General features: G+C 34.9%; 120 protein-coding genes, 1 tRNA gene, 1 other RNA gene, 1 riboswitch and 2 other annotated features (2 of these 125 cut by a window edge). Of the genes, 85 read left to right on the top strand and 37 right to left on the bottom strand.

Translation table 11 applies throughout. The features are described 5' to 3' along the window. Nucleotides 1-24: the 3' portion of an aldose 1-epimerase family protein gene (locus RZ79_RS03710; RefSeq protein WP_225428466.1), read on the top strand. It extends 852 nt beyond the left edge of the window; the window shows 24 of its 876 coding nt (coding positions 853-876); its start codon lies beyond the left edge, outside the window; it ends in the stop codon at nt 22-24. Nucleotides 25-69: 45 nt separating this feature from the next. Here the strand turns inward: RZ79_RS03710 and yidC are convergent, their stop codons facing one another. Together yidC and RZ79_RS03700 are read right to left on the bottom strand one after the other, a co-directional pair. Continuing rightward, a complete protein-coding gene (gene yidC, locus RZ79_RS03705; RefSeq protein ID WP_054450048.1) occupies nt 70-999 on the bottom strand; it encodes a membrane protein insertase YidC in 930 nt (309 codons plus the stop codon). Nucleotides 1,000-1,074: 75 nt separating this feature from the next. Next, the gene (locus tag RZ79_RS03700) at nt 1,075-1,350 is read right to left on the bottom strand and encodes an acylphosphatase (RefSeq protein WP_054450046.1); all 276 of its coding nucleotides are present in this window, start codon (nt 1,348-1,350) and stop codon (nt 1,075-1,077) included. A 102-nt stretch (nt 1,351-1,452) separates the two neighbouring features. Here RZ79_RS03700 and RZ79_RS03695 point away from each other — a divergent pair, with 102 nt between their 5' ends. The 8 genes from RZ79_RS03695 to greA all read left to right on the top strand — a co-directional run bounded on the left by RZ79_RS03695 (nt 1,453) and on the right by greA (nt 9,201). After that, nucleotides 1,453-2,223 (top strand): TrmH family RNA methyltransferase, encoded by a 771-nt coding sequence (locus RZ79_RS03695; RefSeq protein WP_054450043.1) that lies wholly within the window; start codon nt 1,453-1,455, stop codon nt 2,221-2,223. A 24-nt stretch (nt 2,224-2,247) separates the two neighbouring features. After that, nucleotides 2,248-2,775 (top strand): HD domain-containing protein, encoded by a 528-nt coding sequence (locus RZ79_RS03690; protein ID WP_054450042.1) that lies wholly within the window; start codon nt 2,248-2,250, stop codon nt 2,773-2,775. Continuing rightward, the gene (locus RZ79_RS03685) at nt 2,754-3,101 is read left to right on the top strand and encodes a winged helix-turn-helix transcriptional regulator (protein WP_053795459.1); all 348 of its coding nucleotides are present in this window, start codon (nt 2,754-2,756) and stop codon (nt 3,099-3,101) included. Before RZ79_RS03690 ends, RZ79_RS03685 begins: the two co-directional genes overlap by 22 nt. Before the next feature lie 35 nt (nt 3,102-3,136). Continuing rightward, nucleotides 3,137-3,355: a binding site (T-box leader), on the top strand. A 39-nt stretch (nt 3,356-3,394) separates the two neighbouring features. Further along, entirely contained in the window at nt 3,395-4,435 is a 1,041-nt protein-coding gene (gene pheS / locus RZ79_RS03680; RefSeq protein ID WP_054450040.1) for a phenylalanine--tRNA ligase subunit alpha, read from the top strand. Nucleotides 4,436-4,447: 12 nt separating this feature from the next. Then, the gene (gene pheT / locus RZ79_RS03675; RefSeq protein ID WP_054450038.1) at nt 4,448-6,859 is read left to right on the top strand and encodes a phenylalanine--tRNA ligase subunit beta; all 2,412 of its coding nucleotides are present in this window, start codon (nt 4,448-4,450) and stop codon (nt 6,857-6,859) included. Nucleotides 6,860-6,881: 22 nt separating this feature from the next. Continuing rightward, nucleotides 6,882-8,006: an endolytic transglycosylase MltG gene (gene mltG / locus RZ79_RS03670; RefSeq protein ID WP_054450036.1), complete on the top strand. Its 1,125-nt coding sequence runs from the start codon at nt 6,882-6,884 to the stop codon at nt 8,004-8,006. 21 nt (nt 8,007-8,027) lie between these two features. After that, the gene (gene udk / locus RZ79_RS03665) at nt 8,028-8,702 is read left to right on the top strand and encodes a uridine kinase (protein WP_034530846.1); all 675 of its coding nucleotides are present in this window, start codon (nt 8,028-8,030) and stop codon (nt 8,700-8,702) included. A 22-nt stretch (nt 8,703-8,724) separates the two neighbouring features. Beyond that, a complete protein-coding gene (gene greA, locus RZ79_RS03660; RefSeq protein WP_034530847.1) occupies nt 8,725-9,201 on the top strand; it encodes a transcription elongation factor GreA in 477 nt (158 codons plus the stop codon). A gap of 42 nt (nt 9,202-9,243) precedes the next feature. Here greA and RZ79_RS03655 read toward each other — a convergent pair whose 3' ends face one another. Next, nucleotides 9,244-11,841 carry a YfhO family protein gene (locus tag RZ79_RS03655; RefSeq protein ID WP_054450034.1) on the bottom strand — a complete coding sequence of 866 codons (2,598 nt, stop codon included), beginning with the start codon at nt 11,839-11,841 and terminating at the stop codon, nt 9,244-9,246. Between the two features lie 113 nt (nt 11,842-11,954). Between RZ79_RS03655 and RZ79_RS03650 the strand changes: the two genes are divergently transcribed. The 7 genes from RZ79_RS03650 to RZ79_RS03620 all read left to right on the top strand — a co-directional run bounded on the left by RZ79_RS03650 (nt 11,955) and on the right by RZ79_RS03620 (nt 17,182). Continuing rightward, the gene (locus tag RZ79_RS03650) at nt 11,955-14,018 is read left to right on the top strand and encodes a peptidoglycan D,D-transpeptidase FtsI family protein (RefSeq protein ID WP_054450032.1); all 2,064 of its coding nucleotides are present in this window, start codon (nt 11,955-11,957) and stop codon (nt 14,016-14,018) included. Between the two features lie 135 nt (nt 14,019-14,153). After that, entirely contained in the window at nt 14,154-14,303 is a 150-nt protein-coding gene (gene rpmG, locus RZ79_RS03645) for a 50S ribosomal protein L33 (RefSeq protein WP_034530852.1), read from the top strand. 53 nt (nt 14,304-14,356) lie between these two features. Then, nucleotides 14,357-14,899, top strand: coding sequence for a 5-formyltetrahydrofolate cyclo-ligase (locus tag RZ79_RS03640; RefSeq protein WP_080997451.1), 543 nt, complete (start codon nt 14,357-14,359; stop codon nt 14,897-14,899). A 34-nt stretch (nt 14,900-14,933) separates the two neighbouring features. Continuing rightward, the gene (locus RZ79_RS03635) at nt 14,934-15,560 is read left to right on the top strand and encodes a rhomboid family intramembrane serine protease (RefSeq protein WP_054450255.1); all 627 of its coding nucleotides are present in this window, start codon (nt 14,934-14,936) and stop codon (nt 15,558-15,560) included. A 30-nt stretch (nt 15,561-15,590) separates the two neighbouring features. After that, nucleotides 15,591-15,788: a YqgQ family protein gene (locus RZ79_RS03630; RefSeq protein WP_034530853.1), complete on the top strand. Its 198-nt coding sequence runs from the start codon at nt 15,591-15,593 to the stop codon at nt 15,786-15,788. Nucleotides 15,789-15,812: 24 nt separating this feature from the next. Further along, nucleotides 15,813-16,781: an ROK family glucokinase gene (locus RZ79_RS03625; RefSeq protein ID WP_053795453.1), complete on the top strand. Its 969-nt coding sequence runs from the start codon at nt 15,813-15,815 to the stop codon at nt 16,779-16,781. Nucleotides 16,782-16,801: 20 nt separating this feature from the next. After that, nucleotides 16,802-17,182, top strand: coding sequence for a rhodanese-like domain-containing protein (locus RZ79_RS03620; RefSeq protein WP_053795452.1), 381 nt, complete (start codon nt 16,802-16,804; stop codon nt 17,180-17,182). 48 nt (nt 17,183-17,230) lie between these two features. Here the strand turns inward: RZ79_RS03620 and RZ79_RS07160 are convergent, their stop codons facing one another. After that, complete coding sequence (locus tag RZ79_RS07160; RefSeq protein WP_034531052.1) at nt 17,231-17,407, bottom strand: DUF3042 family protein; 177 nt, start codon at nt 17,405-17,407, stop codon at nt 17,231-17,233. Nucleotides 17,408-17,542: 135 nt separating this feature from the next. On the opposite strand from RZ79_RS07160, the gene miaA reads away from it, so the two are divergent. From miaA to RZ79_RS03480, 28 genes are all read left to right on the top strand, one after another. Beyond that, entirely contained in the window at nt 17,543-18,472 is a 930-nt protein-coding gene (miaA, locus tag RZ79_RS03615; RefSeq protein WP_054450030.1) for a tRNA (adenosine(37)-N6)-dimethylallyltransferase MiaA, read from the top strand. Between the two features lie 77 nt (nt 18,473-18,549). After that, a complete protein-coding gene (locus RZ79_RS03610) occupies nt 18,550-18,918 on the top strand; it encodes a MerR family transcriptional regulator (protein WP_053791775.1) in 369 nt (122 codons plus the stop codon). A 36-nt stretch (nt 18,919-18,954) separates the two neighbouring features. Next, the gene (gene glnA, locus RZ79_RS03605) at nt 18,955-20,298 is read left to right on the top strand and encodes a type I glutamate--ammonia ligase (RefSeq protein ID WP_054450028.1); all 1,344 of its coding nucleotides are present in this window, start codon (nt 18,955-18,957) and stop codon (nt 20,296-20,298) included. A gap of 93 nt (nt 20,299-20,391) precedes the next feature. Next, the gene (locus RZ79_RS03600) at nt 20,392-20,904 is read left to right on the top strand and encodes a hypothetical protein (RefSeq protein ID WP_054450026.1); all 513 of its coding nucleotides are present in this window, start codon (nt 20,392-20,394) and stop codon (nt 20,902-20,904) included. Between the two features lie 75 nt (nt 20,905-20,979). After that, a tRNA-Arg gene (locus RZ79_RS03595) sits at nt 20,980-21,053 on the top strand. Nucleotides 21,054-21,151: 98 nt separating this feature from the next. Next, nucleotides 21,152-21,228 (top strand) — a sequence feature (ribosomal protein L21 leader region). An 18-nt stretch (nt 21,229-21,246) separates the two neighbouring features. After that, nucleotides 21,247-21,555 (top strand): 50S ribosomal protein L21, encoded by a 309-nt coding sequence (gene rplU, locus RZ79_RS03590; RefSeq protein ID WP_034531057.1) that lies wholly within the window; start codon nt 21,247-21,249, stop codon nt 21,553-21,555. Nucleotides 21,556-21,569: 14 nt separating this feature from the next. Then, nucleotides 21,570-21,914, top strand: coding sequence for a ribosomal-processing cysteine protease Prp (locus RZ79_RS03585; protein WP_054450024.1), 345 nt, complete (start codon nt 21,570-21,572; stop codon nt 21,912-21,914). Between the two features lie 21 nt (nt 21,915-21,935). Beyond that, nucleotides 21,936-22,232 carry a 50S ribosomal protein L27 gene (rpmA, locus tag RZ79_RS03580; protein ID WP_034531059.1) on the top strand — a complete coding sequence of 99 codons (297 nt, stop codon included), beginning with the start codon at nt 21,936-21,938 and terminating at the stop codon, nt 22,230-22,232. 172 nt (nt 22,233-22,404) lie between these two features. Then, entirely contained in the window at nt 22,405-22,968 is a 564-nt protein-coding gene (gene efp, locus RZ79_RS03575) for an elongation factor P (protein ID WP_034531060.1), read from the top strand. Between the two features lie 45 nt (nt 22,969-23,013). Next, nucleotides 23,014-23,451 (top strand): Asp23/Gls24 family envelope stress response protein, encoded by a 438-nt coding sequence (locus RZ79_RS03570; RefSeq protein WP_054450022.1) that lies wholly within the window; start codon nt 23,014-23,016, stop codon nt 23,449-23,451. Further along, a complete protein-coding gene (gene nusB / locus RZ79_RS03565) occupies nt 23,451-23,852 on the top strand; it encodes a transcription antitermination factor NusB (protein ID WP_034531062.1) in 402 nt (133 codons plus the stop codon). The genes RZ79_RS03570 and nusB overlap by 1 nt, the downstream gene beginning before the upstream one ends. Before the next feature lie 100 nt (nt 23,853-23,952). Further along, nucleotides 23,953-24,810 (top strand): bifunctional 5,10-methylenetetrahydrofolate dehydrogenase/5,10-methenyltetrahydrofolate cyclohydrolase, encoded by an 858-nt coding sequence (locus RZ79_RS03560; protein WP_054450021.1) that lies wholly within the window; start codon nt 23,953-23,955, stop codon nt 24,808-24,810. Then, on the top strand, nt 24,803-26,143 hold the full coding sequence (gene xseA / locus RZ79_RS03555) for an exodeoxyribonuclease VII large subunit (protein WP_053795445.1): 1,341 nt from the start codon (nt 24,803-24,805) through the stop codon (nt 26,141-26,143). Before RZ79_RS03560 ends, xseA begins: the two co-directional genes overlap by 8 nt. Further along, on the top strand, nt 26,143-26,373 hold the full coding sequence (locus tag RZ79_RS03550; RefSeq protein WP_034531065.1) for an exodeoxyribonuclease VII small subunit: 231 nt from the start codon (nt 26,143-26,145) through the stop codon (nt 26,371-26,373). The genes xseA and RZ79_RS03550 overlap by 1 nt, the downstream gene beginning before the upstream one ends. After that, on the top strand, nt 26,373-27,266 hold the full coding sequence (locus RZ79_RS03545; RefSeq protein ID WP_054450020.1) for a polyprenyl synthetase family protein: 894 nt from the start codon (nt 26,373-26,375) through the stop codon (nt 27,264-27,266). The genes RZ79_RS03550 and RZ79_RS03545 overlap by 1 nt, the downstream gene beginning before the upstream one ends. An 11-nt stretch (nt 27,267-27,277) precedes the next feature. Next, entirely contained in the window at nt 27,278-28,084 is an 807-nt protein-coding gene (locus RZ79_RS03540; protein WP_053795443.1) for a TlyA family RNA methyltransferase, read from the top strand. Nucleotides 28,085-28,102: 18 nt separating this feature from the next. Then, nucleotides 28,103-29,794 carry a DNA repair protein RecN gene (gene recN, locus RZ79_RS03535; RefSeq protein WP_054450018.1) on the top strand — a complete coding sequence of 564 codons (1,692 nt, stop codon included), beginning with the start codon at nt 28,103-28,105 and terminating at the stop codon, nt 29,792-29,794. A gap of 63 nt (nt 29,795-29,857) precedes the next feature. Continuing rightward, nucleotides 29,858-30,475 (top strand): guanylate kinase, encoded by a 618-nt coding sequence (gmk, locus tag RZ79_RS03530; protein ID WP_034531069.1) that lies wholly within the window; start codon nt 29,858-29,860, stop codon nt 30,473-30,475. Continuing rightward, the gene (gene rpoZ / locus RZ79_RS03525; protein WP_041152297.1) at nt 30,475-30,678 is read left to right on the top strand and encodes a DNA-directed RNA polymerase subunit omega; all 204 of its coding nucleotides are present in this window, start codon (nt 30,475-30,477) and stop codon (nt 30,676-30,678) included. The genes gmk and rpoZ overlap by 1 nt, the downstream gene beginning before the upstream one ends. A 93-nt stretch (nt 30,679-30,771) precedes the next feature. Continuing rightward, a complete protein-coding gene (coaBC, locus tag RZ79_RS03520) occupies nt 30,772-31,962 on the top strand; it encodes a bifunctional phosphopantothenoylcysteine decarboxylase/phosphopantothenate--cysteine ligase CoaBC (protein WP_053795441.1) in 1,191 nt (396 codons plus the stop codon). 18 nt (nt 31,963-31,980) lie between these two features. Next, nucleotides 31,981-34,395, top strand: a complete 2,415-nt coding sequence (gene priA / locus RZ79_RS03515; protein ID WP_054450016.1) for a primosomal protein N' — start codon at nt 31,981-31,983, stop codon at nt 34,393-34,395. 13 nt (nt 34,396-34,408) lie between these two features. Continuing rightward, nucleotides 34,409-35,365 carry a methionyl-tRNA formyltransferase gene (gene fmt / locus RZ79_RS03510; protein ID WP_054450014.1) on the top strand — a complete coding sequence of 319 codons (957 nt, stop codon included), beginning with the start codon at nt 34,409-34,411 and terminating at the stop codon, nt 35,363-35,365. Beyond that, nucleotides 35,355-36,692 carry a 16S rRNA (cytosine(967)-C(5))-methyltransferase RsmB gene (gene rsmB, locus RZ79_RS03505; protein WP_054450012.1) on the top strand — a complete coding sequence of 446 codons (1,338 nt, stop codon included), beginning with the start codon at nt 35,355-35,357 and terminating at the stop codon, nt 36,690-36,692. Before fmt ends, rsmB begins: the two co-directional genes overlap by 11 nt. A gap of 2 nt (nt 36,693-36,694) precedes the next feature. Continuing rightward, on the top strand, nt 36,695-37,426 hold the full coding sequence (locus RZ79_RS03500) for a Stp1/IreP family PP2C-type Ser/Thr phosphatase (protein WP_054450010.1): 732 nt from the start codon (nt 36,695-36,697) through the stop codon (nt 37,424-37,426). A 12-nt stretch (nt 37,427-37,438) separates the two neighbouring features. Continuing rightward, nucleotides 37,439-39,226 (top strand): Stk1 family PASTA domain-containing Ser/Thr kinase, encoded by a 1,788-nt coding sequence (gene pknB, locus RZ79_RS03495; RefSeq protein ID WP_054450008.1) that lies wholly within the window; start codon nt 37,439-37,441, stop codon nt 39,224-39,226. A 154-nt stretch (nt 39,227-39,380) separates the two neighbouring features. After that, nucleotides 39,381-40,280 carry a ribosome small subunit-dependent GTPase A gene (gene rsgA / locus RZ79_RS03490; protein WP_054450006.1) on the top strand — a complete coding sequence of 300 codons (900 nt, stop codon included), beginning with the start codon at nt 39,381-39,383 and terminating at the stop codon, nt 40,278-40,280. Between the two features lie 10 nt (nt 40,281-40,290). Continuing rightward, entirely contained in the window at nt 40,291-40,941 is a 651-nt protein-coding gene (rpe, locus tag RZ79_RS03485) for a ribulose-phosphate 3-epimerase (protein ID WP_053791762.1), read from the top strand. Between the two features lie 2 nt (nt 40,942-40,943). Continuing rightward, complete coding sequence (locus tag RZ79_RS03480; protein WP_054450005.1) at nt 40,944-41,591, top strand: thiamine diphosphokinase; 648 nt, start codon at nt 40,944-40,946, stop codon at nt 41,589-41,591. An 87-nt stretch (nt 41,592-41,678) separates the two neighbouring features. Here RZ79_RS03480 and rpmB read toward each other — a convergent pair whose 3' ends face one another. Beyond that, nucleotides 41,679-41,864, bottom strand: coding sequence for a 50S ribosomal protein L28 (gene rpmB / locus RZ79_RS03475; RefSeq protein ID WP_034531080.1), 186 nt, complete (start codon nt 41,862-41,864; stop codon nt 41,679-41,681). Between the two features lie 227 nt (nt 41,865-42,091). On the opposite strand from rpmB, the gene RZ79_RS03470 reads away from it, so the two are divergent. The 18 genes from RZ79_RS03470 to rplS all read left to right on the top strand — a co-directional run bounded on the left by RZ79_RS03470 (nt 42,092) and on the right by rplS (nt 60,112). Then, complete coding sequence (locus RZ79_RS03470; RefSeq protein WP_034531081.1) at nt 42,092-42,451, top strand: Asp23/Gls24 family envelope stress response protein; 360 nt, start codon at nt 42,092-42,094, stop codon at nt 42,449-42,451. A 16-nt stretch (nt 42,452-42,467) separates the two neighbouring features. After that, the gene (locus tag RZ79_RS03465; protein ID WP_054450004.1) at nt 42,468-44,144 is read left to right on the top strand and encodes a DAK2 domain-containing protein; all 1,677 of its coding nucleotides are present in this window, start codon (nt 42,468-42,470) and stop codon (nt 44,142-44,144) included. Between the two features lie 51 nt (nt 44,145-44,195). Then, nucleotides 44,196-46,229, top strand: a complete 2,034-nt coding sequence (gene recG, locus RZ79_RS03460; protein WP_054450002.1) for an ATP-dependent DNA helicase RecG — start codon at nt 44,196-44,198, stop codon at nt 46,227-46,229. 13 nt (nt 46,230-46,242) lie between these two features. Further along, nucleotides 46,243-47,283: a phosphate acyltransferase PlsX gene (gene plsX / locus RZ79_RS03455; protein ID WP_034533528.1), complete on the top strand. Its 1,041-nt coding sequence runs from the start codon at nt 46,243-46,245 to the stop codon at nt 47,281-47,283. 49 nt (nt 47,284-47,332) lie between these two features. Next, nucleotides 47,333-47,581: an acyl carrier protein gene (acpP, locus tag RZ79_RS03450; RefSeq protein WP_034531085.1), complete on the top strand. Its 249-nt coding sequence runs from the start codon at nt 47,333-47,335 to the stop codon at nt 47,579-47,581. Between the two features lie 62 nt (nt 47,582-47,643). Continuing rightward, entirely contained in the window at nt 47,644-48,336 is a 693-nt protein-coding gene (gene rnc / locus RZ79_RS03445; protein ID WP_054450000.1) for a ribonuclease III, read from the top strand. 21 nt (nt 48,337-48,357) lie between these two features. Beyond that, on the top strand, nt 48,358-51,909 hold the full coding sequence (gene smc / locus RZ79_RS03440; protein ID WP_054449998.1) for a chromosome segregation protein SMC: 3,552 nt from the start codon (nt 48,358-48,360) through the stop codon (nt 51,907-51,909). A 3-nt stretch (nt 51,910-51,912) separates the two neighbouring features. Beyond that, a complete protein-coding gene (ftsY, locus tag RZ79_RS03435) occupies nt 51,913-53,133 on the top strand; it encodes a signal recognition particle-docking protein FtsY (RefSeq protein ID WP_054449996.1) in 1,221 nt (406 codons plus the stop codon). Between the two features lie 25 nt (nt 53,134-53,158). After that, nucleotides 53,159-53,500 (top strand): putative DNA-binding protein, encoded by a 342-nt coding sequence (locus RZ79_RS03430; RefSeq protein ID WP_054449995.1) that lies wholly within the window; start codon nt 53,159-53,161, stop codon nt 53,498-53,500. A 14-nt stretch (nt 53,501-53,514) separates the two neighbouring features. Next, nucleotides 53,515-54,993, top strand: a complete 1,479-nt coding sequence (ffh, locus tag RZ79_RS03425) for a signal recognition particle protein (protein WP_054449993.1) — start codon at nt 53,515-53,517, stop codon at nt 54,991-54,993. 53 nt (nt 54,994-55,046) lie between these two features. Continuing rightward, nucleotides 55,047-56,147, top strand: a complete 1,101-nt coding sequence (locus RZ79_RS03420; protein ID WP_054449991.1) for an ATP-binding protein — start codon at nt 55,047-55,049, stop codon at nt 56,145-56,147. Between the two features lie 5 nt (nt 56,148-56,152). Further along, nucleotides 56,153-57,382 carry a DUF2201 family putative metallopeptidase gene (locus RZ79_RS03415; protein WP_054449989.1) on the top strand — a complete coding sequence of 410 codons (1,230 nt, stop codon included), beginning with the start codon at nt 56,153-56,155 and terminating at the stop codon, nt 57,380-57,382. Nucleotides 57,383-57,386: 4 nt separating this feature from the next. Continuing rightward, nucleotides 57,387-57,674: a hypothetical protein gene (locus tag RZ79_RS03410; protein WP_054449987.1), complete on the top strand. Its 288-nt coding sequence runs from the start codon at nt 57,387-57,389 to the stop codon at nt 57,672-57,674. A gap of 92 nt (nt 57,675-57,766) precedes the next feature. Beyond that, on the top strand, nt 57,767-58,042 hold the full coding sequence (gene rpsP, locus RZ79_RS03405) for a 30S ribosomal protein S16 (protein WP_034531094.1): 276 nt from the start codon (nt 57,767-57,769) through the stop codon (nt 58,040-58,042). A 13-nt stretch (nt 58,043-58,055) separates the two neighbouring features. Next, nucleotides 58,056-58,313 carry a KH domain-containing protein gene (locus tag RZ79_RS03400; RefSeq protein ID WP_053795423.1) on the top strand — a complete coding sequence of 86 codons (258 nt, stop codon included), beginning with the start codon at nt 58,056-58,058 and terminating at the stop codon, nt 58,311-58,313. A 55-nt stretch (nt 58,314-58,368) separates the two neighbouring features. Further along, nucleotides 58,369-58,893 (top strand): ribosome maturation factor RimM, encoded by a 525-nt coding sequence (gene rimM / locus RZ79_RS03395; RefSeq protein ID WP_054449985.1) that lies wholly within the window; start codon nt 58,369-58,371, stop codon nt 58,891-58,893. Beyond that, complete coding sequence (gene trmD / locus RZ79_RS03390) at nt 58,883-59,629, top strand: tRNA (guanosine(37)-N1)-methyltransferase TrmD (protein ID WP_054449983.1); 747 nt, start codon at nt 58,883-58,885, stop codon at nt 59,627-59,629. Before rimM ends, trmD begins: the two co-directional genes overlap by 11 nt. Before the next feature lie 126 nt (nt 59,630-59,755). Beyond that, entirely contained in the window at nt 59,756-60,112 is a 357-nt protein-coding gene (rplS, locus tag RZ79_RS03385; protein ID WP_034531098.1) for a 50S ribosomal protein L19, read from the top strand. A 90-nt stretch (nt 60,113-60,202) separates the two neighbouring features. Here rplS and RZ79_RS03380 read toward each other — a convergent pair whose 3' ends face one another. After that, the gene (locus RZ79_RS03380; protein WP_054449980.1) at nt 60,203-61,633 is read right to left on the bottom strand and encodes a C69 family dipeptidase; all 1,431 of its coding nucleotides are present in this window, start codon (nt 61,631-61,633) and stop codon (nt 60,203-60,205) included. Nucleotides 61,634-61,750: 117 nt separating this feature from the next. Between RZ79_RS03380 and RZ79_RS03375 the strand changes: the two genes are divergently transcribed. Both RZ79_RS03375 and glpK read left to right on the top strand, forming a co-directional pair. Further along, on the top strand, nt 61,751-61,939 hold the full coding sequence (locus tag RZ79_RS03375; RefSeq protein WP_034531102.1) for a 2-hydroxymuconate tautomerase: 189 nt from the start codon (nt 61,751-61,753) through the stop codon (nt 61,937-61,939). A gap of 16 nt (nt 61,940-61,955) precedes the next feature. Beyond that, entirely contained in the window at nt 61,956-63,461 is a 1,506-nt protein-coding gene (glpK, locus tag RZ79_RS03370; protein ID WP_054449978.1) for a glycerol kinase GlpK, read from the top strand. A 37-nt stretch (nt 63,462-63,498) separates the two neighbouring features. Here the strand turns inward: glpK and RZ79_RS03365 are convergent, their stop codons facing one another. Then, nucleotides 63,499-64,305, bottom strand: coding sequence for a Cof-type HAD-IIB family hydrolase (locus RZ79_RS03365; RefSeq protein ID WP_054449976.1), 807 nt, complete (start codon nt 64,303-64,305; stop codon nt 63,499-63,501). Between the two features lie 86 nt (nt 64,306-64,391). On the opposite strand from RZ79_RS03365, the gene RZ79_RS03360 reads away from it, so the two are divergent. The 3 genes from RZ79_RS03360 to RZ79_RS03350 all read left to right on the top strand — a co-directional run bounded on the left by RZ79_RS03360 (nt 64,392) and on the right by RZ79_RS03350 (nt 68,183). Then, nucleotides 64,392-65,735, top strand: a complete 1,344-nt coding sequence (locus RZ79_RS03360; protein ID WP_054449974.1) for an RsmF rRNA methyltransferase first C-terminal domain-containing protein — start codon at nt 64,392-64,394, stop codon at nt 65,733-65,735. A gap of 144 nt (nt 65,736-65,879) precedes the next feature. After that, entirely contained in the window at nt 65,880-66,674 is a 795-nt protein-coding gene (locus RZ79_RS03355; RefSeq protein WP_054449971.1) for a zinc ribbon domain-containing protein, read from the top strand. A 21-nt stretch (nt 66,675-66,695) separates the two neighbouring features. Continuing rightward, nucleotides 66,696-68,183, top strand: a complete 1,488-nt coding sequence (locus tag RZ79_RS03350; RefSeq protein ID WP_054449969.1) for a TcaA 3rd/4th domain-containing protein — start codon at nt 66,696-66,698, stop codon at nt 68,181-68,183. A 145-nt stretch (nt 68,184-68,328) separates the two neighbouring features. Here the strand turns inward: RZ79_RS03350 and fni are convergent, their stop codons facing one another. Genes fni through mvk form a run of 4 tightly spaced genes read right to left on the bottom strand, consistent with a single transcriptional unit; the run spans nt 68,329 to nt 72,373 of the window. Beyond that, nucleotides 68,329-69,366, bottom strand: coding sequence for a type 2 isopentenyl-diphosphate Delta-isomerase (fni, locus tag RZ79_RS03345; protein ID WP_054449967.1), 1,038 nt, complete (start codon nt 69,364-69,366; stop codon nt 68,329-68,331). A 3-nt stretch (nt 69,367-69,369) separates the two neighbouring features. Beyond that, nucleotides 69,370-70,434: a phosphomevalonate kinase gene (locus RZ79_RS03340; RefSeq protein ID WP_054449965.1), complete on the bottom strand. Its 1,065-nt coding sequence runs from the start codon at nt 70,432-70,434 to the stop codon at nt 69,370-69,372. Nucleotides 70,435-70,454: 20 nt separating this feature from the next. Further along, complete coding sequence (gene mvaD, locus RZ79_RS03335; protein ID WP_054449963.1) at nt 70,455-71,423, bottom strand: diphosphomevalonate decarboxylase; 969 nt, start codon at nt 71,421-71,423, stop codon at nt 70,455-70,457. Between the two features lie 20 nt (nt 71,424-71,443). Continuing rightward, nucleotides 71,444-72,373 (bottom strand): mevalonate kinase, encoded by a 930-nt coding sequence (gene mvk / locus RZ79_RS03330; RefSeq protein ID WP_034531119.1) that lies wholly within the window; start codon nt 72,371-72,373, stop codon nt 71,444-71,446. Nucleotides 72,374-72,532: 159 nt separating this feature from the next. Here mvk and RZ79_RS03325 point away from each other — a divergent pair, with 159 nt between their 5' ends. The 3 genes from RZ79_RS03325 to RZ79_RS03315 are packed head-to-tail and all read left to right on the top strand — an operon-like array spanning nt 72,533 to nt 76,510. Then, on the top strand, nt 72,533-75,241 hold the full coding sequence (locus RZ79_RS03325) for an exonuclease domain-containing protein (protein ID WP_054449961.1): 2,709 nt from the start codon (nt 72,533-72,535) through the stop codon (nt 75,239-75,241). A 12-nt stretch (nt 75,242-75,253) separates the two neighbouring features. Continuing rightward, nucleotides 75,254-75,757 carry a cell wall elongation regulator TseB-like domain-containing protein gene (locus tag RZ79_RS03320; RefSeq protein ID WP_053795412.1) on the top strand — a complete coding sequence of 168 codons (504 nt, stop codon included), beginning with the start codon at nt 75,254-75,256 and terminating at the stop codon, nt 75,755-75,757. Between the two features lie 18 nt (nt 75,758-75,775). Next, a complete protein-coding gene (locus RZ79_RS03315) occupies nt 75,776-76,510 on the top strand; it encodes a DnaD domain-containing protein (RefSeq protein ID WP_054449959.1) in 735 nt (244 codons plus the stop codon). A 57-nt stretch (nt 76,511-76,567) separates the two neighbouring features. Here RZ79_RS03315 and RZ79_RS03310 read toward each other — a convergent pair whose 3' ends face one another. Then, nucleotides 76,568-78,886 (bottom strand): PBP1A family penicillin-binding protein, encoded by a 2,319-nt coding sequence (locus RZ79_RS03310; protein WP_054449957.1) that lies wholly within the window; start codon nt 78,884-78,886, stop codon nt 76,568-76,570. A gap of 19 nt (nt 78,887-78,905) precedes the next feature. Beyond that, complete coding sequence (gene recU / locus RZ79_RS03305) at nt 78,906-79,517, bottom strand: Holliday junction resolvase RecU (protein ID WP_054449955.1); 612 nt, start codon at nt 79,515-79,517, stop codon at nt 78,906-78,908. A 101-nt stretch (nt 79,518-79,618) separates the two neighbouring features. On the opposite strand from recU, the gene RZ79_RS03300 reads away from it, so the two are divergent. The 5 genes from RZ79_RS03300 to RZ79_RS03285 all read left to right on the top strand — a co-directional run bounded on the left by RZ79_RS03300 (nt 79,619) and on the right by RZ79_RS03285 (nt 83,391). After that, a complete protein-coding gene (locus RZ79_RS03300; RefSeq protein WP_054449953.1) occupies nt 79,619-80,185 on the top strand; it encodes an SLOG family protein in 567 nt (188 codons plus the stop codon). 69 nt (nt 80,186-80,254) lie between these two features. Next, entirely contained in the window at nt 80,255-80,641 is a 387-nt protein-coding gene (gpsB, locus tag RZ79_RS03295) for a cell division regulator GpsB (protein ID WP_034531132.1), read from the top strand. An 18-nt stretch (nt 80,642-80,659) separates the two neighbouring features. Then, nucleotides 80,660-81,035: RNase P RNA component class B (gene rnpB, locus RZ79_RS07155), an RNA gene on the top strand. 85 nt (nt 81,036-81,120) lie between these two features. Then, nucleotides 81,121-82,254 carry a THUMP domain-containing class I SAM-dependent RNA methyltransferase gene (locus RZ79_RS03290; protein WP_054449952.1) on the top strand — a complete coding sequence of 378 codons (1,134 nt, stop codon included), beginning with the start codon at nt 81,121-81,123 and terminating at the stop codon, nt 82,252-82,254. Between the two features lie 12 nt (nt 82,255-82,266). Beyond that, the gene (locus RZ79_RS03285; RefSeq protein WP_054449950.1) at nt 82,267-83,391 is read left to right on the top strand and encodes an NAD(P)/FAD-dependent oxidoreductase; all 1,125 of its coding nucleotides are present in this window, start codon (nt 82,267-82,269) and stop codon (nt 83,389-83,391) included. On the opposite strand, the gene RZ79_RS03280 is transcribed toward RZ79_RS03285, so the two are convergent. After that, nucleotides 83,380-83,769, bottom strand: coding sequence for a ribonuclease HI family protein (locus tag RZ79_RS03280; protein ID WP_054449949.1), 390 nt, complete (start codon nt 83,767-83,769; stop codon nt 83,380-83,382). The genes RZ79_RS03285 and RZ79_RS03280 overlap by 12 nt on opposite strands. A 31-nt stretch (nt 83,770-83,800) precedes the next feature. Here RZ79_RS03280 and RZ79_RS03275 point away from each other — a divergent pair, with 31 nt between their 5' ends. From RZ79_RS03275 to RZ79_RS03245, 7 genes are read left to right on the top strand one after another with little or no spacing between them, the layout of a single operon-like run. Continuing rightward, a complete protein-coding gene (locus RZ79_RS03275) occupies nt 83,801-84,184 on the top strand; it encodes an EbsA family protein (protein ID WP_054449948.1) in 384 nt (127 codons plus the stop codon). A gap of 29 nt (nt 84,185-84,213) precedes the next feature. Beyond that, nucleotides 84,214-85,869 (top strand): formate--tetrahydrofolate ligase, encoded by a 1,656-nt coding sequence (locus RZ79_RS03270; protein ID WP_054449946.1) that lies wholly within the window; start codon nt 84,214-84,216, stop codon nt 85,867-85,869. A gap of 12 nt (nt 85,870-85,881) precedes the next feature. Continuing rightward, nucleotides 85,882-86,334: a signal peptidase II gene (gene lspA, locus RZ79_RS03265; RefSeq protein ID WP_054449944.1), complete on the top strand. Its 453-nt coding sequence runs from the start codon at nt 85,882-85,884 to the stop codon at nt 86,332-86,334. Next, nucleotides 86,330-87,247: an RluA family pseudouridine synthase gene (locus tag RZ79_RS03260; RefSeq protein WP_053795403.1), complete on the top strand. Its 918-nt coding sequence runs from the start codon at nt 86,330-86,332 to the stop codon at nt 87,245-87,247. Before lspA ends, RZ79_RS03260 begins: the two co-directional genes overlap by 5 nt. An 11-nt stretch (nt 87,248-87,258) precedes the next feature. Then, nucleotides 87,259-87,786: a bifunctional pyr operon transcriptional regulator/uracil phosphoribosyltransferase PyrR gene (gene pyrR / locus RZ79_RS03255; protein ID WP_034531143.1), complete on the top strand. Its 528-nt coding sequence runs from the start codon at nt 87,259-87,261 to the stop codon at nt 87,784-87,786. A gap of 33 nt (nt 87,787-87,819) precedes the next feature. Then, a complete protein-coding gene (locus tag RZ79_RS03250; RefSeq protein ID WP_041152254.1) occupies nt 87,820-88,893 on the top strand; it encodes a carbamoyl phosphate synthase small subunit in 1,074 nt (357 codons plus the stop codon). A 3-nt stretch (nt 88,894-88,896) separates the two neighbouring features. Continuing rightward, nucleotides 88,897-91,398: a carbamoyl phosphate synthase preATP-grasp domain-containing protein gene (locus RZ79_RS03245; protein ID WP_054449941.1), complete on the top strand. Its 2,502-nt coding sequence runs from the start codon at nt 88,897-88,899 to the stop codon at nt 91,396-91,398. 49 nt (nt 91,399-91,447) lie between these two features. Here the strand turns inward: RZ79_RS03245 and RZ79_RS03240 are convergent, their stop codons facing one another. From RZ79_RS03240 to RZ79_RS03215, 6 genes are all read right to left on the bottom strand, one after another. Beyond that, the gene (locus RZ79_RS03240) at nt 91,448-91,933 is read right to left on the bottom strand and encodes a hypothetical protein (protein WP_054449939.1); all 486 of its coding nucleotides are present in this window, start codon (nt 91,931-91,933) and stop codon (nt 91,448-91,450) included. Between the two features lie 173 nt (nt 91,934-92,106). Beyond that, on the bottom strand, nt 92,107-92,637 hold the full coding sequence (locus tag RZ79_RS03235; protein WP_054449937.1) for a GNAT family N-acetyltransferase: 531 nt from the start codon (nt 92,635-92,637) through the stop codon (nt 92,107-92,109). Between the two features lie 534 nt (nt 92,638-93,171). Beyond that, the gene (locus tag RZ79_RS03230) at nt 93,172-93,642 is read right to left on the bottom strand and encodes a glutathione peroxidase (protein WP_053792677.1); all 471 of its coding nucleotides are present in this window, start codon (nt 93,640-93,642) and stop codon (nt 93,172-93,174) included. A gap of 20 nt (nt 93,643-93,662) precedes the next feature. After that, nucleotides 93,663-94,208, bottom strand: a complete 546-nt coding sequence (locus RZ79_RS03225) for a folate family ECF transporter S component (RefSeq protein WP_054449935.1) — start codon at nt 94,206-94,208, stop codon at nt 93,663-93,665. 64 nt (nt 94,209-94,272) lie between these two features. Then, nucleotides 94,273-94,367: riboswitch (THF riboswitch) on the bottom strand. A gap of 63 nt (nt 94,368-94,430) precedes the next feature. After that, nucleotides 94,431-95,387 carry a ketopantoate reductase family protein gene (locus RZ79_RS03220; RefSeq protein WP_054449933.1) on the bottom strand — a complete coding sequence of 319 codons (957 nt, stop codon included), beginning with the start codon at nt 95,385-95,387 and terminating at the stop codon, nt 94,431-94,433. A gap of 108 nt (nt 95,388-95,495) precedes the next feature. Beyond that, a complete protein-coding gene (locus RZ79_RS03215) occupies nt 95,496-96,365 on the bottom strand; it encodes a DegV family protein (RefSeq protein ID WP_054449931.1) in 870 nt (289 codons plus the stop codon). A gap of 157 nt (nt 96,366-96,522) precedes the next feature. On the opposite strand from RZ79_RS03215, the gene RZ79_RS03210 reads away from it, so the two are divergent. Beyond that, nucleotides 96,523-98,235 carry an NFACT RNA binding domain-containing protein gene (locus tag RZ79_RS03210; protein WP_054449930.1) on the top strand — a complete coding sequence of 571 codons (1,713 nt, stop codon included), beginning with the start codon at nt 96,523-96,525 and terminating at the stop codon, nt 98,233-98,235. A 27-nt stretch (nt 98,236-98,262) separates the two neighbouring features. Here RZ79_RS03210 and RZ79_RS03205 read toward each other — a convergent pair whose 3' ends face one another. Next, nucleotides 98,263-98,808 (bottom strand): metal-dependent hydrolase, encoded by a 546-nt coding sequence (locus RZ79_RS03205; protein ID WP_054449928.1) that lies wholly within the window; start codon nt 98,806-98,808, stop codon nt 98,263-98,265. 73 nt (nt 98,809-98,881) lie between these two features. Here RZ79_RS03205 and RZ79_RS07345 point away from each other — a divergent pair, with 73 nt between their 5' ends. Then, the gene (locus RZ79_RS07345; protein ID WP_054449926.1) at nt 98,882-99,856 is read left to right on the top strand and encodes a DNA/RNA non-specific endonuclease; all 975 of its coding nucleotides are present in this window, start codon (nt 98,882-98,884) and stop codon (nt 99,854-99,856) included. Nucleotides 99,857-99,897: 41 nt separating this feature from the next. Here RZ79_RS07345 and msrA read toward each other — a convergent pair whose 3' ends face one another. The 7 genes from msrA to parE all read right to left on the bottom strand — a co-directional run bounded on the left by msrA (nt 99,898) and on the right by parE (nt 108,325). Beyond that, nucleotides 99,898-100,419 carry a peptide-methionine (S)-S-oxide reductase MsrA gene (msrA, locus tag RZ79_RS03195; RefSeq protein ID WP_034531164.1) on the bottom strand — a complete coding sequence of 174 codons (522 nt, stop codon included), beginning with the start codon at nt 100,417-100,419 and terminating at the stop codon, nt 99,898-99,900. A gap of 17 nt (nt 100,420-100,436) precedes the next feature. Continuing rightward, nucleotides 100,437-100,874 carry a peptide-methionine (R)-S-oxide reductase MsrB gene (gene msrB, locus RZ79_RS03190; protein WP_041152243.1) on the bottom strand — a complete coding sequence of 146 codons (438 nt, stop codon included), beginning with the start codon at nt 100,872-100,874 and terminating at the stop codon, nt 100,437-100,439. A 123-nt stretch (nt 100,875-100,997) separates the two neighbouring features. Continuing rightward, nucleotides 100,998-101,705 (bottom strand): nicotinamide mononucleotide transporter, encoded by a 708-nt coding sequence (locus tag RZ79_RS03185; protein ID WP_034531166.1) that lies wholly within the window; start codon nt 101,703-101,705, stop codon nt 100,998-101,000. A 123-nt stretch (nt 101,706-101,828) separates the two neighbouring features. After that, on the bottom strand, nt 101,829-102,755 hold the full coding sequence (locus RZ79_RS03180) for a manganese-dependent inorganic pyrophosphatase (RefSeq protein WP_034531169.1): 927 nt from the start codon (nt 102,753-102,755) through the stop codon (nt 101,829-101,831). A gap of 21 nt (nt 102,756-102,776) precedes the next feature. Beyond that, the gene (locus RZ79_RS03175; RefSeq protein WP_053795390.1) at nt 102,777-103,745 is read right to left on the bottom strand and encodes a LysR family transcriptional regulator; all 969 of its coding nucleotides are present in this window, start codon (nt 103,743-103,745) and stop codon (nt 102,777-102,779) included. Nucleotides 103,746-103,873: 128 nt separating this feature from the next. After that, nucleotides 103,874-106,342, bottom strand: a complete 2,469-nt coding sequence (gene parC / locus RZ79_RS03170; RefSeq protein ID WP_420313687.1) for a DNA topoisomerase IV subunit A — start codon at nt 106,340-106,342, stop codon at nt 103,874-103,876. Nucleotides 106,343-106,354: 12 nt separating this feature from the next. Further along, a complete protein-coding gene (gene parE, locus RZ79_RS03165) occupies nt 106,355-108,325 on the bottom strand; it encodes a DNA topoisomerase IV subunit B (RefSeq protein ID WP_054449924.1) in 1,971 nt (656 codons plus the stop codon). A 152-nt stretch (nt 108,326-108,477) separates the two neighbouring features. Here parE and plsY point away from each other — a divergent pair, with 152 nt between their 5' ends. Next, nucleotides 108,478-109,089, top strand: a complete 612-nt coding sequence (plsY, locus tag RZ79_RS03160; RefSeq protein WP_054449922.1) for a glycerol-3-phosphate 1-O-acyltransferase PlsY — start codon at nt 108,478-108,480, stop codon at nt 109,087-109,089. 42 nt (nt 109,090-109,131) lie between these two features. Here plsY and RZ79_RS03155 read toward each other — a convergent pair whose 3' ends face one another. The 9 genes from RZ79_RS03155 to RZ79_RS03115 form a co-directional block, all read right to left on the bottom strand. Next, on the bottom strand, nt 109,132-110,688 hold the full coding sequence (locus RZ79_RS03155) for a HAMP domain-containing sensor histidine kinase (protein WP_053795387.1): 1,557 nt from the start codon (nt 110,686-110,688) through the stop codon (nt 109,132-109,134). Further along, complete coding sequence (locus tag RZ79_RS03150) at nt 110,685-111,371, bottom strand: response regulator transcription factor (protein WP_053791716.1); 687 nt, start codon at nt 111,369-111,371, stop codon at nt 110,685-110,687. The genes RZ79_RS03155 and RZ79_RS03150 overlap by 4 nt, the downstream gene beginning before the upstream one ends. 262 nt (nt 111,372-111,633) lie before the next feature. Then, nucleotides 111,634-111,813, bottom strand: a complete 180-nt coding sequence (gene rpmF / locus RZ79_RS03145) for a 50S ribosomal protein L32 (protein ID WP_041152237.1) — start codon at nt 111,811-111,813, stop codon at nt 111,634-111,636. A gap of 56 nt (nt 111,814-111,869) precedes the next feature. After that, on the bottom strand, nt 111,870-112,394 hold the full coding sequence (locus RZ79_RS03140) for a YceD family protein (RefSeq protein ID WP_054449920.1): 525 nt from the start codon (nt 112,392-112,394) through the stop codon (nt 111,870-111,872). A gap of 87 nt (nt 112,395-112,481) precedes the next feature. Next, complete coding sequence (locus tag RZ79_RS03135) at nt 112,482-113,603, bottom strand: nucleotidyltransferase (protein ID WP_054449919.1); 1,122 nt, start codon at nt 113,601-113,603, stop codon at nt 112,482-112,484. A 4-nt stretch (nt 113,604-113,607) separates the two neighbouring features. After that, nucleotides 113,608-114,342, bottom strand: coding sequence for a class I SAM-dependent DNA methyltransferase (locus tag RZ79_RS03130; protein ID WP_054449918.1), 735 nt, complete (start codon nt 114,340-114,342; stop codon nt 113,608-113,610). Between the two features lie 4 nt (nt 114,343-114,346). Then, nucleotides 114,347-114,703, bottom strand: coding sequence for a ribosome silencing factor (gene rsfS / locus RZ79_RS03125; RefSeq protein WP_054449917.1), 357 nt, complete (start codon nt 114,701-114,703; stop codon nt 114,347-114,349). A 14-nt stretch (nt 114,704-114,717) separates the two neighbouring features. Next, nucleotides 114,718-115,329, bottom strand: a complete 612-nt coding sequence (gene yqeK, locus RZ79_RS03120; protein ID WP_054449916.1) for a bis(5'-nucleosyl)-tetraphosphatase (symmetrical) YqeK — start codon at nt 115,327-115,329, stop codon at nt 114,718-114,720. After that, nucleotides 115,322-115,343, bottom strand: partial view of a nicotinate-nucleotide adenylyltransferase gene (locus tag RZ79_RS03115; protein WP_034531188.1) — the 3' portion only. Its footprint extends 596 nt past the window's final position; only the last 22 of its 618 coding nucleotides appear in the window; the start codon falls outside the window, past its right edge; its stop codon occupies nt 115,322-115,324. The genes yqeK and RZ79_RS03115 overlap by 8 nt, the downstream gene beginning before the upstream one ends.

The following is a 115,343-nucleotide window of genomic DNA, read 5'->3' as shown; positions in this document are numbered from 1 at the left end:
AAGTATGATTTATTATTCTTCTAAAAAATATGTAATAAAAAAACACCTTTTTAAAAGGTGTTTTTTGTTTTATCTATTTTGTTTTCCTGAATTACGTTTTCTCAAATCTTCATGGTTATCATGTTCTTCAACCGTTTTGATTTGTTCATGTTCTTCTGATGAATCTTCCTCTTCTACATCGTGTAGAATGACTTTTTCATCGCTTTGCGCTTGAGCAGCTGCTTGTGCGGCAACTTCTGCTCTGATCTTTGGACGGTACATGTTAATGATTAATGTTTGTAAACAAGCAAATAAACCACTAATAAAGAAGTAAATACCTAATCCGGCAGGAGCACTGAATGTTACCAACACAATCATGATTGGTGTAAAGTATGCCATCATCTTCATTTGTTTCTTTTGATCTTCTGGAAGACCTAAAGTCATCAAGTATCCTTGAAGAACGTATGCTAAGAATGACAATACAACCAAGATTAAACTCTTGTCACCAAGTTTTACACCTAAGAACATAGTGTGTGAAACTTCTGGTGAGAAACGAATTCCGTTATATAAGGCAAGGTAAATTGGCATTTGAATGATTAATGGTAGACAACCAATACCCCCAGCCATGCTAATGTTGTTATCCTTATATAGTTGCATCATTTCTTGTTGAATCTTCATTTGTTCTTCTTTTGAAGAAGCGTTTTTTTGTCTTTCTTGAATTTCTTGCATCTTAGGCTTGATGAAGCTCATCTTTTCTTGCATGATAGTAGACTTCTTAGTTTGACTAATCATTGCAGGAAGCAAGATCATTCTAACGATGATAGTTAGAATGATAATCGCCCAACCATATCCGCCGAAGAATTTAGCGATAAAGTCTAGAATGTGTTGACCTGGGAGAGCAAGGTATTCATATGTAAGACCATATGGTTTACCGTTTGAATCCACACGTACACATCCTGATAAGACTAAAGCCATAACTCCAATCAAAGATAGGGCACTGAATCTCTTTAATTTTTTCATTACAAAAAACCTTTCCTGTAAATTTCATTTACAATAATACCAGAAAATTGGAATTATATCAGATAAAAACCCGAATTATTTTATTATAAACCCTTTATCATGAATTTCATTGATATTAGTTATTTTTATATTATCTACTCTGCCATAAGATGTAGGTGAATCTTTAATTTTAGAAACGAATTCATCAACTATGGATGTTTCACCGTTAACATGAATCAAGACGCTTCCATCTCTTAAGTTTTGGACAAAACCATTTAGATTCATTCTATCGGCGACTTTCTTGGTACTGTATCTAAAACCAACACCTTGAACTCTTCCAAAAACGATGATTTCAATATTTTTATTGGTCATATTGATTCCTCCTTACTAAACAATAGTAACATATATGTTTTATTTGATTATTATGCTAAAATAATAGGAAAGATAAATAACTTAAAGGGGTCATATCCAGTAATGGAAAAAATTGTTTCTGCAAAAAATGAACGAGTAAAAAAATGGTCAAAGTTAAAAACAAAAAAGGGCCGTTTAAATAGTAACCAATATATTTTGGAAAGTTGGCATTTAGTATCTGAAGCGATTAATGCTAACCAAAACGTTGAAGTTGTATTAACTACAAATAAGCAGTATGAATTACATCAAGCTGAAATTGATGCTTTTGACGGTGAAGTAATTGAAATTACCGACGATGTTTCAAAGGCATTGGGTTCAACATCAACTCCGCAAGGAATTTTTGGAATTGTTGAATTACCAAAAGAAGATCATTTTGATTCATTAGACATGTTTGGTTCTTGGTTATTGTTAGACCAAATTCAAGATCCAGGAAACATTGGAACAATGGTTAGAACTGCAGATGCGGCCGGATTTGACGGTGTTATCTTTGGTGAAGGAACATCCAGTCAATTTAATCCAAAGGTTTTACGTTCAATGCAAGGCAGTCAATTTCATTTGAAGTTACTGGAAGGTGACCTACTTGATTGGATTGGCAAGTTTAAGGAAAACGATATTCCGGTTTATGGAACAGAATTAAATCCTCAAGCAGTGAGTTATAATCAGATTGAAAAAAAGGATGCTTTTGCCTTAGTAATGGGAAATGAAGGTAATGGTATGCAAGATAAAATACTTGACCAAACCACTAAAAATTTATATATTCCTATCAAGGGAAGAGCAGAATCACTTAATGTAGCGATTGCTGCTGGAATCGCAATGTTCCATCTTAAAAAATAAATTATTGAGTTAGGAGATAGTATATTGAAAGAAGATGCATGGCGAAATGATAAAGAATATGTTAGCTATGTTTCTGATTTACTAAGCAGTCCAGAAGTCTTGAGACTAGATAACTATATCCAACATCATTCATCAACTCGTTTACAACATTGTATTCATGTTTCATATGAGAGTTATTTAATCGCTAAGAAATTCGGTTTAGATGCTAAAGCCACAGCCCGTGGTGGATTGCTGCATGACCTATTTTTCTACGATTGGCGATCAAGCAAGTTCCGCTTAGGTTCCCATGCTTATATGCACCCAAGAGTGGCGCTTAGAAATGCTGAAAAAATAACTAAGTTAAACGATAAGGAAAGAGACATTATCACTAAGCATATGTGGGGATTGACTTTAACAAAGCCCAAGTATGCTGAAAGTGTGATTGTATCACTTATCGATGATTACGATGCTATTCGAGAATATTTCGCACCAAAATACCAAAATTTAAAAAACAAAATTAAAAATAGACACTATAAAAAGGAGGTTAGTTCATGGCAAAAGAAAGTCAAATGAGCACCACAATCGATTTTCATTTGTGTCCTAAGTTTGAACAAACTTTTCAAATGCTAGGCAAGAAATGGAATGGTTTAATTATTGAAACACTATTGGTCAATGGACCACAACGTTTCAAATGTATTGCAAACGTAGTTTCTAAGTGCAGTGATCGTGTATTAGTTGAAAGACTAAAGGAACTTGAAGAAGACGGTATCATTACTCGTAAAACATTTTGCGATTCTTCATTAATTCAATATGAATTAACTGAAAAAGGTGAAGCATTGGGTCCAATCATGGAACGAATTCATGACTGGTCAGATCAATGGTGTGATATTAACGATTAACCTTGACCGACTAATGTTTTTAAGATATTATTTAATTAAATGTGTTGAAGAAAAATTAGTAGGCGACAAACAATACAGAAAGACTACATTTGATGAGAGTAGTCACAAGTCAGCTGAATTCATTTTCTGAACTGATATTGGGAGTTACAATTAACGAAAAATAATCCGGTATTCCACCGTTATGGATTTTGAGTGTATAAATTGCGAATCGCAATTTATAAACTAGGGTGGTACCGCGAAGCTTCGTCCCTTTTGGGATGAGGCTTTTTTTGTTGAAATGAGAGGAGAATACTATGTCATTAAAAGATGATTTAACCAAGTTGCGTGATGATGGAATTGCTCAAATCAATCAAGCAACCGACGTTAACGAAATTACTAAAGAAATTAAAGTTAATTTACTTGGTAAAAAAGGTCCAATTACTCAGGCACTAAGAGGTATCAAGGACTTACCAGTTGAAAAAAGACCCGAAGTTGGTAGCTATGCCAACGAAATCAGAGATGAAATTCAAAATGCTTTGGATGCAAAATTAACAGAATTAGAAAACAAGGCTTTAGAAGCACAACTAGTTGCTGAAAAAATCGATGTTACTCTTCCAAGTACTCCAGTGGCTAAGGGACATCCACATGTTATCCAATCCATTATTGATGAAATTTGTGACATGTTCACCGGTATGGGTTACGAAGTTAAAAGTGGTCCAGAAGTAGAAGAAGATAAGTATAACTTTGAAATGATGAACCTACCAAAGGATCATCCAGCCAGAGATATGCAAGATACTTTCTACATTACTAAAGAAATCTTGATGAGAACTCAAACCTCTCCTATGCAAGCAAGAACTCTTGAAAAACATGATTTCAGTAAGGGCCCATTAAAGATGATTTCACCAGGTGTTGTATACAGACGTGATACTGATGATCCTACTCATTCACACCAATTCCACCAAGTAGAAGGAATCGTGATTGATAAGAACATTACAATGGGTGACTTAAAGGGAACTCTTGAATACCTATTACACCAATTATTTGGTAACAAGTACGATATTCGTTTGAGACCAAGTTACTTCCCATTCACTGAACCATCAGTTGAGGCAGATGTTACTTGTTTCAAGTGTGATGGTAAGGGTTGTGATGTATGTAAGCACTCTGGATGGATTGAAGTTCTAGGTGCCGGAATGGTACATCCAAACGTATTGAAGATGGCCGGTGTAGATGCTGACGTATACGGTGGTTTCGCATTTGGACTAGGTCCAGATCGTTTTGCAATGTTGAAATACGGTGTTGAAGATATTCGTGATTTCTACCTAAACGACGTTAGATTTTTATCGCAATTTAATTAAGGAGAGATACTAATGAAAATTTCATACAATTGGTTAAAGGAATACATTGACTTAGATATTCCTGCTGACGAATTAGCCGAAAAAATTGAACGTTCATCAGTCGAAGTTGACTCTGTTATCAAACCTAGCGATGGACTTAAAAAAATCGTTGTAGGTAAGATTGTGGAAATGGAAAACCATCCAGATTCAGATCACTTACACATTTGCCAAGTTGATGTTGGTGAAGACGAACCAGTTCAAATTGTCTGTGGAGCTCCAAATGCTCAAGTAGGCAAGAACGTTATTACAGCATTATCTGGTGCCAGAGTTGCTGATAACATGAAGATTAAAAAATCAAAGATGCGTGGAGTTCAATCCAATGGTATGCTTTGTGCACTAGATGAAATTGGTTACCCTAAAGATGTTGTGCCAAAGGAATGGGTCGACGGTATTTACTTCTTACCAGAAGATGCTACCTTGGGTGACGATGTTTACAAGTATCTTGGTATGGATGATGCACTAATTGATTTAGATGTAACTCCTAACCGTGGTGACATGCTAAGCATTTACGGTACTGTTCATGATTTAGCTGCAATCTACAACAAGCCAGCTAAGTTTGATTTAGATAAGGTTAGCGAAACTTCAGATAAATTGACATCTGATCAAATCCAAAGTGATGTTAACGAAGAAATTGCTTGGACATACCTAAACCGTGTTGTTAATGGTGTTGAAGTAAAACCAAGTCCACTATGGATACAAGTTAGACTTTGGAATGCCGGAATTAAACCAGTAAATAACATTGTTGATATCACAAATTACTCAATGCTTAAGTTTGGTCAACCAATTCACGCGTATGACCTAGATAAACTTTCAGACAATGTATCAGTTAGATACGCTAATGACGGTGAAAAGATTACTACTTTAGATGAAAACGAAGTGGAATTAGATTCAAGCGATTTAGTAGTTGCTGATGACAACGGCCCAATCGCAATGGCTGGTGTAATTGGTGGTATGGACAGTTCAATTACTGCTGATACTAAGAACGTATTGTTCGAATGTGCTATCTTTGATCCAATTAAGGTTAGAAAAATGGCTAGAAAACACGTTATTCATACTGAAGCATCACAACGTTTTGAACGTGGTGTGGATCCAATGGCTGTTGAAGATGTTTTATCTTCAGCTAGTGAAATGGCAAGAGAAATTGCCAACGGTTCAGTTACAAGTGATGTTTTAGTTGGTAGCAAGTACGAAGCTAAGAAGGCTATTATCGAAATCTCAGTTGCTCGTATAAACCATGTCCTAGGTATGGAATTAAGTGCTGCTGAAGTGACAGACATCTTTGAAAGACTTGGTTTTGAAGTTAAGGCTACTGGTGATGATTTAGTTGTTACAGTTCCAACTAGACGTGGTGACATCCATATCCAAGCTGACTTAATTGAAGAAGTTGCTAGAATTTACGGATACGATAACCTACCAAGTACTTTACCAACAACTACTATGACAACTGGTGGTTTAAATGCTGAACAACAATTAATCAGAGACAGTCGTCACATTCTAGAAGGTTTAGGTTTAACTCATGCCATCTCATATGCTTTAACTACTGAAGAAAAAGCTAAAATGTTCATGATGGGTGAATCAGCACAAACTGATTTAAGTTACCCAATGAGCAGTGATCACACTACATTAAGAATGAACCTAGTTTCAGGACTATTAGATGACATTGCTTACAACAAGGCTAGAAAAGTTGATAACGTTGCTTTATACGAACAAGGTCGTGTCTTCCATAAGGAAAATGCAGATGTTGTTAAACCTGATGAAATTGAACACCTAGCTGGTGCAATGACTGGTTCACTAGTTGATAATTCATGGAACCAACCTGCTAAGAACGTTGATTTCTTCCTAATTAAGGGAATTGTTAATGAATACTTGGAAACAATTGGTTTAAACGGTGAAATTAGCTACGTTGCTAACGAATCATATCCAGAAATGCACCCAGGTAGAACTGCGGATATCTTTGTTCATGGTCACTATGTTGGTTTTGTGGGACAAGTTCATCCAAAGATTGCAAAACAATTTAAGATTAATGAAACTTATGTCTTTGACTTAAACCTACAAACAATCATTGACTTGCCTAAGAAAGAACAAAGCTACGAATTAGTTTCAAAATATCCTTCAATCAAGCGTGATATCGCAATGCTAATTGATAAGGATGTTGAAAACGATTTAATCGTTAAGGTAATTGAAAAACGTGGGGGAGCGTACTTAGTAGATGTTAAGTTGTTTGACTTATACGAAGGTGAACATGTTCCTGAAGATAAGAAGTCATTAGCATATTCATTAACATTCCAAAACAAGCATGATACTTTAGTTGATGATGATGTAAATAATGCAATGGAAAAAGTGCAAAGAAATCTTGAAAAAGAATTCAATGTAGAAATACGTTAATTTTTAAATGGAGGAAATGGATTTGAATGAAGAAAAGAACTCCAATGATTTCGAAAAGAAGCACACTAATTTAGGCAAAAAGATTTCACTAAGTATTATCGCCATCTTAATAGTTTTGGGAATTTTTATATTTATTCTTGGACATCAATACGTTAAAGAGTCACTAAAACCATTGAATCCAAAGGATAAAGAATTAATTCAAGTTCAAATCCCAATGGGTGCTTCCGATAAGAAAATTGGATCAATCTTACAAGAAAGTAAAATTGTCAAAAGTGGTTTAGTATTCGACTATTTTGTTAATAGTCATAACTATTCTGGTCTAAAGGCGGGTTATTATGAACTTTCACCTTCAATGAGTTTGCAAAAGATTGCTGACAAGTTGAAAAAAGGTGGAACAGCTCAACCTCTGCAAGGTAAATATGGTCGCTTGCTTGTTCGTGAAGGTGATAACATCGATGAAATTGCCCAATCAGTGGAACAAAGCAGTCAATATTCAAGTGCCGATTTCAAGAAGTTAATGAATGATACAGATTTCTTGAACCAATTGAAGAAAAAATATCCTAAGCTTTTAGGTTCAGCATTTAAGGCTAAGAATAGAAAGTATGTGCTAGAAGGATACCTATATCCAGCCACATACAATTCACAAAAAAATGTCACCTTGAAACAAATTGTTAACCAAATGGTAGCAAAGACTAATTATGAATTTAGTCCATATTTCAAGGAAATAAAGAAACAAAACCTAACAGTCGATGAAGCAATTACTTTGGCTTCATTTATTGAACACAATCATGTTGATAAAAAAGATCAAGAAAAGATTGCGGGAATATTATATAATCGTCTAAATAGTAATTTACCTCTTGAAGTGCAATCTTCTATTAGGTATGCTAATGGTAAAGTTTCTGGACAAAAACTTTCAAAGAAAGATTATGATGCTAATACCCCTTATAATTTATATAAGAATACTGGATTCCCACCTAGTGCAATTAATAACCCAACGGTTAAGTCACTAGATTCAATTTTGAATCCAAAGGATATGACTACTTTTTATTTAGCATATAGTGTTAATATGAATGATAAGAAGGTTAAGTATTATAATTCAGATAAAGATGTCGATGACTTAATCGGCAATGATAGTGTTATGAGATAAATCGGTTATGGAGAGATTATTATGGTAGAAAAGAAAAAGCGTCCCGTTGTTATTGGTGTTACTGGTGGTTCAGGTAGTGGTAAAACTACTGTTAGTCGTGCCATCTTTAACCAACTATTGGGTCATTCAATTATGATTTTGCAACAAGATTCTTACTACAAGGATCAATCACATAAGACAATGGCTGAAAGAGAAGAAACTAACTACGATCATCCATTAGCTTTTGATAGTGACTTATTACTAGAACATTTGAATAAGCTTCTAAACTATGAAGCAATTGAAAAACCGGTTTATGACTACACTAAATTAAATCGTAGTACTGAAACAGTTACTCAAGAACCACGTGATGTTATCATTTTAGAAGGAATCTTAATCCTAGACGACAAGCGTCTTAGAGATTTAATGGACATTAAGGTGTTCGTTGATACTGATGATGACATTCGTATTTTAAGAAGAATTCAAAGAGATACCAAGGAACGTGGCAGAACATTGGATGAAGTTATCCAACAATACTTGGAAACTGTTCGCCCAATGTACAATCAATTTGTTGAACCAAGTAAGCGTTACGCAGATATCATCGTTCCAGAAGGTGGTAAGAACCAAGTTGCGATTGATTTATTAACAACTAAGATTCAATCAATCTTGGTAAAACACGGTAACAACAAGGTTTTCAATAATATTGATACAACAATCTAATTAATTTAAAGGAGAGTTTATAATGGCTAAAGATGAAAGCTATCCAATGACAGTTGAAGGTAAACAAAAACTTGAAGCTGAATTGGAAGATTTAAGATTAAACCAACGTCCACAAATCATTGAAAGAATCAAGATTGCCAGAAGTTATGGTGATTTATCAGAAAACTCTGAATATGAATCAGCTAAGAACGAACAAAGTATGCTAGAAAGCCGTATTACAACTGTAGAACACATGCTACAATACGCTGACGTTGTTGATAATGATGACGTTGAAAGTGATATGGTAAACGTTGGTAAGAAGGTTACTTTTAAAGAACTACCAGATGAAGACCCAGAAACTTACCAAATCGTTGGTGCTGCTGAAGCAGATCCATTGGAAGGTAAAATTTCAAACGATTCACCAATTGCTAAAGGTCTATTAGGCCACAAAGTTAACGATGAAGTAGTCATCGAAATTCCTGCCGGTGATATGAAAGTTAAGATTATTTCTGTTGAATAATTCTACAAAATAAAAGGACTCGTTTAGACGAGTCCTTTTTTATTATCTTTTTTTCTTGTAAATATAAAATCCAATTACAAACATCAAGGTTAGTACTGAGATTATTATTCCAGTATTTAATCCTGAAGGATAGAATGATAACTTTATTTTGTGTTTTCCGACGGAAAGATTATCAAAGCCAATGAATTCATCATTGATCACCTTAATAGGGTGTTTCTTACCATCGACAGTCAACGTCCATCCATTGGAGTATGGAATTGATGTTGCAACGGCTTGACGCTTTGTAGATACATTAATATCAGCAGAAACGGTATTACCATTAAGTTTAATATTGTTCCTTTGATTTCTAATTGCCTTTGTTTCACTTAGAAATTTAGATAGGCTTAAGGAAGCAATATTAAACTCGTTAGTGTATACTTTGCCGTTTAATAGCTTGATGGTAATTTTGTTATCCTTGTTGTTTGGCAAACTTACAACGAAAGTGCTTTGAAATTCGTTTGGTAGGTTTAATTCTTCGCCATTAACCTTAATGTTACATTTTTGTTGATTCATTGAAGCTGGAACTATCATGTAAGGCACCTTGTTATTTTGATGCTTATACTTGATTACGATTTCGCCATCTTTTAAAAGATTGTTTTTAGCGATTATTTGGTTGTTTAAACCGGTTAAAGCGTTAGTGTTTTCTGAAAGGATAGTGTAGTGCATGTTTTCATTGAACACGTCGTTATTATTACCAGTAACTTGTTTTACCATCGAGTTTTGGTACTTGATAGGATCTGAAGCAATGATTTTTGAAAATACATTATCAGATGCTGTGTAAACAAGTGGGAATGCATTGTTTGATTTAAAGGTTTGAAAGATATCTATATTTTGCACATCATTATTGACGATATCATAACGATTGCTACTCTTTTGAATCATCGGATATGTCTTATTGTAGTTAATCGTGTTAATGAAATACTTAAATGAAAGCAATGAGTCAGTTACGATGGTTCCGTTGGAATAATCAATTGATCCGGTAGTATATGCATTACCAATCTTTTGGTTGAAATCAGGTGTTGATTTTCTAAGTGTTGATGAGAATGTTGAACCACCGTAAAAATTTGATTCAATTGGATCATCTCTAGTTCGATAGAAGTCCTTACTGATTCGATAGAAACTATTATCCTTTTGTTTAATATCATTCACGTGACGGTTTAACGTTGCTGTGTACTTCATATAATCATCATTTGATACATAACTAATGGCATTTAAGGAGTTAAACGCGTTCAGTCCAGTATCACCAATTGCAATAACTACCAAGCAAAGTAGGTAGTACTTATTGTCCTTGCTTGATACATGGATGACGATAAAACTAATGGCAACAAACGCCAATGAAATTAAATATTTGGTTAGTGATAAGTAGTTAAAGCTATTGATGTTTAGAGCTGTATAAATTAACCCAGCGATTAAAATAACCCCGGATATGATAATTTCTTTGAAGTTAATGTGTCCAGATTGCTTATCCAAACCAATTGCAGCGATATAAATAATCCAAAAGCAAAAAATGAATGAAAAACGATAAGGGTACCAAATTGGGAATTGCATTGCGTGCCATAGTAAATCTAATGGTTCAAAGAACATTGAAACAATTAGGATAGCTGTGATGGCAAGTGCAACGATTTTTCGTTTTAATTGAATTTGTTTATTGCAGAAGAATATTATGAAACCAATTACAGCAATCGCACCAACAAAGATGTTAGGGTAACCACTTGGCATTTGAGAAAAGTTGAAGCTGCCATCGAAAAACTTGCTTATCATTTTCAATGGGGTGTATTCAACCTTCCACTTAAATGTTGATAAAGTATAGGCACCTTTACCGTTTTTAAGTTCGATTAGGTTTGGTAAAAAGATGAATGCTGAAAGCAGTAATGATACGAAGTAGCTAACACCAATCGAGATTAATTTACCAAGGCGCATCTTTAATGAATGGTCATCATTGATTAACTTACCAATTACATAGATAACCGAAAAAATCGTAATCATGTATGCAATGTAGTAGTTAATGACTAACATTGCTGCGTAACTAATAACGAATGGGCTATATTTGTTGTGTTTAAAAATTCGATCAATACCCATAATGATAATTGGTAGGAGAATAACACCATCCAACCACATGACATTTAATTGGTTAGCAATCATCCATCCATTAAGAGCATAGGCAATCGCCATCGATAAAATGATTAGGTCCTTTTTGATACCCTTATGTTTTAGAAAAATGCTGAAGGTTAATCCTGATAAACCGTATTTAAATAGCGTTATCAAAAGAATTGAGAAGTTGATAAATTTTGCAGGGATGATTAATAAAATGATATTAAGCGGACTTAGTAGATAATATCCCCAAATTCCAATCATTTCTCCACCATATCCGTTTGAAAATGAGTATAATAAGCTATGTAGATTCAAAGATAGAATTGTTCGACGAAAATATGCGAATAAATCTACATATTGTTGACCTAGGTCTACAGTTAAAATGCTACTATTTCCAAATGGAAACATATTGCGGTAAGCAAAATAACATGACATAATAATAAATGGAATAAAAAAGCTTAATAAATATAAGCGGTGTTTTCTTATGATTTTTTTAATTGAATTAATCATAGTTAATACTTCCTATGTATTTTGATTATTACTTATAAAGTAACCAACTATAGTATACAATAAACCAGACTAAATGACTGATTAACATATAATAATTAAGGAGTTAGATTGTTTTGAATAGTTTTTTGCAAAAAATATTTCACCACAGTGATCGTGGGGAAAATTCAAAGGTACCATTTAGATTAAATATTATTCTGACAGTTGTCGGAGTATTATTTGCCATTCTAATAATTCAATTGGGTTATTTACAGGTTGTTAACGGAAACCAATATAAGGCCGAAGTTAGCCGATCAGATAATTCCGTTAAGTATGGAAATGTGCAAAGAGGGATGATTTACGATTCTACCGGTCGTGTCCTTGTTGGAAATAAAGCCCACCAAGCTATTCAATACACTAAGGGATTATCCGTAACTAGTGCTGACCTATATAAGATTGCCAACACATTGGGTAAATACTTAACTGTTGATACTTCATCATTAACCCCTAGACAAGAAGCTGACTTTTACTTAGCTAATGCTGATAACCTTAAGAAGGTAAGTTCCAGCATTACTTTTCCTAAGGGATCAAGTGCTAGTGAACAATATGTTTTGGAACTTCAAAAAGTCATGAATGACAAGCTATACAGTACAGATAAGGAAACTAAGAACGCTGCAACAATCTTCCAAAAGATGAGTGGCTCTTACCAATTATCAACTACATACATCAAGACAACCAATGTTACTAATAAGGAAATTGCCGAAATTGGTGAACATTTAGATGAAGTGCCTGGTGTCCAAATTGGTGATAGTTGGACAAGAGAATATCCAAATGGAAACGCCATCCAAAGTATCGTTGGAACTGTTTCTTCTGAAAAGGTTGGTTTGCCAAGTGACAGAATTAATACACTATTAGCAGAAGGTTACTCCAGAAATGATAGCGTTGGTCAAAGTTACCTAGAAGAAAAATATGAATCTACTTTACGTGGTTCAAAATCACAAACCTTAATCAAAGGTGGTAGCTTAGATAAAGCTGTTAAACAATATGGTGGTCAAAAGGGTGATAACCTTCAATTAACCATTAACTCTGAATTCGAAAAGAAGATTCAATCATTAGTCGAAGAAGCTGACCAAGGTACTGGTAATTCAACAGGTGCATACGCTGTTGTTATGAATCCTAATACAGGTGGAATTATCGGTTTAGCTGGGGTTAGTCGTGATCCGGAAACTGGTAAAGAAACACCAAATGCGCTTGGAACAATTAACAGTTCAATCGTTATGGGGTCTGTTGTTAAGGGTGCAATGGTTTCTGGTGCTTTAATGGATAAGGTCATTACACCAACTAACTCTACTTTAACTGATAAGCCAATTTTGACCGGTGGAATTAGAAAGGCATCATGGTTTAACCAAGATGGTAACCATGACATTGCACTTGACGCTTCAACAGCGCTTGAAGTTTCATCTAACTCTTACATGATGCAACTAGCAATGAAAGAAGCTAAGTTCAACTACGTTGAAGGTGGAGCATTAACAATGAATCCAGATGTCTTCAACATTATGAGAGGTTACTTCAACCAATTTGGGTTAGGTGTATACACTGGAATTGATTTGCCTGGTGAAACAAAGGGTATTCAAGGTCCTAGTGGTTCAGCAAATATTGGTAAGGCACTCGACTTATCATACGGTAACTACGATGCCTACACACCAATGCAAATTGCTCAATACATTTCTACAATCGCCAATGGTGGTTACAGAATTGAACCTCACATTGTTCAAAGTATTCGTGCTTCAAGTAAGAGCGGTAAGTTAGGTCGAGTTAAATACACTGTTACACCAACTGTACTAAACAAGATTGATATGACAGCTGCACAAAGAAAAGTTGTTACTGACGGTTTCTACAAGGTGGTTCATGGTACTAACGAATACAGAACTGGTATCACTTTAAACACTGTCAGACCTTCAATCTCAGCTAAGACTGGTACTGCCCAAACATTCTACTCAAGTGGAAAGAAGGGTTCTAAGCCAGTTGAAACAGTTACTTTGAGTTTAGGATCATTTGCTCCTTCAGATAATCCACAAGTGGTGGTTGTAGTTGCAATTCCAAACTTGCCAAGTAACGCAGAAAGCAATAATATTGACTTAGCTCAAAAGATTTATCAAGCATACTGGAAGTACGTTCAATCCGACAGTGGCTTGAAATAATTGCTGTTAAGTAATTTTCCTTAACAATATTTATATAAACTCTGGTCAAATCGAAGAAAAAATGATAATATATTAAGAGTTGAAAGTTGTTTATATAAAAATTAAAAATACAACTAACTTGGAGGTGTAACTAAGATGAGAGTACACATTACTTTAGAATGTACAGAATGTCACGAACGTAATTACTTATCAACTAAGAGTCGTCGTAACAACCCTGATCGTTTGGAATTAAAGAAATACTGTCCACGTGAAAGAAAAGTTACATTACATCGTGAAACAAAATAAGGATTCGGGTTTAAAGGCCCAAATCCTTTTTTTATATTCTGGGAAGTGAATAGATGGATAAATCAGCAGCTCGAAGTGAAATTTTAAATAAACTTAAAAATTTAGATAATAGAGAAGATGTACAATATTTATATAATCAGTTGTTTGAAACTGATGAGTGGATTGCGGCAACTTCAATTGGAGTAACCCTTAGTACTGATATCGAGATTGATACCAATCCAATCATTGAAAAGGCACTAAGTGATAACAAGAGAGTATACGTTCCCAAGGTGATTAATAAGAGTGATATGGATTTCATTGAGTATAATCATGAAACCAGGTTATTCGTTAATAAGATGGGGATTCCTGAACCAGTTGATGGTCAAGGCATCAACATTAATGATATTGATTTGTTGATTGTTCCGGGGATGGCTTTTGATATGTCTAATAATAATCGACTTGGCTATGGTGGAGGATACTATGACCGAGTTTTAGTTGATTATCCTGGAAATACTATTGCACTTGCTGATAGAATTAGAATGTATGAGAAATCAATATGGAAAGTAGATGAGTTTGATCAACAAGTTGAAACAATTATTCACTCAAATTTCAAATAATCGTTTATACCGAAAAATAGATGATGTTCCTTTTATGACTGAAGGAATTCTTGCAATAATTATATTTGTATATGTATTTGGTATCGTTACTAATTCAACGGATGCAATTATTAATTATGGTGCTATGTATCGTCCACTAGTCCAATTTGGTCAATGGTGGAGATTCATCACACCAATATTCATTCATCTATCATTTCTACATATTTTAATGAACGGAATTAGTTTGTACTATGTAGGGATTCAGCTTGAAAAGATTTTTGGACACATTAGATTTCTTTTGATTTTCATGTTGTCAGGAATATTTGGTAACATCGCTGGATTTGCATTCTCAAATGGAGCAAGTGCTGGAGCAAGTACCGCCATCTTCGGATTGTTCGGTGTATTTTTGATGTTAGGTGAAACATTTCATGATAATATGTATGTCAGAAGAATGTCACAAAGTTTTCTATTACTAATCGTCTTAAACATTGGATTCGACTTAATGTCACCAGATATTGATATAATAGGTCATATTGGTGGTTTAATTGCCGGGTTCTTATTACCTTACGTAGTAGGGCTACCATCAGAGTTTAAAATTCCAATGGTAAAGAAAATATTGGCATTAATTGTGTTGCTAGTATTTGCATATTTTTGCTTAAAAACTGGTTATTTTGCAAATTAATTAGTGCATTTTTCGTTAGGATGTGGGAAAATGAAGACGTTGTACGATGTTCAACAACTTTTAAAAAAATTTGGAATCTATGTTTACGTTGGCAAGAGATTGTGGGATATAGAGGTTATGGCATTAGAGCTTGATCATCTACATGATGCCGGACTTGTAACTAAAGAAGAGTTCATACAGGCAAAGCTTGTATTAAAACATGAACATGGAATCGAAGAAAAGAAATAATACAATTTTTAGGAGGAAACTAAAATGGTACGTAAGTTAATTGGAATCGATTTAGGAGGTACAACAACTAAGTTGGCATTCCTAACTGATAGCGGTGAAATCTTAGATAAGTGGGCTATTACCACCGATGTAAGCGCTAACGGAGAAAATATTGTTCCAAATATCATTAACTCTATCACAAAGAAGATGGAGGACTCTGATCATAAAATTGACGACTTTATTGGAATTGGAATGGGAACTCCAGGTTCAGTAAACCGTAAGGAAGGTACTGTAATTGGGGCTTACAACCTAAACTGGAAGACTACCCAACATATTAAGGATCAAATCGAAAAAGCGTTAGGACTACCATTCGCTTTAGATAATGATGCTAACGTTGCTTCACTAGGTGAATACTGGAAGGGTGCTGGAAGCAAGGACTCAGACGTTGTATTCGTAACACTAGGAACTGGTGTTGGTGGAGGTGTTATCGTTAACGGTGAATTAGCTCACGGTGTTAATGGTGGTGCCGGTGAAATTGGTCACATTACTGTTGAACCAGGTGGATTTGAATGTACTTGTGGTAAGCGCGGTTGTCTAGAACAATACGCTTCAGCTACTGGTGTTGTTAAGGTTGCTAAGAACCTTTCAAGTGAATTCACTGGTCAATCAAGACTAAAAGAAATGATTAACTCTGGTGAAGAAGTAACTTCAAAGGTTGTCTTTTTCCTAGCTGATAATGGTGATATTTTTGCAAACCAAGTTGTAGATTACGTATGTTACTACTTAGGTCTTGCATTAGCTAACGTTGGTAATACATTGAACCCTGACAACATTGTTATCGGTGGTGGTGTTTCAAACGCCGGAAACACATTATTACAACCAACAACTAAGTACTTCCAAGAAAATGCATTTAGACCTGTTAGAGATTCTACCAAGATTCGTCTAGCTCAATTAGGTAATGATGCTGGGGTTATTGGTGCCGGTTCATTAGCTTTAAGAAACATTAACAAATAACATTAGGGGTGTAATAACACATGATTTCATCCATGCTTTTAATTGTTGTTATTTTATTAGCGATCCTAATTTATAATAGCATTACTAGAATGAGAGCAAACCGTGTTGCTACTTTTGTTGATGAAGAAGAATTTAAACAAGGTAGTCACAGGGGACAAATTGTTGACTTAAGAGAAAACAGAGATTTTGAATCTGGTCACATTTTAGGAGCCAGAAGTATTCCTTACTCAACAATCAAGATGTTTTATAAGAACATTCGAAAAGACATGCCAGTGTACTTATACGATCAAGGTAAAACTTTGAGTATTAAGACAGCTATTTTACTTGGTAAAAATGGATACAAAGATATTTATATCCTAAAATCAGGTTTTAGAAACTGGGATGGAAAGACTAAGAAGTAAATAAAAAAGCACTTTACAAAAAGTAAAGTGCTTTTTTATTATTTCATATTAGTTTAAGTGAGCGGAGCGTTGTTTACGAACAACTCTTTTTCTGTTTTCTTCTAGTTTATCAGCTTGACCTTCAACAGGGTCTACAACTTTTTTCTTGAAAGAGAATAATGCTCCAGCAACTGCGCTTGAAGTTGCTAATGCACCAACAAAGAATCCTTTAGCGAATTTTTTCATTTTAAGTCCTCCTATATAATAATTTGCTTTACAGTTACCATTATGATGTTTTTTTATTTATTTATCCAGTCTTTAGTATATTTTAATTCAATATTTTATATGCTAAACTTATATAGGCAGAAATGGTGGGATAATATGCAAAAAGTGCTAATAATTGTCGGACCAACAGCGGTCGGAAAAACAAGTTTATCAATTAAGTTGGCTAAGAAATTAAATGGTGAAGTTATTTCTGGTGATTCGATGCAGGTTTACAAACACTTAGACATTGGAACAGCCAAAGTGACAAAAGAAGAATCAGAGGGAATTGTTCATCATTTAATCGATATTATTGATGTCGACAAAAGATATTCAGCGGCTGATTTTGTTGAATCGACTAATAAATTAATAGATGACATTGATAAACGGGGAAAGCTTCCTATTATTGTTGGAGGAACTGGATTTTATATCCAATCACTTGTCGATGGGTTAAACCTCGGCGGTGATCATTATGATAATGAAGAATATAGAAATCAAATGCATGAGTTTGCTGAAGAAAATGGTAAACATGCATTATGGCTTAAATTAAAGAGCGTTGATGAAGTATCTGCCAAAAAAATTGGTGAAGAAAATGAACGCAGGATAATTAGAGCTTTAGAAGTTTATCACAATACAGGTGTTAAATTTTCTGAACAAACCAATAATTCCGTATCAATTGATCCATATATTATTGCACTTAATACCGATAGAAAGGTATTGTATGATCGTATCAATAAACGTGTTGATATTATGTTTAATAACGGTTTAATCGACGAAGCGAAATGGTTGGATCGAAAAGGTGATATTTCCTTACCTGCATATAAGGGGATTGGTTACCGAGAATTTATTAACTATTTCCATGGTGATTTAGAACTAGAGGATGTTTCTGAATTAATTAAAAAGGATTCTAGACATTATGCTAAAAGACAGTTAACTTGGTTTAGAAATAAGATGAAAGTTAATTGGTATGACATAATATCTAACATGGAAGTTGTAAAAAACATCGAAAAAGATGTATTTAATTGGCTAAATGACAAAAAAGTGCCATAATATGTTAGAAGTTATTACATTAAATGTTGACATATAAAAAAATAATGTTATTATAATGTTGTTAGAAGGAGTTAGATATGAAAGAAAAGGATTTAAGACGTTCGCTTTCAGTACTTCCAATCGGAACTGTTATGAAGTTAACTAGCTTGACCGCAAGACAAATTAGATATTACGAAGAACAAGGTTTGGTTTCACCTGAAAGAAATGATGGTAACCGCCGTATGTATTCTTTGAATGATATTGATGTGATTTTAGAAATTAAGGATTATTTGGACGAAGGTTTAAATATTGCCAAGATTCAAGAAATCTACAAGAAGCGTAAAGAAGATAACAAGAATAACGATACGAAGGAATTAACTGATCAAGAAGCACGTAAAATTTTATCTGATGAACTTTTGAACATCGGTGGATTGAATTCACATGATGCTGCTAATAATTCTTTTTAACTAATTTAATGTTGAATACGTTAGGAGTAGGTGTATATGGCTACAAAGCATGATTATTCAAAAGACGACATTCGTCGTATTGTTAAAGAAGAGGACGTAAAATTCTTACGTTTAATGTTTACTGATGTTTTAGGAACTTTAAAGAATGTTGAAGTTCCAATCAGTCAATTAGATGATTTATTAAATGACAAGATTATGTTTGATGGATCATCAATCGAAGGATTCGTAAGAATCGAAGAAAGTGACATGTATTTACATCCTGATTTATCAACTTGGATGATTTTCCCATGGAGTTCAGAACGCGGTAAGATTGCTCGAGTTATTTGTGAAGTTTACAAAACTGACGGAACACCATTCGAAGGTGACCCAAGAAATAACTTAATCCGTGTTCTAAAAGACATGAAGGATGCTGGATTTACGTCATTTAACATTGGACCCGAACCTGAATTCTTCCTATTCAAGATGGATGAAGACGGTAAACCAACTGTTAAATTAAATGACGAAGGTAGCTACTTTGATATGGCACCACTTGACTTAGGTGGTAACTGTCGTCGTGAAATCGTTCTAACTTTGGAAGAAATGGGCTTTGACGTTGAAGCAGCTCACCACGAAGTTGCTCCTGGTCAACATGAAATTGATTTCGAATATGCAGATGCTCTAAACGCTGCAGACAATATTCAAACATTTAAATTAGTTGTTAAAACAATCGCAAGAAAATATGGCTTATACGCTACATTTATGCCAAAACCACTAAGTGGTATCAATGGTTCTGGAATGCATTTAAATATGTCATTATTTGATGATAGTGGTGATGTATTCTACGACGAAAATGGTGACTTGAAGTTGTCAGAAACTGCTTACCACTTCTTAGGTGGTTTAATCAAGCATGCTAAAAGCTTCACTGCAATTTGTAACCCATTAGTAAACTCATACAAACGTCTTGTTCCTGGATACGAAGCACCAGTTTACGTTGCTTGGTCTGGTTCAAACAGATCTCCACTTATCCGAGTACCAAATGCTCGTGGACAAGCTACACGTCTTGAATTAAGAAGTGCTGATGCTTCAGCAAACCCATACTTAGCAATTGCTTCTGTTCTAGAAGCTGGTCTAGATGGTTTGAAGGACGGTATCGTACCTCCTAAGAGTGTTGACCGTAACATCTACAGAATGGATGCTCAAGAAAGAAAAGAAAATGAAATTGTTAACTTACCAGATGACTTACTAGATGCTCTAGAAGAATTATCTGTTGATGAAACAATGAAACATGCTTTAGGTTCAAAGATTTTCAATAGTTACTTAGCTGCTAAGCATTTAGAATACGATGCTTATCGTGCTCAAGTTTCTGATTGGGAACGTAACCAATACATGGAAAAATACTAATAACCATTTGAAAAAGAGTCGGCTTATTGCCGGCTCTTTTTTTATTTTTCAAACGTTTGTCATAATGATAAAATGGGATGTGAGGTGTTTAGATTGCTAAAATTTGACGAAATGATTCAACAAGCTGTTGCCAAGTTCAATAACATAGGGCAAAAACAACAATTGCTCTTAAACGGCAATAATAAGCAACAAAAGCTATTTATCCAATTAGATTTATCATTAGCTAAATTAGCAGAGGATTCAAAGCGTTTCTCTGTATATAAAAAAGATCAAGAAAATATTGATGTTAAAAATTATAAGGAAATGATTACTAAAGACGTTGCCGACGTAATGAAGTATTACTTGTTGTTTGCTAGCGTTCATAACTGGTTAGACATAATTGTTATTGATGAAGAAGATTACAACAAAATCGCAAGCATGGATGCTGATCGTGATTTCAATCAAGTATATTTATCAATTAAACGAATGATGTTTAACGGCTTTTATAATCATTCTAAAAAAGATTTCCAATTTTCCTGGAAAATATTCCTAAAATTTGGTATAGTAGACCTTGGCGTTGATGATAAATCATTGTCAACTCAATTTAGTGAAATTAATTCATTATAAAATTTTTAATTCATTTAAAAATGATATTGACACGATGTCGATTATCCGATATAATGTTTTTTGTTGAGTTTTGATGTCGCGATAGCTCAGCTGGATAGAGCAACGGTCTTCTAAACCGTAGGTCGAGAGTTCGAATCTCTCTCGCGACATTTGAATAAATTGTTGAAGCATATCACTTATGATATGCTTTTTTTCTTGACTAAATTATTCAAAATATGTATACTTACTTTGTTGTATTTGTGGACTTTCACAGCTACAACCGCACGGAATGAGTATTAAGTCTTCTTATTGAAGCGCTTATTTTCGGCGAGTCTAAGCATATTATTCAAGGAGGTGCACATTATGTACGCAATTATCGTAACAGGCGGAAAGCAATACAAAGTTGCTGAAGGTGAAGCAATCTACGTTGAAAAGCTAAACGCAAACGAAGGTGAAAAGGTTACTTTTGATCAAGTAGTTTTCGTTGGTGGCGACTCAGCTAAGGTTGGTACTCCACTTGTAGACGGTGCTTCAGTTGAAGGTACTGTTGAAAAGCAAGGCCGTGGTAAGAAGATTACTATTCTTCGTTACAAGCCTAAGAAGGGTTCTCGTTCTAAGAAGGGTCATAGACAACCATACACTAAGGTTATGATTGACTCAATCAAGGCTTAATTAGAGGATTAAAAATGATATTAGCAAATATTATTCATGATAAGCAAAGTGATCGGATTACTAGTTTTAGTTTATCAGGTCATGCTGATTCAGGTGAGTATGGTAAGGACATTGTATGCGCTGCGGTTTCTGTTTTATCCATTTCTACTGTAAATGGGTTAACCGAAGTTGCTAACCTAGAACCTAAAGTTGTCAGTGATGACATCGAAGGTGGTTTTATGGAAGTTACAGTTCCTGAAGCTAATTCTTCCGCAGATGAGATTGCTGCTCAAGCAATTTTATCAACATTCCAAAACGGAATGCGGGATATTTCTCAAACTTATGCTGATTATATTAAATTAGATATTACAATAGATTAAATTGTACGGAGGTGTAATCCAATGTTAGAAATGAATTTACAATTCTTCTCTCACCATAAAGGGGGAGGTTCAACAGCCAACGGTCGTGACTCTGCAGGTCGTCGTCTAGGTACAAAGGCTGCTGATGGATCAAAAGTTACTACTGGTTCAATCATTTACCGTCAACGTGGTACTCACATTTACCCAGGTAAAAACGTTAAGCGTGCCGGTGATGATACTTTATTTGCTTTAGTTGATGGTGTTGTACGTTTCGAACGTATGGGCCGCAGCAAGCGCCAAGTTTCAGTATACCCAGTATCTGAAGCAGTTGCTAAGTAATTAGTGAATAATGTAGAAAAAGCCTGATTTATTTTCAGGCTTTTTTTATTACCAAAGACTTATTTAAATAAAGCTAACATGATACAATGGTAGTAACGATTACGATTGCAATCGCTGCACTAAAATTGCTATCATATAAAACATATTAGTAATACTAGGAGGAGTTTTAATCATGGCAACAATTTCAACTGCCCAATTTAAAACAGGATTAACTATTGAAGTAGATAACGCAATTTGGCGTATCATTAACTTCCAACACGTAAAGCCAGGTAAGGGTGGTGCGTTCGTACGTACTAAACTTAAGAACCTAAGAACAGGTGCTGTTCAAGACAAGACTTTCCGTGCCGGTGCTAAGATGGAACAAGCACAAATTGATACTAGAAACATGCAATACCTATACGAAGATGGTGCAGGTTACGTATTCATGGATATGGATTCATATGAACAAATCACTGTACCTGGTGACAAGATCAAGGATGCTTTAAACTACTTACAAGAAAACATGGACGTAAGTATCGTTCAATACGAAAACGAAGTTATCGGTATTGAAGTACCAAACACTGTTACTCTAGAAGTTGCAGAAACTGAACCAAGTATCAAAGGTAACACTGCTTCAGGTGGAAGCAAGCCAGCTACTATGACTACTGGTTTAATTGTACAAGTACCATTCTTTGTTAACGCTGGTGACAAGCTAGTTATTAACACCAATGATGCAACATACATCTCAAGAGCTTAATTAATAAATAATTGATGCTTTTATTTTGATTGGAGGGTAATTTTTATGGCAGAACAAACAAATATTTCTTTACCAAAGGCTAGTTCAAAGTTTGGGGATATTCGAATCTCTCCAAACGTATTGGAAGTAATCGCAAGTATTGCCTCTGTCCAAGTAAAGGGCGTAAAGCGCATGCGTGGATCATTGGCAACAAGTGTTAATGAACTATTCGGTCGTAAAGAAATGGGTAAGGGCATTAGACTTAATTTTAAAGATGAAAAATTAATCGTTGATGTTTACGTATATCTAAATTACGGGATTTCTGTTCCTAAAGTTGCTCTAGAAATTCAAGAACAAGTCAAACAACAACTTCTATTCATGACTGAACTTGATTTAGGTGAAGTTAATGTTCATGTAGAAGGTGTCGTTCATGAAAAACAAGATAAAAGAGCTAATTCAAAAAGTTTATTAAACGGCAATAGTAGCGATAAGGGTGAAAAATAGTGGAATTTACTAGACATAAAATAAGAGAGTATGCATTTCAAACATTGTTTGCTATCAATGCAAATGATACAACCGATAAAGAACTATTTTTTCATGCTATCTCAAGAACCGATGAAGAAACAGAAATTCCATCTTACTACAACACTTTAGTAGATGGAGTTATCGAAAATAAGGATAGCTTAGACGATAGTATAATCTCATATCTTGTTTCCGGTTGGTCCATTAACAGAATTGCCAAGACAGACCTTGCAATTCTAAGACTTGCGTTTTTTGAAATTAAATACGTTGACGATGTCCCTACAAAGGTGGCAATCAATGAAGCGTTAGAATTAACAAAGAAATACAGTGATGATCACTCAAGAAAATTTGTTAATGGAGTTTTATCTAACACAATTGCTTAAGAAAAATGATTCGCGTACAAGCGAGTCTTTTTTTATTACATAAACATTTTTTTATATGCTAAAATAAAAGAGAATTAAATAATCCTTTGGAGGTTTTACGATGAGCAATATTATTGATGGAAGATCTTTAGCAAAGAAAGTTAATCAAGAGACTGCAGATATGGTCTCAGAATTAAACGAACAAGGTAAGAACCCTTGTCTAGCTGTGATTATCGTCGGGGATGATCAAGCTAGCCACCGCTATGTGAGAAGCAAGCATAAGAAAGCTCAACAATTAGGAATTAAGTCAATCGTTAAGGCTCTTCCTGCAGAAACCACTGAAGGCGAATTATTGAACATATTGAACGACTACAATCATGACGATGACATTGATGCAATTTTGATTCAATCACCACTACCCAAACACATCAACGAAAAATACGTTATGAGTCAAATTAACCCAGATAAAGACGTGGATGGATTCCAAGTGATTAATTCTGGTAAATTATTCTTAAACGATCAAAGTAATTATCCTGTGGCATGTACACCAAAGGGTGTTATGACTATGTTTGAAGAATATGGAATCGATTTAAAGGGTAAAAAAGCAGTCGTAATTGGTAGAAGTACCATCGTTGGTAGACCAATGGCAGCTTTATTAATCAATGCTGGTGCAGAAGTAACAGTGTTAAACCATTATGCGAATATTAAAGAATACACATTAGACGCTGATATTATCGTATCTGCTACTGGTAAGGTTAATACAGTAACAGAAAGTGATGTAAAAGACGGCGTAGTTGTAATTGACGTTGGCCAAAACGTGAATGATGAAGGTAAATTAGTTGGAGACGTTGATTATGATGGGATTGCTAAGAAAGCCTCATACATAACTCCTGTACCTGGTGGTGTTGGTCCAATGACCATCGCTACATTGATGAGACAAACCGTAGAACTATCAAAGTGGAGTGATATTAATGGGTAATGATTACCTAAGTGTTAGCGATTTAACAAGCTATATTAAGAAAAAATTTGATCGTGATCCCTATCTAGATAAGGTTTATTTAACTGGTGAAATTTCTAACTTTAGATTGAGACCAGCACATCAATACTTTAGCTTGAAGGATGATAACGCAAAGATTAGTGCTATCATGTTTAAATCCGCTTTCGATAAGGTTAAGTTTAAACCCGAAGAAGGAATGAAAGTATTAGTTACTGGTAGAATTTCAGTCTATGAAGCAACCGGTAACTATCAAATTTATATTGATCACATGGAACCAGATGGTGTTGGTGCCTTGTATCAAGCATATGAACAATTAAAGAAAAAGCTAACCGCTGAAGGATTATTCAGTGCTCCTAAAAAGACCTTGGAAAAGTATCCAAAGAGAATCGCGGTAGTTACTTCACCTAGTGGAGCTGTTATTCGAGATATTATTACAACCACTAGAAGAAGATATCCTATTGCTCAAATCGTTTTATATCCTGCTGTTGTCCAAGGGGATGCTGCCGCTTCTGATATTGTTCGTCAAATCAATCGTGTTAATGAACACGGTGATTTTGACACATTGATTATCGGACGTGGTGGAGGTTCGATTGAAGACCTTTGGCCATTTAACGAAGAAATCGTTGCCAGAGCAATCTTTGATAGTAAGATTCCAGTGATTTCTTCAGTTGGACACGAAACTGATACAACAATTGCTGATTTAGTTGCGGATGTAAGAGCAGCTACACCAACTGCAGCGGCCGAAATAGCAGTACCAGTATTGACTGATGTAATGACCGACATTAAAAATGACCAAGTACGAATTTTTAATGCTTTTAGAAATAAGTTAAATCAATTACAACAACGTTTAGCAAAAATCCAACAATCATACATTTTCAAGCAACCTGAACGTTTGTATGATTCATACGTCCAAAAGATTGACATGCTAAACGAGAGATTGATGAACGCTCTAAAGGAAACAATCAATCAATCCGATAGAAAGTTAAATGATTTAGTATATAATCTAAAAATCAATTCACCAAAGAACTTAATCAAAGAACAACAACAAGTTTTACAGGTAAAAGATGATCAATTAAAGAGAAACATTATGTTGTTGATTCAAAATAAACAAAATCAACTAACAAAAAGAGTTGATGCTTTAGATCATCTAAGCCCACTAAAGGTGATGTCTCGTGGATTTAGTTTTACAACTAACAGCGATGGCAAGGTCGTAAAGAAAGTTGACGACATTAAGGAAAATGATGATATTGAACTAAAATTAATTGATGGATATGCGAAAGCAACTGTTAACGAAGTCAAAAAGGAGAGTAAATAATGGCAGAAAAAGCAAGTTTTGAAGATAACATGAACAAACTAGAACAAATCGTTTCCGAATTAGAACAAGGTGACATTCCGTTGGAAAAGGCCCTAAGTGAATTCCAAAAAGGTGTTAAGCTAAGTGGCGAACTACAAAGTACTTTGAAGAATGCTGAAAAGACATTAGCTAAAGAAATGACAGATGATGATTCTGAAGTTGCATTTGAAAAAGAAAGTGAAGATAAGTAATGAGTCAATCTGTAGTTTTATCTGATTTTCTTGATGAATATAAACCACAAATTGAAAGCCAACTAGCTAATCAAGTAAAAAAAGATGTTAGCAATGATCAACTTGCCGAATCAATGATCTATTCATTGATGGCTGGTGGGAAAAGATTAAGACCACTAATGAGCATCGCAACCTTAAAAACGTTAAATCATGAAATGACGGACGATGATTTAAAGGCGATTAGTGCACTTGAATTACTACACACTTATTCATTAATCCATGATGATTTACCAGCTATGGATGATGATGATTTAAGACGCGGTAAAAAGACTAATCATGTCATTTATGGTGCCGGTTTAGCCACATTAGCTGGTGATGGATTATTAACATTGGCTTTTCAATGGTTAACTGATAATGAGCTAGATGACCATAAGAAGGCTCAATTAGTTTATTATCTATCTAAATTTGCTGGCCCCTCAGGGATGGTTGCCGGTCAATCAATGGATATTTTGAATGAAAATAAGCAGCTTTCTTTAGATGAAATTAAGAAATTACATGAAGGAAAAACTGGTGCCTTGATTAGATATGCCATGATTGCTGGTGGTATCTTAGCAAATGCTAGTCATGATGTGATTGATGGGTTAAATCAATTTGGTGCAGACTATGGTTTGGCCTTTCAAATTTATGATGACATTTTAGATGTTGTTTCCAGTCAAGAGGAACTAGGAAAACCAGTGCACCAAGATGGCGTCAAAAACACTTATACTAATCATTTAGGATTAGATAAGGCATATTCTTACTTAGAAGACACAATTAGCCATAGTCGCCAAATTTTAGACAAATTAAAAGACGAAAATGATTTGGATACGGAATTGTTATCATCATTTTTAGATTACTTTAAAATAGAAAAATAGGAGTAGTTCGCATGAAAAAAGAAAGAGTAGACGTGCTACTTGTTCAACAGGGTATTTTTGATACAAGAGAAAAAGCCAAGAGAGCCGTAATGGCCGGCGAAGTTTTAGGTAAAAACGAAGAACGTTTGGATAAACCAGGTGTTAAGATTCCTGAAGACACAAAGTTGCATTTAAAAGGGAAACCAATGCCATACGTTAGTCGAGGTGGCTTAAAGCTTGAAAAAGCCTTGAAGGTATTTAATCTTGATGTTAAAGATAAGACTGTTTTAGATATTGGTTCATCCACTGGTGGATTTACTGATGTGATGTTACAAAATGGTGCTAAAAAAAGTTATGCTTTGGATGTTGGTAGTAACCAACTTGTATGGAAACTACGTGAAGATCCAAGAGTTGTTGTAATGGAACACACCAACTTTAGATACTCAAAGCTAGATGATTTTACAGAAGGTCAACCAGAATTTGCTTCAATTGACGTTTCTTTCATTTCACTACACTTGATTTTGCCACCACTAAAAGATATTCTTGTTAAAAATGGCCACGTTGCGGCGCTAATTAAGCCACAATTTGAAGCCGGAAGAGATAAAATCGGTAAGCACGGTATCGTCAGAGATCACGCCGTTCATGCCGAAGTTTTAGAAGACATTATAAAATTTGCCGTTAGCGCTGGTTATTCAGTTGAAGGATTAGACTTCTCACCAATCAAGGGTGGAGAAGGAAACATTGAATTCCTAGTAGACTTAAAGTCTTCTGACAATCCTTCAATTAATCCAGATATTTCGATTGAAGATACTATCAAACGAGCTGACGAACTAAAGTAATGAAAGGGAGTCTTTTGATTGCTTGAAAACCTATCAATTAGTGATTTTGCGATTATCGATCATTTGGAAATTGATTTTTCCAATGGTATGACTGTTTTAACTGGTGAAACTGGTGCTGGTAAGTCAATCATTATTGATGCCGTTGGCCTATTAGCTGGTGGCAGAGGTTCACAAAACTTTATCAGAACGGGCAGTAATAAGTTATTAATTCAAGGTTTATTTGTGTTCCCAGAAGATGGTCTAACATACAAAGTATTGGATGACATGGGAATCGATCATAGTGATAATAGCGTCATTTTACAAAGGGAAATCTATAGAAATGGCCGCAATATTTGTCGTGTCAATGGGATGCTTGTAAATACCACAATGCTAAAGAAAATAGGTGAGACAATCGTTGATATCCATGGTCAAAATGAACATCAAGAATTAATGCAACCAGAAAGACACGTTCATTTACTTGATGAATTTGGTCATAAACAAATTGGCGATACTTTAGCTAAGTACCAGGAAACTTTTGATCATTATCAACAATTAAAAGCATCAATTAAAGAAAAACGTGGTAATGAAAAAGAATGGTCACAACGACTTGATATGTTGGAATTTCAAGAAAATGAAATTAACAATGCTCATCTAGAAGTTGGCGAAGAAGAAGAATTGGTGAGTCAAAGAGACCATTTGCTTAACTATCAAAAAATTGTTGATGCCCTAAACATGAGTTTTAGTGCCATTAATGGTGATGAAACATTCAATCCTTTAGATGTAATCGGTGAAGCCAAGAATTCAATGGAATCAATTGAAGAAGTTGACCCTCAATTTAGAGAAATTTCTGACAACATCAAGAATGCTTTTTACTTACTACAAGATGCTTCTGACAACATTTCTGATCAAATGGACTTACAAGAATTTGACCAAGGCCGTTTAGAAGAAATTGAAGAAAGATTGAATGTCATCTATGGTTTAAAACGTAAGTATGGTGATTCAATTGAACAAATCTTAAATCATTACGATAATGTTGTTAAGGAACTTTCAACCATGCAAGCTGATCAAACTACTGGTGAAGATTTAAACGAACAATACGAATCAATCGTAAATAAGTTGAGTGATTTAGCTGATGAATTAAACACGAAGCGTCATGCTGTCGCAACCAAGCTAGAGGAATCAGTGCATGATCAACTATCTGATTTATATATGGCTAAGACGGAGTTCAAAGTTAACTTTGAAAAGTTACCAATCGGTGAATTCCACAGATATGGAACAGAACGTGTTGAATTCTATATGAGAACTAACCCTGGTGAAGCAATGTTGCCACTATCAAAGATTGCTTCCGGTGGAGAACTATCTAGAATTATGTTGGCACTAAAGACATTATTCACTAATATGCAAGGTGTCACTTCAATTATTTTTGATGAAGTGGATACTGGTGTTTCCGGTAGAGTTGCTCAAGCAATCGCCGAAAAAATCAGTAAGATTGCGCAAAAATCTCAGGTTCTATGCATTACGCATTTACCACAGGTTGCTGCAATGTCTGATCATCATTATTTTATTGAAAAGAAGATTGATAAGAATCGTACTAAGACAAGTATCATCAAGTTATCAGTTCAAAAACGTGTTGATGAACTTGCTAGAATGTTGTCTGGTACAACGGTCACTGATTTAACACTTCAACACGCTAACGAATTATTAAAGTTAGCTGATGAAACCAAAAAATAAATTTGAAAAAATCAGTAAAATAGGCCATAATGGTAGTATTATAAAATTTTGAGGGGTTTTAAAATGGCAAAAAGAGGAATGCTAATTGTTCTTTCAGGACCTTCTGGTGTTGGTAAAGGTACTGTTAGAAAAGCATTGTTTAACGAACCAGACGTTGATTTCAAGTACTCAATTTCAATGACTACTAGAAGTCCGCGTGAAGGTGAAGTAAATGGTAAAGACTATTTCTTTGTTAGTAAAGAAGAATTCGAAGACCATATCAAAAATGGTGAAATGCTAGAATATGCAAAGTACGTTGACAATTACTATGGAACTCCATTGAACTATGTTAATAAGACTTTGGATGAAGGTCATGACGTATTCTTAGAAATCGAAGTTAATGGTGCAATGCAGGTTAGAGCTAATTGCCCAGAAGCAGTATTTGTATTTCTAACCCCACCTGATTTAGTTGTACTAAAGAATCGTTTGATTGGTCGTGGAACTGATGACATGGACGTCATTGACAAACGTATCAAGACAGCTGTTTCTGAAATCAAAATGATGAGAAACTATGACTATGCTGTATTAAACGACAAAGTTGAAAATGCTGTAGATAGAATTAAGACTATCGTTAACAGCGAAAGACTAAAAGTTAACCGCGTAATGCCGGATTATCTATCAATGTTAGGAGAAGAAGACTAATGCTATTATATCCATCTGTTGACAAACTACTTGAAAGAGTTGATTCAAGATACTCATTAATCATGCTAGCAAGTAAAAGAGCTCATGATATTGATGCTGGATCACCATTATTATTAGACTCATACAAATCTAGAAAATCTGTTGGTAAGGCTTTTGAAGAAATCGTTGCCGGCAAGGTTGAACTAACTAGAGATAACAAATAATAAATTAACCCTTTGCAGCAATGCAAGGGTTTTTATTTTGATTTTTTGATACAATATAGGTAATAAGTTCTTAAGATATGGGAGGTTTGATTAGTGAATAATAAAAAAATAGCACTATACGTTACGGGTAGTATTGCCGCATATAAGTCATTAACTTTAGCGCGATTATTAGTTAAAAATGGAAACGATGTCAGAGTCGTTATGAGCGGTGGTGCACAACAATTCGTTACACCATTGGCTTTTCAAACATTGACTAAAAACTTTGTTTTCACTGATACTTTTGACGAAAAGGATGCTAATGAAATCACCCATATAGATATTGCGACATGGGCTGATATTTCGATTGTTGCCCCAGCCACAGCAAACACTATTGCCAAGTTAGCTAATGGGATTGCTGACGAAGCAGTTACTACTACACTGCTTGCAACGCCTTCTACAAAAGTTATTGTTCCAGCAATGAACAATAACATGTGGGATAATCCTGCAACTCAAAGAAATATTCAACAAATCGAGGCTGATGGTTGTAAAATCATCTATCCAACTTCAGGATTTTTAGCGGAAGGTTACGAAGCCAAGGGTAGAATGATTGAACCAGAAGAGATTATGGAAAGACTAGAATTGATGGTCGAACAAAATAATCGATTAGCTGGCAAAAAGATTATTGTCACAGCTGGTGGAACTAGAGAAGCCATTGATCCAGTTAGATACATTAGTAATAATTCATCAGGTAAGATGGGTTATGCGATTGCGAGAGCTGCCATGAATGCCGGAGCTGACGTGACTTTAATTTCATCTTCAGAAACTCAACATATCAACGGTAATGTGAACATTATCAATGTTAGTTCTGCTAGTGAAATGAAGAGTGCAATTGAAGATAACTTCAGTGATGCTGATGTTTTAGTAATGGCCGCTGCTGTTTCTGACTACACACCAGCGAAATATTCAGAACAAAAAATTAAGAAAAATGGTGATGAATTAGACATTCATTTGGTAAAAACACCTGATATTTTAAAGGAATTATCAAACATAAAGGATGATCAATTTGTCGTCGGTTTTGCTGCAGAAACCCAAAACCTATTGGATAACGCCAAGCAAAAACTAGCTAAGAAAAAGTTAGACTTATTGTTAGCTAATGATGTTAGCAACAGGACAATTGGATTTAACAGCGATAATAACCAAGTTTCATTTATTGATGAAACTGGAGTATTTAAGAAAAGCGATGTAGAAAGTAAGGATAAAATTGCTAATGAATTGATTGATATCATTAGCGAAAGAATCGATTAAATTAAAGGGGGAGTTAGATTGAATTTAGCAAAAGTAATTGTTGATGTGCCAACAATGCAAACTAACGAACCATACACTTACTTAGTTCCAGATGAGTTAACAGATAAACTTCAAAAAGGGATGCGTGTCATTGTTCCGTTTGGAAATGGTGGCCGTAAAATTCAGGGAATCGTTTGGGATATCGATAATAATGGAACCTTTGACGGTGAATTAAAGGAAATTTCAGGACTATTGGATTTGGATCCAGTTTTGAATGCTGAATTATTAGACATGTCCAAATGGATGGCAGAAAAGACATATTCCTTTCAAATTAGTTGTATTTTAACAATGCTTCCAAGTGTAATGAGAGCGAAGTATCAAAAACAATTAGTATTAAATGATTCAAGTGAAATCGACGACGATATTTTAGCCATTTTTGGTGATGACAATGTCGTTGATTTTGACGTGGATGAATACCCAGCTAGTGTCTTAAAAAAGATTATTCAATATCGTAAAGAAAATAAACTTTCTGTTGAATACAAAGTTTCGGATGGTGCCAAGGCTAAAAAGATATATGCGATTAAATCGAATTTAACAACTAAGCAAGCAAAAGAAGAATTAACTAGGGTCCGTAAGAACTCAAAGAACCTGATTAAAATTCTAGATTTTATCATCAGTCATAACGATAAAGAGATTGCGCAACGAAAGTTGGTTCATGACTTTGATATTCCTGAAGCTGCGATTAAAAGTGCGGTGGACAAAGGATGGTTTACTAGGTTCTTACAAGAGGAATACCGAAATCCATATCAAGGTGAAGTTCGCACAAACAAACCATTACAGTTGAACAATGATCAACAAAGTGCCGTCGATAGAATTAGTGCAGCAACTAAGCGCAACCAGGATACTGTCTTTTTACTAGAAGGTGTTACGGGTTCTGGAAAGACTGAAGTATACCTTCAATCAATCCAAAAGGCACTTGAGTTAGACAAGACTGCTTTAATGTTGGTCCCTGAAATTTCGTTAACTCCTCAGATGGTAAAAAGAGTTAAGGGGCGATTTGGTAATCGAGTAGCGATGTTACATAGTGGTCTATCTAATGGTGAAAAGTACGATGAATGGCGCAGAGTTAACAATGGTGAAGCTGATGTGGTGGTTGGAGCGCGTTCTGCCATATTTGCTCCTCTAGATAATATCGGTATCATCATCATGGATGAAGAACATGAAGCTAGTTATAAGCAAGATGATTCGCCTCGATACCATACAAGAGACGTTGCCAAGTGGCGAGCAAGTTTTCACAACTGTCCGTTAGTTTTAGGTAGTGCCACTCCTTCATTGGAATCAAGAGCAAGAGCTACCAAGGGCGTATATCAATTAATTAAACTTCCACACAGAATCAATAACCAAGCATTACCAGATGTTAGGGTTATCGACATGAAGGAAGAGGTTAAAAATAGCGGTCAAGAAGATTTTTCATCTGAATTGCTATCTGCGATTAACAATCGTATACAAAAACACGAACAGATTGTGTTGATGTTAAACCGAAGAGGATATTCATCATTTGTGATGTGCCGTAGTTGTGGTTTCGTATTGCATTGTCCAAACTGTGATATCTCACTTACTCTGCACATGGATTCAAGAACGATGAAATGTCACTACTGTGGCCACGAAGAACCAATTCCTAACAAGTGTAAAAACTGTGGTAGTAAAAAGATTAGATACTACGGTACTGGAACCCAAAAGGTCCAAGAAAAGCTTCAATCATTGGTACCCCACGCTCGCATCTTAAGAATGGATGTTGATACCACGAGAAGAAAAGGTTCACACGAACGAATCTTACAAAAGTTTGGAAATGGTGAAGCCGATATCTTGCTTGGAACTCAAATGATTGCTAAAGGATTGGACTTTCCTAACGTCACACTTGTCGGAGTTTTAAACGCAGATACCTCCCTTGATTTACCTGATTTCCGTTCTAGTGAAAGAACATTTAATTTGTTAACTCAGGTCAGTGGACGTGCTGGTCGTGCAGAGAAAAAAGGATTGGTTTATATTCAAACCTTTAATCCGGATCACTATGCGATTAGACTAGCGCAAAGACAGAATTATGAATTGTTCTATCGTAAGGAAATGAATGTTAGACATCAAACTAACTATCCACCTTACTATTTCACTGTTAAGATATCAGCTTCTGATGTCAACGAAGCTAAAGCAGCTGCTAAGATGTACGAAATTGCGAAGATTTTAAAGGCGAAGCTAAGTGATCAAGCGATTATGTTAGGGCCATCACCTAGTTCAATCTTAAAATTAAAGAATAAGTACTACTATCAAATTATTATTAAGTATAAAAACGAACCAAATATGAAGCCATGTTTGGAATATATATTAAATCATTATCAAAAGGATGCTCAAAAAGGGCTATACGTGAACATAGACCCAGATCCTTTGAATTTTATGTAAGGATGTAGATAAAATGAAAAAAGTTGTATTTATGGGAACTCCATCATTTGCAGTTCCTGTATTAAAAGGGTTAGTGGAAAGTGACGACTATGATGTACAAGCAGTCGTGACCCAACCAGATCGCCCTTTCGGAAGAAAAAGAGTATTAAAACCATCACCGGTAAAGGAAGCGGCACAAGAATTATCAATTCCAGTGCTACAACCTGAAAAAATTAGTGGTAGCGATGAAATGGCCAAGATTGTAGAAATTAATCCTGATTTCATTATCACTGCTGCTTTTGGTCAATTCTTACCGGAAAAGCTATTGAATGCTGCCAAGATTGCTGCAGTTAATGTTCACGGTTCATTGTTACCAAAATACCGTGGTGGTGCGCCCGTTCAATATTCATTGATTAATGGTGATAAGCAAACAGGAATTTCAATTATGTACATGGTTAAGAAAATGGATGCAGGGGATGTATTATCTCAACAATCATTGGATATTCAACCAGATGATGATACCCAATCATTATTTGATAAGTTAAGTATCATTGGTCGAGATTTACTTCTTGAAACATTACCCAAGGTTGCTGCTGGGGATGTTAACCCAACTCCACAAGATGAAGACAAGGTGGTATTTTCACCAAACATCACTAGAGAACAAGAAGAATTAGACTTTAGTAAGTCTGCTTTTCTAGTTGATCGAAAGATTAGGGCACTACGTCCATCACCAAATGCATTTGCCATGATGTTAGGCAAACGTACTAAGTTTTGGAGTGCAAAAACTTTAGATGAAACCACTGACTTAAAACCTGGCCAAGTGGTTGAAAAGACAAAGAAAGATTTGAAGATTGCCTGTGGGGACGGAACTGTTCTACAACTTTTGGAAATCCAACCTTCAGGTAAACCAAAACAATCAATCAACGCCTTCTTAAATGGTGCTGGTCAATCAATTCAACAAGGAGATATGGTGATAGAAGATGTCAAGTAACCCTAGATTACTGGCTGTAAAGACGCTTAGTAAAATTTCAAACGGAGCATACTCCAACCTACAACTAAATCAAGTCATTGAAAATAGTGAATTAAGCAGTCGTGATATCGCATTGCTTACCAACATTGTTTACGGCGTTATTCAACATCGTTTAACATTGGAATACCAATTAAATCACTTCCTAAAAAATGCCAATAAGGTTGATGATTGGGTCAAGGAATTGTTATATTCTGCAATTTATCAAATGGAATATTTGGACAAAATCCCTACCAGAGCTGTTTTTAATGAAACCATCAAGATTGCAAAAAAATTGAGCCATGATGGTATTAGAAGATTAGTTACTGGTGTTCTTCATCAAATTGAAAGAAAAGGATTACCTGATTTTTCTGATATCGATGATCCAATTAAGAAACTTTCAATTGAATACAGCATTTCTGAATGGATGATTGAAGAGTTGAACAAACAAGTGGGCGAAGAAAAGACACTTTCCATCCTAAAGAGTATTAATCAACCTTCAAAGCAATCAGTACGTTTTAATTCTAAGTTAATTAGTAAGCAATCATTATCAGATAAATTAAAAGCTGATGGTTATGGCGTGCAAAACAGTAAACTGGTTGAATCGGGACTAATCTTAACCAAGAAATCTGCTAGTTACAGTGATACTTTTAAAAATGGTCAAATGACAATTCAAGACGAAAGTGCAATGTTACCAGTGGAATCCATGGACATTAAAGAGTCCGATGTAATCCTGGATGCTTGTTCAGCGCCAGGTGGAAAAACCACTCAAATTGCAGAACATCTTTCCAAAGAAGCTGGTGGCCATGTTGAAGCGCTGGACTTGCACAATAATCGTTTGAAACAAGTGCAAAAGAATGCTAAACGACTAGGCGTTAACGATGTTTTATCCACACAAGCTTGTGATGCTAGAAAGCTTGATGATTTATATGATGATGAAACATTCAACCAAGTTTTAATTGATGCACCATGTTCAGGAATTGGTTTGATTAGAAGAAAACCAGAAATTAGATACGAAAAGAAGATGGAAGATGTTAAAAAGTTAGCATCCATCCAGTTGGAAATCTTAACTTCTGCGGCCAAAAAACTTAAAAAAGGTGGTAAGCTAGTCTACAGTACTTGTACCATCCTAAATCAAGAAAATTCAGACGTGATTGCTGAATTTTTAAGACAAAACCCTGATTTTAAACGTGTTGATCCAGTTTCCAAAATGGGTATTCCGCTAAATGATGGTTACATTCGAATATACCCAGATGACTACGATTCAGATGGATTCTTCGTATGTAATTTAATAAAAAATGGTGGTGAATAGAAATGGAAGTTGCTGCTAATTCTGTTATTGGTAAACAAAGAATTAGTAATGAAGATTATGTTGGCTATTTTAAAAATCAACAGGGCGCTCTAATTGCAATTCTAGCCGATGGAGTTGGGGGGAGCAATGGTGGTGAAATTGCTGCTTCAACAGCGGTTGATTTTATTGGACAAGCTTTTCAAAATCATCATATTAGTTCAATTATCGATACTAAAGCATGGCTATCTCAAACGATTAGCGATGTAAATAATAAGATTGTTGAAATGGGAATTAAAGATGAAAGTTTAAGTAAAATGGCGACCACTGTTGTTGTTGCATTGTTCTTTGGAAATCAATATCTACTAACCCATCTGGGCGATAGTCGTTGTTATCTATTAAGAAGTAGTCAGCTTAAGCAACTTACCGTTGATCATTCATACATTAACTTTTTAATTGAAAAAGGCGAAGTTAAAGACGGAGAAAGCATCGATTCCAATTTACAAAACGTAATTGTAAAGGGGTTAGGTGTTTCTTCGGATGCAGATGTCGACATTTCAAACATTCAGTTTAGACCAGGAGATCAACTGCTATTATGTAGTGATGGTTTAACCAAAATGGTTAGTGATGAGACAATCTCAAAAATTTTAAACATGCGATTAAGTGGAAAACAGAAGGTTGATCGTTTAATCGATACTGCCAATGATAATGGTGGAAAAGACAATATTTCCGCTATTTTAATCGATGATTTAGTTTAGGAGTGATCGTTTATGGAAAAAGGATACGTTTTAAATGACCGCTACAAAATCATCGATAAGATTGGTGAAGGTGGGATGGTTAATGTTTATCTTTCTTATGATATGAAGGAAAACCGTCTTGTCACAATTAAGATTATTCGAATTGATTTTCAGGGTAGTCAAAAAGCTAAACGTCATTTTAAGTATGAAAAATTAGCTATTAATAAATTAAATAGTAAGCATATTGCCCAGGTATACGACTTGAATCAATCAGGTGATTTACAGTATTTGGTAACTGAATACGTTGATGGACAGGACCTAAAGAATTACATTCAAAAGTACTATCCAATCAGTATTGATAAAGTTATTGCAATCATGACCCAATTAATTGATGCGGTTTATGAAGCTCACAGTCATGGAATTATTCATCGTGATTTAAAGCCACAGAACGTGTTAATTGATAAGAAGGGTGTTGTCAAAGTAACAGACTTTGGGATTGCTTTAATTGAAAGCCAAAATGCATTAACTCAAACCAATGCGGTTGTTGGTTCAATTCACTATATTTCACCTGAACAAGCATTGGGCAAGAAGGTTACCACCCAATCGGATGTTTATTCATTGGGAATTATCTTGTACGAATTACTTACAGGGAAAGTTCCTTTTGATGGTGATTCACCGGTAAATATTGCAATGAAACATACCAAGGAAAACTTGCCTTCGATAATTGAACAAAATAGTCTAGTTACACAAGCACTAGAAAATGTTGTGATTAAGGCAACTGCTAAAAAATTATCGGATCGTTACAGTTCTGTTTTAGACATGAAGGAAGACCTGCTTACTTCAATGAGCAAAGAAAGAATGGATGAAGCTAAATTACACTTCATGATTCCTAAAACTGATATCGACGATGGTGAAACCAAGGTCTTGGACTTAAAGGATTTAAACAAATATCATGATCATCATGTAGATGAAGAACATGAATATAAGGATAAATATCGTATCTTTAAATTACTCACATTAATTGTGATACTATTTGCCTTTATTTCAGGAATATTTTTATTCTTTAACTTTACTTTCTTCACCCGAGTAACGGTACCAAATGTTTCCAACATGTCGATTAGTAAAGCTAAGAAGGTTTTAAAGAAGTCCCATTTAATCGTCAGCAAGGTAAAATACAGTTATAACACTGACGTTGCTGTTAATAAGGTAATTGGTACTAATCCAGCCAAGGGAACCAAGATGATCAACCATTCTGGAATCGTTTTGAAGGTTTCTGGTGGTTATAAGAAGGTCAAGATGGATAATTACCTAGGTGATTCAGTTGATTCTGCTGAACATTCATTGATAACAATGGGATTCACGGTGAAGAAGTCATACAGTTATGATACTTCATTTAAGTCGGAGACCATTCTTAGCCAAAGCATTCGCCCTGGAACATTGGTGGAACCACATAACACAACAATTAACCTCGTAGTGGCAGTTAACACTAGAAATTTTAAGATGGTTAATCTGATTGGTAAGACCGAAGAACAGGCAAGAAACTATGCGAAGGAACACCATTTAAACGTTAAGATTTTCTACGAAAATTCTAAGAGTCAACCTGCTGGAAAAGTTTACCAACAAAGTCCATCAACTGGTTTGCTGTTAAGTTATGGTGACGAAGTAGAACTTTGGGTATCGAAGGGAAGCTCTGATAACCAAAATCTAAGAAGAAGCGTTAACGTATCGGTAAAATTACCATATAAAAAGGTTGATAGCAGTGGTCTAAATAAAATCACAATCTACTCTAATAAGGACGGCGGTAACGAAAAATTTTATTGAACCATCTATATAAATAAAGATACAACCATCAGCATTCCTTACAGTTTGAAGAAAAATCAAAAACCACAATATCGAATTTATCGAAATGGTGATTTGATAATGAAGTAATGCAAGGTATAATAAAAAGTAGTAAATAAATTAACGAGGTGATACATTGGCTGAAGGAAAAATTTTCCAATCCCTAAGTGGATTCTATGATATTATTAGTGACGGAAAGATATACCGAACAAGAGCTAGAGGTAACTTTAGAAAAAGAAAAATAACTCCTTTAGTTGGTGATGACGTTGAGTTTGAATCTAGTTCACAAAAAGAAGGATACTTACTAAAGATTTTTGATCGTAAAAATTCATTGGTGAGACCTCCAATTGCAAACATTGATCAAGCCGTGGTTGTTACTTCCGCTGTTCAGCCAGATTTTTCATATAACTTGTTGGACCGTCAATTAGTTGCGGTTGAAATTAACAAAATTACACCAATTATCTACTTTACTAAGACTGATTTATTAGATGATAAACAGTTCGAGTACTTTAAAGGTGTTAAGAAGGTTTATGAACAAGCTGGATATAAGGTTATCCTTCCTAGCAACAGTGAGAATAAAGCTGAATCAATTAATGAAATTAAATCATTGTTTGGAAATAAAGAAACTGTCTTTATGGGTCAAACAGGTGCAGGTAAATCAACATTGTTGAATCAAATCTCTCCAGATTTAAACTTAGCAACTGGTGAAATTTCCATGGCATTAAACCGTGGTAAACATACAACTAGAAAAGTCAGCTTTATTCAAATTAATAATGGATTAGTAGCTGATACACCTGGTTTCTCATCTTACGAAGCTTTTGATATCAGACCTGAAGAGCTAAGGGATTACTTCCCTGAATTCAGAGCAAACGCTGATAGATGTAAATTCAGGGGATGTGTTCACATCAACGAACCTGGTTGTGCAATCAAGGCAATGTTAGATGAAGATGAACTATCACATGAACGCTATCATGATTATGTTCAGTTATATGATTTATTAAAGAATAAAAAACCAATTTACAATAAAAAGAAATGAGGAATTAATAATGATTAAAGTAGCACCATCAATCTTAAGTGCAGATTACTTAAACCTACAAAGAGATATTGAAAAAGTTGAAAAGGACGCAGAACTATTACATATTGATGTAATGGACGGTTCATTTGTCCCAGCAATTTCATACGGACCAAACTGGGTTCCACAAATCAGAAAGATTTCTAACTTAGTATTAGATGTTCATTTGATGGTAGTTAACCCTGAAAGATTCGTTGACGAATTTGCAGACAAGGGTGCTGATATTATCGGTGTACACGTTGAAGCAACTCCACACATTCACCGTGCTTTACAAATGATTAAGAACAAGGGTGTTAAGGCTGAAGTAGTAATCAACCCAGGTACTCCCGTAGAAGCTATCAAACCAGTACTATACATGGTTGACCAAGTTCTAGTAATGACTGTTAACCCAGGTTTTGGTGGTCAAAAGTTCCTAGACGAAACTGTTAAGAAAATCAAGCAATTAGACGATATCAAGAAAGCTGAAGGATATGACTTTGACATCGAAATTGATGGTGGAGTTAACAACGAAACTGTTCAAGCTGCTGCTAAGGCTGGTGCAACCGTTGCAGTTGCTGGTTCATACGTATTCGGTGCTGAAAATCCTGCTGAAAGAATTCAAGCAATTAAGGACGCTACTAAATAATTATGAAAACGATCAATTTATTAGTAGGTGGGCCAACTGATTTATGGCCTGATAGTTTAAGACAAGGCAAAATCGATGGCGATTGGATTGGAGTCGATCGAGGAAATGTGTGGTTAGTTCAAATGGGAATTAAACCATTAATTTCAATTGGTGATTTTGATTCAATGGATCAATTAGAGTTTGAAATTATTTCGAACAATGTTTCTGATATTAGAACATATAATCCTGATAAAGACTATACTGATACCCAACTAGCATTAAAGATTGCGTCCGATGAATTAAAGGCGGATGTCATTAATATCTTTGGTGCTACTGGTGGTAGAATTGATCACTTTATTTCTAACTACTTATTGGCGACTGAACCTAAATTTAGGGATGTCGTTGAAAAAATTAGAATTATTGATAAACAAAATGTAATTCAATACTTTACTTCTGGAGAACATGAAATTACAAAGATTGATATGATGCATTACTTAGCATTTATTCCAATGAATGCGATGCATTTATCAATTCATGATGCGATATATAAACTGGATAACTACTATGTTGAAAGACCATTTGCTTATTCCAGTAATCAATTTGATGGTGATAAATGTCACTTCGATTTTGATGATGGGGTATTATGTGTGATTCAAAGTAAAGATGCATAGAAAAAAAGAGAGCTGATATAATCAGTTCTCTTTTTTCTATTTAGGGTATAAAAAAAGTCTGACATTAAGTGTCAGACTTAAATATTGTTAGGCACGAGTAACTTTACCTGATTTTAGAGTACGGGCACTAACCCAAACTTTCTTAGGCTTTCCATCTACAAGGATACGAACCTTTTGTAGATTTGGCTTCCAGCTACGACGTGAAGAATTCAAAGCATGGGAACGTTTGTTACCATAATGAGTTCTTTTACCATTAATAAAATCTTTAGCCATTGGTAAATTCCTCCTTTAATTGATTTCTAGTCAAAAGCGTTGCTTTTATTACATCTCACTCTAATAATTTAGCATATTGAAGCCTGTTTTGCAATGCTTTTCTTTCAAGTGAATATACTTGACAGCCTTCACTATTCATTATATCAATACTTTAGCTTTTTTTAAACATGTGGTAATATTATATTACGAATATATTAAGAAATCTATCTTTTAAGGAGGCTATTGTGATGGCCGTAAAAATGAGAACTGATTATGGATTAATTGATATTGATAACAATGTAATTGCCACCGTAGTTGGTGGAGCTGCTACTGATAACTACGGAGTTGTTGGTATGGCAAGTAAAAATCAAATTCGAGACAATGTAAACGATATTTTGAAAAAAGATAACTATTCCCGTGGGGTTGTGGTAACACAACAAGATAATGATGTTGCAATTGAAGTAAATATCATTGTTAGCTACGGTACTAAAATTTCAGAAGTATGTAAAAATGTTCAAAGCAAGGTTAAGTACAATTTGGAATCTATGCTTGGCATTAGTGCAAGTTCTGTTAATGTCGTTGTTCAAGGTGTAAGAGTTCTAGACTAAAAGGAGGTTCATTTTTGTGTCTATTTCAAATATAGATAGATCAGAATTTGATCAAATGGTGCAAGCCGCTGCCACTACCCTTAATAATAATGCAGAATTTATAAACTCACTTAATGTTTTCCCAGTTCCAGATGGTGATACTGGTACTAATATGAGTATGTCTTTCCAAAGTGGGGCTGATTATGTTAGTCGTGATACTAGTGAATCTGTTGGAGAATTGGCTCAATCATTAGCTAAAGGTCTATTGATGGGAGCAAGAGGTAACTCTGGAGTTATCTTGTCACAAATCTTTAGAGGTTTCTCAAAGTCTGTTGCTGAAAAGGATAACCTTTCTGCTCAAGACATCGTAGAAGCTTTTAAAAACAGTGAAAAAACAGCGTATGGTTCAGTTATGAAGCCAACTGAAGGAACAATTCTAACAGTTATTAGAGGGATTTCTGAAGCAGGTCAAAGCGCAACCACAAACGACTTAGCTGAATTATTTGATATTTTAGCTGATGCTGCTGAACAAGCTCTTCAAGCAACACCTGATTTGTTACCAGTATTGAAACAAGTTGGTGTTGTTGATTCAGGTGGACAAGGTTTAGTTTTCGTTGTTAAAGCATTTAGTGATGTTTTAAATGGACGAGAAATTGAATCTAGTCATCAACCAAATACTGGTGAAATGGATCAAATGATTGATGCAAGTCATGAACAAAGTCATGAAAGTGCACAAGGTAAGTTAAACCCAGACGACATTAAGTTTGGATACTGTACTCAAGTCATGGTTAGAATTGGTCGCGGTAAAGAAGTTGAATACGATTTTGACTACGATAAATTTTATGATCATTTAGCCGGTCTAGGTGACTCATTATTGGTTGTTAATGATGATGAAATTGTTAAGGTCCATGTTCATACTGAACAACCCGGTGAAGTTATTTCATGGGGTCAAAAGTTCGGTGACTTAGCCAACGTTAAGATTGATAATATGCGTCTACAACAAGAAACAATTATTGAAAAAGATGATGAATCTAAGAAAGAAACCAAATCAGCGCCAAAAGAAACAGCAATTATTGCAGTCGCTTCTGGTGATGGAATTGGTGAACTATTTACCAGTCTAGGTGTTACTGATGTTATTAAGGGTGGTCAAACCATGAACCCAAGTACCCAAGACATTCTAGATGCTATTAACAATAGTAATGCTAAGAAAGCAATTATTCTTCCAAATAACGGTAATATCTTTATGGCTGCTCAACAAGCTGCTGATGTTGCCGGAATCCCAGTTGAAATTGTTCACGCAAAGACAATTCAACAAGGTTTAACAACAATGCTTTCTTTCAATCCTGATGCTAGTCTAGAAGATAACGTATCTGAAATGGAAGATATGTTAGACACTGTAGTTAGTGGAGATGTTACTAACGCTGTTAGAGACACCGAAATTGATGGTGTTAAAATCAAGAAAGACGATTACATGGGAATTATCGATGGTAAGATTAAGGTTGTTAAAGACGACTTAAATGAAACTACTATCTATATGATTAAGGAAATGCTTGATGAAGATAGTGAAGTTGTAACCATTATTTATGGTGAAGGCATGACACAAGATCAGGCTGATGAACTAGCTGAACAAGTTGAATTGATTGATGATGACTTAGAAGTTGAAGTTCATCCGGGAGGACAACCAGTCTACCCATACTTAATTTCTGTTGAATAAAATGTCGGAGGTTTCTCCGATTTTTTTATTACATAAGTAAAATGAGGTGATATGTTGAAAGATTTAAATGATAGTGTGTCCGTTTTAAAGGGTGTTGGTCCTAAAAAGGTCGAAGCTTTGGATGAATTGGGTATTGATACTATATATGATTTATTGACATATTACCCATTTAGATACGATGATTTTCAAGTCAAAGACTTATCGCAAATTGAAGACCAAGAAAAGGTAACGATTAAGGGTAAGATTGCGGCCGATCCAGTGGTTGCACACTTCGGTCGGAAAAGAAATCTATTGAACATAAGACTATTGGTTGATAACGACGTCGTAAAGGTTACATTTTTTAATCAACCATGGTTAAAGAAACAGCTTCCGGTTGGAAAGGAAGTTCTTATATACGGTCGTTTTGATAAGGCCAAGGCGTCATTGTCTGGAATCAAGATTTTATCTTCGGTTGATGGTAATGAAATGAATCCAATTTATCCAGCTAACAAGCATATTCGTCAAAAGACAATCAGTGATTTGGTGAAGTTAGCGTTTGATGAATACAAGGATGTAATTGATGATGTCATTCCAGAAGACATAATTGAAAAATATAAACTGGAATCACAAAAACAAGTTATTCATGATATGCATTTCCCCAATGATACAAAGGATGCATACCTAGCTAGAAGAACAGCGAAGTTTAATGAATTCTTCTTATTTCAAATGCGTTTGCAAGCATTAAAAAGTGAAGAACAAAAGGATGCTGGTTTAGTCATTAAGTTTAACCAAGATGATATGGATGCTTTTATTAACCAACTTCCATTTTCATTAACAAATGCACAACAGCGTGTGGTAAATGAAATTCAAAACGATTTATCATCGACTCGTCAGATGAACCGTTTGCTTCAAGGGGATGTAGGTTCTGGTAAAACAATTGTGGCTTCTTTAGCAATCCTGGCATGTATTGATGGCGGATATCAATCGGCCTTAATGGCACCGACTGAAATATTGGCTGAACAACATGCTAATAAACTAGCAACACTCTTTAAAGATACAAAAGTGAATATTGCGTTGTTAACTGGTGATACGAAACCGGCTGCCAGAAAAGAACTTTTACCAAGAATTAAGTCTGGTGAAATTAACTTGGTTATTGGAACCCATGCCTTGATTCAAGATAGCGTTGAATACAAGAATTTAGGTTTAGCCATTATCGATGAACAACATCGTTTTGGTGTAAACCAACGTGCTAAGTTAAGACAGAAAAACGATGGAACAAACGTTTTAGCAATGACGGCAACGCCTATTCCTAGAACTTTAGCCATTACTTCATATGGCGAAATGGATGTTTCAATTATTGACGAACTACCTAATGGTCGCCAACCAGTTAAAACGGCGTGGATCAAAGAAGGTCAATTCAAGAATTCTGTTGGTTTTATCAAAGAAAGATTGAATGCCGGAGAACAAATCTACGTGGTAACACCATTGGTTGAGGAATCAGAAGCTGTCGATATGAAGAATGCCATCAACATCTATGACAATTTTAAGAATATGTTCGAACCAGAATTCAAAGTTGGTCTACTTCATGGTAGAATGAAAGATGAAGATAAAAATTTGGTGATGACAGAATTTAAAAACAATGAGTTTCAAATTTTGGTCTCTACGACAGTTATTGAAGTAGGTGTGGACGTTAGTAATGCCACTATGATGATAGTATTTAATGCTGATCATTTTGGATTGGCTCAGTTACATCAATTACGAGGTCGAGTTGGAAGAGGAAGTAGTCAGTCATACTGTTTATTAGTATCTGATCCCAAAACTGAGACAGGTGTTAAACGAATGAATGTCATGGTTGAAAGTAACGATGGTTTCGTTATATCGCAAAAGGACCTAGAACTTAGAGGACCTGGTGATATCATGGGGAAAGCACAATCTGGTCTTCCTGATTTTAAGGTAGGAGATCCGGTTGCAGATTTAACGATGCTAAGTGTTGCACAACAAGAGGCAATTCAGATTGTAAGTACAAATGATTGGCAAAACAATCCAATGTATAGTAAATTATATAGTTACGTTCACCAAAAAAATAATAAGAAAATGTTTGATTAAAGGAGTTTTATAAATGAAAATCGCAATTGATGCCATGGGTGGAGACAACGCCCCATTAGAAGTTGTTAAAGGGGTAGAAATGGCAAGAGACCAATATCCTGATATTGAATTCAAGTTATTCGGTCAAATCGATAAAGTTAAACCATTAATTCAAAACGAAGAAAGAATTGAACTAGTTCAATCTGACGAAATTATCGAAATGGGTGAAGAACCTGTTAAGGCTGTTATGAAGAAGAAAAACTCAAGTCTAGACATGGCTGCTCAAGCTGTTAAAGATAAAGAAGCAGACGCATTCTTCTCAGCTGGTAACACTGGTGCTATTCTAGCTGCTGGTCTATTCATTATTGGTAGAATTAAAGGAATTGATCGTCCAGGTCTTGCAACTACTTTACCAATCGTAAATGATGAAGACCATGATAACTTTGTTATGCTAGATGTTGGAGCTAATGCTGAATCAAAACTATTCAACTTATACCAATACGCATTCATGGGTAAGTACTATGCTGAAACTGTTAGACATATTGAAAACCCACGTATCGGTCTATTAAACAACGGTACTGAAGCAGATAAAGGTGACTCACTACATAAGGCAGCTAACGAAATGCTATCTAAGGATGAAAACCTAAACTTCATTGGTAACGTTGAATCACGTGAATTATTAAATGGTGCTGCTGATGTTGTTGTTACTGATGGTTTTACTGGTAACGCCGCATTAAAGGCAATCGAAGGAACTGCACTTTCATTACTTACTCTAATCAAGGGTGAAATCATGTCCGGTGGCGTTAAGTCAAAAGTTGGTGCTTTAATGCTTAAGCCAACATTCAAGAAGATTGCTAAGGAAATGGATTACTCACAATATGGTGGTGCCGTATTAATGGGTACTAAGGCTCCTGTTGTTAAGGCTCACGGTAGTAGTGAAGCTGTTACAATCAAGAACACTATTTTCCAAATTAAGACAATGATTGATAATAAGACTATTGATGACGTTGTTGAATATTTTGATAAGCATGCTGATGATATGCAACAAATCAAACAAAACGCCAAAAATAACTAAAAATCTGTTATAATTAGAATTATCAATTACGATTTTAAGGAGATAGATTATGACAAAAGAAGAAGTATTTAACAAAATTGCTGATATGGTTGCTGATCAATTCAGTATTGATAGAGATACCATTAAAGGTGATTTAAACTTTCAAAACGATTTAGACGCTGATTCAATTGATTTTGTTGAGTTTGTATTATCTCTAGAAAGTACTTTTGGTACTGATATCTCAGATGAAGATGCAGAAAACATTAAGACTATTGATGAAGCTGTAGACTACGTTATGTCTAACGCTGATAACAAATAATTAAAAAGGCGATTACTCAATAGTAATCGTCTTTTGTTGTATTATTCACTGGAGGGAAAGACTTGGAAAAAGAATTTGATGATTTATTAGAAAAACGATTTAACATTAAGTTCAAGGATGAATCATTATTAGATGAAGCCTTTACTCAAGCTTCATACGTTAATGAACATCCAGGTAAGAATTTGAAATTTTATGAACGAATTGAATTTTTGGGTGATGCTGTTTACGAACTAGTAGTATCAGAATACATTTACAAACGTTATCCAAATTTACCACAAGGCCGTTTAACTAGATTAAGAGCCGCAATGGTAAATGAACACAGCTTTAGCAGTTTTGCTAGAGAATGTGAATTTGATAAGTACATTCGTTTAGGTAAGGGTGAAGAAAAAGCTCAAGCTAGAACTAGAGATTCACTATTATGTGATATTTTTGAATCATTCATTGGGGCAGTATATCTTGACCAAGGAATGGAACCTGTAGTTAAGTTTTGTCATCAAGTAATTTTCCCTAAATTAGACGAGGGATGGTTCGACGAATTCTTTGATCACAAAACTGAATTACAAGAATTAGCACAATCAAATGGACCAGTTGATATTGAATATCACTTATTAGACGAAAATGGTCCGGAAAACGACCGTCGTTTTAAGGTATCCGTTACCATCGATGGTGTTGAAAAAGGTATTGGCCTAGGTCACTCCAAGAAGAATGCAGAACAAGGTGCTGCTAAGAAGGCAATTAAAAACCTTACAGAATAAAAACAGGATGGGGAAATCACTTTGAAGTTAAAATCATTAGAGATTGCTGGATTTAAATCCTTTGCAAACAAAACAACCATTAACTTTACAGATGGTTTAACTGCGATTGTTGGTCCTAATGGTAGTGGTAAAAGTAATGTTATTGAAGCTATCAGATGGGTACTCGGTGAACAATCTTCTAAGACTTTACGTGGTTCAAAGATGTCCGACGTTATTTTTTCTGGTTCTAGTACTCATAAACCGGTCAATCGTGCCGAAGTTAAGTTAACCTTGGACAATACCGACCAATACATTAATAGTTCATATTCAGAAATTATTATTACAAGACGCTTGTATCGTAGCGGTGAAAGCCAATACTTAATTAATAATTCTGAATGCCGATTGAAGGATATCAATAATCTATTTATGGACACAGGGATGGGAATTGGTTCATTTTCAATCATTTCTCAAGGTAGCGTTGAAGATATCTTTAACAGTAAGCCTGAAGATCGTCGTTCTATTATTGAAACAGCAGCTGGTGTTTACAAGTATAAACAACAAAAGCATGATGCCAACTTAAAGCTTCAACAAACTCATGAAAATCTTGATAGAGTTGAAGACATTATTTTCGAACTTAAAGATCGAAATGACCAATTAAAAGAGCAAAGTGAAACGGCAATTAAGTATTTAGATTTGAAAAAAGAATTGAAAAAATACGATGTTTCAAGAATTGCACTTGAATTAAATCAAGTTGGTGCTGATTGGAATAACACCAAGACGATTATTGCTGAGGAAAAGCAAAACGCCGAAGATATTAACAAACACTTAAATGAGCTTACCAGTCAAAAGAAGTCATTAAATGAACAACTTGAGGTTCTTCTAACAAAGAAGGAAGAACAACAAGATAATCTGTTGAACTACTCTAAGAAGATTGAGCAATTATCAGGTCAACAAAATCTTTCCAAGCAAGAAATTGAATTTAAAAAGACTAGTTTGAAGGAACATAAAGCCAACCTAGAAAAGTTAAATTCACAAGTTGCTGATTTACAAACAAAAGAAAAAGAAATCAACTCTGAAATCGACAAGTTAAATCAAGAAATTGATAAGCATAAACAATATCTTGAAGAAATTGATGAGGATAAGATTGACCAAATGATTGCTGATAAAAAGGAAGAGTATGAGGATGTTCGTGGTGAATATTTAGCGATTATGCAAAAAATTGCTAATGTTAACAATGAATCTACTTACTTAGAAAAGACCCAAAAGCAAGCTGATGTACAAAATGACTCCAATCGTCAAAAGATTTCTGGAGTAAACAATGAAATCAATCAATTAGAACAATCAGTCAAAGAGTTAAATCAGGCTTATAACAAGAAGAATGAAGAAGTTCAAAAGGTGCAAAGCGATTTTAACGACTATCAAGCTCAGGTGAACGGTCTAAAAAAACAAGTAGATAATCAACAAGCCATTTGGTACAAACAATTAGAAGATACGCAAAACCTTAAAATTAAATATAATAGTTTGAATAATTTGCAAAACGATCATAGTAATTTTTATCGTGGTGCCCAAAGTGTCTTAAATAATAAAAAACATCTTAATGGTGTATTGGGTTCAGTATCCGACTTTATCAAAGTACCTGCTGAATATACCACAGCAATTGAAACTGCTTTAGGTAATCAATTACAACAAATTGTGGTCACTAACAATTCTTCAGCTAGACAAGCGGTTAAGTTTTTAAACGATAATCGTTTGGGAAGAGCTACTTTCTTGCCCGTTAATGAAATTTCACAACGCAGCGTTAACAATAACGTTTTAAGTACCTGTCAAAATAGCGATGGATTCATTGGTGTGGCCAACGAATTGGTCCAAATTAATGACAAACTTAAATCAGTTACTAGTCATTTGTTAGGTAATGTTTTAATCGTTAATGATTTACATACTGCTACCGATATTGGTAACAAGATTAGACATTCTAACCGAATTGTGACCCTAAGTGGTGAAATCGTTAATGCTGGTGGTTCAATCACCGGTGGTTCTAACAAACGTCAATATGATGGTGTCTTGACCCAAAAGAATAAGTTAGAAGAGTTAGAAAAGCAATTTAAGGAAAGCCAAGAGGTTGCCAAGCAGACTGAGGCTAAGCTGGTTGAATTACAAGATCAACTAAAAGAGTTAAATGCTAAATCTGACTCTTTCTATGACAATAAGCGTAAATACGATGGTCAACTAGACTCAATCAATAACAAATTGACCTTTGCTAAGGAATCCTTAGTTAGAAAGCAACGTGAACTAAAGGCAATCAGAATGTCTAATGGTGGATTGTTTGACGATGATATTGATGAAAAACAACGTCAAAACAAGAAACTAAAAGAACAATTGAATGTTGATTTGGTAAATAATCAAACTAAATCAAAAGATATTCAAGAAAAGATTGAAACTTTGGAATCAATGAAGGATAATAACTCTTCAAAGGTACAGTCAACGCGTGAAAAATTGATTGTATTGAAGGAAAAACTATCCAATTTCCGTGACCAAAAGGCAAACCTAATTGAAGATTTTGATCGATTAGATGCTGATATTGATGACGAAAAAGACAACATTGATGAGTTAAATGAAGCAATTAGTAATAATATGCTTTCAGTAAACCAAGATGACGAAATTAAGTTAGTTAACCAACAAATCCAGGTTATCCAAAGTAATCTACAAGAATGCAAAGAATCCATTGATGAGCATCAAGCTGAAATCAAAGAAATTGAAGACCAAATTGATAAGCAAACAATGGACTCTGTTAACCAACAAAATTATCTAAATAAACAAACTAACAAGTTTGATCAATTGGAAAAGCAACTTGCTAGTCTAAAACAACAACTAATTGGTAAGTATGAGGTTAACCTAAATGAAATTGATGATATTGTTGTCGACGATACCATCGATAATATTAAGGCTCATATCGACGATTTACGTCGTTCAATCGACCATCTAGGAGTTGTCAATGTATCCGCAATTGATGAGTACAAGGAAGTATCAAAACGATACGAATTTCTAGTACAACAATCAGATGATTTGAAGAATTCTAGCCAACAACTAACTGATACCATGAACAAGATTGATGTTACTGTTGAAAAGAAATTTAAGGATACTTTCGATTCAATTGCTACCCAATTCTCAAAAGTTTATAACGAAATTTTTGGTGGTGGAAAAGCAAAATTATTACTTACAGATCCGAATGATTTGTTAACTACTGGAATTGAAATTATGGCACAACCACCTGGTAAGAAGTACCGTCATATGTCTTTATTATCAGGGGGAGAAAAAGCATTAACAGCCATTGCATTACTTTTCGCCGTGTTAAAAGTTAAGCCGGTACCTTTCAGTATCTTGGATGAAGCTGAATCCGCATTGGATGCAGAAAACGTCGATAGATACGCCCGATACATGACTAAACTAGACGATGGAACGCAATTTATCGTTATCACGCATAGAAAAGAAACAATGGTTTATGCCGATACATTGTATGGAGTTACCATGCAAAATTCCGGAGTTTCTAAAGTGGTTACAGCTAACCTAAACAAATTTAATGCCGCGGAGGAATAAGCTATGGGATTATTTGATATTTTTAAAAAGCGTAATAACGAAGAAGAAAAAAACAATAGTAAAGTTGAAGAAGTAAAAAGCGATGAAACTGCTGCTGTTGATGATGGACAAAAAACAGATGATAAAGTTGACCAAGTTAGTGAACAAGCAACTGTAACTAGTGAAAAAGAACAAGAACCATCTGACCAAGAAGAAGATTCAAAAGAATCAGACGTTGATGACAACGCTGACGAAGAAAAAGTTGAAGAACAAACTGTTGAGAAACAACCATCTGCTGAAAAGTCTGTTGAAGATGATCAAACTAAGTTTACTGAAGGACTAGAAAAATCCAGAAGTACATTTGGGGAACGTTTGAACCGTTTGTTTGCTAACTTCAGAAGTGTTGATGAAGACTTCTTCGAAGACCTAGAAGATACTCTAATTGAATCAGACGTTGGATTTGATATGGCTGTTAGCTTAACAGACCAATTAAGGGATGAAGTTAAGTTACAAAATTCCAAGAGTAAAGATGATGTTCAAAACGTTATCATTCAAAAGATGATTGATATCTATGATCAAAATGGTAATGATGAAAATACCGAAATTCATTTTGCTAGCCAAGGCCCAACTGTTATTTTATTCGTTGGGGTTAATGGTGTTGGTAAGACTACTACAATCGGTAAGATGGCTAATATGTACAAGCAACAAGGCAAGAAAGTATTATTAGCTGCCGCAGATACATTTAGAGCTGGTGCTATTCAACAATTAGATGAATGGGCAAAACGTGATGGTGTTGATATCGTCAAGAAGCCTGAACAAAGCGACCCATCTGCAGTTGTTTATGAAGCAGTTCATAAGGCTAAAGATGAAAACTATGATATTTTATTCGTAGATACTGCTGGTAGACTTCAAAACAAGGTTAATTTAATGAACGAACTTGCTAAGATGAAGAAGGTCTTAACTAGAGAAATTCCAGACGCTCCTCATGAAGTCTTATTAGTTCTAGATTCAACCACAGGTCAAAACGCCTTAAACCAAGCTAAGCTATTCAAGGAAACCACCAATGTTTCTGGTATCGTGTTAACTAAACTAGATGGTACTGCCAAAGGTGGAATTGTTTTAGCAATTAGAAATGAACTTCATGTTCCAGTTAAGTACGTTGGTTTAGGTGAAAAGGTAGAAGATTTAAGAGAATTTAACGCAAATGATTTTGTATATGGATTATTTAAGGGTCTAATTAAATAGTCTGAACTGAAAGGACTTGATTTAATTGGAAATGGAAAAAAATTATCGAATTAATTCTTTATTCGAATTTTATCGTCCATTATTAACAAATAAGCAAGATAGTTATATTCAACTTTATTATGCTGACGATTACTCATTGGGAGAAATTTCTGAAGAGTTTAATGTCAGTAGACAGGCTGTGTATGATAACATAAGAAGAACAGAAGTAATTCTGGAAAAATATGAAGCACAACTTCACTTGTATGCAGATTTTGTGAAAAGAAATGATCAAACTGATGCAATTAGAAATTACGTTAAGGATAACTATCCAAATGACGATAAACTAAATCAATTAGTTGATGATTTAGAAGTAACTGAAGAAAAATGAAAGTGGTGAAATAAATGGCATTTGAAGGATTAACAGAACGTCTTCAAAAAGCAATGCGTAATTTACGTGGTAAAGGTAAAGTTTCTGAAGCTGACTTAAGAGAAACTATGCGTGAAATTAGACTTGCTTTACTTGAAGCCGATGTTAACTTCACAGTTGTAAGAAATTTTGTTAAGCGTGTCCAAGAACGTTCTCGTGGAGCGGAAGTATTGGAAGGATTGAATCCAGCTCAACAAATCGTAAAGATTGTTAATGAAGAATTAACAAAGACAATGGGTGAAGAAGCAGTCCCATTGAACAAATCTGAAAAGATTCCAACTGTTATCATGATGGCTGGTTTACAAGGGGCAGGTAAAACTACCACTGTTGGTAAATTAGCTTTAAAACTTAAAAAAGAAGAAAATGCTCGTCCATTACTAATCGCAGCCGACGTTTACCGTCCAGCTGCCATCGACCAATTGGAAACAGTTGGGAAACAAATTGATGTTCCTGTTTTCCAACAAGGCACTGATGTCGATCCAGTTGAAATTGTTAGAAATGGGATGGCAAAGGCCAAAGAAGACCATAATGACTACGTATTAATCGATACTGCTGGTCGTCTACAAATCGATGAAGCCTTAATGGACGAATTAAAGAACATTAAGGAATTGACTCATCCTGATGAAATCCTATTGGTTGTTGATGCAATGACTGGTCAAAATGCCGTTAATACCGCAGAAGGCTTTAACGATGCACTAGATATTACCGGTGTTGTTTTAACTAAGTTAGATGGTGACACTCGTGGTGGGGCTGCCCTTTCAATTCGTGAAGTAACCCAAAAACCAATTAAGTTTGTGGGACAAGGTGAAAAGATGGAAGCACTTGATGTCTTCCATCCAGACCGTATGGCTTCTCGTATTCTTGGAATGGGTGACATTCTATCGTTAATCGAAAAGACTCAAAATGATTATGATGAAAAGCAAGCCAAAGAATTAGCCGAAAAGATGCAAAACAATACTTTTGGATTTGAAGATTTCCTAGACCAACTAGAACAAATTCAAAAGATGGGTCCTTTGGATGAAATCATGAAGATGATTCCAGGGATGGCTAATAATCCTGCCTTGAAGAACGTGAACATGGATCCTAAGGATTTAGAACACATCAAGGCAATTATCTATTCAATGACTTATGAAGAACGTAATAATCCTGATTTATTAAATCCATCAAGAAGACGTCGTATCTCACGTGGATGTGGACGTCCAATTCAAGAAGTTAACCGTATGATTAAACAATTTAATCAAATGAAAGACATGATGAATAAGATGTCTAAGGGTAATATGTCTGGTATGGAACAAATGATGGGTAACATGGGCATGGACGGAATGCCTTCAATGCCAGGAATGGGTGGCGGCCTAGGTGGCAAGATCTCACAAATGGCAATGAAACGCATGAGCAGAAAAATTAGCAAAAAAATGAATAAAAATAAGCACAAACGTAACAAAAAACGCAAATAATGGAAAAGGCATAATTACCCTGGGTAGTTGTGTCTTTTTTAGGAGGGATGTTTATGGCATTAGGTTTTATTAAAACAATGCAAGCTGTAGATTTGATTGAAAAAAGTGGTGCGGTAGCAAATATCGTTGGTCTTGCTGGAATTGGGAAGTCTGCACTTGTAAGTCAATTAGCTGAGCAAAATCACGCCAAATTATTTACTACAGTTGTGAGTTTATCTGAAAAAGGTGATTTAGCTATTCCTGTGCCACCATTAACAGACAAGTCATTTATTGAAACTGACAAGTATGGAACACTAGCAGATGTTAAATTCGGTTACTCTCACACGATTATTGAAATTATTAAATATGCTGAGGCTAATCCGTACAAACTAATCTATTGGTTCTTAGATGAATTTAATCGTGGAACTTCTGACGTACAAAGTGAGCTAATGAATTTAGTATTACAACGCCGCATTAATTCGGTGGTATTACCAAAGCAAGTCCACATCATCATTGCTGAAAACCCTGATGATATTAGTTCTAATTATGATGTCTATGCTAGTGACGACGCTATCACCGATAGAACTGTACACGTGAACATGCAAACTGATGCAAACGATTGGCTAAAGTGGGCAAAAGAGAACCAAGTTAACCAACAAGTCATTAATTTTATTAGTGACAATCCCGAATTTTTAGATTATGGCCATGATGAAATTAAACCGACGCCTAGATCTTGGCACCGTGTTTCAAACATCATTAATCAATACAACGACGATTATGATGAAGACATTTTAAGCGAGGTCATCTCGGGAAATGTAGGACCATCCATTGCAGAAGCCTTTATTAAATTCATGCATCAATCTATCGATGATAAGATTGATTTAAATGGCGACTTACAAGATGTCGTTGATAAACTAGCCTCTAACGATGAGGTTACTAAGCAATCATTAGTCAGTGAATACGTAACTGCATTATCAACATTAAGTGATGACACTTGCCACCGTTTAACAACGTTTATCGACTTATTAAGTTCAGATGGTCAATACGCGATTGCTAGAATATTGATTAATGATAGTGGGTTAATCGATGACATCTACAACATGGCCGAAACCAGTTTAGCTGCTAAGCAGTTATATGATATGTTAACCAAAATCAGTTTTAATGCATACAGGTGATTAATATGACACTTAATAGTGATATTTACGACCTAATTCATAAAAAATCAAAGCAAAATAGTCCAATTGAGATGGATGGAATTATTGCTAAAGGGATTTTATCCTTAATTCATAATAAGAGCTTCTATGGCGAAATTTTGCTCCATTTAAACAGGAATGCAGATGATACGATTGATTCATTTCTGGCATTGAAGTGGTCAAATAACCAATTGGAATTGGCATATAATCCTACTCATTTAAATGATGATGTTGCAGATGATAATGATTTGGTTGCAATCCTGGAGCATCTAGCCATGCATATCGTGTGGTTGCATCCCCTCAGATACGTCAATCACAGTCAATTGAATGACGTGGCCTCCGATGTGGCCGTTAACCAATACGTTACCGATGTTTATTCCAAGGGATGGACGCTAGATAAGATTAACTACCAATATAATCTTGATATGAAACCAAATCTGGATTCGAGTCAATACGCTAAACAGCTTTACGATTTGTTTAGTCAGGATAAACAGGATGGTGTTGGTAAATTAGATAATGATAACCTTCGAATTGTCGATGATCATCGATATTTTGATGATGAGGGCAATATCAGTAATCAAGACTATGACCAAAGAAAAGAAACAATCTATAAGCTATTAAGGGATGCTTATAGCCAATATCGTGGTGAACTTTCAATGGCAGTTAATAAGCAGCTTAAGTCTGTTATGATGCCTAGAATAAATTTACGACAAATCGTAAGCAGACTTACTGGAAATAAGAGTAATCGATCAAAGAAGACATATAACCGATTTAACCGCAGACAACCATATCGCATGGATATTGCAGGAAGGATTGGACGTCAGAGTGAACATGTAAACGTCTTTATTGATAGTTCGGGTTCAATCAGCGATGATCAATATACCAATATGGTTAGTGTCGTTAAGGAAATTCAATCGATGCGAAATATTGAGGTTAATTGCTATACGTTTGATGCTGAGGTTCATACGATTAGCGATAGTCTGTTATCCAATAAACGGTTATTAAAGGGTGGTACCAAGTACCAAAGCATTGTTGACTATGTCAACAATCATAAATTGGCTAAGCAGGGATGCATTATTTTCACCGACGGTAAGGGTGAAGAATATTTGAACCAATCAAACTTGAATATTACCTGGGTTCTATTGGACTACTACGACGATTTATCAGTACTTAATCAAAAAGACAACGTCTTATATTTAGACCAAATTAGGATGTGATAAAATGTTAGAACCGGATATATTAAAAATGGCGATTAATAATAACGTCAATATTAAAAGAGCAAAGGCATTACTATCTAATTCTTGGGATGAGATTTATGAAGACTCTCCATTTGTGGCAAAGATGTCAGTTAATGATGTTAATCTAGCCAAGGAGTTAGTTAGAAATCAGATATTTGAGAATGTTAAAGTTGATTTTGATGATTATCAAAGCGTCCATAATTTTGTTATTTATAACGAAAAATACATGGATCAACTAGCAAAAAGTGCTCTTTTAGCTGATTTTCAATAAAAAAATCATGGTGTAAAGAAAAAAACCTTTACAAGCATCTAAATAACTGTTATATTTAATATCGTTAAAAGAAATACAGGAGGTGTTTATTAATGTCTGTTAAAATTCGTTTGAAGAGAATGGGTTCAAAGAAGCGTCCTTTCTACCGTGTTGTAGTTGCTGATTCACGTAGCCCTCGTGATGGTCGTTTCATCCAAACTGTTGGTACTTACAATCCATTAACTCAACCAAGTACTGTTAAACTAGAAGAAGAAGATATCTTCGAATGGTTAAACAAGGGTGCACAACCTTCAGATACTGTACGTAACTTACTATCTGATGCTGGTATCATGAAGAAATATCATGAAGCTAAATACTCTAAGAAATAAGTGATATCGAGTTATGACTAATTTTGATGAGCTGATTAAAAAAATCGTAAAACCACTGGTGGAATATCCAGAGGATGTTGCTATCGATCATAGTGAATCGGATCGTTTCTATGAATATCATCTTGTTACCAATCCTACCGATGTCGGTAGAATTATCGGTAAAAAGGGCCATGTAGCACAAACAATTCGTACGATTGTTTATAGTGCTCGTGTTTCTGGTGATAAGCGCGTAAGACTGATTATTGATGATAGTAAGAATAAAAACTCTTAAATGAAACCTTGGTGTTTTGTTTAAGAGTTTTTTAACATAAAAGGGGAAATGAATAATGAACTTTTATAATATTGGAAAGATTGTAAATACTCAGGGACTTCGTGGTGAAGTTCGTGTAATGTCTATTACCGATTTCCCTGAAAAACGTTTTAAAGTTGGTAATGAAGTTTATGCGTTTTTAAATGATACTAAGAGTGAAAAGTTAGTGATCGATGGTGTTAGAACTCATAAGAACTTCATCTTGCTACACTTTAAAGACAAGCCAACTATCAATGATGTTGAATACTTAAAACCTTCGGAATTAAAGATTGCTGAAGATCAACTTGATAGTGATGACTTACAACCTGGCGAATACTACTATCACCAAATCATTGGTTTAGATGTTTTAGATACTGATGGACAAAAGATTGGTTCCGTTAAGGAAATTCTTTCACCAGGTGCCAATGATGTTTGGGTTGTCTCACGTGATAACAAGTCCGATTTATTATTACCTAAGATTGATTCAGTTATCTTAGATGTTAATTTAGACGATGAAATAATTACTGTGGATGTTCCTAGGGGGCTCGACGATGAAGATTGATATCTTAAGCTTGTTTCCAGATATGTTTGATGGCCCTTTGGGTGATTCAATCCTTGGAAAAGCAAAGGATAAAGGATTATTAGATATTAATATCACTAACTTTAGAGACTTTTCGACCAACAAGCACGGTAACGTTGATGACTACCCGTTTGGTGGTGGTGCGGGAATGTTACTACAAGCTCAACCTATTTTTGATGCACTTACTCACACCCAAGAAGAAGCTGCTAAGGAAGGCATTTCTAAGGGACGTGTAATTCTATTGGATCCGGCAGGAAAGAAGTTCGATCAAAAAGAGGCCGAAAAGCTATCTAAAGAAGACCATTTAACGTTCATTTGTGGTCACTATGAAGGATATGACGAAAGAATTAAGACATTAGTTACTGATGAATACTCATTGGGTGACTTTGTCTTAACTGGTGGAGAACTACCAGCAATGGTGATGATTGATGCAACTGCTCGATTATTATCTGATGTTTTGGGTAATGATGAATCAGCACCAGGTGATTCATTCTCAAGTGGATTACTAGAATATCCTCAATACACTAGACCGGCAGATTTTAGGGGAATGACAGTACCTGATGTGTTGACTAGTGGTAACCACCAAAAGATTGAAGAATGGCGCGAAAAAGAGGCGCTAAGAAAGACTTACATTAGACGCCCAGACTTAATTGATTACAGTCAATTAACTGATTTACAAAAGAAATTGTTAGCGGAAGTAAAAATAGAAGAGGAATAAAATAATCTTTACAAGTAATTGCGGTTATGTTAGTATTTTAGTTGACTATTTTTATAGTTAAATAAAAACGGTATTCCGCTGTTGCAACAAGTAAAGACAAGAATGCTAGTTGGAGGATGTTATATTATGCGTCAAAACGAATTAATCTCAAAGATTAACGCGGAACAACTAAAGAGTGATGTTCCAGAATTTAGAGCCGGAGATACTGTTAAGGTATCTGTAAAGGTTGTTGAAGGTAGCAACGAACGTATCCAAGTATTCGAAGGTGTTGTTATCAAACGCCACGGTACAGGTATCCAAGCTACTTACACTGTTCGTAAGATTACTTCAGGTGTAGGTGTTGAACGTATCTTCCCACTACACTCACCACGTGTTGCTAAGTTAGAAGTAACTCGTCGTGGTGCCGTACGTCGTGCTAAGCTATACTACTTACGCGAACGTCATGGTAAGGCTGCTCGTATTAAAGAAGCACGTCGTCGTTAAGATAAAATTTATATCTAAAATGAAGAGTAACGCTTATGCGTTGCTCTTTTTTTGTACAAAAAAGGATGACAATTAAGTCATCCTTTTATTTTATAGGTTTTCGTCTGTATTATAGTTTAACTTTGAAAAGTCGGTTGATTTGGAAATCATTTCGTATGATAGATGTCTGTAACTATCCATTGCATATTCAGCACATTCATTACTGATCTTTGTGACAAAATCAGATACTTCTTGAGGTGCTAAATCATTGGCCTTGATATCAGCTTCATTAATCTTTTGTTGGAAGTAGATATTAAGTTTTTCTTGGACGTCACCGACAACATCAACAAAGGTATTGTAGTGTGGGTCTAATAACACTCCAGCCAGTTTGAAAATCCAATAAGCTGACTTTGGTTCATAGGTTAACTTACCAATCTTGTATTCCAGTGGGGTATCTTTGATGCCGGCAAAGAATGGAACAAAGACGCTTTGTGCGGCAACACCCATTGATAACCAGTGAATACCACCAACTTCGATTGGAAGGTTAGGACGAATTTGTAAGACGTGTGATTCTTGGGCCTTTGCCAAACTAATTGGACGGTATCTTGTCTTGTCTTCGTGACTACCTTTACCAACTGGATCAAATGGGGTTCCTTGGTAGTGTGATGCTAGAAAGTCCTTAGCATCTTGCACGGAGATTAAGCGACTTGGCTTTCTGACAAATGGTAGGTCATATGATTCTGGATCTTGTTTAATTTCTGGGTTAAACATGCGTTGACCATACCAAACACGTGGGTTGTTGTAGTATAGGTCAGACTCATTTCTAGTTCCGAAGATTTCTCTAAAGTTAAAACTACCGTTATTAGAGTTATTTAAGTGGTTCTTTCTGACGAAATCAATGATATCTGCTGACCACATAAAGTTATCAGGGTCATCGAAGTCGATGTTTTGAATGGCTAGGCGATTTGATACAACAGCATAGCAATCATCTGGAATTCGCATTGCTACCCATTGATGGCCGGAACCAATTTCAAAGTACCAAACTTCTTCTTGATCTGAGAATAAGATACCATTGCTTTCACTTGAACCATACTTGGAGACGATTTCACCTAGGCGTTTAACACCCTCACGTGCTGTTTTCACGTACGGTAGAACAACTGTGACCACAGAAGCTTCGCTGATACCGCCTTCAACTAGTGGGTCAAATCCTAATACATAACTATTTGAGTAGGCACTTTCGGTAGCACTCATAGCAACACCGTATTCGTTAATACCTTCTTCTTCAAATAATCCCTCTTTATTAGTCCATTCTGGAGTAGCGGTGTATTTTCCTCTAACAGTAGGTAATTCCATCATAAAGGCGTTTTCTTGCGCTTTAAACACTGGTTTTTCCTTATACTCTTTATGAGGATGAACAACAAAATGTTTTGGCCAGGTTGCTTTGCAATCTTCGTTACGACCAATCATGGTAGAACCATCAACAGATGCCTTCTTACCGACTAAGATACTAGTACATGCATCGTATTCTGGAAACTTTGGCATGTTAAACACTCCCTCGTTAATTTCATTTCTATAATTGTACATTAAACTTTTAAAAAATTGAAATATATAAGTATCTAAAGTATAATCAGAATAAAATTATAGATTAGGAGAATGATTATGCCATTAGTACATATTGATTTAATCGAAGGAAGAAACGAAGAACAATTGAAGGGACTAGTTGCTGACGTTACCAGTGCAATCGTAAAGAACACTGGTGCACCAGCTGAACACGTTCACATTGTTTTAAACGAAATGAAGAAGAGTAACTACAGTGTTGCAGGTAAACTAAAGAGTGACGAAAAATAATAACTGAGGAAATAAAATGCAAAACGAACAGTATATAATGTCAATTGATGAGGGAACTACCAGTGTTCGTGCTATGATTTTTAACCATAGTGGCGAAGTGGTAAGTAAGTCACAAAAGGAAATTACGCAATTTTTCCCTCAATCAGGATGGGTTGAACATGATGCTAATGAAATATGGGACGCTGTGCAGACTGTTATCTCAGAAGCATTAATTCACTCCAAAATACCGCCTTATAAGGTTCGTGGAATTGGGATTACCAACCAAAGAGAAACCACAGTCATGTGGGATAGAATTACGGGTGAACCAGTTCATAATGCAATTGTATGGCAATCAAAACAAACAAGTAACATTGCGAATGATTTAAAAGCCGCTGGTTATACCAAGATGATTCATGAAAAGACCGGTTTGGTTATTGACTCATACTTCTCAGCCACCAAAATCAAGTGGTTGTTAGATAACGTCGATGGCATTAGAAAAAAGGCGGAAAATGGTGATATTTTATTTGGAACCATTGATACCTGGATTCTATGGAAATTAACTGGTGGTCATGTTCATGCGACTGATTATTCCAATGCAAGTAGAACAATGTTGTATAACATTCACACGTTAAGTTGGGATGACGAAATTCTAGCCGCTTTGGATATTCCAAAACGAATATTGCCAAGTGTTAGATCATCATCTGAAATATATGGTTACACTGCTGGTTACGCTTTTTATGGTGTGCAAATTCCGGTCTCAGGAATTGCTGGTGACCAACAATCGGCATTATTCGGTCAATTAGGACTAGAAGCCGGCAGTGTTAAGAATACCTACGGCACTGGTTCATTCATTGTCATGAATACGGGTAATAAACCGGTATTATCTGATCGTGGTTTACTAACAACTATTGCTTATGGAATTGATGGCAAGGTTAACTATGCCATTGAGGGAAGTGTCTTTGTCGCAGGTTCCGCCATTCAATGGTTAAGAGATGGTCTTAGAATTATTAACGATGCTAAGGAAACCCAGGAATTAGCATTTAATTCTGCCAACGACCATGATGTTTACGTCGTTCCGGCATTTACTGGTCTAGGCGCCCCATATTGGGACCAAGACAGTCGAGGAGCAATCTTTGGGTTAACTAGAGCTACTTCCAAGGAAGACTTTGTTAAGGCTACTTTGGACTCACTAGCATATCAAACCAAGGATGTGGTTAACACTATGGTGGATGATACTCAATTAGACTTGAAGCATCTAAAGGTTGATGGTGGGGCTGCGCAAAATGATTATTTGATGCAATTCCAATCAGATATCTTAAATACACCAATTGAAAGATCATCCATATCAGAAACCACTGCATTAGGTTCTGCTTACTTAGCAGGATTAGCAGTTGGCTTTTGGAAAGATATTGATGAGATTAAGCAAATTAAACCAAAGCAAGACGAGTTTTATCCTAAGATGGATGAAGCCAAACGTAATCACTACTATGAAGGTTGGCAATTAGCGGTTAAGAGTACGCAAATGTTTCATCCAAATAAATAAGAAAAAGAAAAAAGACTTGAGTTAATCTCAAGTCTTTTTATAGTTCAAAGTATTCGTCTAGATAACGAGCTAAACCGTCATTATCGTTATTGTACTTGGTAACGTCATCGGCTAATTGTTTAATCTTAGGTTGACCATTCTTCATAGCAACTCCTAAGCCAGCGTACTTCAACATGGTTTCATCGTTAAATTCATCACCAAAAGCAATGATGTTAGATTGGTCAATATTGTAGTAGTCAGATAGTACTTCTAGACCAGTTTCCTTACTAACGTCCTTAGATGCTAATTCAACGATTGAATCAGGACCTCCCCATGGTGAAATTTGTAGGGTATCACCATAGTTACGATCTACATAGTTAATGAATTTATCCATCTTATTGTGTTGGATTTGTAGAGTTAGACAAATTGGGTTTTCATTTAAGTTCTCTTTAGTAATGAATTCAGAAGGTTCAAGACTAGTTGGGAAGAAACCAACTTCGTCGTTTGCTTCACGATTAGCCAAGAATAGTTCTTTACCTTCAACAGCCATTAGGTTAATCCCTAAGTCTTTATCTTGTCTTAAGACTTCAAAGACGATGTCACGATCGATATTGTATTCGTATGCCTTATTCCAATCAGTTAGTGGATTGTATCCTAGACTACCGTTAAAACTAATTAAAGGATTGTCTAAACCAATTTGGTTATAGATGTCTGTAATCAAACGTGGTGGACGTCCTGATACAATATTGACAACATGACCTAAATCAATTACTTTATTTAAAGTATTAATAGTTTTTTGTGAAACCTTTGACTCACTATTTAGTGTAGTTCCATCAAGGTCAATTGCGATAAGTTTCTTATCCATGTAGTTGTTTCACCTCTTTTAAAAAAATATAATAGTAATATGTTAACTAATTAAAAAATGTAAGTCAATGCAAAAGGAGCAATCTCGTGCAATTACCAAACGATTTTAAAACTAAATATCAAAAACTACTGGGGGATGATGCAGAATCATTCTTTGCCAGTCTAGATAAAGATACCAATCCTGGATTTAGAATTAATCCATTAAAGGAACACATGCCAGCAGAACCTAATAATGAATCAATTGAATACTGCCAATATGGCTACTATGGTGATGTTAACGGTAAGAGTGTTGAGCATCAAAGTGGTGCGATTTACTCACAAGAACCTAGTGCGATGTATGTAGGTGAAGTAGCGGATATCAAACCAGGAGATTACGTATTGGACCTATGTGCCGCTCCCGGTGGAAAGACAACCCATGTCGCTAGTTACATGGATAATCAGGGTTTATTAGTAACCAATGAAATTGATTATAAGCGTGCTAAGATTCTAGTAGAAAATGTTGAAAGATTTGGGATTAGAAACGCGCTAATTCTAAATGAAAATCCAAACAACCTAGCCAAGCATTTCCCACGTTTCTTCGATAAGATTCTAATTGATGCGCCATGTTCTGGTGAAGGGATGTTTAGAAAGAATAACGATGCTATTCAATATTGGAATGCGGAATATCCCAGTCAATGTGCTACTCGTCAAAAGGAAATCATTGAACAAGCAGTTAAGATGCTAAAACCAGGTGGTAAGATTATCTACTCAACATGTACGTTTGCTCCAGAGGAGGATGAACAAATTGTCGAATGGATGAAAGACACTTATGATTTTTCCATTGATCCAATTAAGAAATACGATGGGATGTTAAGTGGTAAGCCACAATGGGCAGATGGAAATGAAGAATTAGCTAATACGGTTAGACTATTCCCTAATCACTTCAAGGGTGAAGGTCACTTTGTTTCCAAACTATCTAGTAACGACGAAGGTAATGCTAAGAAGATTAAACATCGTTTGCAAAGTAATCTATCAATTGATGATAAGAAACTATGGAATGAGTTTAAGGAAGCAAACCTAAATAACTTTGATCCAAAACACTTAATTTTATTCGGAGATCAATTATACACCTTTGATAATACTCTTCCCGAATTGAAGGGATTAAAGGTGATGCGTCCAGGATTACATCTAGGAACAATTAAGAAGAAACGTTTTGAACCAAGTTATGCATTAGCATTAGCTTTGCATAGTAATGAGGTTGTTAATCGTTTAGAAATATCTGAAGATGACTGGAAACAATATGTCCATGGGGATGTTATCAACTGTGATAAGGATGTTAAGAAGGGATGGTACCAACTAATCTGTAAGAACCAACCTATTGCTTTTGGTAAGGTTGTAAATGGTACGATTAAAAATTTCTTCCCTAAGGGACTAAGATTCAACGTTGATTAATAATTAAAAGAGTTGCATTGAATTGTAGCTCTTTTTTAGTTATTTATTCATAATATTTATTAGCTGATAAGATAATTAAATAAAAATGTGATATGATTAATAATGGTATAATATTTATATTACATATTTATGGAGGTATTTTATATGAATGCAAAATTTTGCCCAAAATGTGGTAATGAATTAAAGGAAGGAGCAAAGTTCTGTCCTAAGTGTGGAGCCCAAATTGTACAAAACGTACAACCAAACGGTGCTAACACTAACGGAGCACAAAACCAAAACGTTGTTCCTAACCAAAGTGCAGAACAAGCTAAGAACTATGCTAAGGATTTCTTCAAGTGGTTCTGGGAAAGTGTTAAACATCCTTCATTAACCGGAAAAGCTTCAAACAAGTACTTCGGTTTAACTTCATTTATTGCTAGCGCTGTAATTGCCATTTTATCTGTTATGCTAATTACTTCAAAGATTAATGGTGGAATTGAATCTGCTGCAAATAGTTTTGGTAATGATTCATCTGCTTCCGTTGTAAGCTTTTTCCAAGGCTTAGTAAATGCAGGTGCTGGTAAAGTTGAATTATTCTCAGTGTTAATGATTGTTGCTTTCATTGCATTAGCATACGGATTTAGAGCTTTTGCAGTCGCTGGAACTGGTGAAAAAACTGATTTCTTTGAATTCATCAACAAATTGGCTGCATACACTAACATTTCAGTTTTATTATCAGCTATCATGTTCTTATTCGTATTAATTGGTGGTCTTGTTGCATTAACATTCAACATGTTTATCTTCCTATTTGTAGTAATTAACGACCTAATTGGTTTTACTTACGCAATTATTGATGGCCAAAACTCAAACAAATTTGATAAGTTATATGTTCTATTATTAGCCCACTTATCATTAATTGTTGTGTTCTTTATTGTTTTCATCAAGTCACTACAAAGTTAATTAAGATTAGGGGGTTAATTTATGAGGGAATCAAGATTCTGTCAAAATTGTGGTACAAAGGTTGATGCTGACGAACAATTTTGTCACAACTGTGGTGCACAACTAGATAATGACGTAACTGATCAAACAAATCAATCTAGTCCATCAAGTGTTGATAATACAGTTAATGATTACCAACAACCTCAAAGTAATAACAATAGTGTTTCCCAACAACAACCATCAAATAATGGAAATGTTATGGAAACAAGAAGTGGCTTTAAGAAGAGTAAAAAACATCAAACTAGAAACCTAATTATTGGAATTGTGGTTGTAGTTGTTGTTGTATTCGGCTTTATCGGATACCTTTTCGGAAACCACTACTACTCAAAGAGTGCGGTATTAGATCGTGCAATGACTTCATTAACTAGTGACAAGAATACCGATTCATACTTTGAATCAACCGATAGTCGCGTTACTTTAAATGACAGTACAATGGCACCATTATCTAAGCACATGAACAAGAATAATGACGAATTACAATCATTAAAGGGCCAACTAAGTGATTCTGGATCTTCAAAGGATGGTAATTTTGAATATGTTCAAGACGGACGCAAGTGGTTATTATTCCCTAACTACCAAGTCAAGGTAAAACCAGTTGTTCCAACGATTACAACTAGTGAAAAGTCTGCAGATGTTATTTTAAATAATAATAAGATTGGTCAAACTTCAGATTCAGATTCAGAATTTAGTTTGGGTCGAATTCTACCGGGTGACTATAATATTACTGTTTCAAAGACATTATCAGGTAAAAAAGTTACTAATGCACAAACTACTTACCTTGATAACAGTGATAATATCTACATGCCATTAAAGACTATTAAATTCACCGTGAAGGCTGGCCCAAATTCTGACATTTACATTAATGATAAGAAAGTCGGTACTAGTAACAGTGATGGAGATTACAAGGTTTCAGACATGCCATTCTCTTCTGCAATTTATATTTATGGTGTCATGCATTCAGATGGTAAGACAGTTACCTCAGATAAGTATCATTTGAGCGAAAGTGACGATGGACAAGAAGTTAGTCTTAACTACCCAGGGGCAGTGGATAAAGACGATGCTGCAAATCTAATCAGTGACTTCTCAAATGATCTTAGTTCAGCTGTAAATGACAATAACGACTTTGATCCTAGTGATTACTTCGTTGATGGTTCAAACAACAGTGACGCTCAAGATTTCATTACTTGGGCAAAGCAACAAGCTGATCAAATTAACGACAACAAATTTAATAGTGTAAGCATTGATTCATCTGTTGATTCAGTTGTTCCTGCAGGTGACCACTCAGTTGTTACAGGGACTTTTAAATATACTTTTGATGTTTCTGATGATGACGGTGATGATCACAATCATATTCAAATCTTTAAATTTACCGCTAACATGAAGAAGGAAGATAGTTCACTTAAGTTACAAACGCTTAAGTCAGAAGGTAAGATTAAAGATTATGACAAAGATAATGATGATGATAATTAAATCATAAAATTAAGACTTCTACTTAAAAGTAGAGGTCTTTTTTTATTGGTAAAGTTATTTAAAGTTAATCCTTTAGTTAGAAGTATAAAGTTACTTTAACTTATAAAAATAAAAGAAAAAAGCAAGCAAAAACCGCTTGCTTAAATTAGTAGGGAAGTCCTCGTTGGGAAACATATGATAGAAGATCCGAACTCAATATTAATTTTTTACTTTGTAACTCAGATAAGTTTTTTGCACCAAGCATGGTCATTAATGATTTCATTCCATAAATAAAATCATTAATGAATTCAATGGTTTCGTCTTCACCATTCTTGATTAGTGAATATAGAATAGGGGCTGCAATTCCAATGGAATTAGCGCCAAGTGCGATTGCTTTAACAGCATCAAGTGGTGTTCTGATACCGCCTGAGGCAATGATATTAGTTTTATCTTTAAATGGTTGAGCTTCTAGAAGTGATTCAACGGTTGTTTGTCCCCAATCTTCTAGATAATCCATTTCTTGTTTCTTTCTACGGTAGTTTTCAATCTTACTGAAACTAGTGCCACCTTTACCACTGATATTAATATTTTTAACACCAGCATCGACTAATTGTTGAATGGTTTCTTTAGACATGCCAAAACCAACTTCTTTAACGATGACAGGGCAGGCGAGTTCTTCTTGAATGGATTTAATATTTTCAATCCAGTTAAATTCTCGATCACCCTCAGGCATAATCATTTCTTGTGGAGTATTAATATGAATTTCAATCGCATCAGAATTCATCATTTTTACCGCTGCCTTAGCTCTTGAAACATCCGATGAAGCGCCTAAATTAGAAAATAAAATTCCATTTGGATTGGTTTCTCTAACAATCTCAAAAGAAGAAGCAACTGAATTGTCTTTTAAAGCGACACTTTGAGAACCAGTGGCCATAGCAATCCCAGTACTCTTTGCGATTCTAGCTAGCTTTTCATTTAACTTCTTTGTATATTCGCTTCCACCGGTCATGGCTTCGATATAGATAGGGAAGTCCATTTTTATATTTTCGATAGTTGTTGATGTATCGATATCATCAAAACTGATTTCTGGAATTCCTTGGTGGACAAATCTTAGTTGATCAAAACCAGCATGACTGGTTTTATCGTAGAACTTAATAGCTAATGAAACGTGTTCATCTTTTCGATGAGATTGGATACTGACCATTGATTATGCCTCCTTTTCTGAATAGATATTTAGGTGAAGTGGGATAATGCCATTTTCTGTCCATTTTGATTCGATATCTTTAATGGGGGATTGTTTTTCAACAATGGCAATTCCACAATCTCCACCTCCGGCGCCAGAAGATTTTCCTGAACCGTTATATTCTTCCGCAATTTCACATAGTCGTTTTAGCTTACTTGTTTCGATGTCAATACCTGTGAAACTTGCTAATTCGACGATGATATTTCTGTTCTCTTTAATTTGGTTTTTAATAACTGCAATATCTTTATTTTTAAAACCATTTATCATCTTATTGATACAACGCTTACTCTTTACTAAGAACCGCTTGTATCTATCAACGTTTGATGATGATTCAACGCTTTTAAGTAAATTGGAAGTTGAAGCAGGAGTTCCTGTCCAGCCAATAAGTAATTCGAGGTCAGAAGGTGGGGTAAGTTGTTCAATCATTAGATGAGGCCAACTTTGTTCCATCACGTCTTTTAGATTGGTTTGATTTGCTAACCATTTCTTATCGAATGAACTGTAAGCAATCCAACCGCCAAAACTACTAGCAGCGACGTCACCCAATGAACCGTTACCTTGAATTCTTAAATGAGCAATGGCAGCTAGTTTAAATATTTGCAGTTTACTTAAGTGTAAACCATATAGTTCGTTTAAAGCTTTGATTGTTGCGACAGTGACTGCGGCTGAGGAACCCAATCCATATTTTTTTCCGTCTTCACTGTTTAAATTACTATCAATATCAATGTTATATAACTTATGATTTATGTTTAATTCTTTGACATATGTTTCAAATGTTTTCATTGCTGAAATTACGTAGTTGAAAGAACTGTTATCTTTTAGAGGTTTGATTTGATTATTATCGTAAACCCATTCAATTTTGTCATTTTCATATTGTTTTGAATGAATTACACCAACATTATTTTCGGATTCACTAATATTAGCTGTAATATATTGATCAATTGCAACAAGGATAGCTGGATATCCGTTTTCAACCACAGCATATTCACCAGCAATATATAGCTTTCCGGGTGCTTTTACAGAAATCATTTTAAATTAGTCCTTTCAATTTATAGATACTTTATTCCTTCACCAGGTCCAGATACTTTGATTTGATCATTAGAAAATTTATCTGACAACTTATCAGTGATTGCACTGATTTTATCACTTTGACAGATAATTTTAACATTTGGACCTGCATCCATTGTGTAATAGCATTCAACGCCGTTTTCTCTTAATTCCTTAACCATGTTAATGACTTTAAGACTATCGGCATTTATGTATAAGTAGGAAGGATCAGAGCTTAATGTTAATGAGTGCATTCTCATAGCATTTAGTTCTGCTGTTTTACCTAAAGTGGTAAAGTCATTTTCCTTAATTGCTTCTTCAATTATTTGAAAATCAGCAGTAGTTTGCTTAATCCAACTTTGATAGTAGGGAGAAGTTTTAATAGAAATCTTCATTCCCTTTCTACTACTAATTTTCTTAGGTTGATTATCAAGAATGATTGCAATCATATTAATGTCCATTTTTACTGGATCTTCAATGCTGTAACCGTATGATGATTCATCATCAGTTCCTTTATTCCAAGCCGCAAAGCCACCGAATATTGAACGTGTTGCGGAACCGGAACCGCGTCTTGCTAAACGAGATAAACCTTTTTTACTTAAATTAAGTCCGTAAGCCTTACTACCGGCAGCAGCTAGAGCAGCATATGCAGAAGCAGAAGATGCTAATCCGGCTGAAGTAGGGACATGGTTGGTTGATTCAATGCGCGCAAATGCATTAATGTTTGATTTCTTACGAATGATATCCATAAATTTGGTAATTTTTTCATCCTCGATAACCTTACCGTTTAAGGTAACTTCATCGGAACTAAGAGACTCATCAAAAAGGACACTTGTGTCAGTATAAAATTCATCAAGTGTTAGCGATAGGCTACTATTAGCAGGGATAATTAATTCTTCATTTTCTTTTCCCCAATATTTAACTAAGGCAATATTTGTGTGTGCTCTTGCGGTAATTTTTTCACCTAACATTTTGTATAATTCCTCCGATTTTAGTTAAAAGGTTGAATCCAGGTATCTAAGGCACCAGCTTTTAGTAGCGCATTTTCAATGCTTTGGGCTTCGTGAATGTTTCTTGCTAAAGCAATGATACATCCTCCAAGTCCGCTACCTGTTAGCTTGGTACCTAATGAACCATTTCGATTAGCGATTTCAACTAATTCATCAATCTTATCGTTACTTACTTTTAATTTCTTTAGCTCTTTTTGATTTTCAGTCATTAATTTACCAAGTTCAATTGGATTATCGTTTTCGATATCAAACTTAGCACGAGTAACCAGTTCGCCAATATGTTTAATTGATTTCATGGTGTCTTCTTTATTGTTATTTAGTTGTTGTTTAACGTAGTTAATTGCAATATCGGTTCTTCCTTTGATACCAGAATCGGCAATTACTAGTACAGCATTCAAGTTGAAGTTAATTTCGTTTAATGTTTCATTTCTGATAAACCATACTGGATTATCTGATCCAGCAGTTGCTGTATCCAAGCCAGAAGGGTTTCCGTGTGTGATTGTTTCTTCAACATTACTTAAATCAAGCAATAAATTCTTATCAAAACTGACGTTAAAGTAATGAAATAATGCTTTGACGATGGCAACTGATGTTGCTGCTGAAGAACCCATTCCACGTTCAGATGGAATGGAACTATCGATAATCATCTCAAAAGAGGCATCCTCTTTGTGTAGTTTAGCAAGGGTGCTATCAATTAAGTTTTTAATTCCTAATAGGTCATTTGGGACGTTATTTAAGTTACCAATGAAATACTTGCTATTGATGTAAATACCATTTTGTTTTTCCATTATTCTAACGTTTAAGTCAATTTTAGGAACGGGTAGTGCAATGGCTGGTTGACCATATACAACACTGTGCTCGCCCATAAGTATTATTTTGGCATGACTATGTCCAATTGCTTGATTTGTCAATGTTATCGCTCACTTTCTCTTAATGTTAATATTATCATAAAATCATCATAATAAAAATAACTTAAATATTTATATTTGTGTCCTGAAATAATAGATAAACACCTAATAAATGTAGTATTATTAAGTTAAGTATTTTTTGAAAGATTGGTGAACGAAATCATGAGTAATACCATTTTTTCAGTGGTGGACATTGAGACTACTGGTAGTAGTCAGTCCAACTATACTAATCGAATCATCCAATTTAGTTGTACTTTTGTTCAAAACAACAAGATTATTGGATCATTTAATTCATTTATTAATCCTGAAATTAGTATTCCAACTGAAATTACAAAATTAACTGGAATATCAAATCAAACAGTCGTTAATGCACCAACATTTGACGAAGTAGCAGATAAGATTTATCAGTTACTGGATAAGACAATCTTTGTTGCGCATAACGTCAATTTTGATTTCCCATTTTTAAATTTTGAATTTAAAAGGGTGAATCATAAAGAACTAACTAATAAAGCAATCGATACTGTTACATTGAGTCAATTGCTATTACCAACAGAACCTAGCTACAAACTTACTGATTTAAGTAAAAACCTAAACATTGTTCATGATCATCCACATTCATCAAGCAGTGACGCACTAGCAACTGCTAAAATCCTAATTATCCTGTTACACCAATTGGATAATTTACCAAAGAAGACCGTCAAACAGATTTTAGACATTAATCCATCCCTTCCGATGAATACTTTAATCATGTTTACGCGTGCTTATCATTTAAAACACAAAGATGATAATCCTAAGATTATGAACATTAAGAATCTAAAGGTTAGAAAAATTAAATATCATACTGATAGTGACTTCGTAAATTTGAAATATCCTAATAATAAACGTAAGAAATCAAAGATGTTTAAAGGGGTTACTCAGTTTAACAATACTGAAAATAAATTGATGAATTCGATTTATGGAAACTATCATTCAGCATCCGAAAGCAATAACCTATTGATTGAGGAAAATAGGGAATTTAACTATGACTTTAGTTATCTATTCCCACTTAGTTATTTACTTAAGAAGGATCAAAAGATTGTTATTGCCGGAGATGAAGATTTTAATTCAGAATCAGCCTTGGTCAATCAAGTGAAGAATATTAATAAAATTACTTCTGACCGTCTTAGATGTTTAATTGTTCGACCAGTAACTGACTATATCGATTTGGATAAGTTTTCAGATAGTTTAAATGTCGTTAGTAACTCTAAGAACACCGAATTTCTAAAATGTAAGATTTTGGTTTGGCTAACATTTACCAAAACTGGTGATATTAACGAGCTAAAACTGGACAAGGATAATAACCAAAACTACTTCTTAAACGTCGTTAGTGATGAACAAAACCGAGGATACTACATTATGAAGTTAGCTCATGATTACCAAAGCGCTAACGTGATTTTGGTATCTCATGATTATTTACTACAAAACGTGCAAAGATTGCACCAAAACAACCCATACTTAGTGATTAAAGATTCTAGAAGGTTAAGTGATAATGCACTAGATAACTATCGAATTCAATTCAAGTTAAGTGAAAACAAGATTATCTGTAATCACATCACTAACTTGATGTATCAAACTCATAACAGAAACGTATTTGACATCTTTAGTAAAGCTAAAAAGCTATCTGGCATGGCTAAGAAAATTGAAAACTTATTAGCCAAGAACACCGATCAGTTTGAAACAATTAAGGATGACTTTCTGAATGCTTTTTATTCCAAGAGTAAGCTTAATAGAACTGTTGATGGATACATCGTTAAACCGGATGTTGAAAGATTTAATACATTTGTCTTGAACAAGAAATCATTATTTAATTCAATCTCTAGAAACCAACAAACCATTTTGGACATTGTTGACGACATGAAGAGATCAATTAATCATTTTAACGGTCACGACAAAGCCATCTTATATGCGTTCTTCGATAAGTTAGAGGAATATTGTTCATTTATCGAAAATAACCTAGTCCGTTTGTTTAAACTAAACAAACTAGGTAAACAGCTGGTCTTTGCTTTTAGTGTTAATGAAGATAAGGATGTTGAAAATGGATTATTGTATGGTGGATTAGTTAGAAATGAGAACATTCTACCAAACGAACTATATAAGTACTTCAAGGGAATTATTTTCTTGGATAGTGCTATTTATTCTTCAAAACGTTCACAATATTTCTACGATAAATTGGAGTTAAAACGTCAAAATACAAGAATGATTAAGTTTGAAGATGAAAATGATTTAAATGGACAAGTTAATTTGATTCTAGATGAAGCCTTGCAAATTCCGATGCCACTTGAAAAAGTGATGAAGTATAATAATGGGAATTCATTTATTCTTACTCGTTCCAAACAACGAGTAAAAGAAATTGCTAAGTCCTTGTATGAATCAGATGTAAATGAACACAACGTCATCTTAAGTCAGGATTTCAGCGGAAACGACGATAAAATCGTTAAGAAGATTGTGGCTGATTCACAGAACATAATTGTTGGAAATAACGATTTATTAAAATCGTTACGCAACAAGAACAAACCAATCAATACATTAATCATCGATTCAATGGCTATCGATTCTTTTGATGATATCTACTTACAAGCGCAATATGATTTAATCAACAATGAGCACGGTAACCCAAATGATGGATTGTCCATCCCATTAAGCATCCTAAATATTAAAGATGCGATTAAAGATGTGATAGAATTATCTGGTTCAAAGGGATTAATTTATCTAAGAGATAAGGAAGTCATTGAAGGACCATATGGTAGTAATTTAATTGACTTAATTCCGAGTCATATCAAGCCGCAACTACTTGATAAAAGAAAGATTATCGAAAAACTAAAAAAGGTGTAAGGGAGTCAGAAGATGAACGTTTCGTTTTTAAAGAAGATTAACTATTTCAGAATTTTTAAATGGTTAATCGGAATCATTATCGTTTTAATTTTAATAATCATGGGTCTGTTTCTATGGGCTAGACAACCACTTTCATCTGCTAAGCATCAAGCGACTACATTGGCAGAAAAGAAGGTTGGTATTAAATCAGTCGATCACTTCTACATGTCTGATTTAAATAGGACTTATTACACTATTGAAGGACCTAATAAAGACAACCAAAAACAATACGTAATAATTGAAAAGAAGACTGGTAGCATTAACGTTGCCAACGTCAAAGATGGAATTTCCGCAAATGAAGCTAAAAGTGTCGCTAACCAAAAACAAAGAATTGCGAAGTTGATTAGTGTTGCTCCAACAATTTTTAACGAAAAAACTGCCTGGGCAGTTAGTTACTTTAATTCTAAGAATGAATTAAACTATGCTGTCATCGACTTTAAGTCAGGTAAAGTGCTAAGATTTATAGCTAACGTATAGATAAAGGGGTATGTTTTAATGGATAAATTTGCAAAGACGATACTTCAATCAGGTCAAACTACCATTTCTAATTATCTATTAAAGAATTATCCTAAATTAGGAATGACTAGTGACCAACTGGTGATTTATCTTCAAATTAAAAGAAACATCGATATAGGTAATTATTTCCCTGATATCAAAGAGATTACAAATGCGACTGGTTTTTCAAACGCAAAGGCTTACCAAGTATTGCATGAATTAGTAGAGAAAAAGTTAATGAGAATTAAGACACTATCAAATGCAAAGGGCCAAGCCTTTGACGTCTATGATTTCTCTTTAATGTACGAAAAGTTATCAGAATTAGACCAAGAAACTTCAGAAGAGGAAATTTCAAACGAAGTTGTTGAAGGTAACATGGCTTCCAATGAGATTACAGAATCTGATCGTAAAAAGGTATTTAATTCCATCGAATCAGAATTTGGTCGACCATTATCACCAATTGAAATTGAAACTATTAATCAATGGATTAATGATGACGAGTATGACCCTCAAATGATCAAATTGGCACTTAGAGAGTCTGTTTTAAATCAGGTATACAGCTTGAAGTATATGGATAGAATTCTAGTCAACTGGGAAAAAGCCAATATCAAGACGCCAGCTGATGTTGAACGTAATCGTCGCAACCATGAACAAAAGTTTAACAAGAGCGCTAAATTTAGTGATAAAGCAACACAAAATAAACCAGATATTCCTTTATTTAAAATTGATAAATAAGAATGCAAATAAAAAAGCACCTAGAATTTTTCTAGGTGCTTTTTTCGTAGCTATAAATTAATGGTTGTTGTTATTGCCATTGTTGTTATTTTGTTGATTATTGTTATTGGCATTATTTGTGTTATTACCATTATTATTGTTCTGGTTCTGGTTATTTTGTTGATCCTTGTTTGAATCATTATTGTTGTTACCATTTGAACCAGCACTCTTCTTAGCTTCGTTTTTATCCTTTTGGGAATCCTTGTCGTCATCATCATCTGATGATTTGTTTGACTTGGTATCCTTGGTTTGTTTCTTGGTACTATCTAGTACTGATGAAAGTGATCCACCAGCATAACCGGTTGTCTTATCACCTTGAATAGAGGAGTAACCGTCTTTGTAGTACTCAGTTTGACCACCAGACTTAACAGCAGTTACGTTGCTTGGTTTTACCCAATCGCTATTAGTTTGGTTTTGAGAAATGTATTGCATTTCGTACTTGTAAATTCGTTGAGCGATATCAGTTTGAGCAGCCGTTATATAATTACCGGTTTGATATGGGTGATCATATCCAGTCCAAACAGATAAGGCATAGTTTTGAGTGTAACCAGTGAACCATGAATCCATTGCTGCATATGCAGGTAGGTAACCGTTGTAAGTGTTGTCAGGGTATTGAGTAGTACCGGTCTTACCAGCTTGATATAAACCAGGAATGTAAGCTGCAGTACCAGAACCATTTGATTGGTTCATAACACCTTTTAGCATTGATGTCATCATGAATGCAGTAGCAGGACTCATTACTTGAGAACCTTCAGAACTGAAGTCATGTGATTCGTTATCTGGAGTAACAACCTTACTAATTAAGTAGGGTTTGTGGTATACACCATTGTTAGCGAATGCTGAGTAAGCGGCAGCTTCTTGTTCAGTTGAGATGTATAAACCAATACCATTTTGTAGTGATAATGGATCACTGAATGACATACCTAATGAACTTAAGAAGTCGGTTGCCTTACTTACACCAACGTTTTCAAGAGTTCTAATGGCAGGGATATTTCTTGATTCAACCAATGCCTTGTGCATTGAAATTGTGCCTTCATATCTACCATCAAAATCCTTTAGAGTTGTGCTAGTACCAGCATAAGTGTAAGGAGTATCGTGAACTAATTGATAAGTAGGGTAGTTTAAGTATTCAATTGCTGGACCGTAATCCATTAATGGTTTTGCAGTAGAACCACTTGATCTATCAGTTTGTACGGCTCTATTTAAACCTAATTGAATATCTGTCTTTCTATTACCAATCATTGCGTTAACGGCACCAGTTTTTGGATTTACTAATGTTGCACCAACTTGCATGGTGTTGTTAGGGAATCCAACGGATGCATCGTTGTTAGCTAAATCATAAAGTTTCTTTTGTGCAGATAAGTCTAAGTTAGTGTAAACCTTCAAACCAGACTGAGTATTGTAACCCTTGGCTTTAAGTTCTTGAATAACTTGTTTTAGATATGAATCAATATATTTTTCTTTAACAGATTCGAATGAACTGTTCTTAGGATTCTTAACTAAACCAGACTTGATACTTGTCTTCTTAGCATCAGCTGCTTGTTTTTGAGTGATAGCACCATATGATGCCATTGCGTTCAATACTTCGTTTCTTCTTTCTTTTGCATATTGAGGATATACATAAGGGTTGTAGTAACTTGGTGATTGAGGCATACCAGCCAGTAAAGCAGTTTGTGCAATGGAAAGCTTACTTAATGATTTACCGAAGTAGTATTCAGAAGCGGTTTCCATACCGTATACGTTGTTACCCATGTATACCTTATTAATGTAGAATTCTAGAATTTGTTGTTTTGAATATGTTCGTTCAATCTTAAGTGCTAACCATGCTTCTTGAGCTTTTCTCTTGAAAGTTCTATCAGAAGCAGCAGTAGAGAACACTGACAACTTAACTAATTGTTGAGTTAGTGTAGAACCACCTTGAAGATTTAAAGAACCAGAAGTTATGTTTGATAATGAAGCTCCCATAATTCTGATTGGGTCAACACCATGATGCTTGTAGAAACGACGGTCTTCGATTGAGACAATCGCATTCTTTAGTTGGCTAGGAATCTTGTCAGACTTGATATAATCTCGATCTTGAACCCCTAATCGTGAAATAACATGCCCAGATTTGTCATAAATCTTGGTTGAGTTATCACTTGATAGTGATTGATAACTAATTTCAGGTGCACTAGAAGCGTAAATCATGAAGACGATACTTCCTAGTACGATTAGCAATGAAATAAATCCTAATCCACCTACAATGACCTTTTTGATCCATGTAGCGTGTTTAGACGATTTATGTTGCTTTTGGTTTCTTTGGACACGGCTGCCCAAGTTAGGATTGTTTTGAGACATTACTATTCTCCTTTACGGTCTATACTAATTCATCCACGGCATCCAAATAAGGTATCGTGGGATTTAATGAATAATTAATTTTATAACCAAGTTCTTCAATTATATCCTTTTTTATGGATTTTTTTCCACCATTATTTTGTTTATCCCAAAAATAAAAGAGGTCGGAAGCCTTGAATAAATACACTTCATCTAACGCTACGAATTTAATAATCGCGAAACAAATTCCACCATTATCAACACATTGCCTCATATGTTCTACCTGATGTTCATGGAAGTTAGATAGGGGAAACGATGTTTTATTTTTGGTTTCCTTGGCATCGAAGTCTATGTATCTTCCTTTATATACACCATTATAATCGGTGGTAGATGCCTTACGAAAATATGCTTCCTTAATCGTAGCAGCACTTCTTTTAGGATAATCAACTTTAACGATTTGAACAGGGGTTGGTTTTTTGTGTATTACGGCAATATCTTTACTTAAATAATACTCATTGCTTCGATTCAATTCTTCTTCAAGAGTCATTCCACGACCACCATGTAATGTTGGCTTTACGTATCTACTCTTGGGTGATGAATTCTTTTTATCCAAGCCGGTATTATAAGCCTTACCATTTGGATAACGGATAGCCATGTGTACCACCTTTCAAAAAATAATAAATTATTACTGTAAGTTTATTAATGATATTATACCATTAGTACTAAAAAGTTAATAATAAGGTAGGGGGTGTTAATATCTCAAGACTTTGGGTAACTGGATATCGAAGTTATGAACTAGGCGTGTTTGGCGATAAGGATCCAAAAGAATTAGTTATCAAAAATGTGATAGAAAATAATTTAAAACAATCAATTGAAGATGGAGTCGATTGGATAATAACAGGTGGTCAAATGGGAGTCGAACAATGGACAGTTGAAGTAGCAGACCAGTTAAAAGAGGAATATCCAGATGAATTTCAAATTTCTATGATGCTACCATTCAAGGAATTTGGTAACCAATGGAACGAACAAAATCAAATGAAATTATCACAAAGTATTAATAAAGTAGACTTCTCTGCCAGTGTTTCTAATGATCCATATAAATCACCATTGCAGTTGAGAGCATATCATGATTTTATGCTCAACCACACGGATAGAGCGCTACTAATCTATGATGTTGACAATCCTGGCAAAACACAATATGATTATGAGCAGATTAAAAGATTTTCAGAAATACATGACTATGATTATCATTTAATTGATTTTGACGAACTACAAGAAGCCGCGAATGAGTACCAAAATAATTTAAATAATTTTGAGGAATAAATTGAAAATGTTTAAATTTCTGGTACAATAATACTTGTTCGTGATTATTTATGATATGAGGTGTGAATAATGAACAATATACAATTTACCCCTAAGGACATCTTAGAAAAGACTTTTTCTCAAAAGATGAGAGGGTACGATCCAAATGAAGTAGATACTTTCTTGGACGGTATTATCAAGGACTACCAAGCATTCGATAATCGAATCAATAGTCTAGAAAATGAAAACAATCAACTAAGAATGGAAGTACAAAGATTAAAGCAATCTGCTGGTACTGTTACACCAGAACCAAGTGTTTCTCCATCTGGTTATTTCAATGATTCAAATTCAGCACCATCAAATCATGATACTTTAGGTAGAACACGTATTGAAAATGAACTTCTAAAACGTGTATCTAACCTAGAACAACGTGTATTTGGTTCTACTGAAGGACCAAGTAGCATCGACAGATATTAATCGTTAATAACTGGTGTATGTTCTGAGTAATCGCGGTCAACTTATGTTGGCTGAGGAAAGTCCACTCTCGCACAAGCTGCGATGCTTGTAGTGTTCGTGCTCGGTGAAAAAATAAGCCGGGGGACTACAATTTGTAGTAATGGCGAAGAAACGAGCTAAGGTTTTGCTATGCTTTAGTACTTCTGAAAGTGCCACAGTGACGATACAGTATCGGAAACGATACTGGTGGAACGCGGTAAACCCCGCGAGCGGGAAACCCAAACTTTGGTAGGGGAGCTTCACACACGGAAATTGAACCAAGTGTGGGGGAGAAATTTATTTCTCAGATAGATGATTACTACTTTATATTTAAAGGCCTGACTTAAATATAAAGCACAAAACATGGCTTACAGGAATGTACACCATTCAGGAAAAGGGTGGAAGTTTTCTTCCTCCCTTTTTTTATTGAAAATAAATAATTCATAAAAAGGATGAATTAAATGAAAACTTTTAAATTAATGGCCACTTGTGCCGCCGGAATTGAAGCTTTAGTTGGTAGAGAACTTCGTGATTTAGGTTATGAAGTTCAAGTCGAAAACGGAAGAGTTAGATTCGAAGGAACAATTGAAGACATTATCAATACTAACCTTTGGCTAAGAACCGCCGATCGTGTCGAAATTATTGTTGGTGAATTCGAAGCTAAGACTTTTGAAGATTTATTCCAAAATGTTAAAGCACTTCCTTGGGACGAATTGTTACCAATGGATGCTCAATTTCCAATGAATGGACGTTCACACAACTCTGCATTACACAGTGTTCCAGACGTTCAAGCAATCGCTAAAAAGGCGGTAGTAAATAAGTTAAACGAAACATACCACCGTCGTACAAGACTTCCAGAAACCGGTCAACTTTACAAGCTTGAAACTAGAATTAATAAAGACCATGTTATGGTTACCCTAGATACAACTGGTGAAAGTTTATTCAAACGTGGTTACCGTGTTGCCAAAGGTCCAGCACCAATCAAAGAAAATATGGCTGCAGCATTAATCATGTTAACTAGTTGGTACCCAGACATGCCTTTCTTAGATCCAATGTGTGGATCTGGAACTATTCCAATCGAAGCAGCAATGATTGCAAGAAACATTGCTCCTGGTTTTAACCGTGAATTTTCATGTGAAAAATGGGATTGGGTAGATGAGGATGTTGTTGAAGACATTAGAAACAAAGCTGATGAAAAAGCTGACTACGACAAGGAATTAGACATCATGGCATCTGATGTAGATGGAAACATGATTGATATTGCTAAAGTTAATGCTCAAGAAGTTGGATTACTTCATGATATTCAATTTAAGCAATTGTCTGTTTTAGACTTCAAGACTGACAAGATTAATGGTGTGGTTGTTTCAAACCCACCATATGGTGAGCGTTTAAGTGATAAACAAGAAGTTCGTAAGCTATACAAGGGCTTAGGACGCGTATTTAAACCAATGACTAGTTGGTCTAAGTACTTCCTTACATCAGATTTAGAATTTGATAAGTTCTACGGACAAGCTCCAACTAAGACTCGTAAACTGTACAACGGTTACTTAAGAACCGATTATTTCCAATTCTGGGGTAAAAAGATTAGAAAATAAAGGGTGTATATATTGACCAAGAAAATAGCTATTATTGGTGGCGGAATTGTCGGATCAACTGCTGCTTATTTCTTAAGCCAACTAGATTCTGGTAATGATTTTGAAGTAACCATGTTTGATGATGGTAACGGTCAAGCAACAAAAGCAGCTGCAGGTATCATCTCACCATGGTTATCAAAGAGAAGAAACAAAAAATGGTATAACTTAGCCCGTGATGGGGCAACATTGTTAAAACAAATATCTAAGGAATCAAAAATGCCTGAGAGTATTTATAACCAATGTGGGACCATTATTACGCGTGAAGATTCTGAAAAACTAAAGGAACTTTATCAATTAGCTGAAGAACGTCGTGATGAGACCGATACAATTGGTGAAATCAAAGAATTAACTGCAGACGAAGTGATGAGATTCGTTCCGATTATCGATAATTCCTATCCTGGTGTATTCGTGTCAGGTGGTGCTAGATTGAATGGTGATAAATACGCCAGTCATTTGACCAAGATTGCTAAAAACAAGAATTTAACAATAATCAAACAACCTGTATCAATTAATAAAGATGGTAATGTCGAATTAGACGGACACTTCCTAGAATTTGATAATATCATCTTAGCAACTGGTGCTTGGACAAAGGATATACTAAGACAACTTCCTTTAGATGTTGATGTTAGACCACAAAAGGGACAATTAATTGAGTTATCTACCACTCAAATTCTTGGTGCTAACGTCGATATGCCAGTTGTAATGCCTGAAGGTGAATCAGATTTCATCCCATTAGGTAATGGACGCTTAATTGTGGGAGCTAGTCATGAAAATGATAAGGGATTCGATTTATCTGCTGATTCGGATATTATTGATGCACTATTGAACAGTGCACACAGCATGTCTAATCAAATTAATGCTGAAAACCTAATTAGAGTAAAAATTGGAACTAGAGCATATACCTCAGATTTCGCTCCATTCTTTGGACGCATCCCCGGATATGAAAAAATCCTAGTCGGCAGTGGACTAGGATCATCTGGTTTAACAACTGGACCTTTAGTAGGTAAGATTTTAGCAGAAATTATTGCTGATAAAGTAGATTACGATATCGATGAATATCGCAAGCCAATTGAAAATTATATTAAATTAGTAAAATAAGTGAAGGGCCTGTGTCGCAAGATTATGGGCACCTTCATTTTTTGTATCTGGAATCCAATTATTAATTACCATGCTGTACTTGGACTGTTCTTCTAGAATTTGATCAACATATTCTTGATAGTGTTTAGCATATTGTTTTTCTAAACTTTCATGAACAATTTTACTGTCTGTATAATAAACAATGATTGAGTCCTTATTGGTTAATGGTGAAATCGCCTTAAAGCCGAGTAGGCAAGCTTCGAACTCTGCTTCATGATTGTCTTTTGAATTTAATTTAAGTTTTTTTTGGTATTGTTCACTATCATGAACAATTAAAATTCCACAAGAACTGTTCCCAGAATTGTTCATTGTGGCCGCATCAGTGTATAATTTAAACATAATCTAATTCTCCAAAGGAAGGTTTTACTTAATGATAACCCAAAAACGAACTTTTTTATACCAGCCAGAACCTTTGTATACCGTAATTACTTGGGCATGGACTTTTGCTCTTTTATTTATTGGAATTATTTTCTGGCTTGAAGTAACAGTGATTCAATGGATTACAATCTTTTTCTTTTTAGTATTCTTCTTATTTGCGATTTTTCAAATTATTTTTAGAAGAATTACCATTGAAGATGATAAAATAACAGTAAGTAAGCTAATGAATCCAAAATGGTTGGAAGCAAATATTAGCGATATTGATAACGTTCGTTTCTCTAAGCATACTGCTGACATCGAAGTTAACAAAAAGCACTATAGATTGCTATTGCCTGTCAATTCAATAATTGAGCTAAGCAACTTACTTAAAAAATAAATTACATAATTCTAGGAGATGTTCTTACCATGAAAACAGATATTGAAATTTCACAATCAGCTGAGTTAAAAAACATTAGCGAAATTGCATCAAGTTTAAATATAAGTGACGATCAAATGGATCCTTATGGTAAATATAAAGCGAAAATCAACCTACCATTTTCCGGTTCAAAAAACGGTAAACTGATTTTAGTAACATCAATTAATCCAACTGCTGCTGGTGAAGGTAAAACTACTTTAACCATTGGTTTAGGTGACGCATTCCACAGAATTAATAAGTCTGTAGCAATTGCGCTAAGAGAACCATCACTTGGACCTGTTATGGGAATTAAAGGTGGTGCAACTGGTGGTGGATACGCTCAAGTAGCACCAATGGAAGATATTAACCTTTTCTTTACAGGTGACTTTCCTGCTATTACTGAAGCACATGACACATTATCAGCACTAATTGATAATCACATTCATCATGGTAACAAGTTAAACATTGATCCTAGAACAATTACCTGGAAGAGAGTCGTTGACATTAACGACCGAGAATTAAGAAACGTAATCGTTGGATTGGGTGGACGTACATCTGGTGTCCCTCGTGAAGATGGTTTTGACATTACTGTCGCAAGTGAAATCATGGCAGTTTTATGTTTGAGTGAAGATTTAAACGACTTAAAAGAAAAATTAGGTAAAATCCTAATTGGTTACAACTACGATAGACAACCAGTTACTGTTAATGACTTGGGTGTTACTGGTGCATTAGCATTACTATTAAAAGATGCAATCAAGCCAAACTTAGTTCAAACACTAGAACACACTCCAGCATTCATTCATGGTGGCCCTTTTGCTAATATCGCTCATGGTTGTAACAGTATTTTAGCTACTAAAGCAGCCATTCAACATGCGGATTACGCAATTACCGAAGCTGGTTTCGGTGCAGATTTAGGTGGAGAAAAGTTCCTAGACATTACATCTGAAAAGTTAGGAAAACGTCCAGATGCGATTGTTATTGTTGCTACTGTTAGAGCATTAAAGCTAAATGGTGGAGTTAACAAGAACGACTTAGATCAAGAAAACGTAGGTGCATTGCTAAAGGGTGCTAAGAACTTAGGTAGACACATTGCTAACATGAAGCAATACAACAAACCAGTTGTAGTTGCTGTAAATGAATTTACCAGCGATACTGAAAAAGAAATTAACGCATTAAACGATTACATCAAAGAACAAGGTGTAAAACCATTCAATACAACTGTATGGGAAAATGGTGGAGCAGGTGCAACTGAATTAGCTGAAGAATTAGTTGATGTATGTGACAACAATCAAGAATTTAAACCGCTATACAACAACGATGATGAATTTATGGACAAGTTAAATGCTATCGTTACTAAAATTTATGGTGGAAATGGTGTTGTATTAAGTAATAAAGCTAAGACACAATTAAAGAAACTAGTTAAAAATGGTTGGGACAAATTACCAATCTGTGTCGCTAAGACACAATACTCATTCACTGATAATGCTAAAGAGTTAGGAGCACCAGTTGACTTCTCAATTAATGTTTCTGACATCCAACCTAAACTAGGTGCCGGTTTCATCGTTGTATTAACTGGTAAGATTCTAACAATGCCTGGTTTACCATCACATCCAGCAGCTTTAGACATGGATATTGATAATGATGGTAAGATTACAGGGCTATTCTAAAGGAGTTTTTCAATGCCAATTGTATATATTTTAATTAGCCTATGTGCTCTTGTTGGAATTGATCAAGCAATCAAAATTTGGATTTCTGCAAACATTTCAGAAACATCAAGTACAACAATCATCCCAGGAGTATTATCAATTACTAATCTGCATAATAGTGGTGCTGCTTGGAGTATCTTGGAAGGCCAACAATGGTTATTTTCCATTATTACCTTAGTAGCAGTCGTAGCGATTGTTTATTTTATGATAAAATTAGAGGGTAGAAAGCTTTATTTAACAAGTACAACAATCTTATTAGCTGGAATTTTAGGTAACTTCATTAACCGTTTCTTACAAGGTTATGTAGTTGATATGTTCCAAGTTGATTTTATTAATTTCCCAGTGTTTAACTTCGCAGATATCTGCATTACATTTGGAATTATCTTGTTATTTTTTGCAATATTAAGAGATGGTGATTTAGATTAAAGATACAGTAACTTATACAGTCACAAAGGGGCATGTTCGACTAGATAAATCATTAACTGATAACGTTGATGATTTAAGTCGTTCAAGAGCCAAAAGTTTGATTGAAGATGGATTAGTCTTGGTAGATGGACAAAAGAAAAAGGCAAAATACGATGTTAAAGACGGTGAGGTAATTCAGGTAATCATTCCTGAACCAGAAACAATGAACGTGGAACCGGAAAACATCAACATTGATATTGTATATGAGGATGATGATGTAATTGTCGTCAATAAGCCGCAAGGAATGGTTGTTCATCCTTCTCCAGGTCATCCTGACCATACATTAGTGAATGCATTACTTTATCATTCACCACTTTCAACAATTAATGGAACCTATAGACCAGGAATCGTTCATAGAATTGATAAAGATACATCTGGTCTATTAATGGTTGCTAAGAATAATTATGCTCATGAATCTTTGTCCAAACAATTAAAGGATAAATCAAACATTCGTGAATATATTGCATTAGTACATGGAAATATCAAAGAAAATAGTGGCGTTATTAACGCCCCAATTGGTAGATCTAAAAAAGACCGTAAAAAACAGGCAATCGTAGATGATGGAAAGAACGCCGTTACTCATTTTAAGGTTTTAGAACGCTTCGGTGGAGAATATACACTTGTTTCATGTGTATTAGAAACAGGTCGTACTCACCAAATTAGAGTTCATATGAAGTATATTGGTCATCCACTTGCTGGAGATCCTCTATACGGACCCAAGAACACTTTAAAGGGTAATGGTCAATTTTTACATGCTAAGAAATTAGGCTTTGTTCACCCAAAGACAAACGAACAAATGATTTTTGAAACACCATTGCCAGAAATTTTTGAACAAACAATTACTAAATTAAGAAATAAATACAATCAAAAATAGGAGGATTTGTAATGAGTAAAGTCGTTGTTGATAAAATGGCCATGCAAAGAGCGTTAACTCGTATTACTTACGAAATTATTGAAAAAAATAAGGGGGTAAATAACCTAGTATTAGTTGGTATTAAGACTCGTGGTATTTACCTTGCTAAACGCATTGCTAATCGTTTACAAAAGCTTGAAAATAAAGAAGTTCCTGTAGTTGGGATCGACGTTACAAAGTATCGTGATGATATTCAACACACTGACAACGAACCAGCAGTTCTTTCTGATGAAGCTGTTTCATTAAAGGACAAAAACATCATCTTAGTTGATGACGTTTTATTTACTGGTAGAACTATTAACGCTGCATTATCAGCAATTGCTGAATTAGGTCGTCCAAAGAACATCAGATTAGCTGTATTAGTTGATCGTGGACACCGTGAATTACCAATTAGAGCTGACTTTGTTGGTAAGAACATTCCAACTTCAAAACAAGAAATCATCAATGTTCAAGTTGATGAAATCGATGATCAAGATTCTGTTGAAATTGATGAAAAGTAACTCTTAAATAAAATATTTAAGGAGATTGTTGTTATGACCACTAGATATTTAATATTAGAAGATGGAACTTCATATAAAGGTAAAGCCTTCGGAGCTGAAGCAACCACAACTGGAGAAATTATTGTAAATTCTAATATGTTAGGCTATCAAGAAGTTATAACAAATCAAATTTACCATAATCAAATCATTGTGTTTACACAGCCATCTATTGGTAATACAGGAATTAACCACAAAAGCTTTGAAGCAATTGTGACAAATTCAAAAGGGGTAGTTGTTAAAGAATACTCCAATATTTCTACCAATAGATTAGGAAACTTAAACTTAGATTTATTCCTAAAGCAACATAACATTCCTGGTATTGCGGGAATCGATACTAGAGAATTAACACGTCGCTTAAATCGAAAACAAACAATGAAGGCAAGTATTGTTGATATGGATGATGAACATGCTTTTGATCAACTTCATGCAACGGTTCTTACTAATCAACAAGTAAATCAAGTATCTACCAAGGCGCCATTTCCAAATACTGGTGATGGATACAATATTGTATTGATTGATTTCGGTCTTAAATACGGTATTTTACGTAAATTGGCTGACCTTGATTGTAACGTTATTGTGATGCCATTTGAAACAACTAGTCAGGAAATCTTTGATTTAGACCCTGATGGTGTTGTTTTATCAACTGGACCTGGTTCTCCAAGAGATTTACCAGATTCTGTTTTACAGATGATTAGAGAGGTCCAAAAAGAAATCCCAATGTTTGCGATGGGATTAGGACATGAATTGTTTGCATTAGCCAATGATGCCAATGTTTACAAATTAGACGGTGAACATCATGGTAGTAATCATCCAATTAGACAAGTTATTACTAATCAAATCATCTATGCATCACAAAGCGAAGGATACGCTGTTGATCCTAAATCAATCATCCATGATCAATTATTGATTACATATGTTGATTTAGTTAATGGTACTGTCCAAGGTATCAGACATCGTGATTATCCTGCTTTTTCTGTTCAATTCTCACCAGATGGTGGACCTGGTCCACAAGACAGTGCAGACTTGTTTGAAGAATTTCTAGAAAACGTTAGCTCACAAAGGAGATAACTAATGATAGATAATAAAATCAAGAAGGTATTAATTTTAGGTGGTGGACCTTCTAAAATTGGTAATGAAACTGAGCTTGATGCTGCTGCATTTCAAATGATGACAGCCTTAAAGAAAAATGGCGTTCAAGTTCTAGTGATTGATAATAATCCTTTTTCACTTACACTTTCAGAAGTTCAACCGGCTAATGTATTTATAAAAGAAATTAATTTAAAAAATGTTCTTGATGTAATTAAGAAGGAATCTCCTGATGCAATTATTCCAATCGCTGGGGGATTAAGAGCAATTCACGTTACACAGGAACTATTAAACCAAGGAATTCTAAGTGATTTAGGAGTCCGTGTTTTAGGGATCTCTAAAGAGTCTTTAAAGGTTATTAATAATCCAGATAAGATGAAGATTGCTATTAATAGTATCGATGAACCAGCAGTACCTTCTAAAATAGTTAGAAGTGAATCCGAAGCATTTGAAGTCGTTCGAGAAATTGGTTTCCCAGTTAACATCAAAAAAGTTAGCCATAAGGAAAGTACCGAAAGAATCATCTGTAATAATGCTGAAGAACTTTCTGACATGTTAGAAGACGAATTTAAAGACGACAGCGTATGTATCATTGAAAAGAGCATCGTTGGTTACAAACAAATTGAAACTGTTGCGGTTAGAGATCAAACCAATACCAAGATTCTAATTAGTGGTTTGGAAAATATTGATGCTGTTGGTGTCCATTCTGGTGATTCAATCGTAATTTCTCCAGTTCAAACACTGGGCGATATTGAGTACCAAAGTCTAAGAACTGCAACGTTTAAGATGATGGACTTATTGAATATCGTTGGTTTATGTCATATTCAATTTGCCCTAGATCCTAACGATGGTAGTAATTACTACATCACAAAAATTAATCCGTTGATTAACAGTAGTTCAGCACTAGCTGCGAGATCTACAGGTTATCCATTAGTTTATGTATGTACAAATCTTTTACTAGGTAATTCATTACCAGAGATTCAATTACACGCTAACTATCACCGTTTAACACCCATCATGGAACCAACATTAGACCACGTGGTAATTAAGATGCCAGTATGGCCATTTGATAATGTTCCAGAAGCTAATCAACATCTAAATACTACAATGAAGTCTGTTGGTTCAACCATTGGGGTAGGTAGAACTGTTGAAGAAGCAATGTTAAAAGCTTTGCGTAGTTCTCAATTCTCACCTCGTGATGTTCTACCAAGCATGTACGAAATCAGTAGTGATGAATTAATCAGTCAATTGATTCACCCTAAGTCAGACCGTTTATTAGTATTAATTGAAGCGCTAAGACGTGGTTACCAAGTAGATGAATTAGAGGAATTAACCAAGATTAACCAATTCTATTTCTACAAGCTAAAGGAATTATTGGATGTTGAAGAACTAATCATTAAAGAACCAATGAAACTAAGAACCATTGAAGTTGCTCATGATCATGGCTTTGGTGATGGTATGATGGCTGAAACATGGCATCAACCAATCGAAAAAGTTAGAGAGTTATATCACGCTGCTGGTGAATACCCAACATATAAGGCAATTGAACCTTCAGCTGGTGAATTTGATCAAAACATTCGTTCTTTCTACAGTAGTTATGAAATTGAAAACGAATCTAGTCAAGAATCAGAAAAGACCGCTCTAGTAATCGGTCGTGGTGGAAACAAGCTAGGTCCTAATACAGCTGCTGATTACTACACAGCTGAAATGTTAATCCAACTACACAGAATCGGTTACAAGACAATTGTCATGAATAACAATCCAAATGCATTATCACTAAGTCCACAAATTAGTGATAAGCAATATATTGAACCAATTCAATTAGGGGCAATTCTAAATATTATTGAACTGGAAAAACCAGTTAGAGTATTCATTCCAGGAAACAGACATTTCCTACTAAAACAATTAAAGAAATACACTGGTTTAAACGTTCAAGTATTGCCACCTGATCAAGAAACAGGGGTTGTTTTACCTAAGGATGTTACCTATGCACTAAACTTCTTTGTGACTCAAGATGAAAGTTACTTTATCTCAACAGAAAAGTTAATTAGTAATAATAAGAGTGACTTAGATTATGTAACTGCATACGAGACGCCATATGTCTTAGGTGATGAAGCATTACAAAGAGATATTGAAGAATCTAAAGCCCATATTCAAAGTTCCAATTGGATTGGATTAGTCCAAATCTTGTTTAATCAAAATAAGAAGGGGGAATCAGAGTATGTTGGTATTAGACCACTACGTTTAACTGAAACAATATTCTTAAGCAGAGCAACCGGAATTAATTGGGTTAGGGCACTTGTCCGTTTCTACACTAAGAGATTGGATATTAACGAATTAATGAAGAATATGCCTGATATGTCTAATAGAGTTACTCATATGCAAGCAACCTTCCCATTCAAACAATTAAATGTCAAAGTTGATCACGCTAATAGTTCCCAAGAAGTAGGGGCTAAAATCAAATTTAGATTAGTCGATGACAAATAAAAAGCATTCCATTTTGGAATGCTTTTTTAATAGACGCAGACGCCCTTTTTTACTTAATATAACCATCTTTGGTAATTGTGATGTTCTTCTTAAATGAAGTACTACCAGAGTCAGTTTCACTAATACCAACAAATTTATTATCGCTAACCTTCTTTAAATTGTAAAGTTTGATGTTAACTTGTTCTTCGTCGTACTTGATGTTGAAAGTAATTTCGCTACCGTTATTTTTAAAGGTTCCGATATCATCACTATAATTGTTTGGATTCTTATAGATTCCATTTAGATCAGAGTTGTCTTCAGCAATTAATACTTGGTTATTCTTGTTGAAATATAGATATGTAACATCTGAGTCTTGATTTACCATTTTCCAAATAACTTTTTTGTTTTCATCAGCTTTTACAAGCAATCCAGCATTGTTATTTGTAAATTGGTAGAACTTACCATTATCAATCGTATTTCTGATTCCTAGCGCAACCAATATAATTATTATCGCAATAATTAAATATGTAGATTTTTTTAACTTTAAAACATTCATTTTGCTTCTCCTTAAAATCAAGTATGAATGCATTCTATCATATGAAACTTAAAAACCATCATTATAAGTCTTATCAAAATAATCTTATGTATTTATGACGCCACACACTGCACATAAACGTATAACTATACATATAAACATTTAAACGTGCAGCAGAGAGCGTCCTATTTTTTCTATTTATTGTATTTAATTACATCTACATCTAAACCAAGAATTTGGTTAGCTTTCTTGTATAGATCCACACCAGCATACTTATTTGAAGTAAGTAGGTGGAATTCGTCATCAGAATCCTTGGTTGCTAAGTCAGTATCAATCATACCGTTATTAGTATAGAAACGATATCTAGCATTTCGTTGTTTATGATTAGCAGAATCAACTAAAATGGACTCAGATTCCAGAATGAAACCGTCTTTAAACCTTGATTTCAAGGCCTTTATAGTTAATTTTCCTAAACCGTTACCACGCATATTAGCATCAATAGCAAGATATAAAATAAATGCTTGATCGTGAAAATCGACAAGATAAATAATGCCGACATTTTGAGCGTCTAACTGAATTAGCAGCATTTGAACGGAGTCATTAGAATTGGCAATATTAGTTAAATCGTTGAAATCAATTCGTTGGTTAGTTGGGAACGAATCTGAATAAAGATCTAACCAATAACTTGAATCATTATTATCAGATAGATTTCTAAAGGTAATCATATATAAATAAAACCTCCAAAGAATTTATCCAAATCATACCATAAACATATTACAAGAATATATAAATCAAATTAAGTTATAAATAAATGTGAAAATTGAGAATCATTGCTACTTCTTCTTTTTAAGTATACTTCGTATAATATATATTATGTAAAGTAGATAATTTTAAATAAACTGAGAAGTGTTCTCTGTATTCCCCATCAATATATGAATTAAAAAAGCATCCTTTTTGGATGCTACTATTATATTTAATATTCTCCTTTTAGTACGCGTAAGTAATTTCTGACAAATAACATTGCTATAACTATGATCAATACCACAGCTGTCGTTATAAATCATAAGTATAATGCTTTAGAAATTAATGCAATTAAACCTTGTATTACATAGCTTGATCCATAATCAATCATAATTATTTTCCTCTTTTATGGTGTTCATAAATGCGTTCTGGATGATAATATTTATCATGATTCATGTAAACATTAGTATATGATTGATTTATCTATACAAAAAAGCACCCGAAACGGATGCTTTTAGTTATTGATCTAGTTCATTGATAATATCTTGTTCAATTTTACGTGGATTCTTTAATGGTGAGTAACGTTTTACGAATTCACCATTCTTATTAATCAAGAATTTGGTGTAATTAAATTTAATACGACCTTTACCAGATACTGACTTCAAGTATGTAAATAATGGTAATTCATCTTTGCCATTTACCTTTGCTTGTTTAGCCATTGGAAATGTAACCCCATAATGTAATTGACAGTATTCGCTGGTCTTTTCATCACTATTTAATTCCATGTGGAATTGATTGGATGGTACACCAACTAAGACAAGTCCTTGATTCTTGTACTTATCATATAAGTATTGTAAATCTTTTAATTGTCCAGCAAGACCACACTTGCTAGCTGTATTAACTATTAAGATAACTTTACCCTTTAAATCACCGAAATTGATGGATTGACCATTCATTTCAGTTAACTGGTAATCGTAGATAGTGCTCATAATTACACTCCAAATCTAAATTATTTCCAACGAGATTTTATCAACTTTTGCATAATTGGATTGCCTAGCACAACTACTAGAAGCACCATTTGGATTGGTGTTGTAATAAGTTGTTTGATCAATCTAGTCATTAAGAATACCTTGAAACTGTATCCGGCTGTCAATGTTGACATTGATAACCATAGAGTATTCAATAAAGTATTTACTAATAATGTGATGACCAACTGAGCTAAAATGGCTTTCCATGGACTGAACTTTTCATTTTTGTATAAAAATAAACCAAAAATGAAAGCTGATAAAACAGCTGACACTGTAAATCCAGGCAAATACATTTGACCGCTTAAGATTGTAACGAATACGTCATATACCCCACCTACGATTCCTGCTATGATTGGTCCATACATTGAAGCCAATACAGCAGTAGCTAAGAATGAGAAAGTAAATACAACGATTGGTGTATGTATACCGACTCTTCCTAAAACATAAGTCATTGCCATTAAAATAGCAATTGTAGCGGCGTCCCTAACGTTAATACGTGGAACCCTGAATAAAGTTGAAACATTCATCAAAAGACATCTCCTAGTGGAGCTGCCACTCATATAATTATAAAAAGTTGATATTATAAAAAGTTGTGGCGAATGCGGCAGTTACATCGCAACCTAAGTTTTCGTCAAACGTTCACATTCCGTTCCGTCTGCACTTTACGCATAACTACCTACTCCCAAATTTTTGTTACAACATAATATTATCATTTTTATAATTACAAAACAATTATATTTTGTGTGTGATCATTTGAATTGTCTCATTTGTTCAACCAAATGAACTTGATTTACTACAAATTCATGAGTACGACATACATAGTCGTTTTCTCTACCTAATTTGGCAATATATCCATTAATGTAATCAACTTCTGTTTCTCTACCTTTCGAGAAGTCTTGATACATTGAAGGATAATGATATTTTAGAGTGTGACTAGTATCAATAACTGATTGAACTTGTTCATCTCTTGTTTCATCCATATAAATACCTGCTCTTTCACATGCATCAAAGGATTCGTTAAATAATTGACGAGCCATTTCAGGTGCTTTGGGATATTGAATGAATTGTCCCATTTGGACTTCAAACATTGTACAAAGAGTATTAACAACAGCATTGAACACTACTTTTGTCATACACATATTAATCCAATTATCGGCCATGATTGGTCCTAATTTCGCTTCTTTTAAGTCATTAAATAGAGCCTTAACAGTTTCATCAGGTTCTTTATCATTGTATGGTGCTAAATGCATTGCTTCACCGTTTACTGGTCCCATGAAGTCAACATCACCAGGTCCATTTAAGACGGTCGCAATCATTGCAGTTCCACAAACAATTTTATCTTTATCAAAATACTTTTCAATCTTGTCAAAATGACCCATTCCATTCATTGCAGAAAAAGCATATTGATCATCATGAAAGATTCCAGCAGCACTATCTCGCTTAAGTTCTTCTTCTAGTTGCATTTGTTTTTTGAAGATAATCCAAACATCTGGATGTCCTTTATAATCTTCTGGGTAAAAGATATTAATCGGCACTAAATGTTTATTTTCGTGGTCACGTGAAACGTAAACACCACCTTGTTCCTTTACCTTCTCAATGTTAGGTTCCCAGGTTTCGATGAAATCTACTTCCACGCCAGTATTCTCTTGCAATAAAACACCATACCTGTATCCCATTGCTCCTGCTCCAATAATCCCGTATTTCATAAACAACACCTCATATCTTTATAAGTTGCTATGAGTATAGAACTAATAATTAGAAAAAGCAATGTATTTTCTAATTATTTTTTAATAATAAAAAAGAACTAGCATAAACTAGTCCTTTTTGTCAGTATCAATCATCCAAGCTAGAGCAAGAGATTTGTTACCTAAATGGGTACCAATAACAGGACCAAAGTAACTTTCTTCAATACTCATATTTGGATATAATTGTTGAATATTTTCTTTCCATTCATGTCCAGCTTCTGGATCATTACCATTAATAACAATCGCTTTTAATGGATAATCAACCTTAGAAGCAGCTTCTTTGAAAATTGCCTCAGTACGTTTAAGTGCCTTCTTACGAGATCTTACCTTTTCAAAAGCCACAATTTCATTACTCTTCTTATCGAAAGTTAGTAATGGCTTAATTTTAAGTAAGCTTCCAAGGAATGCTGAAGCATTTGATAGTCTTCCACCTCTTACAAGGTTTTGTAGGTCATCAACAACGAATACTTCATCAATTGTATCTCTAACGTGGTCTAAATGTTCAATGATTTCATCGACGCTAGCCCCCGATTGTACCTTCCTTGCAGCTTCGATTGCCAAGTTACCCATTAGTTTTACGGTAATCTTTGAGTTATAAGGAATTACTTTAATGTTTTCAATGGTTGGTGCAAGTGCTGACAATGAATTGTAAAAACCCGAAATGGTACTTGCTAAATGAATACTGATTACAGTGTCGTAACCTTCATCAGCCAATGAATCATACAAGTTAATCAACTCACCCATTGGTGGTTGTGATGTACTTGGGAATGATTGTGAGTTTTTTAGTTTTTCATAGAATTCATCTGTTGAGATGTTGCTGCCTTCTTCATAGCTTTTACCATCAATCATTACAGGCATATGAACAATATGAATTCCATATTTTTCTTGTTCTTCTTTTGATAAATAAGAAGTACTATCTGTTACGATTGCAATTTTCATTATCTTTCATCCTTTTTCATAATACATACGATTATTTATAAATAAAATTATAACATTAAAACATATTTATATCATGAGAACTCTGTTATTTTTGCTAATTTGCTTGCATATCAGTTATACTAGAAGATAATACTTTGTACGAAAGAGAGATGAGATAATGTCATTTGATGGATCATTTACTCATGCAATGACTGGTGAATTAAATCGATTAGTTTCAGGTGGTCGAGTATCCAAAATTAATCAACCTTATGATAACGAAATTGTTTTAACAGTTCGTTCAAACCATGAAAACTACCCTATTTTAATTTCAGCCAATCCTAATTATGCGCGTGTGCAAGTTTCAAAAATTCCATACGTTAATCCGCACACACCAACTACTTTCACAATGACATTAAGAAAACATCTTAGTGGATCAGTTTTAAAGAAAGTATCCCAGATTGATAATGACCGTGTAATGATTTTTCATTTCACAACTAGAAACGAAATTGGTGATTTAAAGGAAATGCGTTTAGTCGTTGAAATCATGGCCAGACACAGTAATATCATCTTAGTAGATACACAAGATGATATGCGAATTATCGATGCAATCAAACGAATTGGTGCAGATAAGAATAGATACAGAACTATCTTGCCTGGTGACACATACATCACCCCACCAAACCAAGACATGGTTAATCCATTTAATGAAAACGTTGATTATCAAAAAATTGAAGACTTAACTAAGGAATTCCCTAACCAAGAGGTTCTATCATCAGAACTACGTAAGAGAATCCAAGGACTAGGTAAAGACACATCATTATATCTTGCTCAAGCAATGCATCAAGATGGTGCTGTCAAAGATAAGTTTGATAATTTCTTTGATCACTTCAACAATCCAGTACCAACCATGATTGAACATGGTAAGAATAATAGTTTTAATGTCTATCCGTTTGAAGAAAATAACATTCAGTTTGATACATTAAGCGAATTGCTAGATAACTTCTACGAAACAAAAGCTAGATTGGACCGTGTTCGCGAACAAGGTGGCCAATTAATTAAGGTTGCTAGAAGTGAATTAAAGAAGAATAAAAACAAGAAAAAGAAACTTGAAAAGACCTTGGATAATACTAAGTATGCCGATGAATATCGTATTAAGGGTGAAATTCTAACAACATACCTATACAAGATTCAAAAAGGAATGACTAAAATTGCTCTTCCTAATTTCTATGATAATGGAAACGAAATCGACATTAGTATTTCTAATCAGTTAAGTCCTTCAGAAAATGCGCAAAAGTACTTTAAACGTTATCAAAAGGAAAAGAATGCTGTCTCATTTGTGACTGAACAATTAAAGAAGACCAATGATGAAATTGACTACTTTGAAAACATCCTTTCACAAATTGAGATTGCCAACCCATCCGATTTAGACGACATCAAAGTCGAACTAAAAAACGAAGGATATTTAAAGCATCACAACAATCGTAATACAAAGAATAAAAATAAGAATACTAAGATTAGTAAACCTGAAGAATTTATTACTGATAAAGGCATTCACATTCTTGTTGGTAAGAATAACCTTCAAAACGATAAGTTAACAATGAAAGATGCTGATAAGAGAGATACTTGGTTGCATACACAAAAGATTCACGGTTCTCACGTTATCATCAAGGACTTCAATCCTGATGATGAAACCATCGAAACTGCTGCAATGCTTGCCGCCTACTTCTCTAAAGCAAGAGATTCAGCAACCGTTCCCGTTGACTATGTTCAAGTTAAAAAAATCAGAAAACCAAATGGTTCTAAGCCTGGATTTGTTATTTATGAAGGTCAAAAGACCCTCTTTGTAACACCAAGTAAAGAATTCGTTGATCAATTAAGAGAAAATAAATAAAGGGATGCATCTTTGATGCACCCCTTTTTATTTTAAGTTTTTATATAAGTAGAAAATCAATTCCATCACCACTATAGTAACAGAAACATATCTAATTATAATTTCTTTCATACTATGAACCTTATATATAAATATGCCCTTCTTACGTATGATCTTACGATTTCCTAATGGATACAACCATCTAATCCCTTCAACCGAAAAAGAATCTAATAGTTCATGTAAGAAGTATCCCAAAACCAACGTAAAATAAAAGTATCCCATCACTTTATATTCATAGAAACTTATTCCATTTAGGATTGGGCTATTAGAGCTGTAGCGTGCTAAAATAAATAGGAAGACTGGTATCCAAATACTGTGTGACCAGGTTCGATGACCCCATAAGGTCAAAACGGATGTTTCTAAACCGGTTTTCTTATTTACTCTAGTTTGTCTTTGATCAATATCAGGAAGTTGACTCCCTATCCACACACCAATTGCCTCAGTTATGATAATTGGTAACGGTTGATTAGTCGAAATGGCATAACCTATCATTACTGCTTCTGCTGAAGCAACATGCGTTTTTCTTAGCGCCAAAAATAACATTCCTTACGTATTTAACTTTAGACAACTATTTTATCATACATAGGTTTATTAGGAGGATTTTTAATTGAAGTATACTAAAATAATGGCCACTCTTACTATTGGACTGTCATTAGTCCTAAGTGGATGTGCAAATAATAGTAACGGAAACACCGCTACCAAGAGTAGCAAATCATCAGACGTTACCAAAGATTTGCCAAATACGAATACAAATGATTTAGCGTCACTAAACTATCAAAATAACACATCAGCAATCTTGACCGTGAATAATGATGCATCTAACTTAAAATCATCTGATTGGAAATACAATCACGTAGAATACACTAATCTAGATTCCTTAAACAGAACATCTGAAGGTAATACTGCCTACCTAGAAAAACGTAATATTGCAAATGACAGTCTAAGAACCAGACAAGTGGTTCAACCAACTGGATGGCACCAAAAGTTCGTGAACAATGATGCTATTATCAATCGTGGCCATGAAATTGCCTACAGTTTATCTAAAGGAATCAGTATAAATGGTAAATATGAACCATCAGTACAATCTGGTGATCAAAATAATTTGAAGAACCTATTTACCCAAACTGCATTCAGTAATCAAAAACTACAAACTATTTATGAATCACAAGTCAGAGAAGCACTTAGAAAAGATAAAAAGGTTATTTTCCAAGTTACCCCTATTTTTAGAGGAAATGAATTAATGGCTCGTGGTGTTCATATGCAAGCCATTTCAACTGATGGAAGTCTAAACTTTAACGTTTACATCTTCAATGTTCAACCTGGTGTTGAATTCAACTATTCAACCGGTAGATCCAAGATAAATAACGAGATTAAGGTCCCTACACCTGAAAACTCACCATCGTTCAATAATCGCCGTAACTCATACAAGAAGCATCATTACGTAAGAGATGCCGTTGTAGCAGGTGTCGTTCATCACGAAATTAAAAAGCACTACGAAAGAAAGTATCGTAAAGAATACAAGAAAGAATCAGAACATCACCAATACCATTCACGTAGCCATTATTACAGACATAAGTATTAATTAAAAAAGGTTCCTAGCATATGCTGGGAACCTTTTTATTATTATTTAGCCCACTTTGTATCCTTAAATTGTTGACGGCCACCTAATTCTTCAATTTGAGCTCTTAATGGGTTCTTCTTGTAGAAATCTTGGTGATAGTCTTCAGCTGGATAGAATGGTTTAGCATCTTCGATTGATGTAACGATTGGTTCATCAAACATACCGCTTTCAGCTAGTTGCTTCTTGGATTCTTCAGCAACTTTTCTTTGTTCTTCACTGTTAACAAAGATAACGGGACGATAACTGTCACCTCTGTCTTGGAATTGACCAGAAGCATCAGTTGGATCTGTTTGTCTCCAGTAAATTTCGACTAAATCCTTGTATGAAATGACTTCAGGATCAAATGTAATTTCAACGGCCTCAGTATGGCCTGTTGTATGGCTACATACTTGTTCGTATGTGGGGTTTGCAACGTGTCCTCCTGTGTAACCTGAGATAACACTTTCAATTCCTGGTTGTTGGTCAAATGGTTCAACCATGCACCAGAAACATCCTCCTGCGAAAATAGCTGTATCTTTACTCATAAAACAAATCTCCCTTCCTATTTAAATTCTGCAGCGTATTGGCCGTAGCCTTCTTCTTCTAACTTATTAACTGGAATGAATCTTAATGATGCTGAGTTAATGCAGTATCTCAATCCACCCTTATCTTTAGGACCATCAGGAAAGACGTGACCTAAGTGTGAGTTAGCTTCGCTACTTCTTACTTCGTTTCTTACCATACCATGTGAGGTATCTAAATTACTCTTAATGCTGCTTTGTTCAATTGGCTTGGTAAATGCTGGCCAACCACATCCAGAGTTGTATTTATCTTTTGAAGTGAATAAAGGTTCACCTGATACAATATCTACGTATAAGCCATCTTCAAAAAAGTCATCATATTCGTTTGAAAATGGCATTTCTGTACCGGCATTTTGAGTAACTTCGTATTGTTCGTCAGTTAATCTACTTCTTAATTCTTCTTCACTGTATTTCTTCATAATCGTAACAGCTCCTTTTGCTTGATCTGATATATCCGGTGGAGATATATCGTACACGATATAACTATAATGATAACGATTATAAAAAATAATGCAAATTATTAGCACAGAAAAATATATTAATTAGTCCTTCCAATATGCATTACCAGCAAGTGCCATTAGAATGTAATAAATATACTTACCAACGTTTGCAAAGTTGAATTGGCTAATTGCCTTAGCTAGTTGAATAAAGTCGTATAATAGCCAGAATTTCCATTGTGTAGATATCTTCATTGCATTCATGATATTTGCAATCAATGAAATTCCGAATACAAAACTAGTTAATACATATAAAACGGAATCAGATGAATTTAGACTACCGTATCCAATGTAATTAATACCAAAACTAAATGCTAGTGATAATAATGACAATAGTACAAAGACAATTTGTCCCTTTTTTGTATTCATAAAATCAGATTTCTTGAATTTATCAGAGTTTGTCCATGTTCTAATTGCCCAAATTTGGATAATAAAACTGATTGGATAAGTTAGGATTGCCCCATGGTTTCCCAATAGGTAATCAATTGCACATCCAAGAATGATTTCAGGAACACCAATCCAGTTACCTAGGTTACTAAAACGACCGACTAACCTAGTAGACATGATTGACATGCAGGCGTCAAAAGCACTAATTAGTCCGAAAGGAACAAAGATTGCCCAATGGCCCCAATGAGTCACATCGTTTAGTGATTCGAATAAATAACCTGAAAGAAACGCTGATAAGAAAATAATTGCGATTCCTAATAAATCCATTGTCTTTGAAGTAGCTAAATTTCTAAATACCTTTACCATTTTGAAGATCTCCTATTGTTTTTATTTGAGACAGCCGTATTCCGGAAGCAACGCTGTCAGATATTTTTTTATATAAAGAAAGAACACACCCATTAGGATGTGTCCTTTAAATACGTCCTAGTATTAGTCTAAAACATCAGTTAATTGAGGAACAACTTGTTTCTTTCTTGATACAACACCTGGAAGTGCAATTGTATCTTCTGAAACTTTTTGGTTAAATGCTTTTTCTACAGCATCCTTGGGTTCACCGTAAACGATGGCTTCAGAATTACTGTCTAATACGTTGGTAGCAATTACTAAGAACAAGTCGTAGCCTTCTGCTTTAGCTTCTTCTTCCATTGCCTTTAATAAGTCTTCTTTACGTTTTAATACGTCGTTTAAATCAACAGTGTTGATTTGGTCGATACGTACTGCTTTGCCACCCATAGTGAATGACTTAGCGTCACCGTCGATTAGGTCTTTGTCAGATCTAGCATCAACGTTAGTACCAGCCTTTAGCATCTTGATACCGTATTCTTCAGCATCAACCTTAGCAATCTTAGCTAATTCAGCAACAGCCTTTTTATCAACATCAGTAGTTGTTGGTGATTTTAGTAATAAAGTATCTGAAATGATTGCTGAAAGCATTAGACCAGCTAATTTTTCAGGAATTTCAACGTTCTTTTCGTTGAACATTTCAAATAATACAGTACTTACACAACCAACTGGTTCAGCACGGTAGAATACAGGCTTTTCAGTGTTGAAATCTGCAATTCTGTGGTGATCAACTACGTGAGTAACTGTTAATTTATCAATATCTGAAACACTTTGTTGAGGTTCATTATGATCTACTAGCATAACTGAGTCTACTTCTGATGAAGCTTCAGTGATAACACGAGGTGCTTCTTGACCGAAGTAATCTAAAACAAATTTAGTTTCTTCGTTTGGAGTACCTAGAGCAACGGCTTCAACGTCGTATCCTAGTTTATTTTGTAAATATGCATATTCGATAGCTGCACAAATTGCATCAGTATCTGGACTTTGGTGTCCGAAAACTAATTCTTTAGCCATAATAAAACTTCCTTCGTATTTTTAGTAGTTGTCCTTTAATCTTGATAGGTAGTCTTCTTCATCTAAGAAGGCATCGAATTCGTCTAAGAATGAACCAACACGAGGAATCATCTTCTTGTTAGATCTGTAAACGAATGCTAAATCAAAATTGATATTTGGATTCAAACGGGCAACCCATGTATTATTATCTTCCAATGTTTTGACATCTTTGTCAATCATAAATGAACTTGGAAGAGCAGTATTTAATCCAGTATTAACAGCAAAACGTAAAATTTGGTCTGGAGTTGAGAAGCAAGCGCCACTCTTAGGATTATCTAGAAGTTGATCTTTGTATTCAGTCTTTAAGATTGAATCTAAGAAGTAATCTTCTGGGTAAGTAACCCAAGGACGATCTAATGTGTCCTTGAACTTAATCTTATCCTTACCAGATAATTTTTCGTTGTGGTGAATGTACATTAAGTCATCGCTCATAATCTTTTGAGCTTCGTATGGCTTCCAGTTCTTAATTGATGAATCTGGTAAGTACATGATTGCTAAATCAATACGGTTGTTTTCCAAACTTTCCCAAATTTCCTTACGAGTTAACATTCTTAGGTTAACCTTTAGTTCAGGATTCTTCTTGTAAAGTTGAGCAATGAACTTTTCAAAAACTTTAACTTGGATTGATGATAGAACACCAATGTTAATGTCACCAGTTGATGCACTGTTTGATTGTTCAATTTCATCAGCAGTTTGGTTTAAGATTTCATAAATATCCTTAGTTGACTTAAGCATAATGTTACCGGCAGATGATAACTTTAGCTTTTTTCCAATTGAGTAAAACAATGGAGCGCCAACTGTCTTTTCTAGCTTTTTAATTTGTTGAGTTAATGCAGGTTGCGTAATTCCCAAAATTTGCGCAGCCTGAGTGTAATTCATAGTTTCTGCTAATTGCAAAAAGTATGAAAGTGTCTTAGAAGAGAAAATATTTTCTTGCTTAGTTTTTTTCATGCCTATACCCCTATATCATTTATTACATATTATTATCTATTAATAGTTCATTAAAATATAATAACCTATTAATCATAAAATAACAATATATTTTATGATAATAATAATAAATTTCTATTGGAGTTATATTACTTAATATTTGCCACTACTTCAGGATGTAATACAGTCATGCTAGTTGGTGTACCTTCAGCATCGACATCCATCACAGCAGAACCGTTTGATTGACGATCATTTACTGGATGGTCACCTGTCATAATATCATGGACACGGCGTCTACTAGTAAATACTCTAATTGGGTTAAAGCTATCAGTTGCCCTTTCTAGTTTTACAAAGTCAACCAATTCATGTGGGTTTTTCTTCAATGATTTTAGAACTTGAACCCCTCTTCTTGCACGACTAGCAAGAGGTACTTCATCTACCTTCATGTTCTTGTAGAATCCGCGTTGGGTAATCATCCCTACCTTATCGTCTTGTTCTACTAGTTGCACATCAACAACTTGTTCTTCATCCCTAATGTCCATTGAACGAACACCAGTAGATCTTGCACCAGAATATGATACTTCATCTAGTTCAAAACAAGTAGCTAGTCCAACATTAGATGCAATAAAGACATTGGGATTAGCATTTGCATCTGCTAGGTAATCAACATTAACTACATTTGCACTATCATCTTTTAGTTTTTCAAATACAGCTGGTCTTGAACGGTAGTTTCTACCGGGAGTTAACTTATCAAACTCAGTTTGTTTGATATATCCGTCACTAGTAGAGATTACAAACTTACCAGTTTCTTTCAATGTCTTGAATGACATGACCTTCATGATTTTTTCGTCATCGGCTAGACCGATAGTTTGAGAAATATGTTCACCGGTTTCTTTCCAACGAGCATCTGTAATTTCATGAACTGGACGATAAATTAGATTACCTTTATTAGTAAACATGAATAAGTGTTGTAGTGTAGTCATTTGTTCTAAGAAGATTGGATAATCATCTTCCTTTAGACCATTTTCTTCAACTTCTGAAGCTTTGTATGAACGAACACTACTACGTTTTAGGTATCCATCATGACTGACTAGTACAACAACGTCTTCTTCCGGCACTGTGATAGTCTTACTAATCTTAAGTTCTTCAACTTCTGCTTCAATCTTAGTAAGACGATCGCTACCATAGGCCTTCTTAATGTCTTTGAACTCTTTGGTTAATACCTTATTTAGTTCGTTCTTATCATTTAGGATGGTATTGTATTCTAGAATGTCTGCACTTAACTTATCTTTTTCAGCTTGTAGTTCAACCACATCGGTATTAGTTAAACGGTATAGTTGTAACTTAACAATGGCATCCGCTTGTTTTTCAGAGAAGTCGAATTCAGTGATTAAGTTATTACATGCATCTTTTCTGTTGTCACTTGCACGAATGGTCTTAATAACTTGGTCTAAAATTGATAAGGCCTTGATTAAACCATCTACAATGTGTTGTCTTGCCATTGCCTTGTCTAAGTCGTACTTAGTACGTTTAGCAACAATCAAGCGTTGGTAATCTAGGTATGATTCTAAGATTTCCTTTAATGATAGACGTTCTGGTCTCATCTTATTAATTGCAACGACGTTAAAGTGATAATTGATTTGTAGATCAGTGTTCTTAAATAGGTAGTTAAGAATACCGGTAGCATCAACATCACGTTTTAATTCAATGGCAATTGATAGACCGTTTCTATCACTTTCATCCCTAACTTCAGCAATTCCATCAATCTTCTTGTTAATTCTGATTTCATCGATTTGCTTAACTAGTTGTAGCTTATTAACTTCGTATGGTAATTCACTTACACGAATAAGTGTCTTGTTACCGCGTAGTTCTTCAACATCTGTCTTAGAACGAATGATAATCTTACCACGACCAGTTTCATAAGCCTTCTTAATGCCGTCTAGACCTTGTACAATTCCACCTGTTGGGAAGTCAGGTCCCTTAATGAATTGCATTAAGTCATCCAAAGTAGCATCTGAATGCTTTTGTAGGTAAATCAAAGCATCTAATACTTCAGATAGGTTGTGAGGAGGAATTTCGGTTGCGTAACCCGATGAGATTCCGGTTGCACCATTAACTAATAGATTAGGGAAACGAGATGGTAATACCGTTGGTTCATTTTCGGTGTCATCAAAGTTAGGCACCCAATCAACAGTATCCTTATCAATATCTCTTAGCATTTCAGAAGCAATCTTGCTTAGACGTGCTTCTGTATAACGCATAGCTGCAGCTGGATCTCCATCCATTGAACCATTGTTACCGTGCATTTCGATTAATGGTTCTCTGATTTTCCATTCTTGACTCATACGTACTAATGCTTCATAGATTGAACTATCACCATGGGGATGGAAGTTACCCATAACATTACCAACGGACTTAGCTGACTTTCTAAATCCCTTGTCATAAGTATTTCCGTCTTTATTCATGGCGTATAGAATACGACGTTGAACCGGTTTTAATCCGTCACGAACGTCTGGTAACGCTCTTTCTTGAATGATTGACTTAGAGTATCTACTAAATCTTTCACTCATGATTTGTTCAAGCGTTAGTTTTTCAATAACTGAATGATTAACCACTATAGTTCCTCCTATCTACTCGTTTTCTGTTTCTTTGGTGGTATCTAAAATACTGCCATCTTCTTCAAGTGTGAACTTAACGTTTTCTTCAATCCATTCACGTCTTGGTTCAACCTTGTCACCCATTAATGTAGTAACACGTTTTTCGGCTAATGCAGCATCGTCGATTTGAACTTGAATTAATGTTCTGTTTTCAGGATCCATAGTAGTTTCCCATAATTGATCAGCATTCATTTCACCTAGACCCTTAAATCTTTGTAAGGCTGGATGTTGACCGAATTCCTTTAACTTGTCAGTTAATTCATCATTGGTCCATGCGTAATCAACATGATTCTTCTTACCGGCCTTTTGTTGAATCTTGTATAGCGGTGGTAGTGCAATGTAGACACGACCTTGTTCAACCATTGGACGCATGTATTTGTAGAAGAATGTTAATAGTAGAATTTGAATATGAGCACCATCATCATCGGCATCGGTCATGATGATAATCTTGTCGTAGTTGGCATCAGAAATGTTGAATTCTGGACCTACTCCGGCACCAATTGTGTAAATCATGGTACTAATTTCTTCGTTCTTAAGAATATCGTCTAGCTTAGCTCTCTCGGTATTTAAAACCTTACCTCTAAGTGGCAAGATAGCTTGATGTTTTCTGTCACGGCCTTGCTTAGCAGAACCTCCGGCAGAGTCCCCTTCGACTAGAAACAATTCATTCTTAGAAACATCCTTAGATTGAGCTGGTGTTAACTTACCTGATAGTAAACGTTCCTTCTTGTGTTTCTTCTTACCATTTCTACTTTCATCTCTGGCCTTACGCGCAGCTTCTCTGGCCTTACGGGCACGAAGGGACTTGTGAACCAATTCATGGGCGAATTCACCGTTTTCCATTAGGTAGTAACCCAATTGTTCGGAAACAATGTTATCGACGATAGAACGCACTTCTGGGCTTCCTAGCTTTTCCTTGGTTTGTCCTTCGAATTGAAGCATTTCTTCGGGCACCTTAATAGATATGATTGCTGATAGTCCTTCACGAACATCGCTACCATCTAGGTTCTTTTCTTTATCTTTAAGCAACTTTACTCTTCTAGCAAAGTCGTTGAACGATTTAGTCCAGGCACTTCTAAATCCTGATTCATGAGTACCACCATCTTTGGTACGCACATTATTAACGAATGATAATGTATTTTCTGTATAACCATCGTTGTATTGTGCGGCAACTTCTACTTCAACACCATCTTTTGATCCGTCAAAGTACATAATATTACCCAATGTGTGTTTGTCTTCGTTTAAATATTGAACGAATTCCTTGATTCCATCTTTAAAGTAGAATTCATCGCTTCGTTCTTGACCTTCACGTTCGTCAGTTAAAGTAATTTTAATTCCGTTTAACAAGAAGGCAGATTCTCTTAAACGTTGTTTTAGTATTTCATAGTTATAAATTGTGGTAGTAAAGATTGATGAGTCTGGTTTAAATGTTACAGTTGTTCCACTGTGTTCACTTGTCTTACCAATTTTTTTCAAAGTTCCAATTGGTTGACCACCATTTTCAAAATCCTCTTCATATTTGTAGCCATCTCTTACGATTGTCACACTTAAGTGAGTTGAAAGTGCATTAACAACACTTGATCCAACCCCGTGTAGTCCCCCTGAAGTCTTGTATCCACCGTTTTCAGTAAACTTACCACCGGCATGTAGCACGGTTAAGATAACTTCGGGAGTTGGCTTACCTGATGAATGCATTCCCACTGGCATCCCACGTCCGTGGTCCACCACAGTTATACTATTATCGTTATGGATAGTAACGTCAATTTCGTCACCATATCCTGCTAATGCTTCATCGACTGCATTATCTACAATTTCGTATACCAAATGATGAAGACCCTTGCTATCAGTAGAACCGATATACATACCAGGGCGCTTTCTAACTGCCTCCAGACCCTTTAGGACCTGGATGGAGTCATCATTATAATTTTCTGACTTCTTAGCCATCGTAACGCACTCCCTTTCATACAATATAATATATTACCTTATTTAAAACGCTTTTAAAAGGGAATATTAAGCGTCCTGTATAGAGAAAATGTTGTCATAATGCTTAAAAATGGTAAAATTAATAGATAGTTAATTTTTGGGAGGAACCATTTTTGAAAATCACAATTTTATTAATTGTAGCCTACTTGTTAGGGGCAATTCCTAATGGAATCTGGATTGGTAAGGTCTTTTTCAATAAAGATATTACCAAGTTAGGTTCTGGAAATATGGGAACCACCAATACATTTAGAGAACTTGGTAAGACTGCCGGTGCTGTCGTTATGGTTTTAGATATTCTAAAGGGTACCATTGCAACATTGCTACCAACATTCTTCCATATCTCTAACGTATCACCAATCGTATTTGGTTTATTCGCTGTATTGGGACATACATTATCAATCTTTGCTAAGTTTAAGGGTGGTAAAGCCGTTGCTACTAGTGCCGGAATGTTACTAGCAATTCATCCAATCTTATTCTTATGTGCTTTTATTTTTGAATTTTCATTCACTTACCTAACTAGTATGGTTAGTGTAGCAAGTATGATTTCATTTCCATTAATCACAATCTTGATTTTATTGGATCATGATTACGTACTTGGAATTATTGGTATTATTCTAACAATCTTTATTTTCATTAAGCACAGAAGTAACATTCAACGTATTAAAGAAGGTAATGAAAACTTAGTTCCATTTGGTTTGGTATACAAACATCAAAACAATAAATAAACACAAAAAAAGCACTGCTTAATTGCGGTGCTTTTTTTGCGCTTATTGCTTAGTATTCATATCTAGTTGTTTCAAATGTTCAATCTTATCCTTTGAAAGGATTGGGAATGAAATTGTAAAGATTGATCCATATCCCGATGAACTTTCAACATTTATTTTACCGTTATAGGCCTCTACCAAACGCTTAGCGATTGAAAGTCCTAAACCATTACCACCTTGGTTACGGCTTCTAGCCTTATCAACACGGTAGAATCTGTTAAAGATTTTATCGATGCTTTCTTGGCTTAATCCTTCACCAAAATCTTGAACCGCAATATCAACATAACGATACTTACGAGAAAGCGAAATATGAATTTCCTTTCTTTGTTTAGAATACTTAACAGCATTGTCTAACAAGATAATCAAGATTTGTTCCAAGTGATTACGGTAAATTTGAATGATTGTTTCTTCCCCAATATCATCATCTAAGATGAACTTGTAATCAGGGTGAATCATTTGGAAATCATTGTATTGTTGATGAACAACATCTTGAACATCCGTTGTCTTGTTTCCATAGTTGATTTCAACTTGTTCAGCACGAGAAAGGTCTAACATTTCTTGAACTAAACTCTTCATACGATTAATTTCGTAGATTGAAGATTTAATTGATTCATCTAGGACTTCAGGGTCATCCTTTCCCCAACGAGAAAGCATGTCTAAGTGTCCCTGAATTACAGCTACCGGAGTTCTTAATTCATGGGAAACATCTTCAACGAATTGTTGTTGTTGATCAATGTATCTTTGCATTGTATCAATCATATCATTGAACAAGTCCCCTAAGTCAGTCAACTCGTCATTTTGAGTCAACTTAGGCACACGACTGTCCGTTTCCGGAGATTCTTTAACACTATGAATGGTGTTAGAGATAATCTTGATTGGACGAAGCATGTATGATGATAGAAAGTACGACAATGCAGCAGAGAAGAAGATACCAATAATTAAAATTACAAATAAAATTCCGGCTAATTTGTTAATGTACAAATTGTAGTCAGACATTGAATCAACTACTCTTAGATAACCAATTAATTCATGCGTCTTGGCAGAATAAATCGGTGAATCTAAAACTAAGATTGTCTTACCTGAGTTCTTGGTAATAACCGTTTTACGGCTATCTACCGGTTTGAAATTGTAAATCTTTTTTGGCGACTTCTTCGATGAGAAGATTTGGTCTGAATTCTTATTGTATACACTAACCACGATATCCTTACTAAATAAGTTAGTATAAATAGAATCAGAATAAACGTCTGTCGACATTTCATTATTAGGGTTGCCGTCCCTAAAACCACTATTTGGATTTAAAGCAGAACTAACTGTCTTTTCATCCAATGATCGATTAATCGTTCTTAATCGATTTGATATCGTTACATCCGATTCAATAGTACGTGAGTTCTCCTGGTGTAATAAGACATCAGAAAAACGGTTGTAAATCAAAAAAGAAAAAATTGATAGAATTACAAAAATTATAATTGCTGATCCAATTGACCATTTCCATTTAAGAGAAAACCATCTTCGATTGCTGCTTACTGTCTTTGAAACTTTATCATCATGGTTGGAAATCATGATCTCATCACGTAACCGGTTCCTCTAACAGTTTGGATGTAGCTCTTTTGATCAGGTCTATCAATTTTGTTTCTTAGGTAACGGATGTAAACATCAACAACGTTTGTTTCAGCACTTGAATCGTATCCCCAAACCTTAGTTAAAAGAACATCTCTGGCTAATACAACGTTTACATTTTCCATTAAAGTAAGTAGTAATTCGTATTCACGCTTAGTCAAGTCGATAATATCGTCTCCACGTTTTACAATTCTACTTTCTTTTTCGACAGTAATGTCCTTAAAGTAAACAACCTTTTGGTCTTCAGCATTTTCGTCGCCTTCAATATCAATACGACGAAGTAATGCTCTAACACGAGCTAATAATTCTTCGATAGCAAATGGCTTAACGATGTAGTCATCTGCACCATGATCGAATCCTGAAACTCTATCAATAACAGAATCTCTTGCTGTCATCATAATGATTGGAGTTGTCTTCTTTTCACGAAGTCTTCTAGCAACTTCCATACCATTAAGCTTTGGTAACATAAGATCTAAAAGAATAACATCATAGTCGTTGTTAAGTGCCTCTTCTAGTCCTTCGCGACCGTCTAAGGCTACTTCAGTTTCGTAACCTTCATGCTTCAACTCTAACTCTACAAATCTAGCTAAGCTTTTTTCATCTTCAATTATCAAAATACGGCTCATTAAATTACACCTCTCCATTTATTTTAGAAAATCTTAACTTACTTTGTACATTTTATCACGTTTTTTCTCATAATAGAAGAGCTTAATCCGAATATTATTATTAAAATCTTAAATTTTTTCACCAATTTACTATTTTAAATTAGAAAACGAACCATTCTCTCGAATCAAGTTTAATATAAATGGTAAAATAAATAAAATAATTATACTTACATAACAAAAAAGCTACCAGGACCCATGGTGTTCTGGTAGCTTTTTTATTTAATTAGTTGTTTTCATTAACAACTTGTTTACCATCATAGTATCCACAACTAGGACATACAATGTGAGGTTTACGTAATTCACCACAGTTTGGGCAAGCACTCAAACCTGGGTTAGCCAACTTAATGTGACCACGACGCATACCCTTCTTAGCTTTTGAAGTTCTTCTTGCTGGTACAGCCAATGCAAAAACCCCCTTTATATTAAAATATCCACTAGTGAAAAAATTTTAAGTCTTGCTTAATTATCACTATCGTTAAAGAAGTCCTTTAACTTAGCAAGACGTGGATCTACTTTTTTATCATTTGCCTCTTGTTCAGCTAAATCGTCTTCAGAAATAACTTCCCAGTCATTTCCTTCTGGCATCTTACCAGTTTCGATTTCTTCAGGAGACAAAATGTGCATTGGAATTTGTAAGATGATATTATCGGCAACTGATTTATCAAAATCAATTTCACCTTCATCCTCACGTTCTTTCAAACGTAAGTTGGTTTCAACATAAACTTCGTTAATTGAGAAATCCAATGGTAACTCAACCGGAGTTAATGATCTTGATGAAGGAACCACAATCTTACCTGTTACACGAGCAGTCACGATTGCATCACCGTTTTCAGAAAAAACGTTAGCAGCAACGTGAATATCGTCATCAGCAGAAATAACATACTTGCTATATCTACTCATAATATCATCAGATAAGTTCATATCTTCTGATACTGAAAGTGGCTTGTTTTTGTATTCGGATAGTTCCTTTAAGAACCATTTCATGTCTATTCCTCCTAATGCAACAGCGTTAATTATACATATTAAGAAGTTAGTTTGTCAAGGTCATATCCTTGATACCCGACCTAAAAATTAATAAATTAATGGAATTTTTCCTGCATCTTGAGGAATATGATTTATATTTTCATAAATCCTACCAGATACTACATCAAAATTTAATTCTGTTCCAGATAGTTCCTTATTAATCTTAGTAATTACAGGAATTTCTATTTGCTTCTTAATGTCATTCAAATACGCTCTACCGCTTTTATTAAATCCTAATACTCTAACATACTCTTGACTCAAATCATCACTTTTACGCCAATTTAAGAGCGTAGAAACGAATAAACGTTGAAGTCTTGCGTATGTGTAGCGCTTAGATTTAACCAAGCGTAGAAACTCATCAAATGAATGTGCTTCATAGATATACTTCTTTAGTCTGTATTCTAATCCCTCAGTCATTTGATAGATATGATTTAATTCATCAATACTTGATGTTTCAATCTTATATTTTAATAATGGCCAGAAATCTTCCCAATCAACATGATTCTTAAAAGCTTCGATATCAGTGCTATCGGGAAGATATTGGACCAATTCCTGACTATTATCTATGATAGCGGCTCTTATTGAAGAAGCACTCGCAATGGACCCATCATTGTTTAAATCACGATCATGATGGTTAGCACCATTTCTCTTAATCGGTACTAGCTTCATTTGATGATTATTTTTTAGGTTAGCGATTGCATAGTTTAATGCCAATACATCATTTGGTGCACTGACATCTTCTCCAGTCTCATTAGTTAATGCATCCCTAATTAGCTCAGCATAACTTTTGGTGTAATCTTGATCTATTATAGTTTCCTTTAAATCAATATTAGCAAGCTTGTTAAAGTTAATGTCTGGATGTTCACTACCAAATGATAGCCACTCACACTTAAGATTAGCTAAAACGTTCACGGCGTGCCTAGCAAATATATCAGCAGGCTGCACGGCACATTGCACAGGTAACTCTATTACCATATCGGCACCATTTTCTAATGCCATTTGTGCTCTAGTCCATTTATCTAATATAGCAGGTTGGCCCCTTTGTACCCAATTTCCAGACATGATTACGATTACTGCGTCGGCATTAGTTGCTTGTCTTGCCTGCTCAATTTGGTACTTATGCCCATTATGAAACGGATTATATTCAGCAATTATACCAACAGCTTTCATCGAATCATCCCTTCTTACATACAAAGAACCATCTGGTTGTAGTATCAGTGATTTCGTCTTTACCAAAGTTAGCGCTAACCTTGATATCTTTGAATCCTGCATTCTTTAACAAATCAATGTAAATACCAACTTTATAAGTTCTTTCCAAATGAATTTCACTAAATTGATCATATGCATTGATTCTCTCGTTGTACTTAAAAAATACTAAGTCGTGTTCTATTGAGTGATCTTCGTCACCCAAGTATGATTGCCACATGAAAGCATTGCTATCATCGTGGTAATTATACATGTATCCCGGATATACGACATCTGTTTGATATGGAGTAATTACATCAAATAAGAATTGTCCATCATTATTTAGATGTTCATGTACTTTTTCAAAAGCAGTTTGTAGTACGTCTTGATTGGGTAAATAGCATAATGAGTCATCAAAACAAGTAATCACATCAAAGTCAGGAATTCCTTCCATCTCAGTCATGTCACCTTGAATTAATGGCATATCCGGTTTGATATTCCTTAAATGTTCTTCTGCTAGTGTAAGCATGTCTTCAGATAAGTCCATACCACAAACATTATAGTTTTGAGCGGCCAGTAGCGATAATAAACGTCCGGTTCCACAAGCCATGTCCATAATTGAATCATTTTTTGATACATTTGCTTTTACAAAAGAAAGCCATTGATCATACATTGTTTCATCAAATAATTCATCATAGAATTTTGCGAATTCTTGATAAATCATTTGACTAGTCCTTAACCCATTCTGAAACGTCTACTGAATCAGCGTCTGACCATAGTTTTTCTAAGTTGTAGTATTCTCTTTCATCTTCTTGGAATACGTGAACAATAACATCACCTAAGTCCAATAGAATCCACTTAGCAGTATCTTTACCTTCTACTTCTTTAACACTGATACCAGCTTCTTCAGATTGGTCAGCAATTTCTTCTGCAATAGACTTAACTTGTCTGTTTGATGCTGCATCCATGATTACGAAGTAGTCAGCCATTAAACTAACTTCGTGTACGTTTAAAGCAACAATGTTGTGAGCTCTTTTGCTGTCCGCTGCTTTAACAATTACTTCTAATTTTTCTTTACTATTCATTTGAAATCTCCTCGTTATTTAATGTTTGATCCATTTACCCATTCATTATAGGTATCAATAGTCTTTGGATAAACGGGTTTATTGGCACTAATTAAATATTGTAGAGTGTGCTTAGTTTGATATGCCACCCCGTGAGCTAGATTGTTAAATGTAATCTCACGTGCTTCTTCTACACCTGGGAAGTCGCGTCCCATTTCGATATAGTCAGCCATGTATACAATTTGTTCTAGCTTTGACATGTACTTTGCACCAGTGGTGTGGTGCTTAATGGAATTCAAAATATCGATATCAGTAACACCCAATTCATTTTGAACCATTAAGTAACCCACTTCGCCATGCCAAATTGCATTTCCGTATTGCAACAACAAATCATCCAAACGGTATTTCTTAATTAGTTGGATGAAATCGTCATCTGGTCTTTGCTTAGCGTAATCATGACAAAGTCCAGCAACACTTGCTTTTTCAACATCTACATCATTTTTCTTTGCTAGTTCAATCGACATTTGTTCTACACGTAAAACGTGTTCGAATCTTGATTGGGTTAAAGCATTGTTTAGTTTTTCGATTAGTTCTTCTCTAGATAAAGGGATGTACTTATTTGTATATGTTAATTCAACATTATTCATAAAGATGATGCTCC

Origin of the sequence: Apilactobacillus kunkeei DSM 12361 = ATCC 700308 (assembly GCF_001281265.1) — a bacterium.
GTDB classification, from domain to species: Bacteria; Bacillota; Bacilli; order Lactobacillales; family Lactobacillaceae; genus Apilactobacillus; species Apilactobacillus kunkeei.
The sequence above is the reverse complement of the archived record's forward strand: the minus strand, read 5'-3'. Positions and strand labels throughout refer to the sequence as shown.

Excerpts from the sequence above, each read along its gene's own strand:
- yidC (WP_054450048.1), bottom strand. The coding sequence starts at position 999 with ATGAAAAAATTAAAGAGATTCAGTGCCCTATCTTTGATTGGAGTTATG.
- RZ79_RS03700 (WP_054450046.1), bottom strand. The coding sequence starts at position 1,350 with ATGACCAATAAAAATATTGAAATCATCGTTTTTGGAAGAGTTCAAGGT.
- RZ79_RS03695 (WP_054450043.1), top strand. The coding sequence starts at position 1,453 with ATGGAAAAAATTGTTTCTGCAAAAAATGAACGAGTAAAAAAATGGTCA.
- RZ79_RS03685 (WP_053795459.1), top strand. The coding sequence starts at position 2,754 with ATGGCAAAAGAAAGTCAAATGAGCACCACAATCGATTTTCATTTGTGT.
- pheS (WP_054450040.1), top strand. The coding sequence starts at position 3,395 with ATGTCATTAAAAGATGATTTAACCAAGTTGCGTGATGATGGAATTGCT.
- pheT (WP_054450038.1), top strand. The coding sequence starts at position 4,448 with ATGAAAATTTCATACAATTGGTTAAAGGAATACATTGACTTAGATATT.
- udk (WP_034530846.1), top strand. The coding sequence starts at position 8,028 with ATGGTAGAAAAGAAAAAGCGTCCCGTTGTTATTGGTGTTACTGGTGGT.
- greA (WP_034530847.1), top strand. The coding sequence starts at position 8,725 with ATGGCTAAAGATGAAAGCTATCCAATGACAGTTGAAGGTAAACAAAAA.
- RZ79_RS03655 (WP_054450034.1), bottom strand. The coding sequence starts at position 11,841 with ATGATTAATTCAATTAAAAAAATCATAAGAAAACACCGCTTATATTTA.
- rpmG (WP_034530852.1), top strand. The coding sequence starts at position 14,154 with ATGAGAGTACACATTACTTTAGAATGTACAGAATGTCACGAACGTAAT.
- RZ79_RS03640 (WP_080997451.1), top strand. The coding sequence starts at position 14,357 with ATGGATAAATCAGCAGCTCGAAGTGAAATTTTAAATAAACTTAAAAAT.
- RZ79_RS03635 (WP_054450255.1), top strand. The coding sequence starts at position 14,934 with ATGACTGAAGGAATTCTTGCAATAATTATATTTGTATATGTATTTGGT.
- RZ79_RS03630 (WP_034530853.1), top strand. The coding sequence starts at position 15,591 with ATGAAGACGTTGTACGATGTTCAACAACTTTTAAAAAAATTTGGAATC.
- RZ79_RS03625 (WP_053795453.1), top strand. The coding sequence starts at position 15,813 with ATGGTACGTAAGTTAATTGGAATCGATTTAGGAGGTACAACAACTAAG.
- RZ79_RS03620 (WP_053795452.1), top strand. The coding sequence starts at position 16,802 with ATGATTTCATCCATGCTTTTAATTGTTGTTATTTTATTAGCGATCCTA.
- RZ79_RS07160 (WP_034531052.1), bottom strand. The coding sequence starts at position 17,407 with ATGAAAAAATTCGCTAAAGGATTCTTTGTTGGTGCATTAGCAACTTCA.
- miaA (WP_054450030.1), top strand. The coding sequence starts at position 17,543 with ATGCAAAAAGTGCTAATAATTGTCGGACCAACAGCGGTCGGAAAAACA.
- RZ79_RS03610 (WP_053791775.1), top strand. The coding sequence starts at position 18,550 with ATGAAAGAAAAGGATTTAAGACGTTCGCTTTCAGTACTTCCAATCGGA.
- glnA (WP_054450028.1), top strand. The coding sequence starts at position 18,955 with ATGGCTACAAAGCATGATTATTCAAAAGACGACATTCGTCGTATTGTT.
- rplU (WP_034531057.1), top strand. The coding sequence starts at position 21,247 with ATGTACGCAATTATCGTAACAGGCGGAAAGCAATACAAAGTTGCTGAA.
- RZ79_RS03585 (WP_054450024.1), top strand. The coding sequence starts at position 21,570 with ATGATATTAGCAAATATTATTCATGATAAGCAAAGTGATCGGATTACT.
- rpmA (WP_034531059.1), top strand. The coding sequence starts at position 21,936 with ATGTTAGAAATGAATTTACAATTCTTCTCTCACCATAAAGGGGGAGGT.
- efp (WP_034531060.1), top strand. The coding sequence starts at position 22,405 with ATGGCAACAATTTCAACTGCCCAATTTAAAACAGGATTAACTATTGAA.
- RZ79_RS03570 (WP_054450022.1), top strand. The coding sequence starts at position 23,014 with ATGGCAGAACAAACAAATATTTCTTTACCAAAGGCTAGTTCAAAGTTT.
- RZ79_RS03560 (WP_054450021.1), top strand. The coding sequence starts at position 23,953 with ATGAGCAATATTATTGATGGAAGATCTTTAGCAAAGAAAGTTAATCAA.
- xseA (WP_053795445.1), top strand. The coding sequence starts at position 24,803 with ATGGGTAATGATTACCTAAGTGTTAGCGATTTAACAAGCTATATTAAG.
- RZ79_RS03550 (WP_034531065.1), top strand. The coding sequence starts at position 26,143 with ATGGCAGAAAAAGCAAGTTTTGAAGATAACATGAACAAACTAGAACAA.
- RZ79_RS03545 (WP_054450020.1), top strand. The coding sequence starts at position 26,373 with ATGAGTCAATCTGTAGTTTTATCTGATTTTCTTGATGAATATAAACCA.
- RZ79_RS03540 (WP_053795443.1), top strand. The coding sequence starts at position 27,278 with ATGAAAAAAGAAAGAGTAGACGTGCTACTTGTTCAACAGGGTATTTTT.
- gmk (WP_034531069.1), top strand. The coding sequence starts at position 29,858 with ATGGCAAAAAGAGGAATGCTAATTGTTCTTTCAGGACCTTCTGGTGTT.
- rpoZ (WP_041152297.1), top strand. The coding sequence starts at position 30,475 with ATGCTATTATATCCATCTGTTGACAAACTACTTGAAAGAGTTGATTCA.
- fmt (WP_054450014.1), top strand. The coding sequence starts at position 34,409 with ATGAAAAAAGTTGTATTTATGGGAACTCCATCATTTGCAGTTCCTGTA.
- rsmB (WP_054450012.1), top strand. The coding sequence starts at position 35,355 with ATGTCAAGTAACCCTAGATTACTGGCTGTAAAGACGCTTAGTAAAATT.
- RZ79_RS03500 (WP_054450010.1), top strand. The coding sequence starts at position 36,695 with ATGGAAGTTGCTGCTAATTCTGTTATTGGTAAACAAAGAATTAGTAAT.
- pknB (WP_054450008.1), top strand. The coding sequence starts at position 37,439 with ATGGAAAAAGGATACGTTTTAAATGACCGCTACAAAATCATCGATAAG.
- rpe (WP_053791762.1), top strand. The coding sequence starts at position 40,291 with ATGATTAAAGTAGCACCATCAATCTTAAGTGCAGATTACTTAAACCTA.
- RZ79_RS03480 (WP_054450005.1), top strand. The coding sequence starts at position 40,944 with ATGAAAACGATCAATTTATTAGTAGGTGGGCCAACTGATTTATGGCCT.
- rpmB (WP_034531080.1), bottom strand. The coding sequence starts at position 41,864 with ATGGCTAAAGATTTTATTAATGGTAAAAGAACTCATTATGGTAACAAA.
- RZ79_RS03470 (WP_034531081.1), top strand. The coding sequence starts at position 42,092 with ATGGCCGTAAAAATGAGAACTGATTATGGATTAATTGATATTGATAAC.
- recG (WP_054450002.1), top strand. The coding sequence starts at position 44,196 with ATGTTGAAAGATTTAAATGATAGTGTGTCCGTTTTAAAGGGTGTTGGT.
- plsX (WP_034533528.1), top strand. The coding sequence starts at position 46,243 with ATGAAAATCGCAATTGATGCCATGGGTGGAGACAACGCCCCATTAGAA.
- acpP (WP_034531085.1), top strand. The coding sequence starts at position 47,333 with ATGACAAAAGAAGAAGTATTTAACAAAATTGCTGATATGGTTGCTGAT.
- ftsY (WP_054449996.1), top strand. The coding sequence starts at position 51,913 with ATGGGATTATTTGATATTTTTAAAAAGCGTAATAACGAAGAAGAAAAA.
- ffh (WP_054449993.1), top strand. The coding sequence starts at position 53,515 with ATGGCATTTGAAGGATTAACAGAACGTCTTCAAAAAGCAATGCGTAAT.
- RZ79_RS03420 (WP_054449991.1), top strand. The coding sequence starts at position 55,047 with ATGGCATTAGGTTTTATTAAAACAATGCAAGCTGTAGATTTGATTGAA.
- RZ79_RS03415 (WP_054449989.1), top strand. The coding sequence starts at position 56,153 with ATGACACTTAATAGTGATATTTACGACCTAATTCATAAAAAATCAAAG.
- RZ79_RS03410 (WP_054449987.1), top strand. The coding sequence starts at position 57,387 with ATGTTAGAACCGGATATATTAAAAATGGCGATTAATAATAACGTCAAT.
- rpsP (WP_034531094.1), top strand. The coding sequence starts at position 57,767 with ATGTCTGTTAAAATTCGTTTGAAGAGAATGGGTTCAAAGAAGCGTCCT.
- RZ79_RS03400 (WP_053795423.1), top strand. The coding sequence starts at position 58,056 with ATGACTAATTTTGATGAGCTGATTAAAAAAATCGTAAAACCACTGGTG.
- rimM (WP_054449985.1), top strand. The coding sequence starts at position 58,369 with ATGAACTTTTATAATATTGGAAAGATTGTAAATACTCAGGGACTTCGT.
- trmD (WP_054449983.1), top strand. The coding sequence starts at position 58,883 with ATGAAGATTGATATCTTAAGCTTGTTTCCAGATATGTTTGATGGCCCT.
- rplS (WP_034531098.1), top strand. The coding sequence starts at position 59,756 with ATGCGTCAAAACGAATTAATCTCAAAGATTAACGCGGAACAACTAAAG.
- RZ79_RS03380 (WP_054449980.1), bottom strand. The coding sequence starts at position 61,633 with ATGCCAAAGTTTCCAGAATACGATGCATGTACTAGTATCTTAGTCGGT.
- RZ79_RS03375 (WP_034531102.1), top strand. The coding sequence starts at position 61,751 with ATGCCATTAGTACATATTGATTTAATCGAAGGAAGAAACGAAGAACAA.
- glpK (WP_054449978.1), top strand. The coding sequence starts at position 61,956 with ATGCAAAACGAACAGTATATAATGTCAATTGATGAGGGAACTACCAGT.
- RZ79_RS03365 (WP_054449976.1), bottom strand. The coding sequence starts at position 64,305 with ATGGATAAGAAACTTATCGCAATTGACCTTGATGGAACTACACTAAAT.
- RZ79_RS03355 (WP_054449971.1), top strand. The coding sequence starts at position 65,880 with ATGAATGCAAAATTTTGCCCAAAATGTGGTAATGAATTAAAGGAAGGA.
- RZ79_RS03350 (WP_054449969.1), top strand. The coding sequence starts at position 66,696 with ATGAGGGAATCAAGATTCTGTCAAAATTGTGGTACAAAGGTTGATGCT.
- fni (WP_054449967.1), bottom strand. The coding sequence starts at position 69,366 with ATGGTCAGTATCCAATCTCATCGAAAAGATGAACACGTTTCATTAGCT.
- RZ79_RS03340 (WP_054449965.1), bottom strand. The coding sequence starts at position 70,434 with ATGATTTCTGTAAAAGCACCCGGAAAGCTATATATTGCTGGTGAATAT.
- mvaD (WP_054449963.1), bottom strand. The coding sequence starts at position 71,423 with ATGTTAGGTGAAAAAATTACCGCAAGAGCACACACAAATATTGCCTTA.
- RZ79_RS03325 (WP_054449961.1), top strand. The coding sequence starts at position 72,533 with ATGAGTAATACCATTTTTTCAGTGGTGGACATTGAGACTACTGGTAGT.
- RZ79_RS03320 (WP_053795412.1), top strand. The coding sequence starts at position 75,254 with ATGAACGTTTCGTTTTTAAAGAAGATTAACTATTTCAGAATTTTTAAA.
- RZ79_RS03315 (WP_054449959.1), top strand. The coding sequence starts at position 75,776 with ATGGATAAATTTGCAAAGACGATACTTCAATCAGGTCAAACTACCATT.
- RZ79_RS03310 (WP_054449957.1), bottom strand. The coding sequence starts at position 78,886 with ATGTCTCAAAACAATCCTAACTTGGGCAGCCGTGTCCAAAGAAACCAA.
- recU (WP_054449955.1), bottom strand. The coding sequence starts at position 79,517 with ATGGCTATCCGTTATCCAAATGGTAAGGCTTATAATACCGGCTTGGAT.
- gpsB (WP_034531132.1), top strand. The coding sequence starts at position 80,255 with ATGAACAATATACAATTTACCCCTAAGGACATCTTAGAAAAGACTTTT.
- RZ79_RS03290 (WP_054449952.1), top strand. The coding sequence starts at position 81,121 with ATGAAAACTTTTAAATTAATGGCCACTTGTGCCGCCGGAATTGAAGCT.
- RZ79_RS03280 (WP_054449949.1), bottom strand. The coding sequence starts at position 83,769 with ATGTTTAAATTATACACTGATGCGGCCACAATGAACAATTCTGGGAAC.
- RZ79_RS03275 (WP_054449948.1), top strand. The coding sequence starts at position 83,801 with ATGATAACCCAAAAACGAACTTTTTTATACCAGCCAGAACCTTTGTAT.
- RZ79_RS03270 (WP_054449946.1), top strand. The coding sequence starts at position 84,214 with ATGAAAACAGATATTGAAATTTCACAATCAGCTGAGTTAAAAAACATT.
- lspA (WP_054449944.1), top strand. The coding sequence starts at position 85,882 with ATGCCAATTGTATATATTTTAATTAGCCTATGTGCTCTTGTTGGAATT.
- pyrR (WP_034531143.1), top strand. The coding sequence starts at position 87,259 with ATGAGTAAAGTCGTTGTTGATAAAATGGCCATGCAAAGAGCGTTAACT.
- RZ79_RS03250 (WP_041152254.1), top strand. The coding sequence starts at position 87,820 with ATGACCACTAGATATTTAATATTAGAAGATGGAACTTCATATAAAGGT.
- RZ79_RS03245 (WP_054449941.1), top strand. The coding sequence starts at position 88,897 with ATGATAGATAATAAAATCAAGAAGGTATTAATTTTAGGTGGTGGACCT.
- RZ79_RS03240 (WP_054449939.1), bottom strand. The coding sequence starts at position 91,933 with ATGAATGTTTTAAAGTTAAAAAAATCTACATATTTAATTATTGCGATA.
- RZ79_RS03235 (WP_054449937.1), bottom strand. The coding sequence starts at position 92,637 with ATGATTACCTTTAGAAATCTATCTGATAATAATGATTCAAGTTATTGG.
- RZ79_RS03230 (WP_053792677.1), bottom strand. The coding sequence starts at position 93,642 with ATGAGCACTATCTACGATTACCAGTTAACTGAAATGAATGGTCAATCC.
- RZ79_RS03225 (WP_054449935.1), bottom strand. The coding sequence starts at position 94,208 with ATGAATGTTTCAACTTTATTCAGGGTTCCACGTATTAACGTTAGGGAC.
- RZ79_RS03220 (WP_054449933.1), bottom strand. The coding sequence starts at position 95,387 with ATGAAATACGGGATTATTGGAGCAGGAGCAATGGGATACAGGTATGGT.
- RZ79_RS03215 (WP_054449931.1), bottom strand. The coding sequence starts at position 96,365 with ATGAAAATTGCAATCGTAACAGATAGTACTTCTTATTTATCAAAAGAA.
- RZ79_RS03210 (WP_054449930.1), top strand. The coding sequence starts at position 96,523 with ATGTCATTTGATGGATCATTTACTCATGCAATGACTGGTGAATTAAAT.
- msrA (WP_034531164.1), bottom strand. The coding sequence starts at position 100,419 with ATGAGTAAAGATACAGCTATTTTCGCAGGAGGATGTTTCTGGTGCATG.
- msrB (WP_041152243.1), bottom strand. The coding sequence starts at position 100,874 with ATGAAGAAATACAGTGAAGAAGAATTAAGAAGTAGATTAACTGACGAA.
- RZ79_RS03185 (WP_034531166.1), bottom strand. The coding sequence starts at position 101,705 with ATGGTAAAGGTATTTAGAAATTTAGCTACTTCAAAGACAATGGATTTA.
- RZ79_RS03180 (WP_034531169.1), bottom strand. The coding sequence starts at position 102,755 with ATGGCTAAAGAATTAGTTTTCGGACACCAAAGTCCAGATACTGATGCA.
- RZ79_RS03175 (WP_053795390.1), bottom strand. The coding sequence starts at position 103,745 with ATGAAAAAAACTAAGCAAGAAAATATTTTCTCTTCTAAGACACTTTCA.
- parE (WP_054449924.1), bottom strand. The coding sequence starts at position 108,325 with ATGGCTAAGAAGTCAGAAAATTATAATGATGACTCCATCCAGGTCCTA.
- RZ79_RS03155 (WP_053795387.1), bottom strand. The coding sequence starts at position 110,688 with ATGATTTCCAACCATGATGATAAAGTTTCAAAGACAGTAAGCAGCAAT.
- RZ79_RS03150 (WP_053791716.1), bottom strand. The coding sequence starts at position 111,371 with ATGAGCCGTATTTTGATAATTGAAGATGAAAAAAGCTTAGCTAGATTT.
- RZ79_RS03140 (WP_054449920.1), bottom strand. The coding sequence starts at position 112,394 with ATGAAATGGTTCTTAAAGGAACTATCCGAATACAAAAACAAGCCACTT.
- RZ79_RS03135 (WP_054449919.1), bottom strand. The coding sequence starts at position 113,603 with ATGAAAGCTGTTGGTATAATTGCTGAATATAATCCGTTTCATAATGGG.
- RZ79_RS03130 (WP_054449918.1), bottom strand. The coding sequence starts at position 114,342 with ATGATTTATCAAGAATTCGCAAAATTCTATGATGAATTATTTGATGAA.
- rsfS (WP_054449917.1), bottom strand. The coding sequence starts at position 114,703 with ATGAATAGTAAAGAAAAATTAGAAGTAATTGTTAAAGCAGCGGACAGC.
- yqeK (WP_054449916.1), bottom strand. The coding sequence starts at position 115,329 with ATGAATAATGTTGAATTAACATATACAAATAAGTACATCCCTTTATCT.